Origin of the sequence: Streptomyces sp. VNUA24 (genome assembly GCF_029167005.1) — a bacterium.
GTDB classification, from domain to species: Bacteria; Actinomycetota; Actinomycetes; order Streptomycetales; family Streptomycetaceae; genus Streptomyces; species Streptomyces scabiei.
Genome location: NZ_CP119143.1, coordinates 1,665,677 through 1,777,458, shown reverse-complemented (window position 1 = coordinate 1,777,458; position 111,782 = coordinate 1,665,677). Strand labels below are relative to the sequence as shown.

The 111,782-nt window shown below is 72.4% G+C and carries 105 protein-coding genes and 1 pseudogene (2 of these 106 running past the window's edge); 50 read left to right on the top strand and 56 right to left on the bottom strand.

Features of this window, described 5'->3' with window-relative positions; translation table 11 throughout:
• From PYR72_RS07385 to PYR72_RS07360, 6 genes are all read left to right on the top strand, one after another.
• Window positions 1-26, top strand: the end of a protein-coding gene (locus tag PYR72_RS07385) for a M1 family metallopeptidase (RefSeq protein WP_275460352.1). It extends 1,333 nt beyond the left edge of the window; the window shows 26 of its 1,359 coding nt (coding positions 1,334-1,359); its start codon lies off the left edge, out of view; its stop codon occupies window positions 24-26.
• Complete coding sequence (locus PYR72_RS07380) at window positions 23-697, top strand: hypothetical protein (protein ID WP_275454515.1); 675 nt, start codon at window positions 23-25, stop codon at window positions 695-697. Before PYR72_RS07385 ends, PYR72_RS07380 begins: the two co-directional genes overlap by 4 nt.
• Window positions 698-891: 194 nt before the next feature.
• Window positions 892-3,639, top strand: a complete 2,748-nt coding sequence (locus tag PYR72_RS07375; protein ID WP_275454514.1) for a LuxR family transcriptional regulator — start codon at window positions 892-894, stop codon at window positions 3,637-3,639.
• 143 nt (window positions 3,640-3,782) lie between these two features.
• A complete protein-coding gene (locus PYR72_RS07370) occupies window positions 3,783-4,607 on the top strand; it encodes an alpha/beta hydrolase (RefSeq protein WP_275454513.1) in 825 nt (274 codons plus the stop codon).
• Between the two features lie 18 nt (window positions 4,608-4,625).
• On the top strand, window positions 4,626-5,450 hold the full coding sequence (locus tag PYR72_RS07365; protein ID WP_275454512.1) for an alpha/beta hydrolase: 825 nt from the start codon (window positions 4,626-4,628) through the stop codon (window positions 5,448-5,450).
• 19 nt (window positions 5,451-5,469) lie between these two features.
• Window positions 5,470-6,267, top strand: coding sequence for an alpha/beta hydrolase (locus PYR72_RS07360; protein ID WP_275454511.1), 798 nt, complete (start codon window positions 5,470-5,472; stop codon window positions 6,265-6,267).
• 32 nt (window positions 6,268-6,299) lie between these two features.
• Here PYR72_RS07360 and PYR72_RS07355 read toward each other — a convergent pair whose 3' ends face one another.
• The gene (locus PYR72_RS07355) at window positions 6,300-6,887 is read right to left on the bottom strand and encodes an SMI1/KNR4 family protein (RefSeq protein WP_275454510.1); all 588 of its coding nucleotides are present in this window, start codon (window positions 6,885-6,887) and stop codon (window positions 6,300-6,302) included.
• Window positions 6,888-6,997: 110 nt separating this feature from the next.
• Entirely contained in the window at window positions 6,998-10,651 is a 3,654-nt protein-coding gene (locus tag PYR72_RS07350) for a LamG-like jellyroll fold domain-containing protein (RefSeq protein ID WP_275454509.1), read from the bottom strand.
• Between the two features lie 497 nt (window positions 10,652-11,148).
• Here PYR72_RS07350 and PYR72_RS07345 point away from each other — a divergent pair, with 497 nt between their 5' ends.
• From PYR72_RS07345 to PYR72_RS07310, 8 genes are all read left to right on the top strand, one after another.
• On the top strand, window positions 11,149-12,165 hold the full coding sequence (locus PYR72_RS07345; protein WP_275454508.1) for a LacI family DNA-binding transcriptional regulator: 1,017 nt from the start codon (window positions 11,149-11,151) through the stop codon (window positions 12,163-12,165).
• A gap of 265 nt (window positions 12,166-12,430) precedes the next feature.
• Window positions 12,431-13,678 (top strand): extracellular solute-binding protein, encoded by a 1,248-nt coding sequence (locus tag PYR72_RS07340; RefSeq protein WP_275454507.1) that lies wholly within the window; start codon window positions 12,431-12,433, stop codon window positions 13,676-13,678.
• 21 nt (window positions 13,679-13,699) lie between these two features.
• The gene (locus PYR72_RS07335; RefSeq protein WP_275454506.1) at window positions 13,700-14,683 is read left to right on the top strand and encodes a sugar ABC transporter permease; all 984 of its coding nucleotides are present in this window, start codon (window positions 13,700-13,702) and stop codon (window positions 14,681-14,683) included.
• The gene (locus tag PYR72_RS07330; protein ID WP_012998391.1) at window positions 14,680-15,504 is read left to right on the top strand and encodes a carbohydrate ABC transporter permease; all 825 of its coding nucleotides are present in this window, start codon (window positions 14,680-14,682) and stop codon (window positions 15,502-15,504) included. Before PYR72_RS07335 ends, PYR72_RS07330 begins: the two co-directional genes overlap by 4 nt.
• A gap of 81 nt (window positions 15,505-15,585) precedes the next feature.
• Window positions 15,586-17,343 carry a trehalase family glycosidase gene (locus PYR72_RS07325; RefSeq protein WP_275454505.1) on the top strand — a complete coding sequence of 586 codons (1,758 nt, stop codon included), beginning with the start codon at window positions 15,586-15,588 and terminating at the stop codon, window positions 17,341-17,343.
• Window positions 17,344-17,516: 173 nt separating this feature from the next.
• The gene (locus PYR72_RS07320; RefSeq protein ID WP_275454504.1) at window positions 17,517-18,488 is read left to right on the top strand and encodes a peptidase; all 972 of its coding nucleotides are present in this window, start codon (window positions 17,517-17,519) and stop codon (window positions 18,486-18,488) included.
• A gap of 176 nt (window positions 18,489-18,664) precedes the next feature.
• Entirely contained in the window at window positions 18,665-19,330 is a 666-nt protein-coding gene (locus tag PYR72_RS07315; protein WP_343245518.1) for a TetR/AcrR family transcriptional regulator, read from the top strand.
• Window positions 19,331-19,555: 225 nt separating this feature from the next.
• Window positions 19,556-20,578, top strand: a complete 1,023-nt coding sequence (locus tag PYR72_RS07310) for a TerC family protein (RefSeq protein WP_275454503.1) — start codon at window positions 19,556-19,558, stop codon at window positions 20,576-20,578.
• Here PYR72_RS07310 and PYR72_RS07305 read toward each other — a convergent pair.
• The 3 genes from PYR72_RS07305 to PYR72_RS07295 form a co-directional block, all read right to left on the bottom strand.
• Window positions 20,575-21,495 (bottom strand): SGNH/GDSL hydrolase family protein, encoded by a 921-nt coding sequence (locus PYR72_RS07305; RefSeq protein WP_275454502.1) that lies wholly within the window; start codon window positions 21,493-21,495, stop codon window positions 20,575-20,577. The genes PYR72_RS07310 and PYR72_RS07305 overlap by 4 nt on opposite strands.
• Window positions 21,496-22,070: 575 nt before the next feature.
• Complete coding sequence (locus PYR72_RS07300; protein ID WP_275454501.1) at window positions 22,071-22,760, bottom strand: DUF3105 domain-containing protein; 690 nt, start codon at window positions 22,758-22,760, stop codon at window positions 22,071-22,073.
• A 143-nt stretch (window positions 22,761-22,903) separates the two neighbouring features.
• Window positions 22,904-23,326, bottom strand: coding sequence for a DUF6153 family protein (locus PYR72_RS07295; RefSeq protein WP_275454500.1), 423 nt, complete (start codon window positions 23,324-23,326; stop codon window positions 22,904-22,906).
• Window positions 23,327-23,522: 196 nt separating this feature from the next.
• Here PYR72_RS07295 and PYR72_RS07290 point away from each other — a divergent pair, with 196 nt between their 5' ends.
• Window positions 23,523-24,332, top strand: coding sequence for a VOC family protein (locus tag PYR72_RS07290; RefSeq protein ID WP_275454499.1), 810 nt, complete (start codon window positions 23,523-23,525; stop codon window positions 24,330-24,332).
• Between the two features lie 82 nt (window positions 24,333-24,414).
• Window positions 24,415-25,152 carry a ribonuclease H gene (locus PYR72_RS07285; protein WP_275454498.1) on the top strand — a complete coding sequence of 246 codons (738 nt, stop codon included), beginning with the start codon at window positions 24,415-24,417 and terminating at the stop codon, window positions 25,150-25,152.
• 32 nt (window positions 25,153-25,184) lie between these two features.
• Here PYR72_RS07285 and PYR72_RS07280 read toward each other — a convergent pair whose 3' ends face one another.
• The 3 genes from PYR72_RS07280 to PYR72_RS07270 all read right to left on the bottom strand — a co-directional run bounded on the left by PYR72_RS07280 (window position 25,185) and on the right by PYR72_RS07270 (window position 26,991).
• Window positions 25,185-25,637 (bottom strand): SRPBCC family protein, encoded by a 453-nt coding sequence (locus PYR72_RS07280; RefSeq protein WP_275454497.1) that lies wholly within the window; start codon window positions 25,635-25,637, stop codon window positions 25,185-25,187.
• A gap of 95 nt (window positions 25,638-25,732) precedes the next feature.
• Window positions 25,733-26,557 (bottom strand): tyrosinase family protein, encoded by an 825-nt coding sequence (locus PYR72_RS07275; protein ID WP_275454496.1) that lies wholly within the window; start codon window positions 26,555-26,557, stop codon window positions 25,733-25,735.
• Window positions 26,558-26,628: 71 nt separating this feature from the next.
• Window positions 26,629-26,991 (bottom strand): tyrosinase cofactor, encoded by a 363-nt coding sequence (locus tag PYR72_RS07270; protein ID WP_275454495.1) that lies wholly within the window; start codon window positions 26,989-26,991, stop codon window positions 26,629-26,631.
• Between the two features lie 337 nt (window positions 26,992-27,328).
• On the opposite strand from PYR72_RS07270, the gene PYR72_RS07265 reads away from it, so the two are divergent.
• On the top strand, window positions 27,329-28,546 hold the full coding sequence (locus PYR72_RS07265; RefSeq protein WP_275454494.1) for an FAD-dependent monooxygenase: 1,218 nt from the start codon (window positions 27,329-27,331) through the stop codon (window positions 28,544-28,546).
• 32 nt (window positions 28,547-28,578) lie between these two features.
• Here the strand turns inward: PYR72_RS07265 and PYR72_RS07260 are convergent, their stop codons facing one another.
• Both PYR72_RS07260 and PYR72_RS07255 read right to left on the bottom strand, forming a co-directional pair.
• Window positions 28,579-29,205 (bottom strand): alpha-ketoglutarate-dependent dioxygenase AlkB, encoded by a 627-nt coding sequence (locus tag PYR72_RS07260; RefSeq protein WP_275454493.1) that lies wholly within the window; start codon window positions 29,203-29,205, stop codon window positions 28,579-28,581.
• A 97-nt stretch (window positions 29,206-29,302) separates the two neighbouring features.
• Window positions 29,303-29,980 (bottom strand): AIM24 family protein, encoded by a 678-nt coding sequence (locus tag PYR72_RS07255; RefSeq protein WP_275454492.1) that lies wholly within the window; start codon window positions 29,978-29,980, stop codon window positions 29,303-29,305.
• Window positions 29,981-30,083: 103 nt separating this feature from the next.
• On the opposite strand from PYR72_RS07255, the gene PYR72_RS07250 reads away from it, so the two are divergent.
• Window positions 30,084-30,767, top strand: coding sequence for an NUDIX domain-containing protein (locus PYR72_RS07250; protein ID WP_275454491.1), 684 nt, complete (start codon window positions 30,084-30,086; stop codon window positions 30,765-30,767).
• A 7-nt stretch (window positions 30,768-30,774) separates the two neighbouring features.
• On the opposite strand, the gene PYR72_RS07245 is transcribed toward PYR72_RS07250, so the two are convergent.
• Window positions 30,775-31,683, bottom strand: a complete 909-nt coding sequence (locus PYR72_RS07245) for a LysR family transcriptional regulator ArgP (protein WP_275454490.1) — start codon at window positions 31,681-31,683, stop codon at window positions 30,775-30,777.
• A gap of 67 nt (window positions 31,684-31,750) precedes the next feature.
• Here PYR72_RS07245 and PYR72_RS07240 point away from each other — a divergent pair, with 67 nt between their 5' ends.
• The 3 genes from PYR72_RS07240 (at window position 31,751) to PYR72_RS07230 (ending at window position 34,839) form a co-directional block, all read left to right on the top strand.
• Window positions 31,751-32,368, top strand: coding sequence for a LysE/ArgO family amino acid transporter (locus tag PYR72_RS07240; protein WP_275454489.1), 618 nt, complete (start codon window positions 31,751-31,753; stop codon window positions 32,366-32,368).
• Between the two features lie 123 nt (window positions 32,369-32,491).
• Window positions 32,492-33,793 (top strand): MFS transporter, encoded by a 1,302-nt coding sequence (locus tag PYR72_RS07235; protein ID WP_275454488.1) that lies wholly within the window; start codon window positions 32,492-32,494, stop codon window positions 33,791-33,793.
• A gap of 77 nt (window positions 33,794-33,870) precedes the next feature.
• Window positions 33,871-34,839, top strand: coding sequence for an aldo/keto reductase (locus PYR72_RS07230; protein WP_275454487.1), 969 nt, complete (start codon window positions 33,871-33,873; stop codon window positions 34,837-34,839).
• A gap of 48 nt (window positions 34,840-34,887) precedes the next feature.
• Here the strand turns inward: PYR72_RS07230 and PYR72_RS07225 are convergent, their stop codons facing one another.
• The gene (locus PYR72_RS07225; RefSeq protein ID WP_041670190.1) at window positions 34,888-35,388 is read right to left on the bottom strand and encodes a hypothetical protein; all 501 of its coding nucleotides are present in this window, start codon (window positions 35,386-35,388) and stop codon (window positions 34,888-34,890) included.
• 290 nt (window positions 35,389-35,678) lie between these two features.
• On the opposite strand from PYR72_RS07225, the gene mraY reads away from it, so the two are divergent.
• A complete protein-coding gene (gene mraY / locus PYR72_RS07220; protein ID WP_275454486.1) occupies window positions 35,679-36,746 on the top strand; it encodes a phospho-N-acetylmuramoyl-pentapeptide-transferase in 1,068 nt (355 codons plus the stop codon).
• Between the two features lie 65 nt (window positions 36,747-36,811).
• On the opposite strand, the gene PYR72_RS07215 is transcribed toward mraY, so the two are convergent.
• Window positions 36,812-37,312 (bottom strand): DUF6624 domain-containing protein, encoded by a 501-nt coding sequence (locus tag PYR72_RS07215; RefSeq protein ID WP_275460350.1) that lies wholly within the window; start codon window positions 37,310-37,312, stop codon window positions 36,812-36,814.
• 340 nt (window positions 37,313-37,652) lie between these two features.
• Window positions 37,653-39,074 (bottom strand): hypothetical protein, encoded by a 1,422-nt coding sequence (locus tag PYR72_RS07210; protein ID WP_275454485.1) that lies wholly within the window; start codon window positions 39,072-39,074, stop codon window positions 37,653-37,655.
• A 304-nt stretch (window positions 39,075-39,378) separates the two neighbouring features.
• Between PYR72_RS07210 and PYR72_RS07205 the strand changes: the two genes are divergently transcribed.
• From PYR72_RS07205 to PYR72_RS07185, 5 genes are all read left to right on the top strand, one after another.
• The gene (locus tag PYR72_RS07205) at window positions 39,379-40,200 is read left to right on the top strand and encodes a helix-turn-helix transcriptional regulator (RefSeq protein ID WP_275460349.1); all 822 of its coding nucleotides are present in this window, start codon (window positions 39,379-39,381) and stop codon (window positions 40,198-40,200) included.
• Between the two features lie 2 nt (window positions 40,201-40,202).
• A complete protein-coding gene (locus tag PYR72_RS07200; protein WP_275454484.1) occupies window positions 40,203-40,454 on the top strand; it encodes a DUF397 domain-containing protein in 252 nt (83 codons plus the stop codon).
• A gap of 266 nt (window positions 40,455-40,720) precedes the next feature.
• Complete coding sequence (locus PYR72_RS07195) at window positions 40,721-41,215, top strand: hypothetical protein (RefSeq protein ID WP_275454483.1); 495 nt, start codon at window positions 40,721-40,723, stop codon at window positions 41,213-41,215.
• A gap of 35 nt (window positions 41,216-41,250) precedes the next feature.
• The gene (locus tag PYR72_RS07190; protein WP_275454482.1) at window positions 41,251-42,060 is read left to right on the top strand and encodes an SAM-dependent methyltransferase; all 810 of its coding nucleotides are present in this window, start codon (window positions 41,251-41,253) and stop codon (window positions 42,058-42,060) included.
• Between the two features lie 89 nt (window positions 42,061-42,149).
• The gene (locus tag PYR72_RS07185) at window positions 42,150-42,575 is read left to right on the top strand and encodes a MarR family transcriptional regulator (protein ID WP_275454481.1); all 426 of its coding nucleotides are present in this window, start codon (window positions 42,150-42,152) and stop codon (window positions 42,573-42,575) included.
• On the opposite strand, the gene PYR72_RS07180 is transcribed toward PYR72_RS07185, so the two are convergent.
• The 6 genes from PYR72_RS07180 to PYR72_RS07155 are packed head-to-tail and all read right to left on the bottom strand — an operon-like array spanning window position 42,568 to window position 48,403.
• Entirely contained in the window at window positions 42,568-44,313 is a 1,746-nt protein-coding gene (locus PYR72_RS07180; RefSeq protein WP_275454480.1) for a SpoIIE family protein phosphatase, read from the bottom strand. The two genes, PYR72_RS07185 and PYR72_RS07180, sit on opposite strands and share 8 nt — an antisense overlap.
• Window positions 44,310-45,380, bottom strand: a complete 1,071-nt coding sequence (locus tag PYR72_RS07175; RefSeq protein ID WP_275454479.1) for a SpoIIE family protein phosphatase — start codon at window positions 45,378-45,380, stop codon at window positions 44,310-44,312. Before PYR72_RS07175 ends, PYR72_RS07180 begins: the two co-directional genes overlap by 4 nt.
• The gene (locus PYR72_RS07170) at window positions 45,380-45,820 is read right to left on the bottom strand and encodes an anti-sigma regulatory factor (RefSeq protein ID WP_275460348.1); all 441 of its coding nucleotides are present in this window, start codon (window positions 45,818-45,820) and stop codon (window positions 45,380-45,382) included. The genes PYR72_RS07175 and PYR72_RS07170 overlap by 1 nt, the downstream gene beginning before the upstream one ends.
• Window positions 45,820-46,260: an STAS domain-containing protein gene (locus PYR72_RS07165; protein ID WP_275454478.1), complete on the bottom strand. Its 441-nt coding sequence runs from the start codon at window positions 46,258-46,260 to the stop codon at window positions 45,820-45,822. Before PYR72_RS07165 ends, PYR72_RS07170 begins: the two co-directional genes overlap by 1 nt.
• On the bottom strand, window positions 46,257-47,156 hold the full coding sequence (locus PYR72_RS07160) for an STAS domain-containing protein (RefSeq protein WP_275454477.1): 900 nt from the start codon (window positions 47,154-47,156) through the stop codon (window positions 46,257-46,259). The genes PYR72_RS07165 and PYR72_RS07160 overlap by 4 nt, the downstream gene beginning before the upstream one ends.
• Window positions 47,157-47,215: 59 nt before the next feature.
• On the bottom strand, window positions 47,216-48,403 hold the full coding sequence (locus PYR72_RS07155) for a PP2C family protein-serine/threonine phosphatase (RefSeq protein WP_275454476.1): 1,188 nt from the start codon (window positions 48,401-48,403) through the stop codon (window positions 47,216-47,218).
• Between the two features lie 105 nt (window positions 48,404-48,508).
• Here PYR72_RS07155 and PYR72_RS07150 point away from each other — a divergent pair, with 105 nt between their 5' ends.
• Window positions 48,509-48,940 (top strand): MarR family transcriptional regulator, encoded by a 432-nt coding sequence (locus PYR72_RS07150; RefSeq protein ID WP_275454475.1) that lies wholly within the window; start codon window positions 48,509-48,511, stop codon window positions 48,938-48,940.
• 181 nt (window positions 48,941-49,121) lie between these two features.
• Here PYR72_RS07150 and PYR72_RS07145 read toward each other — a convergent pair whose 3' ends face one another.
• Both PYR72_RS07145 and PYR72_RS07140 read right to left on the bottom strand, forming a co-directional pair.
• Window positions 49,122-49,526: an STAS domain-containing protein gene (locus PYR72_RS07145; RefSeq protein ID WP_275454474.1), complete on the bottom strand. Its 405-nt coding sequence runs from the start codon at window positions 49,524-49,526 to the stop codon at window positions 49,122-49,124.
• A 116-nt stretch (window positions 49,527-49,642) separates the two neighbouring features.
• Entirely contained in the window at window positions 49,643-50,470 is an 828-nt protein-coding gene (locus PYR72_RS07140; RefSeq protein WP_275454473.1) for an RNA polymerase sigma factor SigF, read from the bottom strand.
• Between the two features lie 384 nt (window positions 50,471-50,854).
• Between PYR72_RS07140 and PYR72_RS07135 the strand changes: the two genes are divergently transcribed.
• Genes PYR72_RS07135 through PYR72_RS07125 form a run of 3 tightly spaced genes read left to right on the top strand, consistent with a single transcriptional unit; the run spans window position 50,855 to window position 52,621 of the window.
• Complete coding sequence (locus PYR72_RS07135; RefSeq protein ID WP_275454472.1) at window positions 50,855-51,751, top strand: SigB/SigF/SigG family RNA polymerase sigma factor; 897 nt, start codon at window positions 50,855-50,857, stop codon at window positions 51,749-51,751.
• A gap of 60 nt (window positions 51,752-51,811) precedes the next feature.
• The gene (locus PYR72_RS07130; protein WP_275454471.1) at window positions 51,812-52,114 is read left to right on the top strand and encodes a DUF5133 domain-containing protein; all 303 of its coding nucleotides are present in this window, start codon (window positions 51,812-51,814) and stop codon (window positions 52,112-52,114) included.
• A 39-nt stretch (window positions 52,115-52,153) separates the two neighbouring features.
• Complete coding sequence (locus PYR72_RS07125; RefSeq protein WP_275454470.1) at window positions 52,154-52,621, top strand: ATP-binding protein; 468 nt, start codon at window positions 52,154-52,156, stop codon at window positions 52,619-52,621.
• 42 nt (window positions 52,622-52,663) lie between these two features.
• Here the strand turns inward: PYR72_RS07125 and PYR72_RS07120 are convergent, their stop codons facing one another.
• From PYR72_RS07120 to PYR72_RS07110, 3 genes are all read right to left on the bottom strand, one after another.
• Complete coding sequence (locus PYR72_RS07120; RefSeq protein WP_275454469.1) at window positions 52,664-53,098, bottom strand: ATP-binding protein; 435 nt, start codon at window positions 53,096-53,098, stop codon at window positions 52,664-52,666.
• Window positions 53,099-53,262: 164 nt separating this feature from the next.
• A complete protein-coding gene (locus tag PYR72_RS07115) occupies window positions 53,263-54,990 on the bottom strand; it encodes a SpoIIE family protein phosphatase (RefSeq protein WP_275454468.1) in 1,728 nt (575 codons plus the stop codon).
• Window positions 54,991-55,154: 164 nt separating this feature from the next.
• Window positions 55,155-56,243: a glutamate--cysteine ligase gene (locus tag PYR72_RS07110; protein ID WP_275454467.1), complete on the bottom strand. Its 1,089-nt coding sequence runs from the start codon at window positions 56,241-56,243 to the stop codon at window positions 55,155-55,157.
• A gap of 185 nt (window positions 56,244-56,428) precedes the next feature.
• Here PYR72_RS07110 and PYR72_RS07105 point away from each other — a divergent pair, with 185 nt between their 5' ends.
• The 3 genes from PYR72_RS07105 (at window position 56,429) to PYR72_RS07095 (ending at window position 59,099) form a co-directional block, all read left to right on the top strand.
• On the top strand, window positions 56,429-56,662 hold the full coding sequence (locus tag PYR72_RS07105) for a hypothetical protein (protein WP_275454466.1): 234 nt from the start codon (window positions 56,429-56,431) through the stop codon (window positions 56,660-56,662).
• Between the two features lie 249 nt (window positions 56,663-56,911).
• Window positions 56,912-58,339, top strand: a complete 1,428-nt coding sequence (rox, locus tag PYR72_RS07100) for a rifampin monooxygenase (RefSeq protein WP_275454465.1) — start codon at window positions 56,912-56,914, stop codon at window positions 58,337-58,339.
• Window positions 58,340-58,448: 109 nt separating this feature from the next.
• Window positions 58,449-59,099, top strand: coding sequence for an N-acetyltransferase (locus PYR72_RS07095; protein ID WP_275454464.1), 651 nt, complete (start codon window positions 58,449-58,451; stop codon window positions 59,097-59,099).
• Between the two features lie 16 nt (window positions 59,100-59,115).
• On the opposite strand, the gene PYR72_RS07090 is transcribed toward PYR72_RS07095, so the two are convergent.
• The 9 genes from PYR72_RS07090 to PYR72_RS07050 all read right to left on the bottom strand — a co-directional run bounded on the left by PYR72_RS07090 (window position 59,116) and on the right by PYR72_RS07050 (window position 68,574).
• On the bottom strand, window positions 59,116-59,871 hold the full coding sequence (locus PYR72_RS07090) for a class I SAM-dependent methyltransferase (protein WP_275454463.1): 756 nt from the start codon (window positions 59,869-59,871) through the stop codon (window positions 59,116-59,118).
• A gap of 45 nt (window positions 59,872-59,916) precedes the next feature.
• On the bottom strand, window positions 59,917-61,125 hold the full coding sequence (locus PYR72_RS07085; RefSeq protein ID WP_275454462.1) for an aminotransferase class V-fold PLP-dependent enzyme: 1,209 nt from the start codon (window positions 61,123-61,125) through the stop codon (window positions 59,917-59,919).
• Between the two features lies 1 nt (window position 61,126).
• On the bottom strand, window positions 61,127-62,446 hold the full coding sequence (locus tag PYR72_RS07080) for a pyridoxal-phosphate dependent enzyme (RefSeq protein WP_275454461.1): 1,320 nt from the start codon (window positions 62,444-62,446) through the stop codon (window positions 61,127-61,129).
• Window positions 62,443-63,912: a Y4yA family PLP-dependent enzyme gene (locus PYR72_RS07075; RefSeq protein WP_275454460.1), complete on the bottom strand. Its 1,470-nt coding sequence runs from the start codon at window positions 63,910-63,912 to the stop codon at window positions 62,443-62,445. The genes PYR72_RS07080 and PYR72_RS07075 overlap by 4 nt, the downstream gene beginning before the upstream one ends.
• Window positions 63,913-64,101: 189 nt before the next feature.
• A complete protein-coding gene (locus tag PYR72_RS07070; protein WP_275454459.1) occupies window positions 64,102-64,662 on the bottom strand; it encodes a GNAT family N-acetyltransferase in 561 nt (186 codons plus the stop codon).
• A 31-nt stretch (window positions 64,663-64,693) separates the two neighbouring features.
• Window positions 64,694-65,362 (bottom strand): response regulator transcription factor, encoded by a 669-nt coding sequence (locus PYR72_RS07065; protein ID WP_275454458.1) that lies wholly within the window; start codon window positions 65,360-65,362, stop codon window positions 64,694-64,696.
• Entirely contained in the window at window positions 65,359-66,741 is a 1,383-nt protein-coding gene (locus tag PYR72_RS07060; protein ID WP_275454457.1) for a histidine kinase, read from the bottom strand. The genes PYR72_RS07065 and PYR72_RS07060 overlap by 4 nt, the downstream gene beginning before the upstream one ends.
• A 73-nt stretch (window positions 66,742-66,814) precedes the next feature.
• Entirely contained in the window at window positions 66,815-67,645 is an 831-nt protein-coding gene (locus PYR72_RS07055) for an ABC transporter permease (RefSeq protein WP_275454456.1), read from the bottom strand.
• A complete protein-coding gene (locus PYR72_RS07050) occupies window positions 67,645-68,574 on the bottom strand; it encodes an ABC transporter ATP-binding protein (protein WP_275454455.1) in 930 nt (309 codons plus the stop codon). The genes PYR72_RS07055 and PYR72_RS07050 overlap by 1 nt, the downstream gene beginning before the upstream one ends.
• A 312-nt stretch (window positions 68,575-68,886) precedes the next feature.
• On the opposite strand from PYR72_RS07050, the gene PYR72_RS07045 reads away from it, so the two are divergent.
• Window positions 68,887-69,888 (top strand): AraC family transcriptional regulator, encoded by a 1,002-nt coding sequence (locus tag PYR72_RS07045; protein WP_275454454.1) that lies wholly within the window; start codon window positions 68,887-68,889, stop codon window positions 69,886-69,888.
• 29 nt (window positions 69,889-69,917) lie between these two features.
• Window positions 69,918-70,277: pseudogene (locus PYR72_RS07040) on the top strand (SRPBCC domain-containing protein); the annotation flags it as partial.
• A 7-nt stretch (window positions 70,278-70,284) separates the two neighbouring features.
• Here the strand turns inward: PYR72_RS07040 and PYR72_RS07035 are convergent.
• Window positions 70,285-71,646, bottom strand: a complete 1,362-nt coding sequence (locus PYR72_RS07035; RefSeq protein ID WP_275454453.1) for a cation:proton antiporter — start codon at window positions 71,644-71,646, stop codon at window positions 70,285-70,287.
• 7 nt (window positions 71,647-71,653) lie between these two features.
• A complete protein-coding gene (locus PYR72_RS07030) occupies window positions 71,654-72,124 on the bottom strand; it encodes a TrkA C-terminal domain-containing protein (protein ID WP_013006001.1) in 471 nt (156 codons plus the stop codon).
• A 343-nt stretch (window positions 72,125-72,467) separates the two neighbouring features.
• Between PYR72_RS07030 and PYR72_RS07025 the strand changes: the two genes are divergently transcribed.
• From PYR72_RS07025 to PYR72_RS07015, 3 genes are all read left to right on the top strand, one after another.
• Complete coding sequence (locus PYR72_RS07025; protein ID WP_275454452.1) at window positions 72,468-73,613, top strand: sensor histidine kinase; 1,146 nt, start codon at window positions 72,468-72,470, stop codon at window positions 73,611-73,613.
• Window positions 73,610-74,269 carry a response regulator transcription factor gene (locus PYR72_RS07020; protein WP_275454451.1) on the top strand — a complete coding sequence of 220 codons (660 nt, stop codon included), beginning with the start codon at window positions 73,610-73,612 and terminating at the stop codon, window positions 74,267-74,269. The genes PYR72_RS07025 and PYR72_RS07020 overlap by 4 nt, the downstream gene beginning before the upstream one ends.
• Window positions 74,270-74,346: 77 nt before the next feature.
• Window positions 74,347-75,390, top strand: a complete 1,044-nt coding sequence (locus PYR72_RS07015) for a 2-oxoglutarate and iron-dependent oxygenase domain-containing protein (RefSeq protein WP_275454450.1) — start codon at window positions 74,347-74,349, stop codon at window positions 75,388-75,390.
• A gap of 90 nt (window positions 75,391-75,480) precedes the next feature.
• On the opposite strand, the gene PYR72_RS07010 is transcribed toward PYR72_RS07015, so the two are convergent.
• Entirely contained in the window at window positions 75,481-76,350 is an 870-nt protein-coding gene (locus PYR72_RS07010) for a LuxR C-terminal-related transcriptional regulator (protein ID WP_275454449.1), read from the bottom strand.
• Between the two features lie 450 nt (window positions 76,351-76,800).
• Here PYR72_RS07010 and PYR72_RS07005 point away from each other — a divergent pair, with 450 nt between their 5' ends.
• On the top strand, window positions 76,801-77,667 hold the full coding sequence (locus tag PYR72_RS07005; protein ID WP_275454448.1) for a LuxR C-terminal-related transcriptional regulator: 867 nt from the start codon (window positions 76,801-76,803) through the stop codon (window positions 77,665-77,667).
• Window positions 77,668-77,739: 72 nt separating this feature from the next.
• Here PYR72_RS07005 and PYR72_RS07000 read toward each other — a convergent pair whose 3' ends face one another.
• Entirely contained in the window at window positions 77,740-78,780 is a 1,041-nt protein-coding gene (locus PYR72_RS07000; RefSeq protein WP_275454447.1) for a cellulase family glycosylhydrolase, read from the bottom strand.
• 135 nt (window positions 78,781-78,915) lie between these two features.
• Window positions 78,916-80,169, bottom strand: coding sequence for a DUF2993 domain-containing protein (locus PYR72_RS06995; RefSeq protein ID WP_275454446.1), 1,254 nt, complete (start codon window positions 80,167-80,169; stop codon window positions 78,916-78,918).
• A gap of 522 nt (window positions 80,170-80,691) precedes the next feature.
• Here PYR72_RS06995 and PYR72_RS06990 point away from each other — a divergent pair.
• Window positions 80,692-82,272: an AMP-binding protein gene (locus tag PYR72_RS06990; protein WP_275460347.1), complete on the top strand. Its 1,581-nt coding sequence runs from the start codon at window positions 80,692-80,694 to the stop codon at window positions 82,270-82,272.
• A 132-nt stretch (window positions 82,273-82,404) separates the two neighbouring features.
• Here PYR72_RS06990 and PYR72_RS06985 read toward each other — a convergent pair whose 3' ends face one another.
• The gene (locus tag PYR72_RS06985; RefSeq protein ID WP_275454445.1) at window positions 82,405-83,442 is read right to left on the bottom strand and encodes a glycoside hydrolase family 5 protein; all 1,038 of its coding nucleotides are present in this window, start codon (window positions 83,440-83,442) and stop codon (window positions 82,405-82,407) included.
• 193 nt (window positions 83,443-83,635) lie between these two features.
• On the opposite strand from PYR72_RS06985, the gene PYR72_RS06980 reads away from it, so the two are divergent.
• Entirely contained in the window at window positions 83,636-84,286 is a 651-nt protein-coding gene (locus PYR72_RS06980; protein WP_275454444.1) for a hypothetical protein, read from the top strand.
• A 224-nt stretch (window positions 84,287-84,510) separates the two neighbouring features.
• Here PYR72_RS06980 and PYR72_RS06975 read toward each other — a convergent pair whose 3' ends face one another.
• The 4 genes from PYR72_RS06975 to PYR72_RS06960 form a co-directional block, all read right to left on the bottom strand.
• Window positions 84,511-85,413, bottom strand: coding sequence for a sugar phosphate nucleotidyltransferase (locus PYR72_RS06975; RefSeq protein WP_275460346.1), 903 nt, complete (start codon window positions 85,411-85,413; stop codon window positions 84,511-84,513).
• Between the two features lie 199 nt (window positions 85,414-85,612).
• Window positions 85,613-86,092: a group III truncated hemoglobin gene (locus tag PYR72_RS06970; RefSeq protein ID WP_275454443.1), complete on the bottom strand. Its 480-nt coding sequence runs from the start codon at window positions 86,090-86,092 to the stop codon at window positions 85,613-85,615.
• Between the two features lie 8 nt (window positions 86,093-86,100).
• Entirely contained in the window at window positions 86,101-87,306 is a 1,206-nt protein-coding gene (locus tag PYR72_RS06965; protein ID WP_275454442.1) for a globin domain-containing protein, read from the bottom strand.
• 160 nt (window positions 87,307-87,466) lie between these two features.
• On the bottom strand, window positions 87,467-87,907 hold the full coding sequence (locus tag PYR72_RS06960) for an Rrf2 family transcriptional regulator (protein WP_275454441.1): 441 nt from the start codon (window positions 87,905-87,907) through the stop codon (window positions 87,467-87,469).
• A 150-nt stretch (window positions 87,908-88,057) separates the two neighbouring features.
• On the opposite strand from PYR72_RS06960, the gene PYR72_RS06955 reads away from it, so the two are divergent.
• Window positions 88,058-88,906 (top strand): NAD(P)H-binding protein, encoded by an 849-nt coding sequence (locus PYR72_RS06955; protein ID WP_275454440.1) that lies wholly within the window; start codon window positions 88,058-88,060, stop codon window positions 88,904-88,906.
• Window positions 88,907-88,989: 83 nt separating this feature from the next.
• Here the strand turns inward: PYR72_RS06955 and PYR72_RS06950 are convergent, their stop codons facing one another.
• From PYR72_RS06950 to PYR72_RS06925, 6 genes are all read right to left on the bottom strand, one after another.
• Entirely contained in the window at window positions 88,990-89,955 is a 966-nt protein-coding gene (locus PYR72_RS06950; protein WP_275454439.1) for a hypothetical protein, read from the bottom strand.
• A complete protein-coding gene (locus PYR72_RS06945) occupies window positions 89,945-90,571 on the bottom strand; it encodes a nucleoside deaminase (protein WP_275454438.1) in 627 nt (208 codons plus the stop codon). Before PYR72_RS06945 ends, PYR72_RS06950 begins: the two co-directional genes overlap by 11 nt.
• Before the next feature lie 81 nt (window positions 90,572-90,652).
• Entirely contained in the window at window positions 90,653-91,519 is an 867-nt protein-coding gene (locus PYR72_RS06940) for an SDR family oxidoreductase (RefSeq protein WP_275454437.1), read from the bottom strand.
• A complete protein-coding gene (locus PYR72_RS06935; RefSeq protein ID WP_275454436.1) occupies window positions 91,516-93,159 on the bottom strand; it encodes an NAD(P)/FAD-dependent oxidoreductase in 1,644 nt (547 codons plus the stop codon). Before PYR72_RS06935 ends, PYR72_RS06940 begins: the two co-directional genes overlap by 4 nt.
• Complete coding sequence (locus tag PYR72_RS06930; protein ID WP_275454435.1) at window positions 93,152-93,685, bottom strand: SRPBCC family protein; 534 nt, start codon at window positions 93,683-93,685, stop codon at window positions 93,152-93,154. Before PYR72_RS06930 ends, PYR72_RS06935 begins: the two co-directional genes overlap by 8 nt.
• Window positions 93,686-93,875: 190 nt before the next feature.
• Window positions 93,876-95,279 carry a DUF4157 domain-containing protein gene (locus tag PYR72_RS06925; protein WP_275454434.1) on the bottom strand — a complete coding sequence of 468 codons (1,404 nt, stop codon included), beginning with the start codon at window positions 95,277-95,279 and terminating at the stop codon, window positions 93,876-93,878.
• 218 nt (window positions 95,280-95,497) lie between these two features.
• On the opposite strand from PYR72_RS06925, the gene PYR72_RS06920 reads away from it, so the two are divergent.
• The 3 genes from PYR72_RS06920 to PYR72_RS06910 all read left to right on the top strand — a co-directional run bounded on the left by PYR72_RS06920 (window position 95,498) and on the right by PYR72_RS06910 (window position 97,189).
• A complete protein-coding gene (locus PYR72_RS06920) occupies window positions 95,498-96,403 on the top strand; it encodes an amidohydrolase family protein (RefSeq protein ID WP_275454433.1) in 906 nt (301 codons plus the stop codon).
• 94 nt (window positions 96,404-96,497) lie between these two features.
• The gene (locus tag PYR72_RS06915) at window positions 96,498-96,800 is read left to right on the top strand and encodes a metalloregulator ArsR/SmtB family transcription factor (RefSeq protein ID WP_275454432.1); all 303 of its coding nucleotides are present in this window, start codon (window positions 96,498-96,500) and stop codon (window positions 96,798-96,800) included.
• Entirely contained in the window at window positions 96,797-97,189 is a 393-nt protein-coding gene (locus PYR72_RS06910) for a VOC family protein (protein WP_275454431.1), read from the top strand. Before PYR72_RS06915 ends, PYR72_RS06910 begins: the two co-directional genes overlap by 4 nt.
• A 77-nt stretch (window positions 97,190-97,266) precedes the next feature.
• Here the strand turns inward: PYR72_RS06910 and PYR72_RS06905 are convergent, their stop codons facing one another.
• Window positions 97,267-99,009: a cellulase family glycosylhydrolase gene (locus tag PYR72_RS06905; protein ID WP_275454430.1), complete on the bottom strand. Its 1,743-nt coding sequence runs from the start codon at window positions 99,007-99,009 to the stop codon at window positions 97,267-97,269.
• A gap of 165 nt (window positions 99,010-99,174) precedes the next feature.
• Here PYR72_RS06905 and PYR72_RS06900 point away from each other — a divergent pair, with 165 nt between their 5' ends.
• Window positions 99,175-100,290 (top strand): LacI family DNA-binding transcriptional regulator, encoded by a 1,116-nt coding sequence (locus tag PYR72_RS06900; RefSeq protein WP_275454429.1) that lies wholly within the window; start codon window positions 99,175-99,177, stop codon window positions 100,288-100,290.
• A 105-nt stretch (window positions 100,291-100,395) separates the two neighbouring features.
• Window positions 100,396-101,913 carry a glycoside hydrolase family 43 protein gene (locus PYR72_RS06895; protein WP_275454428.1) on the top strand — a complete coding sequence of 506 codons (1,518 nt, stop codon included), beginning with the start codon at window positions 100,396-100,398 and terminating at the stop codon, window positions 101,911-101,913.
• 22 nt (window positions 101,914-101,935) lie between these two features.
• Here PYR72_RS06895 and PYR72_RS06890 read toward each other — a convergent pair whose 3' ends face one another.
• The 4 genes from PYR72_RS06890 to PYR72_RS06875 are packed head-to-tail and all read right to left on the bottom strand — an operon-like array spanning window position 101,936 to window position 107,024.
• Complete coding sequence (locus PYR72_RS06890; protein WP_275454427.1) at window positions 101,936-102,772, bottom strand: ATP-binding cassette domain-containing protein; 837 nt, start codon at window positions 102,770-102,772, stop codon at window positions 101,936-101,938.
• On the bottom strand, window positions 102,769-104,517 hold the full coding sequence (locus PYR72_RS06885) for a dipeptide/oligopeptide/nickel ABC transporter permease/ATP-binding protein (protein ID WP_275454426.1): 1,749 nt from the start codon (window positions 104,515-104,517) through the stop codon (window positions 102,769-102,771). The genes PYR72_RS06890 and PYR72_RS06885 overlap by 4 nt, the downstream gene beginning before the upstream one ends.
• On the bottom strand, window positions 104,514-105,455 hold the full coding sequence (locus tag PYR72_RS06880; RefSeq protein ID WP_275454425.1) for an ABC transporter permease: 942 nt from the start codon (window positions 105,453-105,455) through the stop codon (window positions 104,514-104,516). The genes PYR72_RS06885 and PYR72_RS06880 overlap by 4 nt, the downstream gene beginning before the upstream one ends.
• 9 nt (window positions 105,456-105,464) lie before the next feature.
• Window positions 105,465-107,024 (bottom strand): ABC transporter substrate-binding protein, encoded by a 1,560-nt coding sequence (locus PYR72_RS06875; RefSeq protein WP_275454424.1) that lies wholly within the window; start codon window positions 107,022-107,024, stop codon window positions 105,465-105,467.
• 380 nt (window positions 107,025-107,404) lie between these two features.
• Between PYR72_RS06875 and PYR72_RS06870 the strand changes: the two genes are divergently transcribed.
• Both PYR72_RS06870 and PYR72_RS06865 read left to right on the top strand, forming a co-directional pair.
• Complete coding sequence (locus PYR72_RS06870; protein WP_275454423.1) at window positions 107,405-108,409, top strand: LacI family DNA-binding transcriptional regulator; 1,005 nt, start codon at window positions 107,405-107,407, stop codon at window positions 108,407-108,409.
• A gap of 604 nt (window positions 108,410-109,013) precedes the next feature.
• Window positions 109,014-109,937, top strand: a complete 924-nt coding sequence (locus PYR72_RS06865) for an alpha/beta hydrolase (RefSeq protein ID WP_275454422.1) — start codon at window positions 109,014-109,016, stop codon at window positions 109,935-109,937.
• Window positions 109,938-110,076: 139 nt separating this feature from the next.
• Here the strand turns inward: PYR72_RS06865 and PYR72_RS06860 are convergent, their stop codons facing one another.
• Window positions 110,077-111,782 carry the 3' portion of an alpha-L-rhamnosidase gene (locus tag PYR72_RS06860; RefSeq protein ID WP_275454421.1) on the bottom strand. 937 nt of this gene lie beyond the right edge of the window, so the window shows 1,706 of its 2,643 coding nt (coding positions 938-2,643); its start codon lies beyond the right edge, outside the window; it ends in the stop codon at window positions 110,077-110,079.

The following is a 111,782-nucleotide window of genomic DNA, read 5'->3' as shown; positions in this document are numbered from 1 at the left end:
TCTGGAGGTCCCACCGCATCCGGTGACCGTGCTTCCCGGGACCTCCCTCGCGTACGGCAGGATGCGCGTACGCGAGGGGGAGAGGGAGGGGAGCGCCGTGGGAATCGGCTACAAGACGTCCTGGCTGGCCGTGCCCGGCCGGGGCGACCGGGAGGTGGCCGACGCGCTCGGCCTGCACACGCGCGTGACGATGGACTGGGCGACCGGGACGGAGACCGCGTACCGGCGGGGCGTCTTCGTGGCCTCTCCCGTGGACGGCTGGACCCTGGCCCACGGCCGGGTCCACCTCGCGGCGGGACTGCGGGACAACGGGCCGTCCCTGCTGGCCTGGCTCCGATCGCTCGGCTCGCTGCTGGGTGACTTCCAGTACTTCCGCACCGACCGCGTCGTCGAGAGCCATGCCTGGGCGCGGGTGGAGGCCGGCCGCGTCGTGCGTGCCTACTGCTACGACGGTGACGTGCCCCTGCGCGTCGGCGAACCGACCCCGATCGAGCACCGGCTCGGCGTCGGCGTCCGGGGGCGGGAGGAGGGGATGGACGCCTGGGACGAGGCGGCGTGGGACGACTGGTTCGCCGACATGCCGTCCGAGGGGCAGGTGATGGCCATCGCCGAGGAGTGGGGCGTCCTCCCCCTCGACATCCCGGACGAGCCGTCCCCGTGCGACGGTGTCCACGGCCTTCCCCCCGGCATCAAGTGACAGCAACTGCCTTGCGGGGCAGCGGAGTTGCTCCGCAGGGACGGACAAGCGGAGCGCACCTTTCGACTTCGGGAAGTCCCTCATGGACGCAGGAGAACCTGCGCAGGATAGGCCCAAGTGGCGGAGGGTGTCCGTAGGGGGAACGTGGGGGGCCGCGTCGACCTTGTCACCCGATCTTTCCGGAAGGTGTGGGTGTGGTGCTCAAGGGGCGGGTCAGGGAACGGGAAGCACTCGACCGGTTCGTCGGGGAGTTACGGGAAGGGCTGAGCGGTGTCGTCCTGCTGTGCGGCGACGCCGGCATCGGCAAGACCGTCCTGCTGGACCACGCGGCCTCGGAGGCCGCCGACCTACGGGTCCTGCGGGTGGCCGGAGTGGAGGCGGAGTCGGGGTTCCCCTTCGCGGCGCTGCACCGCGTGCTCGTACCGTTCCTGGACGACCTGAAGGAGGTCCGGGCACTGCCCGAGACGCAGGGCGAGGCACTGCGGGTGGCGTGCGGACTGACCGACGGCCCGCCCGCCGACCGCTTCCTGGTCGGACTCGCGACGCTCACCCTGCTCGCGGAGACCGCGAAGCGGCGACCCCTGCTGATCTGCGTGGACGACGCGCAGTGGCTCGACGAGGAGTCCTTGGGCGTGCTCGCCTTCGTCGGGCGGCGCGTGCACGCGGAGGGCGTCGGGCTGCTGTTCGCCGCGCGCACGGGTTTCGAGGTGCCCGCCGGAATCACGCCCACCGAGGTCACGGGACTGGAGGACCGGTTCGCCCTGGAACTGCTGCGGGAGACCGTCCCCGGCCGGCTCGACCACCGGGTGGCGGCGCGGATCGTGTCCGCGACGGCCGGCAATCCGCTCGCCCTGACCGACCTGGGGCGGGAGTTGTCCGCCGACCAGCTCTCCGGGGGCCTCGCCCTGTCCGAACCGCTGCCGGTCGGCGGCAGACTGGAGGCGTACTACCTCGGCAAGGTGCGGGAGCTGCCGCAGCCGACACGGACCTGGCTGCTCCTCGCCGCCGCCGAGCCGGGAGGCGACCTCGGCTACCTCATGAGCGCGGCCCGCTGGCTCGGCATCGGCGCGGACGCCTCCGGACCGGCCGAGAGCGCGCGTCTCGTGGCGGTGCACACGGCCGTGCGGTTCCGTCATCCGCTGGTGCGCTCCGCCGTCTACAGCGGCGCCACCAGCGTGGAGCGCAGACAGGCCCACCACGCGCTGGCCGCGGCCACCGAGCGGCCGGCCGACATCGACCGGCGGGCGTGGCACCTGGCCGCGGCCGCGATCGGGGAGGACGCCGAGGTCGCCGCCGAGGTGGAACGCGTGGCCGACCGGGCGGGCGCGCGCGGTGGCTATGCCGCCCGTGCCACCTTCCTGACCCGGGCGGCCGAGCTGACACCGGCGGGCGAGGTACGGGCGGGACGGCTGCTGGCGGCCGCCGAGGCGGCGCTGCGTGCCGGGGCCCCGCTGCAGGCGGAGTCGCTGCTGGACGCCATCGACGGGGACCTGCTCGGTGACGCCGGCCAGGGCAGGGCGCTGCTGGTCCGGGCGAACACGGGCATCGCCCTGGGCCGCGCGGACTCGTTCGCGCACGCCCCGGCGCTCTGTGTGCGCGCCGCGCTGCTGCTCCTCGACGGTGCCCCCGAACTGGCCCGCGAGGCCCTCCTCGTCGCGATCGAGCGCGCCATCACCGGCGAGCACCTGATACGAGACACCACACTGGCCGAGATCGCCCGTGCCGTGGAGACGCTGCTGCCGCGCACGCGCCCCGCGACGGGCGTCGACCTCGCACTGCGCGGTTTCGCGGCGCTGATCACGGATGGCTACGAGGAGGCCATGCCCCACCTGAAGCGGGCCTGCGCCATGGTGCTCGACCCGGCGACCACCGAGGAGGAGGTGCTGCGCGGCTATCTGCCCGCCGTCACCCTGTCGATGATCCTCTGGGACGAGGAGACCCACACCGCCGTGATCCGCCGGGCGGCCGACGCCGCCCGGCGGACCGGTTCCCTGTGGCAGCTGGACACCGCGTTGTACTGCGGCACCATGTCCGAGACCAACCTGGGCGAACTGGCCGCGGCCGACGACCTGTTGGCCGAGGGTCACCGGATCCGTTCGGCGATCGGCGCGAACGACGACGTGTGGGCCATCTACCGCCACCCCGAGCTGCTCGCCTGGCACGGCGAGCACGACGGCCTCGACGCCGTGCTGCGCGGCTCCATGGAGGCGGGCACCTACCTGGGCGCCGGCGCGGTCGAGTCCATCGCCCGGATCGGCATGGTGGTGCTGGCCCTCGGCCGCGGTGACTACGCCCAGGCCCGCGCCATCGCGCACGCCCTGATCGAGCAGGACGTGCTCGGGGTGCACTCCCGCGTGCTCCCCCGGCTCGTCGAGGCGGCCGTACGCTGCGGCGACCGGGTGCTGGCGGCGGACGCGCTGCGCACGCAGACATCCCGGGCGACGGCCTCCGGCACGCCCTGGGCGCTGGGACTGCTGGCCCGCTCCAGGGCCCTGCTCGCGGCGGTCGACGACGCCGAGCCGCTTTACCGCGAGGCGATCACCCTGCTGTCGGGCACCCGCGCCCGCTCCGACCTCGCCGTCGCCCACCTGCTGTACGGCGAGTGGCTGCGCCGCCGCAAGCGCCGCAAGGACGCCGGCGAGCAACTGGGCACGGCCGTCACGATGTTCGACGCCATGGGCGCCACGGTGTACGCGGCCCGTGCCGCCCAGGAACTGGCCGCCACGGGGGCGCGGCCCCGGCGCGGGCCGGCCGGCACGGCGTCCGCGCTGACCTCGCAGGAGCTCCAGATCGCCCGTCTCGCCAAGGGCGGGGCGACCAACGCCGAGATCGCCGCCCAGCTGTACATCAGCGCCAGCACGGTCGACTACCACCTGCGGAAGATCTTCCGCAAGCTCGACGTCACCTCCCGGCGGCAGCTGCAGCAGGCCGTGGACGACTGACCCGGCTCACGACCGACCCGGCTCACGACCGACCCGGCTCACGACTGACCCGGCTCACGACTACGCGCTCCACGGGATTCGCGCACCGACCGTCCCGGCCGAAGCTGGGGGCGACCGGACAGATCCTGCAGACGGGAGTACGCATGCCGTACGTGACCGCGAACGACGGAGCGCAGATCTTCTACAAGGACTGGGGAACGGGCCGGCCGGTCGTGCTCAGCCACGGCTGGCCACTGAACTCCGACAGCTGGGAGGCGCAAGCGCTGTTCCTCGCGTCGAACGGCTTCCGCGTCATCGCCCACGACCGCCGTGGGCACGGCCGTTCCTCCCAGACCTGGCACGGCAACGAGATGAACACCTACGCCGACGACCTCGCCACCCTGATCGACACCCTCGACCTGCGCGACGCCACCCTGGTCGGCTTCTCCACGGGCGGCGGCGAGGTCGCCCGCTACGTCGGCCGGCACGGCACCGCCCGCGTCGCGCAGCTCGTGCTGGTCTCCGCCGTGCCGCCGTTCATGCTCCAGACCGACGACAACCCCGGTGGTCTGCCGGTCGAGGTGTTCGACGCGATCCGCGCCGGGTCGCTCGCGGACCGCTCGCAGCTGTACCACGACCTGGCCGACGGACCGTTCTTCGGGCACAACCGGCCCGGCTCGGACGTCTCCCAGGGCATCCGGGACGCGTTCTGGCTCCAGAGCATGCAGGCCGGGCACCGGGGCGCCTACGAATGCGTCGCGGCCTTCTCGGCCACCGACTTCCGCGCCGACCTCGACGCCTTCGACGTGCCCACGCTCGTCGTCCACGGAGACGACGACCAGGTCGTCCCCTTCGAGGTGGGCGGCAAGGCGTCGGCGGCCCGGATCAAGAACGCGACGCTGAAGGTCTACCCGGGCGCGCCGCACGGCATCACGGACACGCACAAGGTACAACTCGGCACAGACCTGCTGGACTTCCTCAACTCCTGATCCGGAAGGACCCCTCAGTTGACATCCGAAGGTCAGCCCCGCCGCCGCGTCCTCGGCGGCCTGCTCGCCGCGGGGGCGGTCACCCTCACCGCCGCCCCCGCCGCGGCCGCCGCCCCCTCGGGCAGCGGCAGGAAGCCGACCGTCGTGCTCGTGCACGGCGTGTTCGCCGACTCCTCCGGCTGGAACGACGTCATCGCCCGGCTGCTGAAGGCCGGCTTCCCGGTCATCGCCCCCGCGAACCCGCTGCGCGACCTCGCGGGCGACTCGGCCTACGTCTCCAGCGTCGTCGGCAGCATCTCCGGCCCCGTCGTCCTGGTCGGACACTCCTACGGCGGCGAGGTCATCACCAACGCCGGGCGCGGCCACGCGCACGTCAAGGCCCTGGTGTACGTCGGGGCCTTCGCGCCCGACGAGGGCGAGAGCGCCCTGCAGCTGGCCGGCATGTTCCCGGGCAGCGAACTGCCGGACGCGCTGGTGACCCGGCCGTTCCCGCTGCCCGACGGCACCACCGGCACCGACGGCTACATCGACCCGGCGAAGTTCCACGGCGTGTTCGCCGCCGACCTGCCGGTGTCCGTGACCCGGCTCATGGCGGCCACCCAGCGCCCGGGGAGCGTGGGCGGCCTGGCGTCCGCCAGTGGCGTGCCGGCCTGGAAGACCCTGCCGTCCTGGTACGTGATCCCCACCGCCGACAAGGTCATCCCGGCCGCGGCACAGCGCTTCATGGCCGAGCGTGCCCGCAGCTCGGCCGTCGAGGTCAAGGGAGCCTCGCACGTCGTGATGATGTCCCATCCGGACGTCGTCGTCCGCCAGATCATGACCGCCTACCGGGCCACCCGCTGACGCACGGGAAGGAACACCGATGAGCGCACCGGACACCATCGTCCTGATCCACGGTTTCTGGGTCACCCCCCGCAGTTGGGAGCACTGGATCGACCGGTACGAGAAGCAGGGCTACCGGGTGCTCGCGCCCGCCTACCCCGGCTTCGAGGCGGAGGTCGAGTCCCTGAACGCCGACCCGACCCCGATCGAGACGATCACCGCTCCGCAGATCGTCGAGAGCCTGGCGAACGTGATCCGCGGCCTCGACAAGCCCCCCGTCCTGATCGGCCACTCGGCGGGCGGGGCGTTCACCCAGGTCCTCCTCGACCACGGCTTCGGCGCGGCCGGAGTGGCCATCAACTCCGCACCCACCGAGGGCGTACGGGTGGCTCCGCTCAGCCAGCTGAAGGCGACCTTCCCCGTGCTCAAGAACCCGGCCAACCATCACAAGGCGGTCGGCCTCACCCATGAGCAGTGGCACTACGCCTTCACCAACACCTTCTCCGAGGAGGAGTCCCGGGCGCTCTACGAGCGGTACGCGGTCCCCGCCTCGGGCCGCATCCTGTGGAACAGCGTGCTGGCCAACCTCCAGCCCGGCCACCAGGACATCTGGGTGAACTACCACAACGACGACCGCGCACCGCTGCTGTTCCTCTCCGGCGAGCTGGACCACCTGATGCCGCCCAAGATCCAGCAGTCCAACCTCAAGCACTACAAGTCGAAGACCGTCACCGAGATCAAGGTCTATCCGGGACAGCCCCACCTCATGCCGGCCTCGCCCGGCTGGGAGGAGATCGCGGACCACGCCCTGGCGTGGGCCCTGTCCCACGTCCGCTGAGCTCACCGCTCCGCCGCCGTGGCGACAAGCCACTACCGTCCCCTGGCGCGTGGGCCCCAGGGGGCGGTGGCGACGGTCGCCGGTGAGGTGAGTCCGAGCGCCCGGTTGTCCTTGCCCTCGCGCATATGGTCCAGCCAGCGTTCGTACCAGGAGAGGAAGTCCGGGGCGGAGGAGACGTTGGGCGGCCGGAAGCCGTCCGCGTTGCCGGTGAGCACGCGGCCGGTGAGCGGGCCGGTCACGCCGACGAGGCACAGATCGGTGCAGCCCATCTCGATGATGTGCAGGAACAGGTCTCCTCGCGCCGCGTCCGGGTGGAGCGCGTGGTGGAAGCCCCGGGGGGCGCCGTCCGGTGGCTGCCGGTCCATGGTGAACAGCCTGCACTCCTCCAGCGGAAGCAGACCGTAGAAGGGCCCGGCACCGACGCCGAGTTCGACGAGGAACGTGCGGTAGGCCCACGGCAGCGCGATGTGGTGCTCGGCCTCGAAGGCGTCGACCCGGGCGGAACCGATGCGCGGTCCGAGGCGGAACGCGTGACGCTCGGCGCCCGCGGAGTGGCTGCGCTGCGGCTGGTACGGGATCCTCGCCAGCTTGGAGCGGATGCGCGCGGTGCGGGAGTCCATCGGAGGATCTCTTCTTTCGCCGGCCGCCACTGTACCGGCTCCACCGCGAACGTCCGGGTCGGTCAGACCGACGGACCCGGACGTTCGCGCTACCTGTCGCTCACCTCACGTCAGCGCACCGCCTTCGCGTACGGCGCGACGGTGATCCGGTCGATCAGCGGTGCGTAGCGGGAGCGGAGCAGTACGCCGGGGAAGGTGTCCGAGGCGTAGGTGGTGCCGTCGAAGTTCGGGAGTTCCTCGGAGCGGAAGGTGATCGTGTTCTGCCCCTTCTTCAGCTGGACGGGGACGGTCAGCTCCCAGAAGTTGTTCTGGTGGAAGGTGTGCGGGAAGGTGAACCGCTTCGACTCGCCGCCGTTGACGGCGATGTCGGCGTGGCGCGCGAGCGGGTCCGGGTTGTAGTGGGTGGCGGGGGACTGCTCGGGGTTGGAGTAGCGGATGCGCAGCGCGTGCGTGCCCGCCTCGTCCGCGGTGACGGTGAACGTGGCCGTGTTGCCGTTGCCCGGGGCGCCGCCGATCCCCGTGATCGCGGTGCCGTCGGTGGCCAGGGAGAGCGGGGCGAGGGCCGCCGAGCCGGCCAGTTCGGCGCTCTTCCCCTCGTAGGTGCGCGCCGGGAGCGTGCCCTCCGTGGGGGTGACCGAGAGGCGGTCGACCATGGTGGTGTGCGAAGTCCCGGTCACCGTCACCTTGTTGACGCCACCGGAGAGGGAGACCGCCACGCTGTTCCCGCCCTCGTCCAGGCGCATGAGGTCCTGGCCGTTGACGGAGACGCGGGCGCCGGAGCCCTTCAGGGTGTCGACCCGGAGGGTGGCCTCACGGTCGGCGGGGGAGTAGACCCAGAACGTGGCGGTCCCGTCCTTGGGGAGCCGGGCGGCGCCTGATCCGGTGGCCGCGCGCCGGGGCGGGTCGTAGGCGGTGCGCGCCCGGCCGCCGAGCCAGGCCAGTTCACCCTCGTACACCTGCGTACGGGCGGAGGCGTCGGGCAGGGACAGGGTCAGCCGGTCGACGATGGCGTCGCCCTTGGTGGCGCTCCTGCCGTCGAGGCTCTTCGCGGCCAGCGTCAGCGTGTGCCTGCCCTTGGTGAGCTTCACCGTGGTGTCGGTGTGGTCCCACACCACCCACTTGTAGCCGAGCGGCAGATACAGCTCCCGCTCGCTGTCCGCCTTGCCGTCCACCCGGAGGAAGACATTGGTGGGGCCCTGCTCCTTCACCTTGTCGAAGGTGTTGAGGGAGTTGGCGAAGACGCTCAGGTCGTAGGTGCCGTCCTCGGGCACGTCCACGGTGAAGTCGAGCGTCATGTCCGACCCGGTGCGCAGTCCGCCGACGTCGTAGCCGCCGGAGGTGTAGAACTTCGACACGTCGCGCGGTGAACCCTCGGGGCCGTTCTTCGAGTAGCCGGATCCGGTGTGGGCGGCGTCCTCCGCCTCATAGGAGTTCTGCCAGCGCACGGGCGCGGTCCGCGTGGCCTTCGCGTTCCCGGCGGGGCTGAGGACGATCTCGTACGCCGAGGACTCCTTCAGCCGGGGCAGGGTCCCGTCACCGAAGTCGACGGAGACCGTGCCGTCGGCACCGACGTCCAGGTTCGTCTCCGTGAGGAGCCTCGGGCCGGAGCTGTCGCCGACCTGTCCGCTCCACTCGATCTCGCGGACCCAGGCGTGCACGCTCTTGCCGAAGACCTTCCTGGGTACGTCGGTGAAGGTGATGTGGCCCTTGCCGGTGGAGCCGCCGAAGATCAGGCGGGCCTGCTTCTTCTTCTCGTCGAGTGTGCCGACACCCTGCATGGTGTAGTTCTCGCCGGGGGACGGCGGGTTCACCTTCACCGTGTGTCCGGTCATCGAGGCGTACGCGTTGAGCAGCCACCACTGGCCGTTGCCGCGGTTCGCCTGCACGGCGGAGTCGGAGAGGTTGCCGTCGATGTTCCAGTACGCGATGTCGGCGTCCACCTTGGACTCCTCGATCGCGGAGACCCACTGGATCATCTGGCCCGGGACCGAGGTGTGGTAGTTGAAGGCGTATTCGTTGATGTTGATCGGGAGTCGGGTGCCCTCGCGCGAGGTGCCCTCGAACAGGTCCTTCTCCCAGCCCCGGTACGTGGCCACGCTGTCGCGGACCGCCTCCGGGTGGCTCAGCTCGTGCCAGGTGACGACGTCGGGGAGGGTGCCGGCGGCCAGCGCGTGGGACAGGAAGCCCTTCACCTGGTCGTACAGGATGCTGGTGTTGGGGCCCGCGATCCGGGCGTCCGGCATCCTGTCCTTGATCAGCTTGTACGCGGAGTCCCAGGCGCCGAAGAAGGCGTCGGGGTCGTCGAGCCAGCTGACCTTGTCGTAACTCCACTGGCCGGTGCCGAACATGTTGCCCTCGGGCTCGTTGAACGGCACGAAGACGATGTTGTCCTGGTACCGCTTCGGCAGCCGGAGAACCTGGTCGACCTGCTTGGCCATCTTCTGCTCGTAGAGCCGCAGCTTCTCGGCGGGGGTGTCGCCCGGCCATTCGTACGGGAAACCGCGGTGGATGTCGGTCATGTAGATGTACACGTCGCCGTCGGTGGAGTCCGCCAGCGGTTTCACCACCTCCAGCGCGTCGGCGCCCGGGTGCTGCGGGCCGTCCTGCGCCTTGGTGGAGACCGTGCGCAGCCCCATGCCCTCGATGAGGTTGTTGGTGGGGACGTCCGGTCCGTAGACGCCGTAGAGGGTGCCGGAGGCGCCGCCGTGGAAGGCACCGGTGTCCGAGCCCAGGTCGACGGTGAGCTGACCCTCGCGGACCACGGTGACCGTCGCCCTGACCGCACGCCCGGCGGCGGTGCCCGCGACGGTGAACGTGCCCGGCCGCTCGTACGCCCCGGCCGGTACGGCGTCCCAGGTGACGGGCGTGTCCCGGTCGTAGCCGTCGGAGAAGGAGGCGCGGACGGCGACGGGGAGGGAGGGGGCGGTCCCGGTCGTCGTCCGGACCTCGAAGGACGTCTTCGACAGCTCACGCAGGGTCGGCACGTCCGCGACGGTACCGGCCACCTGCTCGGGGCTGAGCGCCGCGTGCCACACGGTGAAGTCGTCGATCGCGCCCTTGAGCAGCGGATCCGGGTAGAAGGACTTGCCGATGTAGCCGGCGGCGGTGGCCGAGCCGTCCAGCAGCTCCCTGGCCTTGACGTTCGTCGCGGCGGAGGAGACCGCCACGCCGTCGAGGTAGGTGGTGACGCGTCCGGCGGCGGTGTCGAGGGTGACGGTGACCGTGCGCCAGGCGTCGGCGGGCAGCGCCGCGTATCCGGAGACCTGGGCCTCCGCGCCGCCTCCGCCGGTCGTCACGGCGGTGCGCAGCAGCCCGCCGTTGTTCGACGGGGTGGTGAAGAGGTACTTGCCGGTGTCGGTGCCCAGGTCGAAGATCCGCTGCCAGGACGACTTGTCGCCGCCCCACTTCACACGCGCGGACACCGTCAGGTCGGTGGCGTCGCCGAGCACCGCGCGGGGCAGCCGCACGTACGCCCCGTCGGAGGTGGGCGCCCCGCCGGGCAGGGAGAGTGCCTTGCCGCCGCCCGCGCCCTCGACCGCGTTCGCGGTGGCGGCGTTGACCAGGCTCGCCGTCAGTCCGTTGCCGGAGCTGTCCGTGATCTTCCCGGACGCGAGGTCGTCCTCGTCGAAGGTGTAGTGGGCCGTGGGCTCGGGCGTGTCGGCCGCCTGGGCGGGCACGGCCGGCGCGACCAGCGCGCCCGCGCCGAGGGCCAGGGCGACGGCGGCCGGGGCCCGGCGCCGGGCTGATCTGTCAGCGGATGGCATGGAGTGCGTCCTCAATCCTTGAGTAACGGGGGTCCCGGCCGCGCCCGCCCCGACCGCCCGTCGTGGGCCGTGTCCGGTGAGGCGGGTTCGGGGAGGCGCGGCGCGGAATCGGTTCGATCGCGCGCACACCGGAGCCGGGGCGGTCGGCCCGGGCGGCCGTGGTGGCGCGGGCACAGCAAGGGCTGTGGGCACGGAGCCCGGGTCAGCCGGAAGGATCACTTCATCGAACCGGTTCGCAGGGAAGCTAGCACCGCGGATTTCCCACAGCAATACATCGGACGCGGCCGGATCGGTGCCGGCGCGTGTGTCGGAGGGATTGCCGGCCTGTGTCGGGGAATCCCGTTTCAGGTGTTGACAGCCGTCCGGCTTGTTCCTACCTTCACTTCACGCGAACCGGTTCGACGACCGGACGTCGCATCCTCCTCACCCGACCACGTACGCGGCTCGGACGCACCGCCCGGCGGGAGCGTCGAACCGGTTCGAGCAAGGAGTTCTCCGTGAACATCGGTGAGATCGCCCGGCGGGCCGGTGTCTCGCGGAGCACCGTGTCCTACGCCCTGAGCGGCAAACGCCCCGTGTCCGACGACACCCGCCGGAAGATCCAGCAGGTCATCGACGAACTGGGCTACCGCCCCAACGCCAGCGCCCGGGCCCTGGCCAACGGACGGACCAGCACGATCGGGCTGGTCTTCCCGCCGGCCGGGAACCACTACACGGGCATGCAACTGGACTTCATCGGCAGTGTGGTGGAGGCGGCCGCCGCCTACGACTACGACGTGCTGCTGTCGCCCAGCGGCGTGGACAGCGACCGTTCCTTCCAGCGGCTGCTGGGGGAGCGGCGCGTCGACGGCGCGATCCTGATGGAGATCAGACTGGCGGACGACCGGGTCGATCACCTGGCCGAGCTGGACTTCCCCTCCGTCGCCATCGGCCGGACGGCCCGGCCGGAGGGCAGTTGGTGGGTGAGCCTGGACCACACCGCGCTGGCGGAGGCGTGCGTCCACCATCTGGCGGACCTCGGCCATCGCAGGGTCGCCTTCGTCAACCGGCCCGAACAACTGCTGCGGGCGGGCTACGAGTCCGCGCACCGCGGGCTGGACGGCTTCACCAAGGCCGCCGCCGAACGCGGACTGACCGTGCGGTCCTACACCTGCGGGGACGACGCGGCCGCGGGGCAGGCGTGCCTGGAGCGGATCCTGCACGACGACCCGGCGACCACCGGTCTCGTCACCCTGAACGAGGCGGCACTGGGCGGGCTCTACCGGGGGCTGGCCCTCGCGGGCCGCCATGTGCCGCGTGACTTCTCCGTCACCGGGATCGTCGCCGGCCGCTGGGCGGAGACGGTGACACCGCAGCTCACCGCCGCGGACGTGCCGGCGGCCGAGATGGGCCGGCTCGCCGTCGACCTCCTCGTCGAGCGGCTGGACAGCCCCGGTGCCCCCGCCCGGCACCACCTCCTCGTACCGCCGATCTCCCTGCGCGCCAGCACGGGCCCCGCCCTCGGCGCCTCCTGACCCCGCCCGAAGACCCGGTCCCCAGGGACCCCCGCACTCCCTGGGCACCCCACCCCGAGGCCCCCACCCTCCCGACCCCCACTACACCCGGGCCCGCCGCCCCCCATCCGCACGGCGGTGACCCGGCCACACCCTCATCGCCGGAGCCTCCGCGTCCCGGCGCACCGGGCACCCGATCCCTCACCGACGCCCTCGGTGTGTCCGGCTCTCCCCCCGTCACCCTCCCTCTCACGGCACCCCCGTGCCAAAAACTAAGGACTCCGCCATGCACAGCACCCCCGGACAGCGCCGTCTGACCGCCGCGGCCCTCACGGCCCTGGCCGTGACCGTCGGCGCCACCGCCTGCTCCTCCGGCTCGGGCAGCACCGGCGCCAAGGACGCGGACAGCGGCACCTACACCGTCTGGGACCCGTACCCGCAGTTCGCCAAGGGTTCGGCCTGGACGAAGCTGCTGGACAAGTGCGGCACCGACGCGGGCGTGAAGATCAAGCGGACCGGCTTCGACACCAGCGACCTGGCCAACAAGACGCTGCTGGCGGCCCAGCAGGGCAACTCCCCGGACGTCCTCATCGTCGACAACCCGGTCGTCTCGACCCTGGCCGAGGCGGGCGTGCTCACCACGACCGAGGACAACAAGCTGGACACCTCCACGGTGGATCCCAACCTGCTCGCGGCCGGCCAGTCCGGCGGCAAGACCTACGGCACCCCGATCGGCGCCAACACCCTCGCCCTCTACTACAACAAGGAGGTGCTGAAGAAGGCCGGCGTGGACATCGCCTCGGTCAAGGACTGGAAGTCGCTGACGGCGGCGCTGGCGAAGGTCAAGAAGGCCGGCAAGAAGGGGATCACCTTCTCCGCGATCGGCACGGAGGAGGGCAGCTTCCAGTTCCTGCCGTGGTTCTGGGGCGCGGACGCACAGCTCACCGCGCTCGACTCTCCGCAGAGCGTCTCCGCGCTGTCCCTGTGGAAGGGCTGGCTCGACAAGGGCTACGCCCCCAACTCGGTCCTCAACAACACCCAGACCACCAGCTGGCAGGAGTTCGCCACCGGCGACTACGCGTTCAGCGAGAACGGCACCTGGCAGCTCGCCAACGCCGAGAAGGCCGGGTTCGACTACGGGGTGATACCCGTCCCGGCCGCCACGGGCGGCAACGCGGCCGCCCCGACCGGCGGCGAGTTCGTGACCGTCCCCGTCCAGAAGGACACCGGCCGCTACGCCACCTCCCAGAAGCTCGTCACCTGTCTCACCAGCACCGGCAACCTGTACGACACCGACACCACCCTGTCCTACGTCGCGCCCACCACCGAGGTCCAGGACAAGCAGGTGGCCGCCGACGCCGCACTGAAGCCCTGGGTCGAGGCGGTCAAGGCGGCCAAGGGCCGTACCAGCGACGACCTGGGCACCAAGTACCCCAAGATCTCCGAGCAGTTGTGGAAGGCCGTCCAGTCCGCGCTCAGCGGCGCCGCGTCGCCGAAGGACGCGCTGGCCAAGGCCCAGTCGGCCGTCAAGTAACCAGGGATGCGCGGTCCGTCGATGAACGACACGAAACAGGTCCCGGACCGCCGGTCCGCGCACGGCCGGGTAGGGGCGGCCACCGCCGCCCCTACCCGGCCCTCCGCGCGGCCCCGGCGCCGTCCGACCTCCCCCCAGTGGACCGCCTGGGCCTTCCTCGCCCCGGTGACCTGCTACCTCGTCCTCTTCTACGCCTACCCGCTCTACCGCAACCTCGACCTGAGCCTGCGCGACTACACCGTCCGCTCCTTCGTCCAGGGCGACGCACCCTTCACCGGCCTGGCCAACTACCAGAAGGTCTTCGACGACCCGACCTTCGCCCCCGCCCTGCTGCACACCGTCGTCTTCACCGCCGTGTGCCTGGTCTTCCAGTACGCCATCGGTCTGGCCCTCGCGGTCTTCTTCCACCAGCACTTCCGGCTGTCGGCCACCCTGCGGGCCCTGTTCCTGGTGCCCTGGCTGCTGCCGCTGATCGTGTCCGCCTCCACCTGGTCGTGGATGTTCAACAGCGACTCCGGCATCGTCAACGCCGCCCTGCACGCCGTCGGCGTCGGCCCGGTGAACTGGCTGACCTCCCCCGACTGGTCGCTGACCTCGGTGACCATCGCGAACATCTGGATCGGCGTCCCCTTCAACCTGGTGGTGCTCTACAGCGGACTCCAGTCCGTCCCCGGATCGCTGTACGAGGCCGCGGCGCTCGACGGGGCGAACGCCTGGCAGCGCTTCTGGCGCATCACCTTCCCCCTGCTGCGCCCGGTCTCCGCCATCACGCTGCTGCTGGGCCTCGTCTACACCCTCAAGGTCTTCGACATCATCTGGATCATGACCAAGGGAGGCCCGGCGGACTCCTCCACCACCTTCGCCACCTGGTCCTACCAGCTCGGCTTCGGCAACCTCCTGCCGGCCTTCGGCCCCGGCGCGGCCGTCGGCAACCTGCTCGTGGTCGCCGCCCTGGTGTTCGGCCTGGTCCACGTCCGAGTCCAGCGAAAGCAGGCGCTGTCATGAACCGAAGTGCCTCCCGCTCGTGGTGGAAGACGGCCGTCGGCCTGCTGCTGACCGGGGTCATGCTGTTCCCGGTGTACTGGATGGTCAACGTCTCCCTCACCCGGGACCAGGACATGCGCAAGAGCCCGCCGGACCTGTTCCCGGCCCACGGCACCCTGTCCGGCTACCGCACCGTGCTCGCCGAGCAACTGCCCTACCTCGGCACCAGTCTGGTGGTCGCCCTCGGCACCGTCGTGCTGACCGTGGCCCTGGCCGCGCCCGCCGGCTACGCGCTCGCCAAGCTGCGCCCCCGTGGCGGCGGCCTGCTGAGCTTCGCCCTGCTGGCCGCCCAGATGATCCCCGGCATCATCATGGCGATGGGCTTCTACGCCATCTACCTCCAGCTCGGCCTGCTCCAGTCCGTGCCCGGCCTGATCGTCGCCGACTCCACCCTGGCCGTCCCCTTCGCGGTCCTCATCTTCACCGCGTTCATGTCCGGCATCCCCGGCGAACTGCTCCAGGCCGCGCAGATGGACGGCGCCAGGCCCCTGCGGACCTTCTGGTCGATCGTCCTGCCCATGAGCCGCAACGCCGTCGTCACGGTCTCGCTGTTCGCCTTCCTGTGGTCCTGGTCCGACTTCGTCTTCGCCAACACCCTGGTCAACGGCGGCACCCACGAACCCATCACCCTCGGCATCTACCACTACATCGGCAACAACAACCAGGAGTGGAACGCCATCATGGCCACCGCCGTCGTGGCGTCCCTGCCCGCCGCGGTCATCCTCGTCCTGGCCCAGCGCTATGTGGCGGCCGGTGTCACCACCGGCGCCGTCAAGGACTGAGCCCCCCGACCCGTCCCGACGGCCGGCGCTCTCCCGCGCCGGCCGGCCGGCACCCCCTGCCCCAGAAACGAGTCACGCCACATGACCGCCGCCCGATCCGGCCCCGCCTTCTCCGTCCACGACATCCCCTTCAGCGCGTACGGGTCCTGGTTCGACATCTCGCCCGTCGTGGCGGAGAAGACCTACGCCGAGGACCTCCACCTCGTCTCGCACCAGAACGGCATGCACGGCGTCCTGCGCATGGTCCCCCTGGACCCGGAGAGCGGCGAGCGGACCGTCACCCGCGTCGAGGCGACCCCGGAGCTGCTCACCTGGACCGGCGGACCCGGACGCGTCGAACTCGTCTACGAGACACCCGACACCGTACGGCTTCGGGGCAACGGCCTGGACCTCGGCGTGCTCGCCGCCGCACGCACCCTGACCCCGTTCAGCGGCACGTACTTCTTCCACGACCCGGCGGCGGACGCGCACGTGTTCACCTCCTACGAGACCGGCCGCCGCTACCGCGTCACGCTCCTGTCCGGCGCCCTCGCCGGCACGGCCGGGACCCAGGCCCTGGGCAGCGCCGAACGCGGTGTCACCGTGACCGCGGCGGCGGACGGCCGCTGGGAGATCGCGATCGAGGAACTCGACGCCGCCCGCCCGCCGTACGAGCCCTCGGCGCTCTTCGACACCGTGGTGGCCTCCGCGCGGGCCGCCTTCGCGGACTTCGTCGACGCGGTGGCCCCCTGGCGTTCCGCCGCCACCCCGGCCGCCGAACTCGCCGCCTATGTCGTCTGGTCGGCGACCGTGGCCGCGAAGGGCCTGGTCACCCGGCCGGGCGTGCTGATGTCCAAGCACTGGATGGACAAGGTCTGGAGCTGGGACCACTGCTTCAACGCCCTTGCCCTGGCCGGGGGTTCGCCGGAGCTGGCCCGCGACCAGTTCCACCTCCCCTTCGACCACCAGGACGCGAGCGGCGCCCTGCCCGACTCGGTCACCCACTCCGAGGTCCTCTACAACTTCGTCAAGCCGCCCATCCACGGCTGGGCCTACGGCCGTCTGCGCCGCACCCTGCCCAGCCCTCCGGACCGCGCCGAACTGACGGAGGTCTACGAACGCCTGGAGCGCTGGACCGGCTTCTGGCTCACCGCCCGGCGCGCCCCCGGCGCCGACCTGCCGTACTACCAGCACGGCAACGACAGCGGCTGGGACAACGCCACCACCTTCGACCCCGAGCGGGTGGTCGTCACCGCCGACCTCGCCGCCTTCCTCGCCCTGCAGCTCCACGAACTCGCCGCACTGGCAAAGGAATTGGGCAACGAGGACGAGGCGGCGCGCTGGACGCGGACGGCCGGGGAGACCCAGTCGGCGCTGCTCGACCAGCTCTGGACCGGAGACAGGTTCGTCGCCCGCTCGGCCGGCACAGGGGAGACCTGGAGCAGCGCCGGCCTCCTCGACTTGATGCCCATCGCGCTCGGCGAGCACCTGCCCGCCGAGGTCGCCGGCACTCTCGCCGACCACATCAAGGCCCACCTCACCCCGTACGGCCTCGCCACCGAACTCCCCACCTCCCCGCACTACCTCGCCGACGGCTACTGGCGCGGCCCGATCTGGGCCCCCGCCACCGTGCTCGTCGAGGACGGCCTGCGCCGCGCGGGCCACCAGCGGCTCGCGGACGACATCAGCGCCCGCTTCCGCGCCCTGTGCGAGGCCCACGGGTTCGCCGAGAACTTCGACGCCCTCACCGGCACCGGCCTGCGCGACCGCGCCTACACCTGGACCGCGAGCAGCTACCTCCTCCTCGCCCGCGACCACCACCTGCGCGAGGTGGCCGGGACCGGCGAACCCGTCGTCTGACCCGCGAGCGAGAACCCACCCGCACGTCCGGCACGGCACCGACAAGCCCATCTCTGAAGGAGGGCCGATCGACTTTGCGCCCATCGTGACGTGTACCTGGCCAATTTGCGGGCGGGCTGGCACTCTGCGTCGCGCGCATTCGTCCTCGTCCCCCCACCGCACAAGGAGTACGCGTGAGAGACATACGCCGCTCGTCCCGCTCCCTCCGCACCTCCCGACCCCTCCTCGCCGCCCTGCTCACCGCCGCCGTGATGACCGGCACCGCCGTGTCCGCCGCGCCCGCGGGGGCGGCCCCGGCGGACCCCGCCGCGTTCTGGACCGCCGAACGGATGCGGCAGGCCGCCCCGTTGGAGCTGCCGGTCATGGAACCAGGCCGGCTGAAGGCACCCTCTCTCGCCAGGGGTGCGGAGCGTACCGTCGCCCCCACGCTCCCGGGCACCGCGAGCGAGGCCGGAGCGCTGGCCTTCCCCAACGGGGGCGGAGCCTGGACCGGTGGCGGAGCCGTGGTGTCCACGGCCGGGCGGGTGTTCTTCACCTACCAGGGGCGAACGGCCTCGTGTTCCGGCAACGCCGTCACCAGCGCGAACAAGAGCACCGTCCTCACCGCCGGACACTGCGTGAAGCTGGAGGGCGCCTGGCACACCAACTGGGTCTTCGTACCCGGGTACCACGACGGACAGGCCCCGTACGGCAGGTGGAGCGCGACGAAGACACTCTCCACGCCGCAGTGGACCGCGAGCGAGGACATCAACTACGACATCGGCGCGGCCGTCGTCGCCCCGCTGGACGGGAAGCCGCTGACGGACGTCGTCGGCGGGCAGGGGCTGGCCTTCAACACCGGGTACAACAGGGCGATGTACGCCTTCGGGTTCCCCGCCGCCGCCCCGTACGACGGGGAGAAGTTCGTCTACTGCAGCGGAAACACCAACCGTGACTTCCTGCTCTCCAACGACCACGGCATGAACTGCAACCAGACCGGCGGCGCCAGTGGCGGCCCCTGGTTCACCCAGTTCGACGAGGCCACGGGTACCGGCCTGCAGTCCTCGGTGAACAGCTTCAAGTACAACTTCCTGCCCAACCGGATGTACGGGCCGTACTTCGGCACCGACGCGCAGAACCTGTACCAGACCGCGCAGTCCTCCTGAGGCGCGTACGACCGCCGGCGCCGGCTTCCGACGCTCCGGAAGCCGGCAGCCGGATGCCGCACGGGGCCCGGTCACCGCGCGTCTCTGTTCTGACACCTGTCAAGCAGCCGGGGCCGAGCCCCCTAAGCTGGGGGTGCGTCCCGCGGACCCCGGGGCGATCGGTGAGGAGGCAACCGGTGGGAGCCCGTACAGAACCCGCCCGGCGACCGGGCCGCCCGAGCGCGGACAGCCGTGCCGTGCCCGACGAGGACAGCATCCTGACGCGCGGGCTGGAAGCCTTCGCCGAGCTGGGCTACGAAGGCGGTTCCGCGCGGGAACTGGCCCGCCGTCTCGGCGTCAGCCACAACTTCATCAACGACCGGTACGGGTCCAAGGCGGCCTTCTGGCGTGCGGTCGTCGACCACGCGCTGGGCGGCAGGATGGCGTCGCTGGCGCACACCGATCCCTCGCTCGACGATGCCGAGCAGCTGCGCCTGATCATCGCCGGTTTCTACCGCAGGGCGGTGGACACACCGCTGGTCGGACGGCTCCTCGTCCACGAGTTCTCGCGGGACACGGAGCGGCTGGACTACCTCTACGAGCACTACATCTCCCAGACGCTCCAGCTGATGGTCCCCAGCATCGAGCGGCTCGTCGCCGCCGGACGCATGGCGCCCATCCCGCTGGACGTCCTGTTCTTCGCCGTCGTCCCTCCCGTCTCGGGCATGCTCGACGGGCCCCTGGCGCGGCGACTGGGCCGGGAGGACCCCGCCTCCCCGGAGCAGCTCACGGCCACGGCGGAGTGGCTGTCACGCCTGGTGGTCAACGGCCTGCTCGCGACGGGTGCGCCGAACGGCGACTGAGTGCGACCCGGGTGTCCGGGAGCCCCTCGTCTGTGCGAATTGGGTCTGTCCTGTCCGTGCGCTGTACGCACCTTGGACGAGCGCTGAACGGCGGTGCGCGAGCCTGGAGGGGCTCCCGAGCGAGCGAAAGGCGGCAGGCCGCTCCGAGGTGCCCCACACGGGTCCCGTCGGCCCGTTCCGCCGCGGAGGTCTCGCCGGTTCGCACACCCAAGCCCCGGAGGAACCTTGAACGTCTCGTTGTCCACCTGGCTGCTCACGATCGTCGTCCTGGGGCTGTTGGTCGCCGTGGACTTCTTCATCGGGCGCAAGCCGCATGAGGTGTCGGTGAAGGAGGCCGGGATCTGGTCGGCCGTGTGGATCGCTCTGGCGGTCGCGTTCGGCCTGGGGGTGCTGGTCTTCGGGGGCGGCGGGCCGGCGGGGGAGTTCTTCGCGGGGTTCGTGACCGAGAAGTCCCTGAGTGTCGACAACCTGTTCGTCTTCGTGCTGATCATGGCGAAGTTCGCGGTGCCCTCGCAGTACCAGCAGCGGGTGCTGATGGTCGGTGTGCTGATGGCCCTGGTGCTGCGTGCGGTCTTCATCGCCGCGGGTGCGGCGATCATCTCCTCTTTCTCGTGGGTGTTCTACCTGTTCGGCGCGTTCCTGGTCTACACAGCCTGGAAGCTGGTGCAGGACGCCCGGGCCGGCGGTCATGAGGAGGAGTACGAGGAGAACAAGCTCCTGAAGGCGGTGGAGAGGCGTTTCGGGGTGGCCGACCGCTACCACGGGACCCGGCTGTGGGTGGAGGAGAACGGCCGGCGTGTGATGACGCCGATGCTGGTGGTGATGCTCGCCATCGGTTCCACCGACGTCCTCTTCGCCCTCGACTCCATCCCCGCGATCTACGGCCTCACCCAGGACCCGTACATCGTGTTCACCGCCAACGCCTTCGCCCTGATGGGCCTGCGCCAGCTGTACTTCCTCATCGGCGGCCTGCTGAAGAAGCTCGTCCACCTCTCCTACGGCCTGTCGATCATCCTGGGGTTCATCGGCGTCAAACTCGTCCTGCACGCCCTGCACGAGTCCGGCGTCCACGTCCCCGAGATCACCATTCCGTTCTCCCTCGGCTTCATCGTCCTCGTCCTCGTCGTCACCACCGCCACCAGCCTCTGGGCCTCCCGACGACAGCGGGAGCGGGAGCGGGCGCAGGAACCGGACCGGCCGGAGACCGCGGTGGCGGGCGACGACGAGCAGACCTCGCGGCGGGCCTAGGAGACCGCGTCGGCGACGGCCCGCGTGATCGCGCGGGCCATCCGCGTGATGCCGGGCGACACCACCGGGCACGGCCGCGGCCTGGACGTCGTCGGGGCCAGGCAGAAGTGCAGCGGGTCCTTGTCGTGATGGAGGGCGGTACGGGCCCGGCCCGGCTGGGTGCAGTACCCCTCGTGCTCCCGTTCGTACGCGGTGCACGGCAGGTACTGGGTCCACGTGTAGCGGCCGGAGGCCGGGCTCACGGCCCGGCCGGCGTCGGCGGTGAGGTCGCCGGAGCCCTTGGCCTGCCGCGCGTACAAGGCGTTCACGCGGCGGACCCGGTCCGGGGTCATCGGGTCCGGGCCCTGGAGCACCCAGACGATCGTCGGCCGGTGCGCGCCGCCCGCGTTCGCGATCTGTTCGGTGAGCCCGGCTGCCGCGGCCTCGTACCGCCGGAAGTACTCCGCCCGGTCCTTGCCGTAGGTGATGCCGTCCATGCAGGGCGTGTAGTCCCAGGAGTTGCCCCAGAACTGCAGGACGACATAGTCCGGACGCAGCCGGCGCACCAGCGCGGCTGCCTTGTCCCCCGGCGGGACGAGCGACCGGTCGGCCGTGCCCTCCAGGTAGTCGCACAGGGTGGTGCCCCCGTACGGCACGCTCGTGTACCGGGCGCCGAGGCCGTCCTTCAGCAGCGTGCCGAGGACACGCTGGTTCTCCACCGCGAGCGAGTCCCCGAGGTAGAGCACCCCTGGCGCCGGCTTCGCGGACGCGCCGTCGCGGGGCGCGGTGGTGATCCGGGAACGGGTGGTCGGCGACGGATCGGGCGCCGCGGCCGACGGCGGGGCTTCGCCCGGCGCCGACTCCGGATCCCCGCACGCGCCCAGCGCCAGCGCGGCGAGCACCGCCCCGGCCACTCCCACGATCCACGCCCTGCGCATACGCGACTCCGGCCCCGGCCATCCAAAACGGTCCCCCAGGCAAGCACAGCCCGGGGCGGGGCGGAAGACATACGTCGGCCACGAGCGGACCGGCCGGAGCGCGCGGCCGGGGGCGCCGGGGCGAAGTCGCCCACACCCCTCCATGGCGCGACTCCCGGCTGCCGGAGTGGCCCCCGTACCGGGCGGCCCGGGCCGCGCCGCGGGCGGTTGGGTGGTGGATGCCGAGGGCATCGCGCCCGGGTGGCCGCGTGAGGGCGCCCGGGCGGGGGTGCCGGGGCGCGCTGTCGGGCCCGGGTGGGGGGCTGGCGCCCGTTCATGGCGCGAGGCCGGCCCTGGACGGCCGCCGAGCCCCTCGCGTGGCGCGACTCCCGGCTGCCGGAGCGGCCCCCTCGGCCCGCGTACCGGTCGGCCCCGTGAGGGCGCCCGGTCGGGCCCGGGTGGCGGGCCGGCGCCCGGGCATGGCGCGAGGTCGGCCATGGCCGCGCCGTGGGCGGTGGGGCCATGGAGTCGAGGAGGTCGCGCCCGGGCGGCCCCACGGGGGCGCCCGGGCCGGTGGGCGCCCCCGGAGGGTCAGGTCACGGGGTCATGCCGCCGCTGCACGCGGCACCCGGCTCCGGCGTCTGCTCGCCCTGGACGTACTTGGTCAGGAACTTCCGCACCCGCGGGTCGGACGCCTTGTCCACCTTCAGCTGGTGCTCCCAGGCGCTGAGCACGATGGGGGAGGACTGGTCCTCGTAGGGGCTCATGAAGGAGTACGTCGTCTTCTCCACCAGCCCGGTCAGCGACTCGACGTCGGCCTCGGCCGCCTTGTCGTTGTACGTGATCCAGACCGCGCCGTGCTCCAGCGCGTGCACCGCGTTCTCGTTCGGCACGGCCTTGGTGTACACCTGCTTGTCGCAGTTGACCCAGACCTGGTGGTGGTCGCCGCCCACCGGCGGGCTCATCTTGTACTCGACGGGCTCGGTGACGTGGTTCTGGGTGAGCTTGGACCAGCTCTTCACCCCGTCGACCGGCGCCGCCTTGGCCGCGGCCTCCGCCGCCTCCTTCTCCCGCGCGGAGTCGATGAGGTACCAGCCGCCGCCGACGAGCCCGGCGAGGATGGCGGTGGTGACGCCGATCATGAGCACCCGCGTCCGCCGCTCACGCGCCTGCTCGGCCTTGCGTATCTCCTCCACGCGGGCGCGCCGCGCCGCCTCCCTGGCCTTGGGGCTGTTGTTCCTGCCCTTCGGTCCGCCGTTGTTGGCCTTCGCCTTGGATGAAGCCATGGGGTGTCCTTCTCCCCGCCGGGCCGCGTACGGGCCGGGCGGTGCTGCTGGTCGTCCACGAATCCGTCGCGCGGGCCGGTGCCCGGGCGACGCCCTGCCGAGGGATCTCCGCGATGTCCACGGGGCTCCCGTGCGGGCGGGGCCTAGACGCGGAGCAACTGCAGTTCGTGGAGATCGGGAGGGCGGGCCCGCCCCGGCTCGCGGGCACCGGCGGGCGCCACCCGCGCCGCGGCCGTCGCCGGCTGCCAGGACGCGGCGGTGTGGTCGGCGCCGGGCGACGGCACCTGGACGAGCACCGCGGCCGGGTCGGGGGAGTGGCAGTCGTGTCCACCGGGACGGTGCTCACAGGGGTCGCGGTCCACCTGGCCCGCCCGCACGGCGAGGGGCACCTGCGTGCGCGGCTCCGCCGAGACGGTGTGCGGGCGCTGCGCCGGGGCCTCCCCGGGAGGCGTGCCCGCGCAGGACAACAGGAACGTGGTCGCGGCGGACACGATCACGAGCAGCAGGCGCGCCGACCGGCCCCGGACGCACGGCAGCGCCGTACGTCTGAACGGCCGGCCGGGCATGCAGCCACCTCACGGGTCGAGGCGAACGGGAGTGCGAGCGCCGCTGAAATTATCAGACGTCGCACAGCCGTGGTCCCGCCCCGCGGATCCCGTGCCGGTTTCACGCGATCCGTCCCCTTCGGCGCGCGTCCGGCAACGCCCGTGGCTAGCGTGAGAGCCGGGGAAACCACCCTGTCGAACCGAGGAGAGTGGCGCGATGGCCGCACATCCCGACGGAACGCCCTGTTGGGTCGACGCGATGTTCAGCGACGTCGAGGGGGCGAAGAGTTTCTACGGTGACGTACTGGGCTGGACGTTCGGCGAGTCGTCGTCCGAGTACGGCAACTACACCCAGGCGTACGCGGACGGCAAGGCGGTGGCCGCGGTCGTCCCGCCGATGCCCGGCCAGGAGGGCCAGTCCGCCTGGTGCCTGTACTTCGCCTCGTCCGACGTGCACGCCACCGCGGCCAGAATCCATGAGAACGGCGGCGAGGTGCTGATGGAGCCGATGCAGGTCGGCGACTTCGGCTCCATGCTGCTGGGCCGCTCCCCGGACTCCGTCGTCTTCGGGGTCTGGCAGCCGGGCGTCCACGAGGGCTTCGAGGCCACGGGGGTGCCCGGCGCGTACGCCTGGGCCGAGGTCTTCACACGGGAGCCCGAGAAGGCGGACGCCTTCTTCCCGGCCGTCTTCTCCTTCCGGTCCAAGCGCATGGACGACCCCGGCAGCCCCGAGATGGACTTCCGGGTCTTCGACCTGGGGGAGGGTCCGCTGCTCGGCCGGATGACTATGACTCCGGAGGACTTCCCGCCGGAGGTGCCCTCGTACATCAACGTGTACTTCGCCGTCCCCGACTGCGACGAGGCGGTCGCCCGGGCCACCGCGCGCGGCGGCGTCCTGCGCTTCGGCCCCATGGACACCCCCTTCGGGCGTTTCGCGGCGCTCAGCGACCCGCAGGGCGCGTCCTTCTCGGTCATCGACGTCGGCAGGACGCAGGGCGAGATGCCGACGCTCACGGACGTCGACTGAGCGGACGCCGCGGGATGCGCGGGGGTGTGGGGATGCGCGGGGGCGGGAGACCCGTGGGCGGTCCCACGCCCCCGCGCATGGCATGATCGAGTGCATGCCGGAACGTGTTGTGGCCGCCTGTGACGGAGCGTCCAAGGGAAACCCCGGACCAGCGGGCTGGGCCTGGGTGGTCGCCGAGGACGCCGAGACCCCCTCCCGCTGGGAGGCGGGCCCGCTGGGCAGGGCCACCAACAACATCGCCGAACTCACCGCGCTGGAGCGGCTGCTGGCGGCCACCGACCCGGCCGTCCCGATCGAGATCCGGATGGACTCCCAGTACGCGATGAAGGCGGTCACGACCTGGCTGCCCGGCTGGAAGCGCAACGGCTGGCGCACGGCCGCCGGCAAGCCGGTCGCCAACCGGGAACTCGTGGTCCGTATCGACGAACTGCTCACCGGCCGTACCGTGGACTTCCGCTACGTGCCCGCGCACCAGGTCGACGGTGATCCCCTCAACGACTTCGCCGACCGTGCGGCGAGCCAGGCGGCCGTCGTCCAGGAGCCGGCCGGGACCGACCTGGGCTCGCCGGAACCGCCGGCCGCGCCCGACACCGCCCCGTCCCGCTGGAGCGCGGCGAAGAAGTCCGGGAAGTCCGCCAGGTCCGGCGCCCGTGCCGGTTCGTCGTCCTCGTCCTCGGCGTCGTCCCGCACGATCAAGGCGAAGTTCCCCGGCCGCTGCCTGTGCGGCCGTGCGTACGCCGCGGGGGAGCCCATCGCCAAGAACGACCAGGGCTGGGGACACCCGGAGTGCCGTACGGCGGCGTCGGCCGGAGCCGAATAGCCGCCGCACGGCGCCGTGCGCGGGGGCCGGCGTCACACGACGGCGCCGCGCCACTCCCCGCTCTCCCGGCCACGCTTCTCGATGAAGGTCTTGAAGCGTTCCAGGTCGCCCTTGGTCTGCCGCTTCACGACCCCCAGCCTGTCGGCCACCTTCTCGGCGGTGCCCGTGGGTTCGAAGTCCATCTGCAGCATGACCTTCGTGCGCTCCTCGGAGAGGTGGTGGAAGGTGACGACACCGGCCTGACGGGCCTCGCCGCCGACGGTCGTCCACGCCACCCGCTCGTCCGGGATCTGCTCGGTGATCTCCGCGTCGAACTCCCGCCGCACGCCGTCCACCTTGGTCACCCAGTGCGTGAGTGTGTCCGAACGCTGCTCGATCCGCTCGACCCCGCTCATGAACTCGGGAAAGGTCTCGAACTGCGTCCACTGGTTGTAGGCGGTCCGGACGGGGACGTGGACCTCGACGGACTCCTCGATCTGGGTCATCGGTCGCCTCCTCACATCGGTTGCGTGTCGATCACGGCCGGGTCGCCCCGGCGCGTCCGGAGCGGGTACCCAGGACTCCCGGGGATCAACGCGGGTCAGGCGGCGTCGAAGGTGTAGTGCGCGGTGTGGTCCAGCAGCGCCGCCGGAGTCGTGTCGTTCCACGGCCTCATCGGCTCGTTCAGATCGACCACGTTCGGCGTCCCGGCCGCCGGCAGGTACGCCGAACCGGGGTGCAGGCGCTGCCAGTCGGCCCACAGCTTGTCGACGAAGGCGTGGTGCAGCCAGAAGACCGGGTCGTTGGGGGAGACCCCGGTGCCCATCTGGCCGCCCACCCAGACATGCACCCGGTTGTGCAGGTTGACGCCCCGCCAGCCCTCCAGATGGTTGCGGAAGCCGTCCGAGGCGCTGTTCCAGGGCGCCATGTCGTACGTGGACATCGCGAGCACCGAGTCCACCTCGGCCCGGGTCGGCAACTGCCGCACCGCGGTGCCGAGGGAGCGGCGCAGATAGGTGCGGCCGTCGACGCGCACGGTGATCGGCCAGTTGCCGGTGGACGCCGCGAACGGCCCGTCCGTCACCTGCCCGTCGCGGCTGCGCCCGGTGCCGCCGAGGAAGTCCGGGGCCCAGAGGGAGGACCGGGTGGTGCGGTCGGCGGTCCAGTCCCAGTACGGCAGTGCGACGGCCGGGTCGACGGACTGCAGGGCCCGCTCGAACTCCAGCAGGAATCTGCGGTGCCAGGGGAGGAAGGACGGTGAACGGTGGCCGGTGCGTTCGCCGTTGTCGGTGTCGCCGAGGATGAAGGCGTTGTGCGTCGTGACGAACTCGTCGTAGCGTCCGGAGCGCTTCAGCGCGATCAGGGCGTCGACCAGGCGCCGCTTCTCGTCGGCGCTCAGGGTCGCCTGGTTCTTGCGTATGGTCATGGCTCTGCGGCTCCTTGCGGTGGTTCGGGTGGTTCGGGTGGTTCGGGTGGTACCGGTGCTGCGGGGGCCGGTCAGCCGAACGGGACGAGACGGGCGCCCTGGAGTTCGTCGACCGCGGCGCGGGCGGCGGCACGCGGGGTCGGTACGGGGGAGTAGTGGCTGACGACGCTGATCCAGCTGCCGTCGGCGTTGCGCATGACGTGCAGCTCGGCCCCGTCCACGAACACGGCGTACCCGGCGCCGTGATGGTGACCGCCGCCGTCGGCCGCGCGGCCCTGTATGCGGCGGCCCCGGTACACCTCGTCGAAGGCGGCGGGGTCCTGGTGGCCCTGGTGGGCGTGGCCTTCGTCGGCTGTGGCGGTGAGCGGGGCGCCGACGGTCGCGGCGAGGGCGGCCGCCGCCCCGAGGGCGTGGCGGCGGGTGATGTCGGGCATGCGAGAACCTTCTGACAAGGGGTGATTGATGACCCGTCATGCCTATCGATCAGGTGGGGAACGGGGGAAATCCCCGGAAGCCGGTTGGCCGCGATCAGGACAATCACGTATATGTCGTGCAAGGTTGAACAAAGATGATCTTGCTGTCGTGGATCTTCGCGCATGGGCGGAGGGAGAGATTCCGTCCGAGGTGCGGGGTGTGGCCGATGATCTTGCGGAGGGTGCCTGGATCGGGTGACGGCCGTCACGCGCGCAAAGTGACGCGATTCCGGGCCGTCTCCGCACTGCTACTCTTCGTGGTCAATTGATCGCTTTGCGCAGCGAAATGGGAGTGTGCGTGAAGATCGCGTGCGTCGGCGGCGGACCCGCAGGCCTGTACTTCTCGATCCTGATGAAGCGGCAGGACCCGTCCCACGACATCACCGTCCATGAACGGAACCCGGCGGGATCGACCTACGGCTGGGGTGTCACCTACTGGGCCGAGCTGCTGGACAAGCTCCGCGAGAAGGATCCCGAGACGGCTCGGGCCATCAGCGAGAACTCCGTCACCTGGAACCGCGGCGTCGCCCACGTCCGCGACCGTTCGACGGTCCAGCCCGGCGACCAGGGCTTCGGCATCGGCCGGCGCCGCATGCTGGAGCTGCTCGCCGAACGGGCGCGGGAGCTGGGCGTCCGCGTCGCGTACGAGGACGGCATCACGGCCGACGACCTGCCGGACGCCGATCTCGTCGTCGCGGGCGACGGGGTCAACAGCACCGTGCGCGAGCGGTACGCCGACCGCTTCGGCAGTGACATCACGCTCGGCCGCAACGCCTACATCTGGCTGGGCACCAGCAAGGTCCACGACGCGTTCACCTTCTCCTTCCAGGAGACCGACCACGGCTGGATCTGGGCCTACGCCTATCCGTTCAGCGACGAGCAGAGCACCTGCGTCATCGAGTGCTCCCCGCGGACGCTGAGCGGCCTGGGCCTGGACCGCCTCGGCGAGGCCGAAGGCCTGGCCCTGCTGGAGAAGCTCTTCGCCGGCATCCTGGACGGGCACCCCCTCCTCGGGCGGGCCCAGGACGATGGCACCGCCCAGTGGCTCACCTTCCGCACGCTGACCAACCGTGCCTGGCACCACGGCAACGTCGTCCTGCTGGGCGACGCCGCCCACACCACCCACTACTCCATCGGCGCCGGGACCACCCTCGCCCTGGAGGACGCCATCTGTCTGGCCGAGTCCCTCGGCGCCCACCCGGACACGGAGGCGGCGCTCGCCGCGTACGAGCGGCGGCGCAAGTCGGAGCTGCTGCGTCTGCAGAGCGCGGCCCGCCACAGCGCGCAGTGGTACGAGAACATCCACCGGTACATCGACCTGCCCCCGGAGCAGATGTTCGCGCTCCTCGGCCAGCGGCACTCCCCGCTGCTGCCGTACGTGCCGCCGCAGCTCTACTACCGTCTCGACCGCGCGGCCGGCCGTCTGGAGGCCCTGCGCCGCCTCAAGCGCTGGCTGGGACCCAAGCTGGCCCGGTCCTCGCAGGCGCGGGCCCTCGCCGACGCCGACCGGTCGTAGCGCACGCTAGCCGACCGGCGTACGCACCCCGGCTACCCCACGCCCCGGGGCCGGAACTGGATGCTGATGCGCGGCCCCACCGCCCGTGCCGACTTCGGGACCGCGTGGTCCCAGGTGCGCTGGCAGGAGCCGCCCATCACGATCAGGTCGCCGTGCCCCTGCGGGAACCGCAGGGTCGGACCGCCGCCGTGCGGCCGCAGGGCGAGGTCGCGCGGGTCGCCCACGGACAGGATGGCCACCATCGTGTCCTCCCGGGCGCCCCGCCCGATCCGGTCGCCGTGCCAGGCCACGCTGTCGCGGCCGTCGCGGTAGAAGCACAGCCCCGCCGTGGCGAACGGCTCGCCCAGCTCGGAGCCGTAGCGCGCGGACAGGGCGGCCCGGGCCTCGTCCAGGACGGGGTGCGGAAGGGCGTCCTCGGCGCCGTAGTGAGCGAGCAGCCGGGGTACGTCCACCACCTGCTCGTACATCTGCCGCCGCTCCGCCTTCCAGGGCACCTCCTCGGCGAGCCGGGTGAAGAGGGCGTCGGCGCCGGTGACCCAGCCGGGCAGCAGGTCGATCCAGGCGCCGGCGCCCAGCTCGCGCCGGCGCAACCCGTCGAGGGGGCCGAGGCGGAGGTCGTCGGACTGGTCGAAGAGGGAGCCCTGGAGGTGCGTGGCCATACGGCCAGCGTACCCCCGGATTCGAAAAAGTGTTCGCTTGCGAGGTCGAGCCCGTCGAGGCCCGGTCGTGTGAAGGGCTCCCTTGCCCGGCGTACGGTCAGTGCTGCTGGGCCTTCTGCGGGGTCACCTCGCTCGGCCGTACGACCACGAAGCCCTCGCCCTCCAGCTTCAGCTGCACGGCCTCACCGGAGCCGCCCCGGATCATCGAGCCGAAGGACTGCGAGCGGTGCAGCGAGGTGTTCAGATGCGCCGTCCAGCCCACCACCGCGTCCGTGTCGACGAACACGGGCAGCTGCGGGGAGACGGGGATGACCAGCGGATTGCCGTCGCACACCAGCCCGAGCCTGCCCTGCCCGGTGAACACGCTGTTGAACAGACCGCCGCCGGTCATGCCGGCGCCCTTCACCGTCTTGATCTCGTAGGACAGCGAGGCGTCGAAGCAGAGCACGTTGCGGCCGTTGACGGTGAACACATCACCCGGCTCGACATCGACGATGAAACAGTTCTGCGCCTCGTGCGCGAACCACGCCTCGCCCTGGCCGCGCACCGCCATCAGCGGCAGCCCCTCCCCGGTGACCGCGCGCTTGAGCATGCCGCCCACGCCCTGGCCCTTGCGTTCGAACTGCAGGTTCCCCCGGAAGGCGATCATCGCGCCCTGCCGGGCGAGCATCTCGCCGTTGACCGCGTACCTGATGGACTTGGCGTTCTGGACGGCCATCCCGGGCGCGTGGGCCGGCTGCACCATGTTCTCGTGGGAGAAAAGATCACTCTTCATACCGGCATGCTGTCCCGGAGTGCCCGATTCCGCCAAGCGACGCGCGGGGCACGCGAATTGAGACGCCTGACAACGCTGGCGCCGGGGTGGTAGAAGCGGACGCATGACCGACAAGACCGCCGGCGTCGACCTCCCGGACCGCCGGGGCCGCACCGGACTCGACCGTACCGGCCGTGACCTGACCGGCAACCCGCGCGTGAAGGTCCGGGACGTGCGGCTGCTGTCCAGCCACTGGTACGTGGAGCGCACCACCACCTTCGACTTCCAGCGCGCCGACGGCACCTGGAGCACCCAGGAGCGCGAGACGCACGACCGGGGCAACGGCGCCACCGTCCTCCTCTACGACACCGAGCGCGAAACCGTCCTGCTCACCCGGCAGTTCCGCTACCCGGTGTACGTCAACGGGCACCCCGACGGGATGCTGATCGAGACACCCGGCGGCCTGCTCGACGAGGAGGACGAGCACCCCGAGGTCGCCGTACGCCGCGAGGTGATCGAGGAGACCGGCCACACCATCGGCGAGGTCCGGCACGTCTTCGACATCTACATGAGCCCCGGCTCGGTCACCGAACGCGTGAGCTTCTACGCCGCCTCCTACGGGCCGTCGACCCGCACGCACGAGGGCGGGGGCCTCGACGAGGAGGGCGAGGACATCGAACTCGTCGAACTGCCCTTCCGCAGGGCCCTGGAGATGATCCGCGGCGGGGAGATCGCCGACGCCAAGACCATCATGCTGCTGCAGTGGGCGGCGCTGGAAGGGCCGTTCGCCGCCGGAGGCGGGGCGTAAGGGGGTCTCACGGGTCGAGCGCCTCGGCGGCCTCCGCGGCGACCGCGTCCGCGACGGCCGTCAGCGTGGGGGAGTCGAGCTTCCACTGCTGCCAGAACAGCGGCGTGTCCACGGGCCGCTCCGGGGCCAGGTCGACGAGCCGTCCGGCGGCGAGCAACGGCTCGGCCTGCGCGGCGGGCACCATGCCCCAGCCCATCCCGGCGGCCACGGCGTCGGCGAAGCCCTCGGACGTCGGTACATAGTGCCGGCGGCCCCCGGCCGGACGACCGCGCGTCAGCCGGCGGACGAAGACGTTCTGGAAGTCGTCGCGCCGGTCGAAGAAGACGACCGGCGCGTCCGTGATCACGTCCTCGAGCGGCACCTCGGATCCGGCGCCGAGCCATCGCTCGGCGAAACCGGGCGAGGCGCACGGCAGGTACCGCATCCGGCCGAGCGGCCGGACCGAGCATCCGGCCACGGCGTCCGGAGCCGAGGTGACCGCGGCCGTCACCAGGCCCTCGCGCAGCAGCCGGGCCGTGTGCTGCTCGTCCTCGCGCAGCAGTTCGTAGCAGGGGCGCAGCTCCTCGGGCACCCGGGTGAGGGCGGGCAGGAACCAGGTGGCCAGCGAGTCGGCGTTCACCGCGATGGACACCCGGGTGGTCTCGTCGGCGCCGGTCATGCCGAGCGCGGTGTGCGCGTCGTGTTCCAGGCGGGCCAGCTGGCGCGCGAACCGGACGATCACCTCACCGGACTCGGTCGCCCGCACCGGCTTGGCGCGGACCAGCAGGACCCGGCCGACCCGCTGCTCCAGGGCCTTGACCCGCTGGCTGACCGCCGACGGCGTCACATGCAGGGCGGCGGCCGCCGCGTCGAACGTGCCCTCGTCCACCACCGTGAGCAGCGTGCGCACCAGGTCGACCGGTAGCTGAGACATCACGGACGCTAATGATACGTAAGAATCTTTAGCTGTACGCATGGGTGGTGCGTTTCCTAGCGTCAGGGGTGTGTTCAGCGAAATGACCGCCCTCGCGGCCGGATTCGGCACCGGCCTCTCCCTCATCGTCGCCATCGGCGCCCAGAACGCCTTCGTCCTGCGCCAGGGACTGCACCGCGACGCCGTGCTCCCCGTCGTCGCCATCTGCGCCCTCTCCGACGCGGTGCTCATCGCCCTAGGGGTCGCCGGCGTCGGCGCGGTGGTCGTCGCCTGGCCCGGCGCGCTGAAGGCGGTCGCCCTGGTCGGCGGCGGCTTCCTCCTGGTCTACGGCGCTCTGGCCGCCCGCCGCGTCCTGTGGCCGGGCGACGACGCCCTGCGCGCGGACAGTGGATCGGCGGGCTCGCGGCGACGGGCCGTCCTGACCTGTCTGGCCCTGACCTGGCTCAACCCCCACGTCTACCTCGACACCGTGTTCCTGCTCGGCTCCATCGCCTCCGACCGCGGCCCGCTGCGCTGGACCTTCGGCCTCGGCGCCGGCCTCGCCAGCCTCTGCTGGTTCGCCGCGCTCGGCTTCGGCGCCCGTCTGCTCAGCCGTTTCCTGGCCCGCCCGTCGGCCTGGCGGGTCCTCGACGGCCTGGTCGCGGTGACGATGCTCGCGCTCGGCGGGATGCTGATCGCCGGGGCGTGATCCTCCACGGCACGGCACGGGGCGACAGCATGTGAGACGGCCGCACGACGGCCTGTCCCGGCGGCGGTGATCTCCGCGATAGTGGTGCCCGAATCGAAAGATGTATCGAGCATCAGGATGCCCGTGGACACCACCCAGAGCAGCGCCGGCGACGACACCGCACCGGAGGACGACGCCCCGGCACCGCCCCGCCGGGGCCGGCGCCGCTGGACGATGGACACCCGCCCCCTGCGCCGCCCCGCCTACCGGCGCCTGTGGTCGTCCACCATCGTGACGGCCGTCGGCAGCCAGCTGACCGCCGTCGCCGTACCCAAGCAGATCTACGACATCACCGGCTCCTCCGCCTGGGTCGGCTACGCGAGCCTCGCCGGACTGCTGCCCCTGGTGGTGTTCGCCCTGTGGGGCGGCGCGGTCGCCGACAGCGTGGACCGCCGCACCCTGCTGCTCGTCACCAACACCGGCATCGCCGTCACCTCGGTGCTGTTCTGGGTGCAGGCCGTCACCGGGCTGGAATCGGTGTGGGCGCTGATGGCCCTGCTCGCCCTCCAGCAGGCGTTCTTCGGCCTCAACTCACCCGCCCGCAACGCCTCCGTGGCCCGGCTGGTCCCCGCCGATGAACTGGCGGCGGCCGCCGCGCTGGGCTCGACCGTGATGCAACTGGGGCTGGTGGCGGGCCCGTTGCTGGCCGGCGCCCTCATCCCGGTCATCGGTCTGGCCGAGCTGTACCTGATCGACGCGCTGGCGCTGTGCGTCACCCTCTGGGCGGTCCACAGGCTGCCCTCCCTGCCTCCGCTGGACACCACGACGACCCGGCGCGCCGGCTGGCGGGAGGTCGTGGCGGGCTTCCGCTACATCGCCCTGCACAAGGTGCTCCTGCTGTCCTTCCTCGCCGACATCATCGCGATGGTCCTCGGCATGCCCCGCGCCCTCTTCCCCCAGCTCGCCGACACCACGTACGCGCCCTACGGCGAAGGTCTCGCCCTCGGCCTGCTGTTCGCCGCCGTCCCCGTCGGCGCGGTGGCCGGCGGTCTGATGTCGGGCACGTTCTCCCGCTCCCACCGGCACGGACTCATGGTGATCGCGGCCGTCATGGCCTGGGGCGCGGCCGTCACGGGCTTCGGACTCAGCACCAGTCTCTGGTTCGCGGTGCTGTTCCTCGCCGCCGCGGGGGTCGCCGACATGGTCTCCATGATCTTCCGCGGTGCCATCCTGCTGTCCGCCGCCACCGACGAGATGCGCGGCCGGATGCAGGGTGTCTTCACCGTCGTGGTCGCCGGTGGCCCCCGTCTCGCCGACGTCCTGCACGGTACGGCCGGCGCGGCCTTCGGCGCCCGGACGGCCGTGGTCGGCGGGGGCCTGCTCGTCGTCGCCTCGATGCTGCTCCTGGCGACCGTGACACCGGCGCTGAGGCGCTACCGGATCTGACCGATCGGCACACCCGTTCCTCCACCGTCGTTCCGTACGCTGGGCAGCCGCACACCCCACAGGCAGGAGTCGCAACGATGCAGTACGTGAAGCTCGGCTCGACCGGTCTGGACGTGTCCCGGATCTGCGTGGGATGCATGAGTTTCGGGCTCCCCGACCGAGGCCCCCACGAGTGGACCCTGGACGAGGAGGCGTCGCGCCCGCTGATCCGGCGGGCACTGGACGCCGGGATCAACTTCTTCGACACGGCGAACGTCTACTCCGACGGCACCAGCGAGGAGATCGTCGGCCGGGCGCTGGCGGAGTTCGCGCGGCGCGAGGAGATCGTCCTCGCGACCAAGGTGAACGGCCCCATGCACCAGGGCCCCAACGCCCTGGGCCTGTCCCGCAAGGCGATCATGACGGAGATCGACGCCAGCCTGCGGCGCCTCGGCACCGACTACGTGGACCTCTACCAGATCCACCGCTTCGACGCGCGCACCCCGGTCGAGGAGACCATGGAGGCGCTGCACGACGTCGTGAAGGCCGGCAAGGCCCGCTACATCGGGGCCAGTTCGATGTACGCCTGGCAGTTCGCGAAGATGCAGCACACCGCGCGCCTGCACGGCTGGACGCGGTTCGTGTCCATGCAGAACCACTACAACCTCCTCTACCGCGAGGAGGAGCGCGAGATGCTGCCGCTGTGCGAGGACCAGGCCGTCGCCACCCTGCCCTGGAGCCCGCTCGCCCGCGGCCGTCTCACCCGCGACTGGGACACCGTCACCGCACGCGCCGAGAGCGACACCTTCGGCAAGACCCTCTACCGGGAGGGCGACCGCGAGATCGTCGACGCCGTCACCCGGATCGCCGGTGAGCGCGAGGTGCCCCGGGCCCGGGTCGCCCTCGCGTGGCTGCTGAGCCGCCCCACCGTGACCGCGCCCATCGTCGGCGCGACCCGGCCCCACCACCTCGACGACGCCGTCGCCGCGCTCGACGTCACCCTGACGGAGAAGGAGACCGAGGAACTGGAGCGGCCCTACACGCCCCGCGCGATCAGCGGCCACTGAGCCGCGCGGCGCCCGGCTAGAGAGAGGCGGGCGCCCGCCGCACGGGTCTCACAGCCGGGCGTACTCCAGACGCACGGTGGTGGCGAGGCGGGCCAGGGCCTCCTCGGCGCCCTCACGGTCGGTTCTGTCCAGCAGGGCGAGGGCGTCCGCGGCGGCCACCCGGACCCGCTGCGGGACCTCGTCCAGGGCGGCCATGCGGTACGCGATGGTACGGCGGGCCTCGCGCTCCTCGGAGCTGACGCCGTGCGGCCCGGTGCGGGGGAAGACGGCGGCCTCGTACGCGGTGACGTGGATGAGCACACCGTGCGCGATGCCCTCGGCATAGCCCCGCTGCCCGGCCTGCCGCTGGGCCAGGGCGAAGTGCGCCATGGCCCGCCGCCGCACGATGAGCGAGCCCACCATGCCGACGAGCCCGGCGCACACGGCCGCCCCCAGGGCGACGGGACCGCCGCCGATCAGCGCGCCTATGAGGGCGCCGACCGCCATCAGCAGACAGGTCAGCCCGGTGGTGAGCATGAGCAGGGCGCGCGCGGGAGTGAAGGTGGCCATGACGTGCAGTGTCTCAGCCCGGGGCGGCGGGCGGAGCGGGGGCCCGGTGGGGGAGGGGCGGCGCGTACCGTGCCGGCGTCTCGGCCGACGCCCGGACGGCGGGGCGACCACCGCCGCGGAGCCCGGGGAGCGGCCGCACCGCGAGCACCGTTTCGAGTGACCGTTCCGTCGTCAACTACCCGCCGCCGTAAGAAGATCAGGTGTCTGCATAGGGTGGGGCCCGTGAGAACCAGCGACACCGGTGAGGCCGTCGCGTACCAGAGCGCGACCGAGGGGGAGACCGCCGTCCGATGAACCAGATCCTGTTTGCCGGGGCCATCGGCCTGTTCCTGACGCTGATCGGCACTCCGCTGCTGATCAAGCTGCTGGCCCGGAAGGGGTACGGGCAGTACATCCGTGACGACGGCCCGCGCGGCCACGCCGGCAAGCGCGGCACGCCCACGATGGGCGGTATCGCCTTCATCCTGGCCACCCTCGTCGCCTATGTCGCGACCAAGGTGATCACAGGGGAGAGCCCGACGTACCCCGGCTTCCTGGTGCTGTTCCTGATGGCGGGCATGGGCCTGGTCGGCTTCCTCGACGACTACATCAAGATCGTGAAGCGGCGTTCGCTGGGCCTGCGGGCCGGGGCGAAGATGGCCGGTCAGCTGATCGTGGGCATCGTCTTCGCCCTGCTCGCCATCCGGTTCGCGGACGAGCGGGGGCAGACGCCGGCCTCCCTGAAGGTGTCGTTCGTCACCGACTTCGGCTGGACCATCGGGCCGGTGCTGTTCGTCGTATGGGCCCTGTTCATGATCCTGGCCATGTCGAACGGGGTGAACCTGACCGACGGTCTGGACGGTCTGGCCACCGGGGCGTCGGTCATGGTCTTCGGCGGCTACACCTTCATCGGCCTGTGGCAGTTCCAGAACTCCTGCGCCAACGCCATGGAACTCACCGACCCCGCCTCCTGCATAGAAGTGCGCGATCCGCTCGACCTCGCCGTCGTCGCGGCCGCGCTGATGGGTGCCTGCTTCGGGTTCCTGTGGTGGAACACCTCGCCGGCCAAGATCTTCATGGGGGACACCGGCTCCCTCGCCCTCGGCGGCGCCCTCGCCGGTCTCGCCATCTGCTCCCGCACCGAACTGCTTCTCGCCGTCCTCGGCGGGCTGTTCGTCCTGATCACCTTCTCGGTGGTCATCCAGGTCGGCTCGTTCAAGCTGACCGGCAAGCGGGTCTTCCGGATGGCCCCGCTCCAGCACCACTTCGAACTCAAGGGCTGGTCCGAGGTCCTCGTCGTGGTCCGCTTCTGGACCATCCAGGGCATCTGTGTGATCGCCGGACTCGGCCTGTTCTACACGGCGTGGGCCGCCGGCTGAGCGGGCCGGGCGGCGACGAATCCCACGAACTCGCCGGTGATACGCACCTCGACCGCCGCTAGTCCCTACAGCCAGCCGCTCGCCCCCAGTCCGTACCGCACCGTCCGCAGGTGTTCGGCCAGCGGGCCGAGACCGACGTCGTGGCGGCGTTCGTCGACCGTCTCGGGGTGGCGGATGGGGTACGGGAAGAGCGTGCCGGGGTTGATGCGGGTGCCGTAGAACTGGGGCTGGCTCAGGGCGACCGCGCAGTGGTCGGCGATGTAGGCGTGGTGCACGGCCGGGCAACGGCCGTCCGCGACCGCCTCGGCGATCAGATCGCGGCAGCTGAGCTGGAATCCCAGATCCGGCGCGTGCAGCAGGAGCATCAGGGCCGCGGTGGAGGCGGTCTCGCCGACCGAGTCGGCGGTGGGCCAGCCATGGCGGGTGACGATCGCGCGCAGGGCGTCACCGTTGCCGGCGTGGCACGCGGCGATGCGGTCGCGGGCCCGCGCGGTGGGTGCGGACCGGGCCTCGTCGGCCAGCCGCCGTCCGTCCTCGGCCCGGCGGACCAGCTCGGCGGCGAGCACCCGCCCGCGCGGCGGCGGCGCCGCTCCGGACGCGGGTCCGGACGAGGATTCCGACGTGGGGTCCATGGCCGGGGCGCCCCTCATACCGACTCCCGGACGGTTGACGGGAGCCGCGCCCCGCGGCGGACCGCGGCTGCCGCACGGTGTCCATGGGGATGCGTCGGCCGGGGCACGCCGGCCCTGACTGCCGTCATCGTCTCTCTCCGTCCTCTCGTGCCGGCCGGGCCCGGCCGGCGTGGCGGGCCGCCGGTGCCGTTGTCGCAGACAACAGCACCGGGCGCGGGAAATGCCAGGTGGTGGAGGGGGTGTGCGGGTGCGGGCGGGTAGTGGTTCGCGCGCCTCAAGCCGCCGCCCCCAGCACCACACGCGACCGGCGTTCGAAGTCCTGTACGAGAGGTTCGTCGCGGCGGGACGCCAGCCGGCCCCGGAAGTCGCGGAGGGCCTGGATGGACCGTTCGCTGTGCACACCGCCGAGCGCGTCGAGCGCGACGGTGGCGGTGGCGATCGCCTCGTCCAGACGGTTCTGCTGGAGGTGGGCGGTCGCGAGGACGGACCGGCTGATGGCCTGACGCCGGCGGCGGTCCGCGTGGGCGCGCACCGACTCGCCGGCCGTGTGCTCGGCCTGCGCGGCGAGGCCCAGGTCGCGGAAGCAGACGGCGGACTCGGCCTGGAGGTAGTGGTGGTCGAGGAACCGCACCCAGGGCGACTCCTGGGCGGCGCCCCGGCTGGCGTCGAGCTGCTTCTCGGCGGCGCGCAACGCCTCGGCGGTCTCGCGGGGGCGGCCCAGCGCGGCGTGCCCCCGCGCGGACATGGCGTGCAGGCGCATCAGACCGAGCGGGCTGCCGGAGTCCTTGGCGGTGGCCACCCCGGCCCGGGCCAGGGCCACACCCTCGTCGGGGCGGCCCAGGCTGGTCGCCAGATGGGACAGCCCCGCCAGGATCTGTCCGCCGAGCACATGGTCACGGCCCTCGGCACAGAGCCGGAGTCCCTGGGTCATGTACCGCTGGGCCAGGCCGTACTCCCCGGCGTCGTACGAGCTCCAGCCCGCCATCGCGGCCAGCCGGGCGGCGGCGGCGAACAGCTCGCGCCGGTGGTGCGGCGGCAGACCGCGCTGCTGGAGCAGCGGGACGACCTCGGTGGTGAGGTACTGCACGACGCTGGTGCGGATGCCGCCGCCCCCGTACTGGTTGTCCATCTCGTCGAACATGCGGAGCATCGCGTGGACCTGCTCCACCGGCCCGGCGCCCGACACGGGCGCGAGCCTCGGCGCGTCACGGCTCTCCACCAGCCACAGCAGCCAGGCGCGCTGGGGGTTCGCCAGGGCGCCCGGCACGAAGGGCACCGAACCCAGCAGGCTGCGCCGGGAGACGTCGGTGGAGCCCAGCTCCGCCAGGGTGTGCAGGGTCTCCGCCACGTTCTCGGTGTAGAGCAGCGCCCGCCCCGTCACCGGCCGTCCCCGGTCGAGCGGGAAACCGAGGTCGGCCGGGGTGAGCGCGCGGCCCAGCCGCTCGCCGAGGACCGCCGCGATCAACTCCGGTGTGGTGCCCCGTGGTTGCTGGCCCTGGAGCCAGCGGGTGACGGACGCCTTGTCGTAGTTGGTGTCCGCGCCCTGACAGCGGCCCAGGTCGTTGACCCGGAGCGCGAGGGAGGCGTACGAGCAGCCGGCCTCCTTCAGGGCCGCCGCCAGCGGTTTGTTGGGCCCGCCGGCCGCTTTGGCCGGGTTCCTCGGTAATCCGTGTGGTCCGTTCGTCACGGCGGCCATCCAGGTTGTCGCATCGAGTCGGCGCGCGGTTCGACCCGTGCCCGCCGTGGCGCCGACTCCTGGGCGGGCCGGAGGAGTTCGAGGACGCTGCCGGTGTGTGTGCGGCAGGTCACTCGGTCACTATGGTGGCCGAACAACGCAGCCCGCAACCTGCGTTCTGATAATTTCAGAATGAACCGCGAAGACCTGTCCGTGTCAACGGATCGCGTGGCACACTGCACGCTGTGAATCCCGCCCCGGGAGGTTGCACGTGAGTGAGACCCGCGTCGGAGGGAGCGCTCCCGCGGCGCCCACCGTCCTGCGCATGGTCCTCGGCAAGCGGCTCCGCCAGTTGCGGGAGCAGGCCGGAGTCTCCTTCGACGACGCCGCCCGCGCCATCGAGGTCACCGCGCTGACGGTCCGCCGCATGGAGAAGGCTGAGGTCGGTCTCCGTATCCCCTACGTGAAGGAGCTGCTGCGCACCTACGGGGTCCCGGGCGCCGAGATCGAGGGCTTCCTCGCCCTCGCCCGCGAGGCCAACCAGCCAGGCTGGTGGCACAAGTTCCGTGATGTGCTGCCGGAGTGGTTCAGCGCGTACGTGAGCCTGGAGAGCGAAGCCGCCGTCATCCGTCTCTACGAACCCCAGTACGTGCCCGGTCTGTTGCAGACCCACGACTACGCCGCCGCGCTGATGCGGGTCGGCTTCCCGAACGCGAGCCCCGAGGACGTCGACCGCCGGGTCGCCCTGCGTCTCAGGCGCCAGGACCTGCTGGCCAAACCGGAGGCCCCGGCCGTCTGGGCCGTCCTCGACGAGACCGTGCTGCGGCGGCCGGTGGGCGGCCCCGAGGTGATGCGGGCCCAGATCGACCGGCTCGTCGAGGCGACGGACCGGCCCAAGGTCCGGATCCAGATCATGCGCTTCGCGGCAGGACCCCACCCGGGGGCGTTCGGCCCCTTCCACTACTTCCGCTTCGGCTTCTCCGAACTCCCCGACATCGTCTACACCGAGGGCCTCGCGGGCGCCCAGTACGTCGACCAGCCCGCGGACGTCGTGACCTATCTGGAGGTACTGGACCGGATGTCCGTGCAGGCGGAACCGGTCGCACGGACCAGGGACATCCTGGCGGAACTACGCAAGGAGTTGTGACCATGGCGACGACACCCGACAGTCCCGTCCACAGCGGCATGCCCGCTCCCGAACTCGGCGTCGAGGGCTGGCGCAAGCCCTGGAGCGGCACGAACGGCGGTTCCTGCGTCGAGGCCAAACGCCTCCCCGACGGCCGCGTGGCCTTCCGCCAGTCCACCGACCCGGACGGCCCCGCCCTCGTCTACACCCGGGAGGAGATGGTGGCGTTCCTGCAGGGCGCCAAGGCCGGCGAAGCCGATTTCCTCATCGCCTGACGGTCACCGTTCACCGGCTCCCGGCCCGCGGACGGGGTGGCGCGCTTCGCTCCGCCGCCGGGGGCGTGCGGCCACTACACGTTCACAACCGGACAACCCGTGCGCGCACTGCCCCGGTCCGCCGGTCGTGGTCAGACTGAGGGCTCGCCAGGCCGCGCACGGGATCGTGAGGGCGATGCCCGCCGCGCACCACCCGAAGGGAGCGGCATGGCCGTGCCGACTCGTGTTCCCGGCCGAACTCCGCCGGCCGCCGGGGCGGCGCGCGGATGATCGCGCCGTCCGCGCTCACCCGGTACCGGACCCTCGTCGTCGAGGGACACGCCGGACCCGGCCGGGACCGTCTCGTCGGCGCGCTGGCGGATCTCGGCTTCGAGGTCCGGCGCATGCCGCCCGCCCTGCACCACCTGGACCCGGCCCTGCCGTACCGCGAACTCCTCGACGGACCCGGCCGGCTGGCCGTCGACGGCCACCTCATCGCGGAACTCGTGCACGGACCGCTGCGCCGGGGCCGCTCCCGGGTGACCTGGATGCAGGCCCTGGACCTCGCGGACGCCGTGGCCGAACGCGACGGGGCCATGCTCCACCTGACCACGGACGAGGACACGGAGGCCGCCACCGCCTACGCCCGGGTCTTCCGCACCCTCGCCCAGCACGTACCCGTGGTCACCCTCGACACCGGCGAGCCGGGCGGCCCCATCCGTGCACCCGCTGCTCGTCCGTCCCAACTCTGGCAAAACGCCGGGCAGTTGACGATAGGTTGACGTACGACCACGCGATGTGAGGCAGGAGACCACCCATGGCAGACGGCCACCCCACCCCCGACCAGGAAGCGCTGTCGAAGATCGACACCACGGTGCCGCACTCGGCCCGCATCTGGAACTACTGGATGGGCGGCAAGGACAACTACCAGGTCGACCGCGAGGCGGGCGACGCCTACCGCGAGATCGCCCCGAACATCGAGACGATGGCCCGCGCCTCCCGTGTGTACCTCATCCGCACGGTCACCTTCGTGGCCCGTGAGCGCGGCATCCGCCAGTTCCTGGACATCGGCACGGGCCTGCCGACGTACGACAACACCCACCAGGTCGCCCAGAAGGTCGCCCCGGAGTCCCGCATCGTCTACGTCGACAACGACCCGCTGGTCCTGCGGCACGCCCAGGCTCTGCTCACCAGCACCCCCGAGGGCGTCACCGACTACGTCGACGCGGACCTGCGCGACCCGGACACCATCCTCGAAGCCGCCGGGAAGGTCCTCGACCTCGACAAGCCGGTGGCACTGATGCTGATGGGCATCCTCGGCCACATCCAGGACTACGACGAGGCACGGGACATCGTCCGCCGCCTCCAGGCCGCCCTGCCGTCGGGCAGTTACTTCGTCCACTACGACAGCACCGACACCGACGCCGAGCTCAAGCGCGCCCAGGACGGTTACGACGACACCGGCGCCGTCCCCTACGTGCTGCGCAGCCCCCGGCAGCTGCACGCGTACTACGAGGGCCTGGAGCTGCTGGAGCCGGGCATCGTCTCCTGCCCGCTGTGGCGTCCGGAGCCGGGCACGGACCCGCGGCCCACCGACGTCTACGGGGGAGTGGCGCTCAAGGCGTAGCGGCGCCGGACCGGCGCGCGGCGATCCGGGGGAGGGGCAGCTTCCGGGGACGGCAGAGTACTCCGGGGCGCTTCGGGTAGGCCCCCCGCATGACGGGCCCCCGCGACATCGACCGGCAGCTTCTCGACGCCGTGGAGAATCTGGTGCCGCTGTGGTTCTCGGCGGTCGAGGACGTGACCCCCCGGCTGTCCCCCAGACAGATACTGGCGTTGCGCGCGGTGCGCCGGAGGCCCGAGCTGAACCTGACCGCCCTGGCCGAGAGCCTGCGGGTGGGGCTGCCCACGGCCAGCCGGCTCTGCGACCGGCTGGAGGCGGCCGGTCTGCTCCAGCGGCGCGTCCGCCACGGCGACCGCCGCGAGGTGCTGCTGGTGGTCACCGAGCGCGGAGTCGGGTTCCTGACGGACATCACCGAGCGGCTGTCGGCGCGACTGGCCGACGCCCTGGCGGCGATGCCCGCGGCCGAGCGCGCACGGGTCGAGCGGGCACTGCGGACCCTGGGCGGCTCCGTCAGCTGAGCCGCGCCGAGGACCGCCCGGTCTCGCCGCGCACATGGCAGAGCAGCAGGCACACGTCGTCCTCGTGCTCCTCGTCCAGCAGCGGCCGCAGCAGCCGGTCGGCCGAGTCCTCCAGATCGCCGTCGAGCGTGGCCGGTTCGAGCCCCGCGAGGGCGGTCGCCAGCCGGTCGATGCCCGGGTCGATGCCCTGGGCCCGGCGCTCCACCAGCCCGTCGGTGTAGAGCGCCAGGGTCGAGCCCGGCGGCAGCGGGACCGTGTGGTCGGAGATCTCCTGATGGAGCGGGATGCCCAGCATGGCGCCCGGCTTGGCGTCCAGGACCGTCACCCGCCCGTCGGGCGCGCGCAGCACCGGAGGCGGATGCCCCGCCGCGGCCCAGGTGAGGGTGGGCTCGCGCGGATGGAACCGCGCGATGACGGCGGTGGCGTACAGATCGGGCTGCAGATGGTGCAGGAACAGATGCAGACGCGTGAGGAGCCGGCCGGGTGTCTCCCCGTCCACGGCGTAGGCGCGCAGCGCGGTCCGCAGCTGGCTCATCATCACCGCCGCGCGCAGTCCGTGCCCGGTCACGTCGCCGATGACGGTGATGAGGCTGCCGTCGGGCTGCCGGAAGGCGTCGTACCAGTCGCCGCCGATGTTCAGCCCCCGCGTGGCGGGCAGATAGCGGGCCGCCAGCCCCAGCCCCGGCGTGGTGGGCAGCTCGGTGAGCAGGGCCCGTTGCAGGGTCTCGGCGATGTCGCGGTTGTGCTCGAAGCGCCGGGCGTGCTCCAGGGCGACCCCGGCGCGCCGGGCCAGTTCGATCACCATCACGGCGTCGTCGGCGTCCCAGCGCTGGTCGTCGGGCGGGGACAGCGTCAGCACACCCTGCGGCGCGCCCCGGGTCATCAGCGGCACGCACAGCAGGGGCCGGGCCGGGTCGAGCGCCGAGGGCGGCTGGTCGTCGACGCCGGGCAGCCCGCCCGGGTGGTCGGCGGCGTACTGGGGGCGGCCGCGGCGGGCCGCGAGCACGGCGGCGGCCGGGCGCGGGCCACCGCGGGCCGGGTCGCCCTCCCCGTCGAACAGCCATACGTCCGCGGCGCGCGCGTACCGGGGCACCAGGAGGGTGGGCAGCAGCCGCACGATCGCGTCGGGGTTGAGGGAGGCGGTCAGGGCGGCGCTGGAGTCGGCGAGGAAGGTGAGCCGGCCGCGCGCGTTCTCGGCCTCCTCGCGGGCCTTCTGCTCGGCGGCGAAGAGGTCGCGCTGCGCGCGTCCGGCCGCGTCCAGCTCGGCGTGTAGCGCGAGGACACCCTGGTTGGTCTGGTGCAGCTCCTCGCGGTGGAACGCGACCAGCGCCTCCTGCCCGTCGAGTTTCTCCAGCAGCAGCGCGGCGTCCTCGTCGGCCCCGAACAGGGCCTCCGCGAGCGTCTCCGGATCACCGGGCACATGCCCGCTGTCCGGCAGGCGCCCCTCCACGGAGCAGGCGACCGTGAGCCGCCACGGCTGACGGAACTCGCCCGGCCGCCGGTTCGCCGACGTCACCTCGACCAGGAACCGGCCGCCGCCGGGCCCCGCCGTCGTGGCCCGCGCCGTCAGCAGCCACCCTCCCCCTTTGGTGAGGCACTGCCGCAGCTGCGCGGAGAGCACGGACACCAGCCGCGCCCGGTCGGTCGCGGAGACCCCGTGCGCGGTGGCCAGCCGCGCGGTGGCGATACGGGCCCGGGCGGCGTCGATGACGGAGCTGACATGCCAGGTACGGGTCATGGGAAGCGGTCCGGCGGGGAGGGGCTCAGTACGGCGACGGTGGTGTCGTCGCGGACCGGCCGGGCGGGGCTGCTCGCATCGCGCACGATCACGGCGGCGATCACAGCGGGGTCGAGTGAGGGACTGTGGGCGGCGGGCCCGGGGCTCCAGCGGCTGGGCAGACCGTCGCTGTGCAGCACGAGCAGACAGTCCTTCCCCCAGGGCGCCGTGTGCTCCGGCAGGTGGGCCGCCCGGTGGGCGCCGACTATGCCGGGCCGTGACAGCATCGGCTGCCACTGCGCGCCGGTGCGCAGCCGCGCCCCGATGTTGCCGATGCCGGAGAACCGCAGCCTGCCCGCGGCGGCGTCGAGCTGGGCGACGGCGACGGCCGCGCCGCGGGTGTCGCGCAGCGCGCCCTCCAGCCGTCGCAGCAGCTGGGCGGGGGCCAGTCCGGGCGCGCGGTACAGCTGCTCCACCGCCGCCGAGGAGGCACGGGCCGCCGCCGTGCCGTGGCCCAGACCGTCGGCGAGCATCAGCGTGGTGAGGTCGCCCTCGCGGACCCACGCCCACGCGTCGCCGGAGAACTCGGCCCCGGCGAACGGCACGTTGACGCCCCCGGCACGCACGTCCGCGGCGGGGGAGGGGGCCGGCCCGCCCCGGCGCGCGGCGCGGGCGCCGAGCCGGGCCAGGGCGATGGTCCCCCGGCCGACCGTGCTGTGCAGGTCGAAGTCGTCGGCGACCCGGCGGCAGGTGCCGAGGCCCGCGCCGAGCGAGGACGTCGTCGAGTAGCCGTCGCGCAGCGCGCTGGCCACGTCGCGCACCCCCGGGCCGTGGTCGATCGCCACGATCTGCACCAGGGGGGCCGCGCCGTCCGGGCGCTCCGGCGCCGGCCGCGAGACGACGTCCAGCAGTATCAGCCCGCCGCCGGCGTGCTTGAGCAGGTTGGTCGCCAGCTCGGTGGCCACCAGCGCGCAGCCGGCGGCACGGTCCGCGCCCAGCCCGGCCCGCGCCGCCGCGGCCTCGGCCGCCACCCGGGCGTCACGCACCCGGGTCGAGTCGTGCACCGGAACCTCCCAGACGCGTGGCATCACCGCTCCTCGCGCGGGCGGGGCGCACCCGCCGTCCATGAGGTCACCGTGACCGCGGTGCCCGAGCCCGGACGGCTGTCGATCGCGAACTCGTGGACCAGCCGCCGGGCGCCGCCGAGGCCCATGCCCAGCCCCTCCCCGGAGGTGTAGCCGTCGACGAGGGCCTGGTCGAGGTCCGGGATGCCGGGGCCGTCGTCGCTGAAGACGAGCCTCAGCCCGCGCGCGCCGCCCTTGTCCACGGGCTCGCACCGCATCTGCCCCCCGCCGCCGTGGACCAGGGTGTTGCGGGCCAGTTCGCTGGCCGCGGTGACGAGTTTGGTCTGCTCGACCAGACCGAAGCCGAGCTGGGCGGCCGCCTGCCGCACATGCTGACGTACCCACACCAGATCGAGGTCCGAGTGGATCGGCAGGCAGGCGGAGATGCCGCCGGCGGTCTGCATCACGGACTCTCCTGGCGTGCGTGTCCTCGGCGGGGGAGGGCCGGATCCGGTTCGCCGAGGAGGCGGAGCGCGTCCTCGGTGGTGAGCGCGGTACGCAGTCCCGGCAGGGTGAGCCCCAGTTCCACCAGCGTGATCGCGACCGCCGGACGCATGCCCGCCACCACGGTCCCGGCGGCGAGCAGGCTGGTCTGGGCGGCGATGTCACCGAGCACCCGGCCCAGGAACGAGTCCACCATCTCCACCCCGGACAGGTCGATCACCACGCCCGTGGCACCGCTGCGCGCCACGGTGGAACTGATGTCCTGCTGCAGCTGCTCCGCCGCGCCGTCGTGCAGGTCTCCCTGGAGCGACACCAGGAGCACGTTGCCCAGCTTGAGCACGGGTACGGGCGCCCCGTACGCGGACGGACCGCCGTGTGCGGCGAAGAGTCCGCCGCTCACCGGTGCCCCGAACCGGCCGCGCCGCGGGGCACGATGTCCGTGCCCAGCTCGCGCAGCGCGTAGGCCAGGGCGTCCGCGAGGCTGGTGCGGGTGAGCACCGAGCTGAGGTCGATGCCCAGGTGGACGATGGTCTGCGCGATCGGCGGCCGGATGCCGGAGACGATGCACTCGGCTCCCATCAGGCGTGCCGCGGCCACGGTCTTCATGAGGTGCTGGGCCACCAGCGAGTCCACGGTCGGGACGCCGGTGATGTCCAGGATCGCGAACCGGGCGTGCTGTTCGACGATCGAGTCGAGGAGCCGCTCCATCACCACCTGACTGCGCGCGCTGTCCAGCGTGCCGATCAGGGGGACGGCGACGATGCCCTCCCACAGGCTGATCACCGGGGTGGCGACCTCCAGCAGCTGCAGGCGTTGCCGGTGGATGAGTTCCTCGCCCTCGCTGAGCGCCGTCTCCAGCACCACCAGACGCAGGGTGCCCATCAGGACCGTCAGCGTCGTGGCGCACTCGCGCAGGTGTGCCGTCGGCGCCGCGGCCAGCTCGGCGACCAGCAGCTCGGTGACGGGCGGCCGCAGCGCGTCCACCTCGGTGGAGATCTGGGTGACGGTAGAGCCGGCCCGCGCCCGGGAGGCGGCCGTCCGCGCGAGCTGTTCGCGGACGACCTGGAAGCCGCCGGACTCCGCGTCCGCGACGGTGTCCGCGGCGGCCACGGCGGCGAGCGCGTCCACGACGGCCCGGCCCGCCTCGACCGCCTCGTCCCGCGAGTGGGTGAAGACGGTGCGGAACAGCGCCGCGTCGGCCCAGCGCTGTGCGATCTGTTCCTGGCGGCGGCGCAGGAACTCCGCCACCTCCTGCGCCGGTGTCAACTGCCGGTCTGCCGTGTCCTGTTCCGGCACGGGTCTCTCCTCACTCACTGGCGCGCCCCCCGGTGCGGGAGACGACTGTCGGGCGTGACTCATCGGGGGGTTCGGGCGGACTCCCCCCGGCCGAACCAGTCGAGACAGACCACGAGCGCGTCGTCGTCCGCCACGGGTGTGCCGCGGTGGCCGGAGAGCTCCCGGAGCACCGCGCCGGGGACGTCGGCGGCGGGCAGCAGCCGCGTGGCGTTGATCGCGCGGGCCAGCGCGCGTTCGCCGTACTCCTCCCCGCCGGGCGTGGCGACGGAGTACACCCCGTCGCTGACGAAGACGAGCCGGTCCCCGGGTTCGATCGTCAGTTCCTGGGAGGTGTACTGGGTCTCCTCGAACATGCCCAGCGGCAGCTGCGCGTCCAGGGCGACGGCGGAGACGTTCCCCTCGCGCAGCAGCAGCATCCGCGGCGAGCCCGCGTCGACGATCCGCAGGTGACCGGTGGCCAGGTCCAGGTCCAGCAGCAGCACCGACAGGTGCTGGGACCCGCCGTACTGGGCGTGCAGGGCCTGGTCGGCCAGGGCCGCCTGGTCGGCGATGGGGACTCCGGCCCGCCGGGCGTTGCGCAGCGCGTTGATGCCCAGGTTGGTCAGCAGGGAGGCCTCGATACCCTCGCCCATGCCGTTGGTGACGTACAGCATCAGACGGTCGGCGTCGGCGGACCAGTCGAAGTTGTCGCCGAAGATCGCGTAGGCGGGCTCCAGCTGGCCGCCGAGCGCGTACTCCGCGGTGGTGGAGGAGCGGGCCGGCAGCAGCTGCCACTGCATCTCCGCCGCCAGGGTCAGCCGGCTGGCGCGCCGCGCCCGGACGTACAGGTCGGTGTCGCGCTCGGCGACGACCAGCTCGTGCGCCAGGACCCCCGCCAGCTCGGTCAGTTCGGTCAGGGCCTCCTCGGCGTGCGCGGCGGACGGCAGCGTCAGCCGCAGCACGCCCAGCCGGTCACCGCGCACGGTGACCGGCAGATGCGCCCGCACCCGGCCGTCGCCGCGCTTCTCCAGATACGGTTCCTGCGCCCCGAACGCCCGGCCGGTCGGACCGGCGTGCATCGGCAGGGGGTCCGGCGGGTCGGGGCGCGTGGAGACGGGTCGCAGCGCGGTGAGCGAGTAGTCGGCCAGGTACAGCTCGACCTCCCGCGCGGACCAGGCGTCCTCGCCCAGTACCTCGCGCAGGGCGTCCAGCAGGTGGTGCGGAGCAGCGGAGCGCAGTGCCCGTTCGGCTGCCACGAATCTGTTCACGATGTCGGATACGCCATTCTTTCCAGAGCTGACAGTGTTCGAGATGCCTGGAAGAGTGGGCCCGTGACTTCCTCCTCCAACCCGCGGCCGGACGAGGTGGCTCGTGTGACCTCCGAGGCGGCCGAGCTGCTGGAGGTCCTGTGGGGGCGCGCCTCGACGGCCCCGGTGTCCGCCTCCCAGCTCCGCGTGCTCTTCATCCTGGAGCACAACGACGGCATCAACCTGCGGATGCTCGCCGACGCGCTCGGCTCCACACCGCCCTCCACCAGTCGGCTCTGCGACCGCCTGGAAGCGGTGGGCTTCGTCGAGCGCCATGTCAGTGCGGCGAGCAGGCGCGAACTGTGTCTGCGGCTGAGCCGGCGCGGACAGACCTTCCTGGTGGACCTGCGCGACCGTCGCGAACGGGCCCTGCGGTCCGTGCTGGAGCAGATGCCCGCCGCGAAGCGGACCGCGCTGCTGGAGGGCCTGGAGGCGTTCTGCGCGACCGCGGCGGCGCAGATCCACGAGTCGGACACCGACGACGCCCGGAGCGCCTGACCGCCGCCGACCTGGTCCGACAGCATCATCCCAACCCTTCCCACACTCTTGGCCCGGCTCACTCTGTTGCCTTCCGGCCATAGTTGTCAAACGACAACTGTTGGCCATGGCTGCGCCCTGACGCACCGACGGAAAGGGCCGAACGCCACGGCCCGCCGGTGCGTCGACGCGTCGCCAACGGCTATTCCTCCGCCGGGCGTTCGTCCGGGAGCGAGGCGACGTGCCCGGAGTCCACGGCGGCCAGCGCCTCGTCCACGCTGTCCACCGTGGCGACGGTGAGACTGACCCCGGTGAGGTCGAGTATGCGCCGCACCGCGGCCGTCGGGGCGATGACATAGACACCGCCCGGGATCCGCCGCACCTCCTGGTAGGTCCGCAGGATGATGTTCATGCCCGACGAGTCCATGAAGGGCACGGCCGACACGTCCAGCAGGAAGTGCCTGCGGCCGTGGCGCAACTGGTTCGCCAGATGGTGCTGCAGCTCGGTCGCCGTGTCGATGTCCAGTTCCCCTTCGATCGTGAGCAGCACGGCGTCGTCCCTGGGCAGGTCGACCTTGATCGACAGCGGGTTGTGGGCAACGGACACAAGAGCCTCCAAGGCGCTACCGATCGGGACGGGTGCCCCGATGCACGGAATTCGACGCATCGCCCGGCGATGCGCCCGTGCGCATACCCGCGAATCGTCCGGACACACCGGCCCGATCAGGCGACACCGGGTTCCAGCAGCCCCGTGCGCAGCCGCTTGATGATCCGGCTGATCAGCCGGGACACATGCATCTGCGACACCCCCAGCTCCTCGGCGATCTGAGACTGCGTCCACTCCTCCACGAACCGCAGATGGATGATGCGCCGCTCCCGGTCGTCGAGCTGGGCGATCAGCGGCGCCAGGGAGTGGAAGTCCTCGACGAGCTGCAGCGAGTGGTCCTCCTCACCGATGAGGTCGCCGAGCACGGCGTCGCCGTCGTCGCCGCCGTCGGAGGTGAGGGCGGCGTCGAGGGAGGAGGTGTTGTAGCCGTTGGACGCCTTGCGCGCCTCGATGACCTCCTCCTCCGACAGCGACATCAGCTCGGACAGCTCACGCGTCGTCGGCATCCGGCCCAGCCGGGACTGCAGCTCGTCCGTCGCGCGGGCCAGCTCCACCCGGGCCTCCTGCAGCCGGCGCGGCACGTGCACCGCCCAGCTCGTGTCGCGGAAGAACCGCTTGATCTCGCCGACGATGTACGGCACGGCGAACGTGGTGAACTCCACCTCGCGGGACAGCTCGAACCGGTCGATGGCCTTGATCAGCCCGATCGTCCCGACCTGGACGATGTCCTCCAGGGAGTCCTCACGCCCGCGGAAGCGCGAGGCCGCGTACCGCACGAGCGACAGGTTCATCTCGATCAGCGTGTTGCGCACGTACTGGTAGGTGTGCGTGCCCTCGTCCAGCACAGCCAGCCGGTCGAAGAACTGCCGCGACATCGCTCGCGCGTCCTTGGGCCTGACCTGTGACGGGTCCTCGATCAGCGGGAGGTCCCCCGCCTCCGTCATGACCCTCCCCCGTGCCGTGGCCGTAGTCGTACGTGCCGTCACGGCTGCCATGCTGTCCACCCCTCTCGCCCAGAGCCTCGTTGCCACCCCACGCTTGCCCCGGAACGGGCGACTCAGTCCCCCCGGAACACGAAAGGGGCCGTGTCGCTCACCACTCTGGCCGGAAGTCGCCGCCGGCACCGCGGGCGGCCGGCGCCGGGCCCGGCACATGAGTGACCGCGACTGCGCAGACGGTTGTTTGCCCACGGAATCGGGGGGCAATCGGTGTCCCACGCCTCCGGATCGGAGGTGGTCGGCGGAAGCGGAGTGTCCGCGCACGGACCGGTCGCCCTCCACCGTTTCCTGCCGCAAGTCCCTGAAAGCGTCGTTCAGGAGCGATTTCCCATGCTGGTCAATGTGTCCGCGAACGGTCCCGACACCTCCGCACGTCCCGACACCTCCGCTCGTCCCGACACCTCCGCACGTCCCGACACCTCCGCTCGTCCCGGTACGTCCGAGAGCAGGAGGACGCACGACGACGCCCCCGACACCGCCACCGCCTTCGCCCGGCTCGCCGCGATGGACCCGGGACCCGAACGCGACCACGTCCGCGACGAACTCGTCCGTGCCTGGCTGCCCATGGCCCACCGCATCGCGAGCCGCTTCCGCAACCGCGGCGAGTCGCTGGAGGATCTGCGGCAGGTCGCCGCGATGGGCCTGGTCAAGGCGGTGGACCGCTTCGAGCCGGAGCGGGGTGCGTTCGAGAGCTACGCCGTGCCCACCATCACCGGCGAGATCAAGAGGCACTTCCGCGACCGGATGTGGACGCTGCGCGTCCCCCGGCGGGTCCAGGACCTCCGCAACAAGGTGCGGGTGGCGCGCCGTGAACTCAGCCAGACCTCCGGCGGCTCCGCCGAGCCCTCGATCGCCGACATCGCCGCCCTCGCCGGACTCACGGAGGAGGAGGTGCAGGCCGGGATGGAGGCGCTCGACAGCTTCAGCGCCCTGTCCCTGGACGCCGAGATGTCCTCCGGGGACGACGGCTACAACCTCGCCGACACCCTCGGCGCACCCGACGCCGCCTACGACGTGGTCGTGGACCGCGAGTCGGTGAAGCAGGGGCTGAGCCGCCTGCCCGAGCGCGAGCGGGCCATCCTCTACATGCGCTTCTTCGAGGACATGACCCAGAACCGGATCGCCGACCGCCTGGGCATCTCCCAGATGCACGTCTCCCGTCTCATCAGCCGCAGCTGCGCCCGCGTCCGCGAGGAGGCCCTCGGCCGGACCACGCCCCCTTCCTGACCCTCCACCGCCTCACCTCCCTCCCGCCGCCGTCACCGGAATCACCCAGGAGCGACACAGATGCTGATGCCCCACCCCGCGACCCTGCGCAGGCTCGTCGAGGAGTACGAGTCACTCGTGGCCCACGAGGGTGAGCAGAGCGATCCCCAGACCACCCGGCGCGTCCAGGACCTGGCGTACACGCTGTGCGTGTCCACGGGCACCCGTGACATACGGCAGGCCCTGGAGGCGGCACGGGGCCAGCTCGCCGCGGCCCAGGCCACCGCGACCGCGGAGCTGTGCGGGAAGCGTGTGATCCTCGCCTCGGAGGCCGACGGCCATGCTTCGCGCGCCAGTGGGTATGCGGCGCTCCATGAACACTGACCGGCCGTGCCGTCCCGGGTCGCCGAACCCGCACGTCCCGTGACGTCGACGGAACGCCACCGCCTCACCGACCACGCCACCCCTCCCGCGCGGCAGGGGCCCGCCCGGCCGGCCCGGCCGCCGCTCGCGATCACCACCGCGGCGGCGGCCCGTCGCCGTGTGCGCACCCTCGTGGGGGAGCGGTGGCGCTCTCCGGCCGGGCCGGCGGCCGAGGAGGCCGTGATCGATCTCCTGCTCGTCGTGTCCGAACTCGTCACCAACGCGATCCGGCACGGCGGCGGCCTCGCCGCCTTCGACGTCGGCCTGACCCCGGCGGGGGTGCGGCTGAGCGTGCGCGACCACAGCGCCGCCGTTCCCAGGGACCTCCACGGGAACGGCGCGCTTCCGCGTGCCCACGAGGGCAACGGCTACGGATGGCCGCTGATCAACCGGCTGTCCCGCGAGGTCCGCGTCGTGCACCACGCGGCCGGCGGCAAGACGATCACCGTACTGGTGCCGCTGACCTGACGCGGCACCCCGGCACTCGCTGTCCCTTCCCCCGCCCCCGCCTCACCAGGGCAGGAACACGTGCACGTCCTTGCCGTGCTCGTGCACCACCACGCTCACCTCGTCGCACAGCGTGTGGATCAGGTACCAGCCGATCCCGCCCCCGCCCTTGCTGGGACTGAAGGGACGCGGCGCCGGCGATGTCGTGCTCGTGTCCCCGAGCGTCACATGGACCCCGTCGATGGTGCGCCGCAGCGTCAGCTCGAAGCGCCCCGGAGCGTACTGGACCGCGTTGGCGGCCAGCTCCGTGACCACCAGCAGGATGTCGTCCCAGTGCTCGACCGCCGCCGGCGGCGAGGTGCGCGCGAGGACACCGAGGAAGCCCTCGGCGGCCGTGCGCGCCCCTGTCACGTCGCCCAGTTCTCCGTCGAAGGCGGCGTGACCGTCGTAGATCTCCTCGGCAGGCAGCTTCTCGTCCCTACGTGGCTCTGTTGCCAACTTGTGTTCCCCCGCTCGGGTTCCTGAGGCGGACGCGATGGCGTGTCCCCCTCCGACGCTCGTGTTTCCCGTGAGCGGAGTTGCTACGCGTGCGAAAGCGTAGGGATGTGTGGGGCCTTGGGGAAGAGAGTGCCTCTCCGGTGCCCCTGGTCGACGTCGGCGCGTCACAGCGCATCCGGCTCACCGTCCAGGGCCGGGGTCCGGAAGACCAGCAGCGCCACGTCGTCGTCGTTGTCCACGGGACGGGCACGTTCCAGCAGCAGGTCGCAGAAGACGTGCAGGGGCCGGTGGGCGAGCGCCGCGGCGTGCTGCCGCAGCCGGGCCATGCCCCGGTCCAGCATCTGCCCCGGCGACTCGATCAGACCGTCCGTGTACAGCACGAGCGTGGACAGCGGCGGCAGCGGGGTGAGGGTGTCCGAGCGGGCCCGCGTCAGGCCGGTGCCCAGCAGATGGTCGTGCTCCTCGTCCAGGAACCGCGACCGGCCGTCCCGCGTGATCAGCAGCGGCGGCGGATGCCCGGCGTTGGTCCACTGCAGGGTCCAGCCCTCGTCGCTCCGCTCCACCCGGCCGAAGATCAGGGTGGCCATGGACGCCTCGGCCACGTTCACCACGGCCTGGTCCAGCCGCTCCACGATGACGCTCGGCGGCTCCCGCAGGGCCCAGGCGTAGGCCCGGAGCATGTTGCGCACCTGCGCCATGCCCGCCGCCGCGTCGATGTTGTGCCCGACGACGTCGCCGATCGCCACCGCCGTGGCACCGTCGGACAGCGGGAACACGTCGTACCAGTCGCCGCCGACCTGGGAGGACTTCGACGCCGACTCGTAGCGCGCGGCCATCCGCAGGCCCGGCACCTCCGGCATCTGCGGCAGCAGATGGCGCTGCATGGTCTCCGCGATGTGCCGCTGACGCTGGTACAGCCGCGCGTTCTCCAGCGCCAGCCCGGCCCGGCGGGCGATGTCCTCCAGCAGGGACAGCTCGGCCTCGGTGAAGGTGCCCGGCCGGTCGCTGAGACCGAGGGTGAGGGCGCCCAGCACCGCGCGGGGCCCACGGATGGGCGCGATCGCCGCCGAGCGCAGACCGGTCTCCCGGAACAGCCTCTGCTGCGCGACCGTGATCCCCGAATCGGGCGGCCCCTGATAGGTCTCCGGCCCGGCCAGGGTCGACGCCGCCCCGCGCAGGGCCCGGGACAGCGGCATGAGCGACTCCTCGTGCACCGGTGGCAGTGGTCCCTCCAGCTCCTCGCGCCGCACCACGGCACCGTTGTGGTGGGTCGCCACCGTGGTCCGCCAGACGTCGTCGCTCTCGGTGATCAGGTCCACCACGGCCCAGTCCGCCAGGCGCGGCACGACCAGCCGGACCAGGCGTGCGACGGCCTCGTCGGCGTCCAGCGTGGACGTCAGCCGGGTCGTCGTCTCGGCGAGCAGGGCCAGCCGGTCCAGCTGCGACAGCGCGGTCGGCTCGGTGGGCCGCAACGCCTCGTTCCCCGCGGCGCTCTCGTAGAACAGGACGGCGGCGCCCGTCGTGCCGTCCTCCAGCCCGCACGGGGTGACCAGCCAGGTCACCGGCAGCAGCGTGCCGTCGCCGCACGCGAACCACTCGCGGTCCCCGCCGCCCGTACGGCCGCTGAGGAACACCCGCATCATCGTGCACGAGGACCGGGGCATCGCCTGCCCGAGATGGTCGCGGTGCAGCAGGTCGTGGGCGTCGCGGCCGACGAGTTCGCCGGCCGGACGGCCGAGCAGTTCCGCCGCGCGGGCGTTCACCGAGGCGATGACGCCGTTGTCCCGCACCAGGTACATGCCCGCGTGCCGGAGATCGGGCAGCCCGTCCGGCGGCCGGGCGGCAGGGCCCGGTGGCCGCCGGTCCAGGTCGTCCGGACTCCACGCGCTCATGGTCGGGTTCCTCCTGCTCCACCCGCGGACGGGACCGCGGTGCGCACGGCGGACCTCTCCGCCCCACGTGCCTCACGCAGTACCCCGGTCGAGGGCCGCCTACGCGCACGGGCCCGCGGCAGGGGCTCGGAGCCCGCCCCGGGGAGGCCGCGGGGCCGCCGGGCTCAGCGCTGAGTGTGCCGTACGCACGCCGAGACGACCTCGCGCAGGCTCCCGGTGCGCTCCATCACCTCGCGCTGCACCCGGGCCCCGTTGCCGCGTGCCATCAGCTCGGCGACGGACGCGCGGGCCAGCTCGGTGTCACCGTGGTCGGCGAGGGCCTCCTCGACGTGGTCGAGCAACGCGTGGATCACTTCGGCGGCGGGCCGGGGCCGCATCGTCGCCGGGTCCAGGAGGGTCTCCGTCATCCCGGAGCGGGCGGCCCGCCAGGCAGCCAGCCGCACCAGCCCCGTACGGTGCGGGAGCGGGTCCAGACCCGCCCGCCACTCCCGGGCCGCGGTCTCCACGAGCCCCCGGGCGAGGGTGGCGATCAGGACCGCGGTGTCGGGGTGCAGACAGACGTCCGCGACCCGGATCTCGACGGTCGGATACCGCTGGGACAGCCGCGCGTCGAAGTAGATCATCCCCTGGTCGCGTACGACCTCCGTGGAGATCAGGTCCGCGACGCAACTGTGGTACCGCTCCGCCGAACCGAAGATGTCGGCCGGCCCGGCCATCGGCCACATGTCCCACACCTGCGTGCGGTAGCTGGCGTACCCGCTGTCGTGGCCCTGCCAGAACGGCGAGTTCGCGCTCAGGGCCGTCAGGACCGACAGCCACGGCCGTATGCGGTCCAGGACGGCGACGCCCTCCTCGTCGGACTCGACGGACACATGGACGTGGCAGCCGCAGACGAGCTGCACCTGCGTGGACAGGCCGAACTCGCGCGCCATCCAGAGGTACCTGCCGTTCATGGTGATCGTCGGGCTCACCGGCAGCGGCGACGTGGCCAGTGCCACGACCGCGCTGCCCAGGTCCTCCGCGTGGCGCGCCGCGTCCTTGCGGCAGCGGACGATCTCCGCCCCCAGGTCGGCCATCGAGGACTGCGGATGGGTGGCGAACTCCACCTGCTCGTCGTGCAGCTCCTTCTCGAACACGTCCTGGCCGGTGCCCTCCTGCGCGGCCCGCGCGAGCACCGCCGCGGCCTGTGCCCGCGGCTCGCCGGTCTCGGGATCGACCAGCAGGAGTTCCTCTTCCACTCCGACGGTACGCACGTCATCCGGCCCTTTCGCGCTAGGTGGTGACAGCCGTGTGCCCATGGACGGCGCCAGGACACCTCACCGCCCGAAGCCCGGGACCGATCCGTGTACACGGCGAGTGCCCCGGGTACCCGGGCGGAGCTTCGGGGGCCGCGCCGGGCAGGCGCGGCGCCCTTCCGCCACGACAGGAGGAGGAGAACGTGACCAGCAGCACCGAGACCGGGCGGGTGACCGGTACCACCGACAAGGACTACAACCTGATCTGGTACGTCGAGGCATGTCTGGACAACGCGCTGCGCCTGGAGACGTACATCGAGGACGCGGAGCGGGAGAAGGACACGGAGGTGGCCGAGCTGTTCCGCAAGGCACAGGCCGACAGCCGCAAGGGCGCCGACCTCGGCAAGCAGCTCCTGCACCGCCGCCTGAGCGGCTGACCGCACGACCCGGGCCGTCAGCGGTCCGGGAGAACGTCGGACACTCCGTTCCCGGCATGCGCCATTGTGGGCACGGCCCGGGCCGTCGCGCGAACCGGCCGGAGCCGTGGTGCCGGGAACGACAAAGGCAAGGAGTCCGTCACTCCTTGCCACGCTCAACTTATAGCGCGCCGGGGGGCTTGCGGCAAGGCCCCGTCCCTGCCGCACAATCGCCGACCGAACCGGGAATCCGCGCACAGGGGGTAGGGGATGATCGACGTCATCGTCGTCGGCGGCGGGCCGACGGGGCTGATGCTGGCGGGCGAACTGCGGCTGGCCGGCGTGGGCGTGGTCGTACTGGAGAAGCTGACCGAGCCGACCGGCGAGTCCCGAGGACAGGGGCTGCACGCGCGCAGCGTCGAGATCATGGACCAGCGCGGTCTGCTGGACCGGTTCCTGGCGGTCAGCGAGACGTTCCGGGCGGGCGGCCTCTTCGGCGGGATCATGAAGCCCTGGCCGGACACCCTGGACACGGCGCACGCGTACGGCGTGGCCACACCGCAGCCGGTCACCGAGCGCCTGCTGCACGAGCGTGCCGTCGAGCTGGGCGCCGACATCCGGCGCGGCCGGGAGCTGGCCGGGCTGAGCCAGGACGAGGACGGCGTGACCGCCGAGCTGGCGGACGGCACACGCCTGCGCGCCCGCTACCTCGTCGGCTGCGACGGTGGCCGCAGCCCGGTGCGCAAGCTCCTCGGCGTCGCCTTCCCGGGCGAGCCGGCCACGGTCGAGACGCTGCTGGGGGACATGGCGGCGACCGCGGACCCGGCGACGATCGCCGCCGCCGTCGCGAAGGTCCGTGAGACCGAGCTGAGGTTCGGCATCGCCCCGCTGGAGGGCGGGACCTACCGCGTCGTCGTGCCCGCCGAGGGAGTGACCGAGGACCGGGCCGCCGCGCCGACCCTCGACGAGTTCAGGAAGCGGCTGCGGGCCTTCGCGGGCACCGACTTCGGGGTGCACTCACCGCGCTGGCTCTCCCGGTTCGGCGACGCCACCCGGCAGGCCGAGCGCTACCGGGTGGGCCGGGTGCTGCTGGCCGGGGACGCGGCGCACATCCACCCGCCGACCGGGGGACAGGGGCTCAACCTCGGGGTGCAGGACGCGTTCAACCTCGGCTGGAAGCTGGCCGCCGCCGTCAACGGCTGGGCGCCCGAGGGCCTGCTGGACAGCTACCACACCGAGCGGCACCCGGTGGCGGCCCGCGTACTGGCCAACACCCGCGCGCAGATGACCCTGCTGGGCTCCGGTGCGGGCCCCGCCGCGCTGCGGGCACTGCTCTCGGAGCTGATGGACTTCGAGGAGGTGAACCGGTACATCACCGGGATGATCACCGCGGTCGACGTCCGCTACGACTTCGGCGAGGGCCATGACCTCCTCGGCCGCCGTATGCGGGACGTACGGCTGAAGCGGGGCCGGCTCTACGAGCTGACGCACGCCGGCCGCGGCCTGCTGCTCGACCCGGCCGGCACGCTCTCCGTCGAAGGCTGGGCGGACCGGGTCGACCACGTCGTCGACACCCCGCAGGACGTGGACGTGCCCGCGGTGCTGCTGCGCCCCGACGGCCACGTCGCGTGGGCCGGCGAGGACCGGCGGGACCTTCCCGACCGCCTCACGCGGTGGTTCGGGGCCGCCGCCGGCTGAGCACGCCCGCCGGGGCGGGGTGTGGCCGTGCGCTCCGTCGTACGGACGGGGGTGGCCGCCCGCTCCCGGACGGTTGCCGCAAGGGCGAGGCACCGCGCAGGATGCTGCGATGACCTCGCCTCCCGCAGTACGCCCGTACCGCCCCGGGGACCGTGACGACCTCCACGAGATCTGCGTCCGCACCGCCCACAACGGTGGCGACAGCACACCCTTCTACACCGACCCCGGCGTGTTCCCGGCGGCCTTCGCCACGCCGTACGCCCACCTGGAGCCGGAACTGACCTTCGTCCTGGACGACGGCCGCGGACGGGCCGTCGGCTACATCCTCGGCACCGCGGACACCCCCGCCTTCGTCGACGCCTTCCGCGCGCGCTGGCTCCCCCTGGTCGCGGAGCGCTATCCGGCACCCCCCGGCCCGCCGGCCACCCCCGACGAGGAGATCGCCGGGCTCCTGCACGACCCCGAACGCATGCTCGTGCCCGAACTCGCCTCGTATCCGGCCCACTTGCACATCGACCTCCTCCCCGCCTGGCAGGGCCGGGGGTTCGGCCGGGCCCTGATGCGCACCTTCCTGCGGGCCCTGGACACCGCGGGGACGGCGGCCGTCCACCTCTGCATGGTCACCGCCAACACCCCGGCCCGCGCCTTCTACGACCGCATGGGCTTCCACGAGATACGGGTCCCGGACCCCGGCCCGGTGACCTACCTGGGGCGCGCGACGCGCGAGAGCGGCGAGCCGCCGGCCGGGGCGGCCTCCTGACCTGCCCGGACACGGCTCAGCGGACGGCGGCCAGGACATGACTGGGGCCCACCTGCCAGACCGCTCCGACGTGCTCGAAGCCCGCCTCGCGCAACAGCGCCACATGGCCGGACAGGGTCAGGTCGTTGCCCTCGCACCGGGGGCGTCCGCCCTCGTCCACGCGGGCGAGGAAGGGGGCCAGCTCCGGATCGGTGGCCGCGCCCGCCCACCAGGTGTCCCAGTCATCGGCGGGGGAGGCGGTGCTCCGGGCGGCCCGGCGCCGGCCGAGGTCGTTCGCGAGTTCGCAGACCTTCGCCGAGTCCGGACTGATGTGGTCGCCGTTGACCAGGATGCCGCCGGGGCGCAGCAGACCGGCCAGCTCCCCGTAGACCCGCCGCAGGGTGTCCGCGCCCAGGTAGTGCAGGGCGGTGGTCGACACCACCGCGTCCGCGGGGCGGACCAGGCCGAGCGCGTCGAGCCAGCCGGGTGCGCCGATCAGGGTTCTGACGTACCGCAGGGCGCTGCCGTAGTGGGCGCTGCCGAGCCCCAGCAGGAGCGGGTCCGCGTCCACGGCGAGCACCTCGGCCGTCGGCAGCCGGCCGGCGAGCCGTGCGGCCAGGCATCCTGGGCCGCTGCCGAGGTCGATGACCAGGGGCGCGCGGCAGTCGCGTGTCACTTGCTCGACCAGGTCCGCGATGACCTCGAACCGCTCCTCGCGGTCGACCGCGTACAGCTGCTGCTGACGTTCCCAGCGCTCCACCCAGCGCGCCGCCGTCGCCGTGCTCACATCCATGCCGGTCGCACTGCCTCCGTCCCGTCCCGCTTCTGCTCATGGAAATCATTGCAGATTGGCGAGGGTGGAGAGCAACGCGTCGATCTCCCCGGGGGTGTTGTGCACATGCAGGCTCACCCGGACCGACCCCTCCTCCGCCTCCCGGCCCGCCTGGCAGTGGCCGTCGGTGCGCACCATGAACCCGCGGCTGAACAGGATGAAGCCGAGGTCCCGTGAGTCGATCCCGCGATGCCGGAAGGTGACCAGGCTCCGGCGCCGCTGCACCCGGGTGTCGGCCGTGAGGCTGGAGCGGCAGCCGAGCACCTCGTAGGCGTCCATCCGGGCCAGTCCGTCCGTGAGCCGGGACGTCAGGGCGACCGTCCAGCGTTCGATCCGGTCGGTCCCGGCGGCGTCCAGCCAGTCGAGCGCCGCCGTCAGGGAGACGATGCCGACCGTGTTGGGCGTGCCGCTCCAGCCGCCGGGCCGGAACCGCGGGCCGCGGAGGTTCCGCGACCAGACGGCACCGGTACCGGGCAGCGCCATCGTCTTGTGACCGGAGAACACCACCAGGTCCACGTCCAGGGCTGCCGTCGACAGCGGCAGATGGCCGACGCCCTGCGCCGCGTCCAGACAGATCGGCACCTCGGGCCCGACGGCCTGCCGCAGACGGTGCACGTTCATGTCGACACCACGGACGTGGTGGACGTGGGTCGCGGCCACGAAGCGGGTGCGGGGACCGACGATCCCGGCGAGCGCCCGGGGATCGTAGTCACCCGAACTCTCCTGGTACGGCAGCGGGCGCACGCGGATGCGCACCCCGCGCCGGGCCAGCAGCTCCCGCGCCTCCAGCCACGGCGACAGGTTCGCCTGGTGGTCGGCGAAGGGGACGACGATCTCGTCGCCGTCGCCGAGGAGCCCCGGCAGCCAGTCCCGGGCGACACCGCGCAGTCCTTCGGTGGTCCCGCTGGTGAAGTGGACCGACGACCGCTCCGGGTCGGGATCGGCCAGGAACGCCTTGACCCGCTCCCGGGCGTTCTCCACCAGCGCCGTCGTGGAGTTGGCCCACGGGTACGAGCCCCGCCCGGCGTTGGCGTTCGACGTCGTCAGATACCGCTGTACGGCGTCCAGGACGGGCCGCGGTTTCTGGCTGGTGGCCGCGCTGTCCAGGTAGGCGAGGTCCGGGTGTCCGACGACGATCGGGAACTGGGCGCGCAACGGCTCCTGCCACGAGGCCAGGTCCCGCAGGTCCGCCGGCCGTGTGCCCGGTCCGGCCATGTCAGTCACGCACCAGCGGCGCACCGGCGTCCCGCCAGGCGATGATGCCGCCGGCCAGGCTGCGGACGTCCGTGTGGCCCATACGGGTGAGCAGGGCCGCGTACCGGGCGGACTTCTCGCCGACCGGGCAGGCGAGCAGCACCGGCTGCCGGGTGCCGAAGGGCAGCCCGCCCCGCAGGAGTTCGTCGAACAGCTCGTCCACGATGTTGATCGAGCCGTCGATGTGGAGCGCCGCGTACGCGAAGGGGCCGCGCAGGTCGACGACCAGGGGGCGCTGCGCCGCGATCCACTTCTGCGCGTCCTCGACGTCGACGACGGCCGCCGCACGGATCTCGGAGTCGGTGAGCGTGGTGACCGAGTTCCGCACGGGAGGGCGGCCCAGCAGGTCCGGGCGACGCCGGCGCACGTAGTCGAGATAGCTCTCCACCCGGTCGCAGACGATGAAGACGGCGGTCCTGCGTTCCGTCAGTTCGGCGTCCAGGGAACGGAGATGGCGGACGCCGCCGAAGTAGGCCGCCCCTCCGGTGGGCCCGGCGAGCAGGCCGCAGCGGCGGAGCAGGGTGAGCATCCCCTCGATGGCCTCGTCGGCGCCCACCGCCTCCAGGGTGTCGTAGGTGGCCGGGTCGAAGAGACCGACCTCCCGCACCTCGTCGACGGTACGGATGCCGGGGATGAAGTCCCCCTTCTGCCCGACCAGTCCGACGACCCGCACCGCCGGGTCGTGCGCGCGCAGGGCCCGGGCCACACCGGTGGAGGAGCCGGCCGTGCCCACGCAGGCGATGAACCAGTCGGGAGCCCTGCCGTCCAGGTCGGCGATGATCTCCGGGCCCGTCCCGGTGGCGTGCGCCTCGGCGTTGAGGGCGTTGAAGTACTGGTCGGTGTGCAGATGGGCCCCGCCGGGGCCGTTCAGCCGCTGGTGGAAGACGGTCAGCGGATCGTCGGTGTCGGTCGGGTCCAGGCATTCGGTCCGGCCGGGCAGTTCCTCGATCTCGGCGCCCAGCAGCAGGAGCAGGTCCTTGATCTCGGGGACGCGCATCCGGTTGGTGACACTCTTGAACGGCAGCCCGTGCAGACCGGCGATGAGCGCCAGCGCCTTCGCGGTGTTCCCGCTGGACAGCTCCACGATCGTCTCGCCGCGCTCCTTGGCGCCGGCGAGCTCCCGGCGGGTCATGCCCCACGCGGCCCGGTCCTTCAGCGAGCCGAAGGGGTTGAGCATCTCCAGTTTGGCGTAGAGGTCGATGTTGCGCAGGCCGTGCACGGCCTGGTCGATACGGACCAGTGGTGTGTCGCCGATGGCGTCGGTGATCGTGTCGTACCTCATCCCTGCGCATCCCCCGTACGGTCGAGCGGCCAGTACTCCTCGTCCAGACACCACCGCAGCCTGCCGTTCTCCTCGTGGACGGCCACCTTGCGTGCCATGGGCTGCTGTTGGGCGTGGGTGGCGGCGAAGTCCATGCAGTATCCGGCCGTGTTGACGAAGGCGAGGAGATCGCCGGAGCGCGGCAGCCGGGGCAGGAACACCGTGCGACGGGTCAGGAGGTCCGCCTCCAGGCAGAGATTGCCCAGGAGATGGACCCCCACCGGCCCGGCCCGGCCGCGCGGGGCGGGGTCGCGCGGCAGGACCACGGGGTCCATCAGCACACCGTGGTCCTCCAGTCCCAGGTCACCCGCGTTCATCGCCAGACGCACCAGGGGCTCTCCGCCGTCCGTGGGCCGCACCTCCAGCACCTTGCCGAGGGTGAGCCCGCACTGGTCCACCAGGGCCCGGCCGGGCTCGACACAGAGGTCGTAGAGGCTCTCCAGCAGGAGGGTGCCCAGGGGACGGCCCAGGCTCGGGGCCGGGCGGGAGAGCAACTCGTCGAGGTACGCGGCGCCGGCCGTGGGCCGATGGGCCGGATACAGGCTCAGGGCGCCCTTGAGGGTGCCGTTCTCGACCCGCAGACCGTATCCGTGGCCGCCCCAGGTCAGGGGAGGCCGGGCGCCCAGGACGGCGGACGTCAGCTCGGTGGTGTACCGCTCCCACTGGGCCGCGTGCGCCAGGTAGTTCACGCCGAAGCCGCCGCCGACGTCGACGACACGCGGCCGGAACCCGCGGACGCGCAGCTCCTCCATGGCCCGGAGACAGCCTTCGAGGGCCACCGCCTTCTCGTCGACGCTCGTGGTGTCGAGGTGGTAGCCGACGCCGATCGGCTCCAGCTCCTCCCGGTGCCGGTCGAGGACGTCCAGCAGCAGGTGCAGGGACTTCACGGGCGTACCGAAACGGCTCCTGCGCGAGAGCGTCCGGGGGCCGGGTGCCTCGAAGCCGGAGAGCCGCAACAGGACCCGGACGCGCGGCAGTCCGTGCGCGCGCACGAGGCCCGCCGCCCGCTCCAGCTCGGCGGGACCGTCGGCGTTGAGACACGCCCCGCTGTGCGCGGCGAGCCACAGGAACTGCGGGTCCTTCGGGCCGGTCGCCATGATCCGGGACCCCGTGAACCCCGAGCCGAGCGCGTGCCGCAGCTCGCCGAGCGACGCGGCGTCCAGGGCCGCCTCCGTCGTGGTGAGCCGGCGTACGAGCGAGCCCGCGCGGTTCGCCTTGTGGGCGAAGTAGATCCGCCCGGAGAGCCGGTGGCGGTCGAGAACCGCACGGAAGCGCCGTACGTTGTCGGCGATCTGGTCCGGCAGGAGGACGTTCAGCGGGGAGCCGAGCGCGTCCACCAACGTGTGCAGCAGCGGTGCCGAGTCCAGCAGGGCCGCGGTGCGCGGCTCCAGCCGGGGTTCCAGGTACAACGGGTCGTCGTCGCTCATCCCAGATGTTCCTCCCCACCGAGGAAGACGTTCCGGTGTCGGCAAACGGCCATAACGACCGTATCCCTCCCCCCGCCGGGCCGCGCGGAACCCGGTGCGGCGGCGGAGGGGCTGTATCCCGAGGGCCGACGGCCGAAACGGGACGGTCGGAGGCGTACCCGGGTGGGGAGCCGGGCGGGTCGGGCCGGGTCAGCCGGTGCGCAGGGCGAGGCTCATCAGGATCGCGTCGCGGTCGTCGCCGGGCGCGATCCGCAGCGCGCCGGGCCAGCGGCCGACCTCGGCCCAGCCGACCTTGCGGTAGAACTCCTCCAGGCCGACCCCGCCCCGGGTGGACAGCTGGAGCCGCTCCAGGCCCATCTCGTCCCGGGCGACGTCATGGACGCGGTGCATCAGGGCGGCGCCGATCCCCAGCCCGCGGAATCGCGGATGCGTCTGGACGTGGTTGACGGTGCCGCAGTGCGCGCCGAGCGGATGCCGCTCCCGGCGGACGACCAGCCAGCCGGCCAGCGAGCCGCCGACGGTGGCGACGAGCAGTCTGCCGTGCCGGGGGTGCAGTTCCCCGACGAGCGCGTCCACCACGGGTCCGACGTCGTGCACGCTCACCGGCAGGGGCGGGAACTCGGTGGCGAGGACCGCCCCGCCGGCGTTCGCCACCAGCTCCCAGCAGCGGGCGATCTCCTGTCTGAGCCTCGGGGGGACCTCCTCGGGGCTCGTCAGCTGCCGGAACTCCGAGACTTGATGCACCGTCATGCAGGTCAGCCTCGCACATCCGGCCCGCAGGCTAGGGCTTCGCCCTGACCAGCCCGGCGTCGTACGCCGTGATGACGGCCTGGATGCGGTCGCGGGCCCCGATCTTGGCGAGGACACGGCCGACGTGCTTCTTCACGGTGGACTCGGTGAGGACGAGCCGTTCGGCGATCTCCGCGTTGTTCCAGCCCTGGCCGATGGCGACCAGCACCTCGTGTTCGCGCTCGCTGAGGCTCTCCAGCCGGGGGTCGGCCGCGGGAGCGGTGTCGGAGGGGGCGAGCACCTGGTGGGCGTAGGCGTCCAGGAGCCGTCGGGTGAGGCTGGGGGCCACCACGGCGTCGCCGGTGGCGACCGCGTGGATACCGGCGACGAGTTCCTCGGGGCGGGCGTCCTTGAGGAGGAAACCGCTGGCGCCGGCCCGCAGTCCGTCGTACGCGTACTCGTCGAGGTCGAAGGTGGTCACGATGAGGACGCGGGTGCGGCCGCCGGCGGCGACGATGCGGCGGGTCGCCTCCAGGCCGTCCATGCCGGGCATGCGGATGTCCATGAGGACCACGTCGGGGCGCAGTCGCGCGGCGAGACGGACGGCCTCGCCGCCGTGCTCGGCCTCGCCGACGGGGGTGAGGCCGGGGGTGCCCTGGAGGAGCATGCGGAAGCCGAGCCGCTGCAGGGGCTGGTCGTCGGCGATCAGCACGGTGGTCATGGCTGATGATCTCCTGACGCCGGCAGGGGCGCGGGGCCGGGGGGTGCGTCGAGCGTGACGTCCACGATCCAGCCGTGTCCGGTGTCCCGGGGGCCGATGGTGACGGTGCCGCCGTACATCGCGGCCCGCTGCCGGATGCCGACCAGGCCGTGCCCCGGGGGCTCGTCGCCGGGCCCCGGTTCCGGACGGCCGGGTGCCCCCGCCGGTACGCCGGTGTCGGCCACCCGGGCGCGTACGGTTCCGGTCTCCGCGGTCACCGTGACCTCGGCCGCCGCGCCCGCCCCGGCGTGCTTGAGGGTGTTGGTCAGGGCCTCCTGGACGATCCGGTACACGGTGAGCTGCACCCCGCTGCCCAGTGCGTCGAGATCGCCCACGGTTCGGTAGGTCACCGGCAGACCCGCCGCGCGGACCCGTGCGAGCAGGGGGTCCAGATCACGGATGCCCGGCTGCGGGCCGAGCGGCGGCTCGTCGTCCTGGCCCTCGCGCAGGACGCCCAGGACACGGCGGAGTTCGCCCATCGCCTGTCGCCCGGTGTCGCCGAGGATGCGCAGGGCGTCGGCGGACCGCTCGCCCCGGCTCGCGGCGAGCACCGCGGCACCGTCGGCGACGCTGACCATGACGGACAGGTTGTGGCCGACGATGTCGTGCATCTCGCGGGCGACCCGGGAGCGCTCGGCGGCGGCGGTGAGCCGGACCCGCTGGTCGCGTTCGACCTCCAGGCGGGTGGCCCGGTCCTCCAGGGCCGCCAGGTACATCCGGCGGATGCGGAGGGTGAGCCCGAGGGTGACGGCCGCCATGGTCGTGCCCAGCAGGAAGAAGAGGCCGAGCAGCGGATGTTCGACCCGGGGCAGCAGCCACACCGCGAGGCACAGTTGACCGGCGGTCACCGCGACGGCCCAGCCCAGCAGCCGCAGCGACCCGTGCAGGGCCAGGCTGTAGAGGGCCACGAGCATGCTGACACCGGCCTGCTGCCACAGGTCCAGCGACCACTGGACGAGGGAGACCGCCGCGATCACGCCGTAGGTGACGGCAGGGGCCCGGCGCCGCCACCACAGCGGGATGATCAGCGCGGCCGCCAGGACGTACGGGACGGCGGCGGGAAGGTCGGTCCGGGGCGCCGTCTCCCCGAAGGGGCCGCCGTCGCCGCCGGTGAGCAGGTCGGGCAGGCTGATCAGGGCCACGACCAGCACCACCGCGGTGTCGAGCAGCCAGGGACGCCGCCGGTCCAGCAGTTGCCGTCGGTACTGTCCCCGCAGCATGCGGCCCAGGACCGGGTGCCAGGCGGCGTCGAGCCCCGGGGCGGGCGGGTCGAACCCGTGGGGCGGCGGTGCCGTGTCCGGGGCGGTCGCCGCGGCGGGTGTCGCGCGATGCGGACGCATGGTGCCCATTGTCCTCGGTCTCGGAGATCGGGCGCCGGGGCCGCCCCGGCCGTGTCCCGCCGGCGCTCGCCGGTCAGACGTCCGTGCGGACCAGCCGGTACGCCGCCCCCGCGAGGGTCAGGACCACCCAGCCGGCGAAGACCGCGAGCCCCTGCCCGGGCGAGAGGGCGTCGGCGGAGCCGGTGAGCGCGTAGACGGCCGACCCGGCGTTGCTGGGCAGGTACGGGGTGATCGTGTCGTACCACGCGTCCGGCAGCAGCGTGGCCAGGCCCGGGAGGATCAGCAGGATGCCGACCAGGGCCGCGATGGCCCCGGCGGAGGAGCGCAGCACCACGCCGAGGGCCACCCCGAAGACGGCGACCAGAGCGAGATAGACACCGGCGCCGGCCAGCGCGCGCAGCACCCCGTCGTCGCCTAGCGAGAGAGAGATCTTCTCCCCGTCCAGACCGGGTGCGCCCAGCAGGAAGGCGGCCACTGCGCCGACGGTGGTGAGGACCAGCGCGATCACCCCGATCACGGCGCTCTTGGACCACAGCACCGGCAGCCGGCGCGGCACGGCGGCGAGTGTGGACCGGATCATCCCGGTGCTGTACTCGCCGGCCGAGAGCAGCACCCCGAGCACGCCCACGGCCAGGGACGCGAAGGTCACACCGGTCAGCGCCAGACTGACCGCGTCGCTGACGCCGGAGCCCGGTCCGGGCGGCCCGTCGGCGGTGGCCCCGGGGCTGTAGGTGTAGGCGGCGACGGCCCCGAAGAGGACCAGCAGCACCAGGGCCACCCCGAGGGTGATCCAACTGGAGCGCAGCGACCAGAACTTGGCCCACTCCGAGCGCAGCACCCGGCGGCCGGTCACCTTGTGCACACGGGTGCGGCCGGGGACCACGGTGAGATCGGTGGCGGTCATCAGGCGGCCTTTCGCGCGGGCTCGGCGGGAGCGCTCTGGTATTCGACGGCGTCGGCGGTAAGTTGCATGAAGGCTTCCTCCAGGGAGACGGCCCGCGGGGTGAGTTCGTACAGCGGCACGCCGTGCCGGGCGGCGATCACCCCGATCTCCCGGGCGTCCCGTCCCGCGACGATCAGTTCCTCGGCGGCGGAGGAGCTGATCGTGACGTCCGGACCGGCCAGCAGCGAGCGCAGCTTCAACGGCTCGGTGGTGGCGACCTTCACGCCCCCGCCGCCCGCGTCCCGGACGAAGTCGTCGACGGTGGTGTCCGCCAGCAGCCGCCCCCGCCCGATGATCACCAGATGGTCGGCGATCAGCGCGGTCTCGCTCATCAGGTGCGAGGAGAGCATCACGGCCCTGCCCTCGTCGGCCAGCCGCCGCAGGAGGGTGCGCACCCACAGCACACCCTCCGGGTCGAGGCCGTTGACCGGCTCGTCGAGCATCACGATCGCCGGGTCGCCGAGCAGGGCGGCGGCGATCCCGAGCCGCTGCCCCATGCCGAGGGAGAAGGCGCCCACCCGCTTGCCGGCGACGCTCGTCAGACCGGCCAGGTCGATCACCTCGTCCACCCGGGCCCGGGAGATGCCGTGGGTGTGCGCGAGCGCCCTCAGATGGTGGAACGCGGTCCGCCCCGGGTGGACCGACCTCGCCTCCAGCAGGGAGCCGATCTCGTGCAGCGGTGCGGCGTGCCGGGCGTAGGACCGTCCGTTGACGGTGACCGAGCCCTGCGTGGGGGAGTCCAGCCCGATGATCATGCGCATGGTCGTGGACTTGCCCGCGCCGTTGGGGCCCAGGAAGCCGGTCACCTCACCGGCCCTGACGGTGAAACTCAGGCGGTCGACCACCGTCTTGTCCCCGTACCGCTTCGTCAGCTCCCGTGCTTCGATCATGACAGCGGACCTTCCTCGCCTCGGACCGGGCCGCGATCCACCCGCGACCTCCGACTCCGAACCTAGGAGCCCGCCCGCCCGCGACCGTGGGACCGCGGGGGACACTTCGGCACCCGGGTGGTACCGCGGTACCACTGGCGGCCGGCGGCCTCCTACGGGGTACCCCCAGGCACCTCCCATGCCCCGGAACCTGCCCCTTCGGCTCTTGCCGTGGAGTGGACGCGGCGCGGGTGCGGTCGGTCGCGCGTGCGAGGATGTCGGGCGCCGTACCCGGCGGGGAACAGGTACACGACACATCAAAGAGGGGACGCATTGATCGGGACCCTGTTCCGCAGTGAGGACGTTCCTGCGGAGGACAGATTCGACCACTGGCGGGAACTGCTCGGCGCGACCCGTACGAGCGAGGCGATCAGCGCCCACTCCGCCGACTTCTGGGCCGAGTTGCGGCTGATGGAGCTGGGGCCGGTGGTGGTGTGGCCGGCCTCCTTCCTGCCGTCCCGCTACCGGCGCAACCAGCGGATGGTGCGCCAGTGCGACCCCGAGCTGTACCACCTGACGCTGCTGCTCGACGGCGGGCTCGCTCTCGACCACGCCGACCGGTGCGACACGTTCGGCCCGCGGGACCTGCACCTGGTGGACAGCTCGCGGCCGTACGACATCCGCTCGGCGGACGTCCGGGGGACCGGCGTCGTCCGGGGGGTGGGCGTCGACTTCCCCAAGGCGCTGTTCCCGCTCCCGCCGCACCAGGTCCGCCAGTTGCTGGGGCGCGGGCTGTCGGGCCGCGAGGGTCTGGGCGCGCTGCTGACGGACTTCCTCGTCGGTCTGGAGCGGCAGGCCGACCTCCTGCAGCCGTCCGACGCGCCACGGCTGGGCACGGTCGTGCTCGATCTGCTGTCGGCCTGGTTCGCCCACGCGCTGGAGGCCGAGGCCGCCCTGTCACCGGAGACGCGGCTGCGTGCGCTGACCCAGCGCATCCAGGCGTTCATCCGGCAGAACCTGCACGATCCGGAACTGACACCTCCGGTGGTCGCCGCCGCCCACCACATCTCGCTCAGCTATCTGCACCGCGTCTTCCAGCAGCAGACGGGCGGCGAGACCGTGGCCGCCTGGATCCGGGCCCGGCGCCTGGAGGGCGCGCGCCGCGATCTCGCGGACCCGTCCCTGCGCATCACGCCGATCCATGTCATCGCCGCCCGCTGGGGCATGCCCCGCGCCTCCGACTTCACCCGCGCCTTCCGCGCCGCCCACGGACTGGCACCCCGTGAGTTCCGGCTGCGGGCGCTGGGCGAACGGGACCCCGGGTCCGGAGGCTAGGTCGGGTCCGTGTACGCGACGAGGGTCTCCCGGACGGGACGACCGACGAGGTGCACGGGTTCGACGCCCGCGAGGGGGGCCGGTTCCGTGTCTCCCTCACCTACGACGCGCCGACCGGTACCGGCAAGTCGTCCTCCCGCACCGGCACCTACCACGGTCACTTCGCGCGGCTCGTCCCCGACGAGGAGGTGGTCGAGGCCCTCCGGTTCGAGACGGAGGACCCCGCGCTCGGCGGCACGATGACGATGACCACCCGGCTCACCGACGCGGCCGGCGGGACCGACGTCCTCGTCGTGCGCGAAGGGATCCCCGACGCCGTGCCGGCCGCCGACAACGCGACGGGTACCCGCATGGCCCTGGCGAACCCGGCCCGGCTGGTCGAGCGCTGAGCCCCCGTCAGGCGGACGACTGGTCGCCCGCCGCACGCCGGGCCGACCGTCCCGCCTCCTGCGGTGCGGCGGGCTCAGCCGCCCCCGTACCGCCCTCGCCCGCGGGCGACGCGTTGAGGGGTTCGGCGGAGGACGGGCGCGGGGCGCGGCGCCGGAGGAACCAGGCGGCGACCGGCTCGGTGTAGCGCGCGGTGAGCGGGCCGAGGACGACCAGGATGAGGACGTAGGCGGTGGCCAGCGGGCCCAGGGAGGGCTCGATGCCCGCGGTGACGGCGAGGCCGGCGATGACGATCGAGAACTCGCCGCGGGCGACCAGTGTGCCGCCCGCCCGCCACCGGCCCTTCGTCCCCACGCCCGCCCGCTTCGCCGCCCAGTAGCCGGTGGCGATCTTCGTGGCCGCGGTGACGACGGCCAGCGCCAGCGCGGGCAGCAGCACCGGCGGGATGCTGGCGGGGTCGGTGTGCAGGCCGAAGAAGACGAAGAACACGGCCGCGAACAGGTCCCGCAGCGGCGCGAGCAGGCCGTGCGCGCCCTCGGCGACCTCCCCGGAGAGCGCGATGCCGACCAGGAACGCCCCGACGGCGGCGGACACCTGCAGCTGCTGGGCGACTCCGGCGACCAGCAGCGTCAGACCGAGCACGACGAGCAGCAGCTTCTCGGGGTCGTCGCTGGAGACGAAGCGGGAGATGTGCCGGCCGTAGCGGACGGCGACGACGAGGACGAGCCCGGCGACCGAGAGGGCGATCGCCAGCGTGACACTGCCGGCGGCGAGGCTCGTGCCGGCGACCAGCGCGGTGAGGATCGGCAGGTAGACGGCCATGGAGAGGTCTTCCAGGACCAGGATGCTGAGAATGACCGGCGTCTCACGGTTGCCGAGGCGTCCGAGGTCGCCGAGCACCTTGGCGATGACGCCGGAGGAGGAGATCCAGGTGACGCCGGCGAGCACGACGGCGGCGACGGGGCCCCAGCCGAGGAGGAGGGCCATGGCGGCCCCGGGGAGGGCGTTCAGGCAGGCGTCGACGAGCCCGGCGGGGTACTGGGTCTTGAGGTTGGAGACGAGGTCGCTGGCGGTGTACTCCAGGCCGAGCATGAGCAGCAGCAGGATCACGCCGATCTCGGCGCCGATCGCCACGAACTCCTCACTGGTCCCCAGCGGCAGCAGCCCGCCCTCGCCGAAGGCCAGCCCGGCCAGCAGATACAGCGGGATGGGCGAGAACTGCAGACGTCCGGCGAGGCGCCCCAGCAGTCCGAGCCCGAGGATGATCGCGCCGAACTCGATCAGGAAGACGGCGGAGGAGTGCGCGCCCGACTCCGACTGCGTGGCGAGGTGCACGACGGGCTGGGCGGGGAGGTGTGCGGCGAGGTGCATGGCCGTTTCACTCCCGCCCGAGTATCGCGGCGGCCGTCTCCACACCCTCGCGGGTGCCGATCACGATGAGGGTGTCCCCGCCCGCGAGCCGGAAGTCCGGGGTGGGGGAGGGGATCGCCTGCGCCCGGCGCAGCACGGCCACGATGGAGGCGCCCGTCTCGGTCCGCATCCGGGTGTCGCCGAGAACCCGTCCGTTCCAGTGGGACGCCGACGCCAGCTCGATCCGCTCCGCCACCAGGCCCAGGTCGGTCGTGGACAGCAGGTTGGGGCTGTGGTGACCGGGCGCGAGCGCGTCCATCAGGAGGGCGGTCTCCGGCTCGGTGAGGTGGAGGGCCTGCGCGCAGGCGTCCGGGTCGTCGGCCCGGTAGACGTTCACCGTCCGGGTGCCGTCGCGGTGCGCGATCACCGACAGATGCCGGTGCTCCCGGGTCGTCAGGTCGTACTGGACACCGATCCCCGGCAAGGGTGTGGTGCTCATCCGGCCGGCAGGCACAACCCCTCCCCCTTCTCGTAGAACTCTGTGACAGCGGTACCGCGTCCGCCCCGCGCCGAACGCTCGGCCGGGCGTGACGAGGGCTCATGGTGCCATCCGCGCGGAGGCAGGGCATATGGGTGTCAGCACGGATGGACAGCGCCGGACGGGGGCGGAGAGGGTGGGGCGGGGGCCCTGTGTCCGTCGGCGGCCCGGCGCACGCGGAGCGGCGGGCCCGTCACCGGCCGGGCCGCGTGCGGGAAGGCGCTCAGGGGCCCTGCGCGGGGGCCCCGAGGGCGGGTGAGGGACAGTGGGAGGAGAACAGGCGGCGCGAAGGGAGCAGAGGATCATGTCGCTGTACGGGCGGATCTTCCTCTCCAACACGGCCGTGCTGATGGTCGCCGTCCTGCTGCTGCTCGGCCCGGTCACCGTGTCCACCCCCGTCCTGTTCGGCGAGGCCCTCGTACTGCTCGCCGGACTCGTGGTGATGTTGATCACGAACGCCGTCCTGCTGCGCGTCGGACTGGCCCCGCTGGCGCGGCTGACCCGGGCCATGGCCACCGCCGACCTGCTGAGGCCCGGCAGCCGTACGGCCGTCACGGGGCCCGCCGAGATCGCCGGTCTCACCCGCGCCTTCAACGCCATGCTCGCCCGGCTCGAAGCCGAACGCGCCGCCAGCTCGGGGCGTGCCCTGCGCGCACAGGAGGACGAGCGCCGGCGGCTGGCCCGCGAACTCCACGACGAGGTCGGACAGACGCTGACCGCCGTGCTGCTCCAGCTCGGACACACCGCCGACCTCGCCCCGCGGGGCATCGCCGACGACCTGCGCCAGGCCCAGGAGACCACCCGCGCGGGTCTGGAGGAGATACGCCGCATCGCCCGCCGGCTGCGCCCCGGCGTCCTGGAGGAGCTCGGCCTGCACAGCGCCCTGCGCGCCCTGACCAGGGAGTTCACCACCCCCGGTCTGCGGGTCACCGTCCACATCACCCCGGGCCTGCCCCGCCTGGACCCGGACACCGAGCTGGTCCTCTACCGCGTCGCCCAGGAGAGCCTGACCAACACCGCCCGGCACGCCGGCGCCACCCGGGCGGAGGTCCACCTGCGTGCCCTGCCCGGCGCCCGGACGGCCCTGCTGGTACGGGACGACGGCCGCGGCATCGGCCGCACACCGGAAGGCGCCGGCATCAGCGGCATGCGGGAACGGGCCCTCCTCGTCGGAGCCGACCTGCACATCGGCCCCGGTCCGAACGGCGGCACGGAGACGTCCCTGCACGTCCTGCCCGGCGAGCCCGCGCCCGAGACGGAGGGCCCCGCGCCCCGTGGCCGGACGCACGCGGATCTCATCGACGGCGGCGACACCGGCGGCGACACCGGCGGCGACACCGGCGGCGACACCGGCGGGGACACCGGCTGGGGCGGCACGCCGGGCGGGCCGTCGGCGCAGGGGGCGGCGCCCTCGTACGGCCCCGACCGCCCCAGGGAGACCGCACGATGACCCCGCCGTCCCCGGCGCGCATCCTCCTCGCCGACGACCACGCGCTCGTCCGGCAGGGCGTGCGCCTCATCCTCGACGCCCAGCCGGACCTGACGGTCGTGGCCGAGGCGGCCGACGGCGCCGAAGCCGTCGCACGCGCCCGCGAGGGGGACATCGACCTGGCCGTCCTGGACATCGCCATGCCCCACCGGACCGGTCTGCAGGCCGCCCGTGACCTGGCCCGGCTGCGGCCCGAGCCGCGCACGCTGATGCTGACGATGTACGACAACGAGCAGTACTTCTTCGAAGCCCTCAAGGCGGGCGCCTCCGGTTACGTCCCCAAATCCGTCGCCGACCGTGATCTCGTCGAGGCCTGCCGGGCCGCCCTGCGCGACGAGCCCTTCATCTACCCCGGCACCGAGACCACCCTCATCCGCACGTACCTCGACCGCGCCCGCGCCGGAGACCGGCTCCCCGAACGCCCCATCACCGAACGGGAGGAGGAGATCCTCAAGCTCGTCGCCGAGGGCCACAGCTCACGGGAGATCGCCCGCCTCCTGGTCATCAGCGTCAAGACCGTCGAACGGCACCGGGCCAACCTGCTCCACAAACTGGGCCTGCGCGACCGCCTCGACCTCACCCGCTACGCCATCCGCACGGGACTGACCGAACCCTGACCCGGGGCGGCGGACGTCCTCGGTGGTCCCCTCAGACGGGGGTAGTGGACGAGGAGGGTCCGGTTCAGGGTGAGGACATGACAGAACTGCAGACCTTCGTACTGCCTCCGGTGGTTGACGGCAGTGACGTGGACAAGGCACTGGGCGAGGCGCTGATCGCCGCCTGGCAGGCGGACGGCATCTTCCAGATCCAGGCGACACCGGAACAGGAGGCCGCCACCGAGCAGGCCCTCGAAGCCTCCCGCGGCTTCTTCGGCCGCCCCTTCGAGGAGAAGGCCGGGCACGTGTCCGACCTCACCTACAGCGGGTACGTCGCGTCCGGCGAGGAGGAGACGGCCGGGGAGAAGGACGGCTCGGAGATCTTCACCGTCTGCCCCGACATGTCCGAGGAGGACGCCCGTGTCGTCGACCGGTGGCCCTGTCACGGCCCCGCCCCCTGGCCCTCGCAGCAGTACGCCGACGCCATGAAGACCTACATGGGCGCCGTGGGCGACATCGGCGAGCGACTGCTCCGCCTGGTCGCCCTGGGACTCGGCCTGGACGACATGGAGCACTTCACGAAGCTCACCCGGGACGGCTGGCACCACATGAGGGTCCTGCGGTTCCCGCGGGCCGACGCCACCTCCGAGCGGGGCATCGGCTCGCACACCGACTACGGTCTGCTGGTCATCGCCGTCCAGGACGACGTGGGCGGCCTCCACATCCGTCCCCCGGTGCCGGGCGAGGCCCGCGGCCGCAACTGGCTGCCGGAGGAGTCCATGGCCGGGCGGTACGAGAACGAGGAGCCCTGGACCTACGTCACCCCGGTCCCCTCGGTGTTCACCGTCTTCCCCGGCGACATCATGCAGTTCATCACCGGCGGCACCCTCCTCTCCACCCCGCACAAGGTGCGCCTGGCCGACCGCGAGCGGTACACCATCGCGTACTTCCACGAGCCGGCCTTCCAGGCCGTCGCTCGGCCCCTGGAAGGAGGCGGGCCGGACGAGTTCATCCACTACGGCACCCACTTCACCCATATGTTCATGCGGTGCTACCCCGACCGCACCACCACCGCGCGCATCGAGAACGAGGACCGGCTCGCCGTCCTGGAGCGCCTCCGCAAGGAGGCCCTCACCTCCTGAGGAGCGGGCGAGAGCCGTAGACCGAGCACCGCGTGCCGAGAGCCGCCCGGCGACCACCGGGCGGCTCTCGGCATCTGACGGATCCGTGCGTCAGGGCAGCAGGCCCAGGCGGCGTGCCGTCGCGACCGTCTCCATCCGGGTGTGACAGCCGAGCCTGCGCATCGCGCTGCGCAGATAGCTCTTCACCGTCTCGGCGCTGAGGCCGAGTTCCTCCGCGACGTCGGCGTTGGTGCGCCCCAGCGCGACGCACGACAGTACGTCCAGTTCGCGGGAGGAGAGAGCGCTGAGGGGGTGGGAGGCCGGGGTTCCGATGCCGGCGCCCGCCAGTTTCTCGCACACTCCCGCGACCCGGTCGCGCGACTCGTCGTCCGGCAGTCGCTGGGCGAGAACGCGCAGTTCCGCGTACGCCTCACGGATCGTCTCCCACCGGGGCGACGTGGGGCGCCCGGTCCGGTCGGTGGACTGCGAGGGCTCCCGCAGACCGTCGAGACGGCGACGCACCTCGTCCCGCACCGCCAGACTCTGTTCCAGGTCGCGGGCGGCCCGCATGACCGAGTCGACGGTCCGGTCGCCCAGGGCCAGGGACCCGCGGACCGCACCGTACATGACCGCGCGGACCGTCCGGTTCACCACCACCGGCGCCGCCACGACGGCGTGGATGCCCTCCGCGGCGACCATCAGGTCGTAGTGGTGGCTGATCTGCCGGCAGTTCGCGTAGTCGTTGACGGCGATGGGCCGGTGCAGGGCGACCACCTTGCCGCCGAGCCCCATCCCGAAACCGAGGGTCAGCCCGTGCAGGGCGTTGGTGCGGTGGCCCGTGAACTCGGTGAGCTGGGCGTGCCGGCCCCGGACGACCGCACCGCCGAAGGCGAGGTCCACTCCGGCGGTGTCCCGTAACGCCTGGACACCGCGTCTGACCTGACGGTCGTCGTCCGGGACGGGGGGTGCTGTCACTGTCATTGCGGCTACCTCGTTCTGCCCGGGGGCAGAGAGGCGCCCCCTGCCCGGATCGTGCGCGGGCCTCGTGCGGGAGTGGTGCGGTGGGGCGACTGCGCTCGGCCCGTCCCCGGCGTGGTGCGGGCACCGGGGCGGGCAACGGCCCCGCGTCCACAGGGCCTTGAGTCACCATGAGGGAGACCGGGGCCGTCCAGCTACCCCCGTGTGAGGGTGGAACACGGGCGTCATAACGCCGTGTTCCTGGTCGATACGGAGCCGTGGCCGTCCTGGTCCGATGCCGCGGCGACGACCTCGCGGGAGTGTGCACGTGTCACCCCGGATCGTCCGATGGATCGTCATATTCCGTTCTGCCGTGCGCACTTGACTCGGCCGAGCCGTCTGCAGAACTGTTCTCCTGACGACGGGGGAGTCGGCGCGTTTCCCCTGTCGGTCACGTAAGGAGTCGACCCGGTCGTGCTACCGGCGGAAGACAGCGAAGAGGCGGCGGCCGCCCGTGCGGCGGTCCTGGCCCTGCGCAGGGAGAGCGGCATGGCCGTCGCCGGGGCGGCCTGGGTCGTCGGTCCCGGGCAGCTCCGGATCAGCGAGACGAGCGGAGTGAGGTCGCGGGACCGCCGGGGCCTGTCGGTGCCCGCGGGGGCCGGGCTCATCGGCAAGGTGCTCACGACCGGCCGCCCGGCCGCGGTGAGCGACTACCGCTCGGCGCAGCGGATCAGCCACGAGTACGACTCCTTCGTCGCGGCCGAGGGCGTGCGGGCGATGGCGGCGGCGCCCGTGATCGTGGGGAGGGCCGTGCGGGCCGTGCTCTTCGTGGGATCGCGTGACGCGGCCCGTCTCGGCGACCGGGTACTGACGGCGGTGACGCGGGCGACGCGGGATCTGGAGCAGTTCCTCGCGTGCCGGGAACAGGTCCCCCGGCTGCTGTCGGAGGCCCGCGCCGTGGGCGCCGGCACCGCGCCCCGCGGCGGCCCCGCCCGCGAACGCGTCCACGAGGCCCACACCGAGCTCCTGCGGTTCACCGCGACGCTCGGCGATCCGCGTCTCAGGGAGCACTTCGACGAGGTGTGCCGCCTGCTGGAACAGGGCTGCTGCGCCGAGGAACCGGAGGCGTCGGCACCGCGGAGCCCGGCGAGGCTGTCGCCCCGCGAACTCGATGTCCTCGCCGCGGTCGCCGCGGGCTGCACCAACCCCGACATCTCCGGCCGGCTCGGCATCGGCCTGGAGACGGTGAAGGGCTATCTGCGCTCGGCCATGCGCAAACTGGGTACCACCACCCGGTTCGAGGCCGTCACCGCGGCGCGCCGGGCGGGGCTGCTGCCCTGACACGCGCAGGCCGGGTCCGGCACCCCGGGGTGCCGGACCCGGCCTGCGTTCAGCGGGGCCGAGGTGTCGCCGCTACTTCCTCCACGCCCAGTGCAGACGGTCGAGTCCGCTCTGGTTGTTGACCTTCAGGCTGAGGCGGGTGCCCGTGCCCTGGAGGGTCGTCAGGGAGTAGGTGTCACCGTTGCGCAGGCCGGGCCAGTAGACCGAGCCGAGGCGCAGCTCCCTGATGACGTCGGTGGCGGCCTGGATGTAGGCGACCTCGTTGGAGCCGTTGACCGGGCCGTTGTAGTCCAGGCCGGTCGTCATGGAGGCGCCGAACTCGTCGAGGATCGTGCGCGAGGCGCAGGTGCCGATGCGCTCCTTGAAGTCCGCCTTCCACTGGTCGACGCTGGTCCAGTCGGTGTGCCAGAAGCCGTAGTTGTGCAGGGCGATCCGGGTGCCGTCGAGCCGCTTGTCGGCGCAGACCGGCTTGACGTCCTCGCTGTACTTGTAGCCGCCGATGAGCACCCGGTCGCGGGGGACGGAGCGGTGGTCGGCCAGCCAGCGGGCCGCCACGTCGCGCCACTCCTGGGAGGTGTAGCCGAACGGCTCGTTCATCGGCTCGAAGTACACCTTGGAGTTGTGGCCGTAGCCGGAGGTGATCCGCCGCCACATCCGGTCCCAGGTGGCCTGGTCGTCGATCTTGCCGTCCTTGGCGTTGTCGGCCTCCCAGTAGCCCAGGACGACCTTGAAGCCCTGGGCGGTGGCGGCGTCGATCGCGGCCCGGTACGACTTCCAGAAGGGGCCGTTCACCGAGGTGGGGTTGACCGGCAGGCGGACCGTGTTGGCGCCGAGCTTGGAGAACCCCTTGATGATCGCCTTGGACTTGGCGTAGGTCGTGGCGTAGCCGTCCGTGGTGGACAGGCCCGACGGCACCACCGCGTCGTCGGCGTAGTTGTCGCGCGGGTCGGCCCAGTTGACGCCGCGGAAGGCGCTGACGGGCGGCGGCGAGGCGTGACGGGCGGCGGCTGCGGGAGCGGCGGACGCGGGGGAGGCGACGAGTCCGCCGAATGCCGTGACGCCGGCCAGCGACGCCGCGAGGCAGGCTGTCCCGCGATGGTTCTTTAGGGGCACCAGATCCCTTTCTGGACAGTTGCGTCCGCGAAACCTGGAGGTGCAGGTCGGCGGCTCTGTAACTCCCGCAAACTAGAAGAGATCTCGAACAGAGGTCAACACATCTGCACACCAAATTTCATCAAGAACACAGAACTACGAGCCTCCCACGGCCAGTTCCGACCCGGTGAGACGCACCCGGATGCCGTCCTCCTCCACGCGGACGTCCCGCAGCCGCATGCTCCCGCGCTCCGGCTCCGGCAGGGCGAAGGACAGGGACAGCCGGTCGGCGAGGACCGGCCGGGTGAGCCGGGACAGGGCGTCCAGGAGGCCGGGGTCGAGGCCCAGGTCGCGCAGTACGGCGGGGTGGTCCAGGGCCAGGTCGACGAGGTTGAGGTTCCGGGCCTCGCGGGCGAACCCCGGGGAGCCGGTGAGTTCGGCGAGTTCGCCGTCGTCGCCCAGGGCCGCGCGGGCGGCCGCGTCGGACAGCCCGAGCCGCTTCGCGATCGCCGGGACCGACAGCAGCGCCTTCGCCCTGCGGGTCTCCCGGGCGAGGTCGGCTGCCGCCCGGGGCGTCAGATGCAGACCGTCCGAGGCGCCGGTGCCGGGGCGGTAGGTGGCCAGGTCCCCGATGTCCAGGCGCATGGCGCCGATCCGGGTGGCGATGCCCCGCTCGCCCTCTCGCCGGATGGTGGCCTCGGCACGCAGCCGCAGCTCTCGCCCGGCCACCGGCAGGGTGCCCCGCGCCCGGACCCGGTCGCGGCCTTCACCGGTGAACGTGACCTGGGACGCGCCGAGTTCACGATTGAGGTCGGCGAACGACAGCAGGACGTCGCCGTCGAGCCGCGGGACGCGGGCGCCGCCCACGGAGGTGAGGCCCTCGCCCTCCAGCCGTACGTCGTGGGCCGTGGCCGACACCTTCGCCAGCGACACCCGGTCGGCCGCCACGTCCGGCACGGTCACCCGGACCGAGTCCAGCCGCCTGTCCGCGAGCTGGGTGAGGAAGGGGAACCCGCCGATCTCCACCTCGGGTGCCGCCGCCAGGTCCAGGCGGTCCTCCAGGACGTCCGACGCCCGGTGTTCGGCGTACAGCACGGCCCACCGGTCGGCCAGGGTCACCAGACAGGCGAGGACGGCCGCGCCCGCCACCGCCCTCACCGCGCGGGGCAGTCCGGCCCGACGCCCGCGCCGCCGCCGGCCGCCGCGCCGGTGCACGGGCGGTGTCCACTCGGGCTCCCGCTCGTCCCCCTCGGGACCGGCCCGCCCGGTGGCGTCCTCGAAGAAGTCCTCCAGCGAGGTCGCTTCCAGCGGGCCGTCGTCGAGGGCGGCGAGTTCGTCGTACGGGTTGGGGGGTGCGTCGCCGCGGTCGGGGGCGGGTTCGTACGGATCTGTGCGGTGGGGGGAGCGCATCACCTCATCCGACCATGCGCACCACCCCCGCCCGCAACTCGAACCCCGCGTATGCGATGCAGTTCACGATCGCGACGCGGCGCCGGCCGGCCCACGGCGGGCCCCGGTCACTCGTCGGAGTGTTCCCGGCAGGCAGAGCCGTCGCGGCGCCGAGGGCGCGGCCTTCGTCCGCGACGCCACGTCCGGCGGCGCCGCCTACCGGGCGCGGGCGGGCGTGTACCGCTTCAACGCCCGGTGAGGTGACGGGCGGCGATCGGCTGTTGGGGCGCCCGTGAGATCCGGCGCGCGGACGCGCCCGCGAACGCGCGCCGGGGGTCCGGGGCGACGGCGTAGCCTGCGGCGGCATGAACACCGATCCGCGGGGCCCGGGTGCTCGGGCCGCGCGCTGCGGCACCGCCCGCCGAGAGGCGCGCCGGCACTCCGCGACGCGGACGCGGACGTGCCGGTGCCCCCGGCGGGCGGCCGCCTCGGCGCCCGACCCCGACGCTCGACGAGGAGCCGCTCGTGACCACCCCTGAAGCGATGAGACCCCACCCGCGCAACTCGGGTCTGAGGGTCGACCTCAATCCGGCCGCGGCGGTCGCCCACCTCGCCCGCCACCAGGGCGACTCCGTCGTCGTCCGTTACGCGGGCGGCGACCTCACGTACGCCGAACTCGACGACAGGGCCGCCCGGCTGGCCACCGTCCTGGCCGACGGCGGCGTCGGCGACGGCGACCGCGTCGCCTACCTCGGCCTCAACAGTGCCGCCTTCGTCGTCGTCCTGCTGGCCGCCCACCGGCTCGGGGCTGTCTACGTACCGGTCAACTTCCGCCTCGCGACGGCCGAGTTGGAGGGCGTCCTCGTCCGCAGCGGCGCCACCGCCCTCGTCTGCGAGGAGGGGCACCGGGAGAGCGTCGACGCCGTACGCGACCGGACCCCGCTCACACGTTTCCTCCTCGTGGACGACGACCCCGAGGTGCCGGCCGGCGGCGCGACGGGGTGGGAGCCGTGGGCGCCGCTGCTCGCCGCCGCCGTACCCGCCTCCTCCGTCGTCCCCAAGTACGCCGACGACCCGGCGATCCTCATGTTCACCTCCGGCACCACGGGCACCCCGAAGGGTGTCGTCCTCACCCACGGCAACATCTTCTGGAACGCGGTGAACGTCGACCTGCGACTCGACACCCGCCGCGGCGACGTCACGTACGCCGCCGCTCCGCTGTTCCACATCGGCACCCTGAACAGCTTCGTGCTCCGCACGCTGGTGCGCGGGGGCACGGTGGTCGTCCGGCGCGGTTTCGACCCGGCGACCTGCCGCGAGGACCTGGTCACCCACCGGGTCAACTCCATGTTCGCCGTCCCCCAGATGTTCGCGGCCCTCGCCAGAGAGCCCGGCCTGTTCGACCAGGACCTCAGCGGTCTGCGGTCGGTGGTGGTCGCGGGCGCCCCGGTGCCGCCCTCGCTCATCGAGCTGTATGCCGGCCACGGAGTCCTGCTCCAGCAGGCGTGGGGTCTGACCGAGACCGCGCCCTTCGCCACCCATCTGCCGGCCGAGCGGACCCGGGACAAGCTCGGCTCCGCCGGCATCCCCATGCCGTTCACCGAGGTCAGGGTCGTCGACATCGTGACGCGCACACCGCTGGAGCCGGGCGAGCCGGGCGAGATCGTCGTCCGCGGGCCCAACGTCACCCCCGGCTACTGGAACGACCCGGAGGCCGACCGGGCCGCCTTCGACGACGCGGGCTGGTTCCACTCGGGCGACATCGGCCACTTCGACGAGGACGGCTGCCTGTACATCGTCGACCGGCTCAAGGACATGATCATCAGCGGTGGGGAGAACGTCTACCCGGCCGAGGTGGAGCGGGCGCTGGCGCCGATGCCGGGTGTGGTCGACGTCGCGGTCGTCGGCGTACCCGACGAGGAGTGGGGCGAGAGCGTGCGGGCCGTCATGAGCGTGGACGGCACAGCGGACGTCACCCTGGAGGCGGTCCACGCGTACGCGGAGGAGACGCTGGCCCGCTACAAGCTGCCCCAGCACCTGACCATCGTGCGGACCGTCCCGAGGAACGCCTCCGGAAAGCTGGACCGGGCCGGCGTCAGACGACTACTGGACGAGGACCACTGACGCCACCACGGCCGTGGTCCCGCCCGTCACAGCGGCGAACACCGCCCAGCGGGGGTCCGGTGACGAGCCGCGCACGGTGGGAGCCGGTCCGGCGTGCGTCGGGCCGGCTCCCGTCACCTCCTTCGGCGCGGGTCAGAAGTCGTCCGGTGTCCTGACGCGTTCACGGATCCAGACGCCCGCGGGCTTGAGGGAGGAGGTGCCGGTCCACGGGCCGCCGCGGGCGCATGTGCCCTGCTTGAAGACGGCGCCGGAGCGTTCGTCGTCGGAGTAGTTCCAGTTGACCCAGCTGATCTTCTTGGCCGCCATCAGATCGAGGTAGCGCTGTGACATGGCGAAGTCGTTCGCGCCCTCGCCCGCGTAGTTCTGGGTGCCGAACTCCGTGACGAAGACCGGTATGCGGTCGGCCGCGCGGGAGAGGGTCCGCAGGTACTCGTCGCGGTGCGAGTCCGCGTAGAAGTGGAACGTGTACATGATGTTGGCCGCGTTCACCGGGTTGTCGACCACCTCGGACTCGTTCGCGCCGTCCGACACACCGAGCGAGGACCAGGCGCGGGTGCCGACCAGGACCGGGGCGTCGGGGTCCTTGGCCCGGATGACGGGGAGGAGCTGCTCGGCGTAGCTCTTGACACGGGACCAGCTCACGCCGCTGGGCTCGTTCGCGATCTCGTAGAGCACGTTGTTCTTGTCGCGGTGGCGCTGGGCGATCTCCGAGAAGAACGTCCTGGCGCGTGCGAGGTTGTGGTGCGGGTCGCCGGGGTCGAGCATGTGCCAGTCGACGATGGCGTACATGCCGCGGGCGGTGGCCTGTTCGATGGTGGCGTGGACGAGGTCGGTGAAGCGGCGCGGATCGGTCTCGTAGCCGCCCTCCTGGACGTACAGCGAGACGCGCAGGACGTCCGCGCGCCAGTCGCCGGCGAGGGCGTCGAGCGAGCCGCCGGTGACGCACTGGCTGTACCACTGCAGGCCGTGCGTGCTCATCCCGCGGAGCTGGATCGTTTTTCCTCGCTGGTTGCAGAGCTTGGTGCCGCACACCTTGAGCTGTCCGTTGGCGGCGACGGGGGTGACGGCCGCGGCCGGGGCCGTGGGCCCGGCCTGTGCGGTGTTCGGGGTCAGGACGAGGCCGAGAAGGAGCAGCACGGCGACGAGCGGAGCATGGCGTGCCGGTCTCATGGGGGACTCCCGCGGTCGGTGGGGAACCGATCGGATCGGTCGCGATCGGTCGGTCGGGGAAACAGAACTAGTAGGAAACTTTCCTAACAGAAAGGGAATTACCAGTTGGTCCGGACCTTTGCAAGGGATCCGGCAGGACCGCCCTCCGCGGATCGCCTCCGGTGAGGTGCCTGAATTCGCTACGGTCGGGCGCATGGACCGCCTGGCCGAGATCACCTTCCTGCTGCCCGACGCGCCGCAGTCGCACCGTTTCCTGGACGAACTGCGCACCCTGTTCTCCCAGGTGGGGTATGCCCGGCCCACCCGGTCCGCGCACACGGCGGGCAGGGTGGGTGACCGCCTGACTCTCACTCCGCCACGGCCCGCCGGCGCACGCCCCGTCACGGCCTTCGAGATCGCCGACGTCTCCGTGCCCGATGTCGCCCTCGGCGCGGGCCGTTCCGTCGGCGCACGGGCCGCCGACGGGACGCGCGAGCCCCGGGTGCTGCCGGCCCACGTCGAGGCGGCGGACCTCGTCCGCCGCCTCGACGGTCACGTCCGGCGTGTCGATCACACGGGCGTGAACGTGCCCGCCTGCGCCAACCCGCCCGAGCGGTGGCACGAACTCGTGGGCGCGCTCGCCTCGACGGCCGCCCTGTACCGCTATCCGACCGGCGAGGACTGGCCGTTCGTCCTTCCCTCGACGGCGGACGAACTGCGGGACGACATACGGGACGCCGTCGTCGGCCGCGAGCCCAGGTTCGAACTGGTCTACGACCAGTGGCTGACGCGGCCGCAATGGCAGTTCGCGCTCGGGACCGACCTGACCCGCCCGCAACTGGAGCGGATGTTTCCCGAGCCCTAGGGACTGACGTTCCCCGAACTCGCGGACGTCTTCCGTGTCGTACCGGTCCGCAGCCCCTGGCCGGAACTGGACCTCAGATTCGATCTCTCCTACCGCACGGAGGGCGGCCCGTCCGACTGGGAGACCGGCGCGTGGCTGGTCTCGGAGGGCGGCCGCATCCGCTGACCCGGGCGGACGGAGGCGGGCCGCCGCCTCCCGGGCGGACGGCGAGGTGACGCCGGGGCCTACGCCGTCTCGGCGTCGAGGCCGTCGACCAGACCGCGCAGCAGGGGGCCGTACTCCGGGTGGGAGAGGGCGAAGGCCATCTGGGCGACCAGGTAGTCGGCCGGGTTGCCGGTGTCGTACCAGCGGCCCTTGATGACCTGCCCGTACACCGCACGGGTGGCGGCGTAGGCGTTGATGGCGTCGGTGAGGTAGACCTCGCCGGTGCGGTGCTCGTACCAGCGGCGGGTCTGTTCACGCAGTTCGTCGATGATGCCGGGGGTGACGACGTAGCCGCCGATGGCCGCGTACGCGGAGGGGGCGGCGGCGGGCTCGGGCTTCTCGACCAGGCCGGTGATGCGCAGCTGACCGTCGCCCAGGTCCTCCTTGACTATGGGCACGCCGTAGCGCTGGGACTCGGTGGGGTCCATCGGCAGCAGGGCCAGCACCGGACAGCCGGTCTGTTCGTAGGCGCGGATCAGCTGCTGGGCGCGGGGGGTCTCGGCCACGAAGACGTCGTCGGGCCACAGGACGAGCACCGGCTCGTCGCCGAAGGCCCGGGCGGCGTTGAGGACCGGGGTGCCGTTGCCGTACGGGCCGTACTGGTCGAGGTAGGTGATGTGACCGCGCCGGGCCAGCTCCGCGACCTCCTCCACCGCGTCCGCGTAGGCGGTCTTGCCGTCCTCGCGCAACTGCTCGACCAGGGCGGGGTTGGGGCGGAAGTGGTCCTGGATGAGGCTCTTGCCGCCGGAGACGACGATGGTGATGTCGGTGATGCCGGAGTCGACCAGTTCGCGGACCGTGTGCTCGATGACCGGCTTGTCGCCGACGGGGAGCATCTCCTTGGGTGTCGCCTTCGTCAGCGGCAGCAGACGGGAGCCGAGGCCGGCTGCGGGGATCACAGCCCTGCGGATCGTCGGGGACATCATGTCTCTCTCGGTCGAGCGGCACACCGTACCGGTTGGCACATGGCCCGGCCGCACACGGTCGCGCGACCCCGGATGAAAGCCTACCCAGCCCCTTCCCGGGCGCCACGTGCCCGTCCCCCCGCCCGCCCGGGCGGGACGGGCGCCCCGGCCCGCCGGTCCCGGAGCGGCGCGTCCGCCCCCGGTGCGGGCCGTCGCCTCACGCGGGGGGCCCGAAGGTGACGTCGACGGGGACCGGACCGCGGACCGGACGCGGCCGTCCGTCGCCCGCCGTGTGGTGCAGCAGCGCCCTGGCCACGACCTGCGCCCTGGCGACCGCCCGGTCGGCCAAGGGGCCCGCGTGACTCCGGCGTACGGTGCCGGTCCACAGCTCCAGCCAGCGGTCGAAGTGCTCGGCCCGCAGCGGACTCCGGGCGTGCAGGTCGCGGTGGGCACGCAGGGCGTTGCGGCGGTAGACGCCCGGCGTGAGCAGGACGCTCTCCCAGAAGTCGGCCATCACGGGCAGATGGGTGGCCAGGTCGATACGGGCCACCTCGGTGAAGAGCCGTCCGATCAGCGGATCGTCGAGGACCGCGTCGTAGAACGCCCGTACGAGGCGCGCCACGTCCTCGCGGCCGTGGATGTCGGGCAGCCGCTCCGGCCCGTGGGGCGGCAGCCTCCGGTCGTCGTCGTGTGTCATGGCGGTGCCTACCTGCCGAGCCAGAGGTCGGGGCCGAACACCTCGTAGTGGACGGCGGACGGGTGCAGCCCCTTGGCCAGCAGTTCGCCCCGCATCAGACGCATGAAGGGCAGCGGGCCGCAGAGGTAGGCGGTGGTGTCGGCGGGCAGGACGAGGTGGTCGAGCGTGGCACGGCCGGCCAGGACGTGCGCGCCGGGGGAGCCGTGTGCGTCGTTCTCGTACCACAGGTGCAGGTCGGCGCCGGTCAGACGGCTGACGAGGTCAGCCTGCTCGTCGCGGTGGACGTGGTCGGCAGGGGTGCGGTCGGCGTGGACGACGGTGACCGGGCGCGTGGCAGAGGTGAGGGCGAGATGGTCGAGCATCGAGAGCATGGGGGTGATGCCGATGCCCGCGGAGGCGAGGAAGAGGGGGGTGTCGCCCTCGGGCAGGACGAGGTCGCCGGCCGGCAGCGAGACGTCCAGGAGGTCACCCGCCCGCGCATGCGCGTGCAGCCACGACGAGACCTCGCCGTCGGGCACGGAACCGTCGGCGGACCTCTCGCGCTTGACGGTGATGCGCCAGGTCTTGTGATCGGGTGCGGTGGAGAGGCTGTACTGGCGGATCTGGCGGGCGCCGTCCGGCAGTTCCACGCGGACGCTGACGTACTGGCCCGGGCGGAACGGGAGCGTGGGGCGGCCGTCGGTCCGGCGCAGGACCAGGGAGACGGCGTCGGGGGACTCCCGGTGCCTCTCGGTGATCTCCAGGCGCCGCCAGACGTCTCCGTCCGCCACGCCGGCCTCGGCGTACTGCCGTGCCTCGATGGCGATCAGGGCGTTGGCCATCAGCCAGTAGACCTCGTCCCAGGCCGCGGCGACCTCGGGTGTGACGGCGTCACCGAGGACCTCGGCGACCGCGCCGAGCAGGTGGCGTCCGACCAGCGGGTACTGGTCGGCGGTGACACCGAGCGAGACGTGCTTGTGCGCGATGCGTGCGAGGACGGCGTCCGGGCGTTCTCCGGGCCGCTCGACCAGCAGGGTGGCGAAGGCCGCCACCGAGCCGGCCAGTGCCTCGCGCTGGGCGCCGGTGGCCTGGTTGGTCCGGTTGAACAGCTGCCGCAGCAGCTCCGGACGCTCCTCGAACATCCGCTGGTAGAACCGCTCCGTGATGGTGGTCAGGGACGCCCCCACCACGGGAAGCGTCGCCCTGACGACGGGGGCCGACTGCGCGGAAAGCATCAGACACACTCCTGGACTGATTGGTCGTTCGATCGAATTGGTATGCGGGATGCGTATTTTTGATCGTGAGGTCTCGGTCGAGGATCGCGACCGAGTGTGGTGGACGAGGACGAGGACGGGGGCGGGGGCGGGTGTGGAGCGGTGGGGAGCCTCCGGCCGGTCAGCCCGGCGGGGCGCCGAGGGCCAGCAGTACCGGCCCCGTCGGTGAGGCCACCAGATCGCCGACGGTCACCGTGTCGAGTGAGGAGTAGAACGCCTCCTGCGCCTCGCGCAGCGCCTGCCGCAGCCGGCAGGCGCCCGACAGGGGGCAGGGGGTGTCGCCCTCGCACACCACGGCTTCGCGGTCCTGCTCCAGGGTCCTCACCAGGGTGCCCACCGGGGCGGCGCGGCCCGCGTCGGTGAGTGACAGGCCGCCGTTGCGTCCCCTCCGTGCCTCGATCACCCCGAGGTGCTGCAACTGCGCGATCGCCTTCGCCATATGGGTGTAGGGGACGTTCATGGAGTCGGCGATCTGCCTCGTGGTCAGCAACTCCCCGCCGTCCACGACGGCGAGGCGCATCACTGCCCGCAGTGCGAGATCCGTGTACCTGGTCAGCCTCACGGCAGCAGCCTATCAATATTGCATCTCAGATACTTATTTGAGGGGAGTGGTCTGCGTCTCCTCGGGCGCGGCCGGTCCCGCTGGGTGCCGCAGGTCCGAACTCGCTTCTCGCGGACAGAAGTTGACCGCAAGCCTCCGTACGGTCGTGTCATGACACAGACGCAGCGCATCCTTGTCACCGGTGCCACCGGAACCGTCGGCCGTCAGGTCGTCACCGAACTCCTGGCCCGCGGCCACGCGGTCCGCGCCCTCACCCGGGACGCGTCCCGGGCGGCCCTCCCCTCCGGGGTCGAGGTCGTCGAGGGCGACCTGTCCGCACCGGACGGCCTGGTCCCCGCCCTCGACGGCGTCACCGGCCTCCATCTGATCACCTTCGGCGGGGCCTACTTCGCCCCGCTGGAGACCGGCCCGAGGATCCTGGAGCTGGCCCGCGCGGCCGGCGTACGCCGGATCACCGTGCTGCACGGCGGAGGGCCGACCCCGCTGGAGGACGCGGTGCGTGCCGACGACGCCGTGGACTGGACCGTGCTCATGCCGGTCGAGTTCATGGCGAACGCCCTGGAGTGGGCGGACGGGATCCTGTCCTCGGACGAGGTCCACGAGCCCTTCGTCTCCCGGCTGAGCGCCATGGTCCACGAGGGCGACATCGGCGCCGTCGCCGCGGTGGCCCTCACCGAGAAGGGCCACGCCGGTCAGGAGTACGTGATCACCGGCCCCGAACTGCTGACCGTCGGCGACAAGGTGGCCACGATCGCCGCCGCCCGGGGCCGCGAGATCACCCTGACCGAACTCACCGAGGAGCAGGCCGTCGCCCGGTGGCGGGCCGCGGGCCACCCCGACGACGTGATCGGCTTCCTGGTCGAGGCGTACGGAAACACCCCGGAGGTGGGCCGAACGGTCGTCGACACGGTGGAGAGGGTCACCGGCCGTCCCGCCCGCACCTTCGCCCAGTGGGCCGCGCGGCACGCGGACGTGTTCAGGGCGCCTGCGTCGACGTGACCGCGCAGGGGATGTCCTCGTCCGCGTGACCCGGCGGGCGCGCGGCGGCGGGGCCGACGGGGTCGGCCGGAAGGGCGACCGCGCTAGTCGGCGGACCGGCCCGACAGGCGGCTGACCTCCCGGGCGGCCTCGCGGGCCGTCTGCTCGGCCCCGGACACGGCCTCGGCCGCCGCCGCGCACTCCTTCTCCGCGCGCTGCCGCTCGCGGTCCGCCCCGCGGAGCTCCTCCCGCGCCCGACGCAGCAGGCGCTCGGCCTCGGACACGTCGTTCTCCGCCGCCTCGTACCGGTCACGCGCCCGCTCCCGTACGGCCTGGGCGTCCGCGCGGGCGGCACGCAGGTCACGCACCCGTCGGTCGGCGGCCCGGGCCGCCTCGCGGGCCCGGGCCAGCTGCTCCTGCTCCCGTTCCTCCTCCCGCTTCTGCTTCTGTCGGCGCCGCTCGGCGGCCTCGTCCTTCGCGCGGGCGCGCGAGGCGGCGGACGGCGCGGCCGTCGACCGGGAGGGAGCCCCGGGTGCGGCGGACGGCGCGCCCCCGGCCGTACCGCCGGGGAGGTCGGTCGGCGGGGTGAGGGCGCTCTCCAGACGCCCGGTGGCCCATCGGCCGGCCGCCTCCTCGTCGGCGAGCACCGCGCGCAGGGTGTCCTCGACCTCCCGCCGCACCGGCTCCGACAGCCGGTGACCGGCCTCGTCGGCCAGCCCGGCGGCCTGCCGGGACAGGGCGGCGACGATGCTCCTGCGCTGCTCCGACAGCTCCTTGACCCCGTCGGCGTCCAGACTTCGGTACGCCTCCCGCAGCGCCCGCCCCAGCTCCAGGAACCGCCGGCTCTCCTCGGGCTCCGAGCGCAGCAGCAGATTCGCCGTCCAGGCGGCGAGCGAAGGGCGCCGCGCGGCGCGGATCCGACGCGCCTCCTCCACCCGTCCGTCGGCTCTGGCCTCGGCCGTCAGTTCCTCCCGGCGGGCGACGAACGACGGGGGTGGCGTGGCGTAGAGCTCGTCCAGCGCGGTCTCCACGTCACGGCCCGCGCCGCCGCGCGCGCCCTTACGCGGCATGATCACCGGAGGGGGCGGCGGGGCGCGCCTCGCGCAGCCGCCGGGCCTCCTGGAAGAGGAGGTTCGTGCGGTCGGCCAGGACGCCACCCAGGAGCAGTTCCGGGGTGTGGAAGGAGCGTGCGGCGGCGGCCACCTCGTGGGCGGACAGGGCGATCTGGACGATGCCGGTGCGGCGGATCTCCTCGATCGAACTGGCCCACACGACGCGCCGCACGTTCGCCCAGACCAGCGCGCTCATGCACATCGAGCAGGGTTCCCCGGTCGTGTAGAGGGTCGTGGCGTCCCACCCCCGGTTGCCGTGCCGGCGTACGTAGTCGTTCATGGCGACGACCTCGCCGTGCAACAGCGGACTGTCCGCGCCGGTGTTGACCCCGCTCCCCAGCACCCGGCCGGTACGGGTGGCGACGATCACCGCACCGAACGGCCACTCGGGATTCCTCCGGGCCTGCTCGACGGCGAGCCGCATGAACCGCTCATGGCCGGTACGGTCCCCGGCGCCGCCCTCCGTTCCGGCCCGGCTCTCGCGGAGCGGGTGCCGCGGCAGGGCGAGTGACGTGGCGATCCCCGTCGCGGCCGCCCCCCACCTCCCGAGGAACCGCCGCCTGCCCCCGTCCATACACGTCTCCTCGCCCGATTCCGCACACGTCACCCGTCGCGCAGAGTATCCGATACGTCACACAGGGGCGCGGCGGCTTCGTCAGGCGCCCGCGCGCGGGTGGCCGCCCGGCCCGAGCAGTCCGGTCGGATGGAGAGGCTGTTCCGCTTCGAGGCGGGGGAGGGTGCGACGGGTCGCGCGCAGCACCAGCGGTGGGATCGCGGCGCGGGTCAGCTGGGTCAGGCGCAGCCACCAGGGGACGTAGACGGCGGTCCGCCGCCGTTCCACCGCGTCGGCGAGGCGGGTGGCGACGGTCTCGGTGGGCTGGACGCGCCGGGCCGGTGGCGGCATGTGGGCGCGCAGCTCCCGCAGGGTCACGTAACGGTCGGCGTCGCGGATCAGTTCGGTGTCGGTCCAGCCGAGGTAGGCGATGCCCACGGCCACACCGTGCTGGGCGGTCTCGGCGCGCAGCGTGTGGGCGAACGCCTCCACACCGGACTTGGAGGCGCAGTACGCGCTCATCATCGGGGCGGCGCCGATCGAGGCCAGCGAGGCGATCTGCAGGTGGTAGCCGGCGGTCCGCACCAGATCGGGCAGGAAGGCCCGCGCGGTCTGGGCGCTGCCGATCAGGTTGACGTCGATCACCCGGCGCCAGGTGCCGGGGTCCGACCGGGCGAAGGGGCCGCCCTCGGCGACACCCGCGTTCGCCACGACGACCGAGGGCGGCCCCAGGCGGGCGCGGACGGTCTCGGCCGCCTCGTCGAGGGCGGTGTCGTCGCAGACGTCGGTGCCCAGGGCCAGCACCGTGCCCGGGAGGGCGGCGGCGGTCGCCCTCAGCGCCGGTTCGTCGTGGTCGAGGAGGGCCAGCCGCGCACCCCGCCGGGCGAGCGCGTCCGCCAGGGCCGCTCCGATGCCGCGCGCCGCTCCGGTCACCACGACCGTCCGGTCGCGCAGCGGGCTGTCCTTCACGACCGCTCCCTTCCCGCCCGGCTCTGGGCCCGTCCGGTGCGGTCCCGGTGGGCCAGGACGCGCTGGGCGCGGGTGAGCCCGGGCAGCCGGTGCCGGCGCAGTGCGGCACGGGCGGCGTTGGCGCCGGGGGCGCCGTGCACCCCGCCGCCCGGGTGGGCGGAGGCGGAGGCGAGGTAGAGGCCGTCCACGGGGGTCTCGGGGCGGCCGGTGCCGGGGGCGGGCCGGAAGAAGAGCTGCTGGTGCAGGGCCGCCGTACCGCCGTTGATGGCACCGCCGTGCAGGTTGCGGTCGAGTGCCTGGAGGGTGGGCGGGGCCAGCACCCGGCGGGCGCGGATGCGTGAACGGAACCCCGGCGCGAACCGCTCCACCTGGCGTTCGACGCGGTCGGCCATCACCTCCTGCTCCGTACGGCTCCAGCGGCCCGTCAGACCCTCGTCGCCGGCGTCGGACTTGATGACGTGCGGTACGTGGGTGTACGCCCAGGCGGCCTCGGTGCCGCTGGGGGAGCGGGAGGGATCCGCGGTCGTCATCTGCCCGAACAGGGCGAAGGGGCGGTCGGGTACCTGCCCCATGGCGATCTGCGCGGCGCAGCGGGTGAGTTCGTCGACGCCGTCGGCGAGGTGGACCGTGCCCGCCCGCGCCGCCGCCTCGGCCCGCCAGGGCACGGGACCGTCGCAGGCCCAGTCGACCTTGAACGTGGCGAAGTCCCACTGGAAGCGCTTCAGATCGGCCGTCAGCTGGGGCGGGAGGTGCTCGGCGTCGACGAGTTCGCCGTACAGGGACGGCGCGGACACGTCCGCCAGGACGGCGCGGCGGGCGGCCACCTTCTCGCCGTCGGAGGTGAGGACCCCGGCGGCCCGGCCGCCGCGCACCAGGACACGGGTGACCCGCCGGCCGCAGCGCACGGTCCCGCCCCGCGCCCGCAGCCGGCCGACGAGTGCCTCCGTGAGGGCGCCCGAGCCGCCGGCCGGCACGGGGAAGCCGTACGTCTGTCCGAGCATGCACAGCAGCCAGCCGTAGCCGCCGCTGCCCGCGGCCTCCGGCGCGAGGTCGGCGTGCAGGGCGTTTCCGGCCAGCAGCAGCTTGCCGCCCTCGCCCCGGAACTCCTCGTCCCCCATGCGGCGGACCGGCGCGACCAGGGTGCGGGCCATCCGCAGGCCCCCGGCCGCCCTCAGCCTGACGGCGAGGCGGGCGGTGGCGCGGACCGGCGGGAAGGGGGTGAACAGCGCGTCGACGATGTCCGGGCCGAGGTCCTCCCAGGTCCGGTGCAGGCGCCGCCAGGCGTCCCCGTCCCCCGGGTGGAAGGCGTCGAGCGAGGCGGCGGTGGCGTCGATGTCCCGTGACAGCACCGCGCATCTGCCGTCGCCGAGCGGATGGGCCAGCACGTCCGGGGCATGGCTCCAGCGCAGGCCGTACTGCTCCAGGCCGAGCCGTGCCAGGACCGAGGACGCGGCGGCCAGGGGGTAGAAGGAGCTGAAGAGGTCGCTCGCGAAGTCGGGGTCGACGCCCCTGTCGTGGCGCACCGCGCCGCCGGGCACCGACTGTTCCTCCAGGACCTCCACGCTCCATCCGGCGTCGGCGAGCAGGTTGGCGGCCACCAGCCCGTTGGGGCCGGCTCCGATCACCACCGCGTCAGGCATGGCCGCCGGTGCCGTGGCCCGCGGCCCTGCGCCGCCCGTGGAGCCTCGTGGGCCGCTCCGCCTCGGTGCGTGCCTCGGCCTCGGCACCCTCCTCGGCCCGCGCCTCGCAGAGTCCGGCGAGCCGGGCGAGCATCGCGCGGTGCCGGAGCTGGATCAGCGCCTCCACGCCCACGTTGTGGAGCGCCCCGCCCACGCCCTGCAGTGGGTGCTCGTCCACGACGACCAGGCAGTACGGTCCCCAGGGGCGGAGCGTGACGGAGATCCGCGCCGTGCCCAGCACCCCGGCCCGCGCCTCCAGCCCCAGCTCGGAGCCCTCCTCGCAGTACCGGACCACGGTCTCGTTGCTCAGCCGCAGCGGTCCCACCCGGATCTCGTACCCGATCGCCGAGCCCACCTGCGGCCACAGCCCGCGCACCGGCTCGGAGGACGAGGTCCCCACCACCCACTCCGCGTACCGCGTGCCGTCCGCGAGGACGGCCCACACGGCCTGCGGACTCACCTTGATCAGACGATGCCGTACCGCCATGCCACACCTCCAGCCGGTCCACCCCGGTCGAGGGCCGAGTGCCCGGCCGGACGAGATCCACACCGGACGGACGGGGAGGGGCATTCCGGGCGGACGGGGAGGGGTATTCCGGGCGAAGCGCCGGGCCGCTCGACGGCCGGACTTCACCGAAGAAGGGAGGTCAGTCCTGGAACGGCCAATCCTGGAACGGTCAATCCTGGAACTTCTTCTTCATTTCGGTGATCCTCTTGACCTCCGCCAGTCTTTCCGCGCCCGCGAATTTCGTCATGTGCTCCTTCATGAAGTCCGGATTGGCGAAATTGAGCAGGAACTCGGCCATCTCCTCCTTCTTGACCACCTCACGGAACTCCGCGTCGGTCAGCGGGACCGCGTCGCCGCCCTTGACGCTGTCCTTCTCCTCGACCGCGACGATGCTGAAGGGCGCGCCCTGCTGAGCGATCCAGCCCTTCTCGGAGCCGCTGGACCCCTTGCCGAGATACTTCCGTTTGATCTTCACCGTGATGACGTATCCGAAACGGGCCTCCGAGCCGAAGATGGAGGCTATTGCGGGATTGGAGGAGAACTCGACCAGCTTGGCGGAATCGTCAGTGCGGTGCCCGCTCGTGTAGCTGTGGATATGCTCCGGATCGGGCGCCGTGGCATTCTCGTCGGGCACCTGGAGCATTTTGGAGAAGCTGACGAAGCTATGCCGCATGAATTCCTGCACCATGTACTTCTTCTGCGTGGGCGTCACGCCACGCTTCAGGAGGACTTCCTCCTCGCTGTCCGCCGCAAGCCCCGCGATGTGGTCCTCCTCGCTCGATCCCGGAGGCTTCTCCTCGAGAGCGACCCGTCCCCAGCCCGGCCCGTCCTCCCCGTCCTGCAGCATGCGCTGCACCGGCCCGCCCGCCGTGCTCACGGTGCTGCGGTGGACGGTGGCCGAGGGCGCGGTCGTCATGCCCGAGGCGTAGGCGTGGCCGTCGGCCTCGGCCGCCCGTTCCGAGCTCTGCCCCGGATCGGTGACGGAGACTCCCGCCCCGTTGTTGTGGCCCGTCTCCCGCACACCCTTGAGGTTCTTGTCGACGTGACTGAGCTCGTGGCCCATCAGCCGCTCGTCGGCCGCCGCCCCGGCGGAGAGGAAGACGTGGTGGCCGATGGTCATGGCCTCGGCCCCCATCGCCGTCGTGGCCCGTTGCGCCACCTCGTCGCGGTGGACACGGGTGGCGGACAGCCGGTCGTTCTGGAAGAACGCCCCCGCCTTCGCCACCACCGACGAGGGCAGCGCCTGACTCGGTGACTTCAGCGCGGCGTCCAGCAGGGCGCTCTGCCTCTCCGGACTGGTGTCCTCCACCTGCTCGTCCTCTGTCACGGCACGCGCGACGACGGCATCGTTCGAGGAGCGCTGTACCGGCTTGTGCCCGCATCCGGCGTCGTGCTCGTGCCGGTCCTGCGCCGCCACGTGCCCGGCCTGCCGCAGCATCTGGACGACCGCCGCGTTTCCGACGCTCCTCTGGAGGGAGAGCAGTGGCGGCAGGTCGGGAGCGTGAGTCGCCCGCGCCTGGCGCTTCTCCCGCTCCTTCCGTGTCGTGGCGTTCTCGGCCTGAGCCTTCGACATCCGTCATCCTCCGACACTCACAGGCGAACCGATCATGCAGGTTGGCACGGCGGAGACCGCGTTCCCAGAGGCACAGGGGCAGACTTGGCGTGTCCCAAAGGGCAGCGGCGGGCCGCGACGCGTCGCGCCAGGCACGAACCGCCGGGTGACGGATCCCTCATCGCTCCCTTGTGCGCGGTGGTGGACCTGTCGCCGCCCCGGAGCCGATCGTGGACGGCATGAACGATCATCCCCGTGAGGTACCCGTGGGCGAGGAAGCCGGAGAGATCCGCCGCTTCTCGCAAGCGCTCGGTCTGCCCGGCCTGGTCGATGTCCACACACATTTCATGCCCGAGCGCGTCCTGCGCAAGGTGTGGGCGTACTTCGACGCGCTCGGACCGCTGACCGGCGGCATGGAATGGCCGATCACGTACCGTCAGGAGGAGGCCGAACGGGCGGACCTGCTCCGGGACTTCGGTGTGCGGGCGTTCACCTCGATGCTCTATCCGCACAAGCCGGGCATGGCCCGCTGGCTGAACGCCTGGGCGGTGGACTTCGCCCGCCGCACCCCCGGCTGTCTGCACACCGCCACGCTCTACCCCGAGCCGGACGTCGCGGCGTACGTCAGGGAGGCCGTCGAGGAGGGCGCGCGCGTCTTCAAGGCGCACGTACAGGTGGGGGCGTACGACCCGGCGGACCAACTCCTCGACCCGGCATGGGGGGTGCTGGCCGAGGCCGGCGTCCCCGTGGTCGTCCACTGCGGCTCCGGGCCCGCGCCGGGCAAACACACCGGGCCCGAGCCGATCGGGCGGGTCCTGGCGCGTCATCCCCGGCTGCGGCTGGTCGTCGCGCACATGGGCATGCCCGAGTACGAGGAGTTCTTCGGTCTCGCCGAGCGGTACGGGGAGGTGCGGTTCGACACGACGATGGCCTTCACCGACTTCAGCGAGGGTTTCATGCCGTTCCCGCGCCGGGCCCTGCCGCGGCTGGCCGCCCTCGGTGACCGGGTCCTCCTCGGCTCCGACTTCCCCAACATCCCCTACCCCTACCTCCACCAGCTCCACGCCCTGGAGCGTCTGGGTCTGGGGGAGGACTGGCTGCGGGCGGTGTGCCACGACAACGGGGCGGAGCTGTTCGGGCTGTGACCCGCGGCGTGGCGGGGCCGTGCGTGGCGGGGCCGTGCGGATCGGGTCCCGTCCGGGCTTGATAGGCAAGTGGTTGCTTGCCTATGGTGGAGGTGTGGCCGACGACCTGTTCAAAGCGCTCGCCGACCCCACCCGCCGGACCATCCTCGACGAGCTGGTCGAGCAGTCGGGACAGACACTGTTCGAGATCTGTGCGCGGCTGACCATGAAGCACCGGCTCGGCATCTCGCGCCAGGCCGTCTCCCAGCACCTCGCCGTGCTGGAGGCGGCCGGGCTCGTCGAGACCCGGCGGGAGGGCCGCTACAAATTCCATGACCTGAACACCGCCCCGCTGCGGCAGATCACCGAGCGGTGGCCCGTGCCCGACCCCTCCGGACCGCAGGAGAGCACCTCATGAAGATCCGTCTGACCAGCGTCTTCGTCGACGACCAGACCAAGGCCGAACACTTCTACACCGAGATCCTCGGCTTCGTGAAGAAGCACGACGTCCCGCTGGGCGAGAAGGACCGCTGGCTGACCGTCGTCTCGCGGGACGAGCCCGACGGCACCGAACTCCTCCTGGAGCCCGCCGGCCATCCGGCCGTGCGGCCCTACCGCGACGCGCTCGTCGCCGACGGCATCCCGCTCGCCCAGTTCGCCGTCGACGACGTACGGGCGGAGTACGCGCGTCTGCGCGGCCTCGGGGTGCGCTTCACCCAGGAGCCCCTGGAGATGGGCCCCGTCACCACCGCCGTCCTCGACGACACCTGCGGCAACCTGATCCAGATCGCCACCCAGCCGCAGTAGGGGCCGGCGGGGTGCGAGCCCCGGAGGCACCCCGCGTGTCGCCGCGCGGCCGGGCCCCGGCCGCGCGGCGGTGGACCTCAGGCGGGCGAACCGGTCACGGAACCGCCCGACCTGGTGACGTGGTAGGCCACCTTGGCGCCGCTCCAGAAGTGGAAGGTGAGCGTCACCCGGGAGCCGTCCTTCAGGGAGGCGAGGAACTCACCGGTCAGCTTGACGGCGTCGTCGGTGTACGCCGAGAACGCGGTGTCCCACTGCTGGAACGGGGTCCAGCTCGCCGGGCCCGCGTTGCCCCCGTCGTCGTAACGGGCCTCCATGGTCGCGAGCCTGTCGCCCCGGAACCGGGTGGGGACGGACAGACCCCCGGTCCCGCCCGAGGCGCTCGACAGGACCGGGGTGTCGTAGGTGACCACGTCGATCCGCCACGGAACACCGCGGGAGAACCTGGCCTCCAGCGTCGCGTTCACCCCGTACGCCCGGTCGCCGGCCAGCTCGGTCAGCGCGGCGGCCGTCAGGGTGAGCCGGTTGCCGCTGACGGTGTAGTCCCTGCCCTTCACGAGCGTGCGGGAGCCGTGCCGCAGTCCCTGGAAGTCGGTGCCGTTCGGGTTCAGTGTGAGGTCCTGGGCGGTCAGGTCGCCCGACTTCGGGAGGAACACCAGGTCGCTGGAGGCGGTCCCGGAGCGGGTGGTCCAGCTGGACCTGATCTGGCCGAACAGTTCCGGGTCGCGCCACTGGAGGGTGGTGCGGTTCAGGAACTGCCCCGCGTCCCAGAGCATGGTGGTGAGGCCGCGCCGGCGGGCGTAGTCGCCCAGGAACTCGAAGTACTTGCGCTGCTCGCCCCGTTCGATGATGCCGGGGCGGTTGTGGTCGTAGGCCAGCAGGGCGTACTCGCCGATGACGACCGGTATCCCGCGCGCGGTGAACGCGTTGTGGACACGGTCGAAGGTCGCGGTCAGATCCTGCTCGGAGGTGGCGTCGAACCGGGTGTACCCGGCGATGTTCACGCTGAAGGGCCACCAGCCGTAGAAGTGGACCGTCGTGGCCACCATGGGGTCGCGCAGATCCGCCAGTTCGGTGGCCAGCGCGTCCAGGCGGCCCTGGTCGGCGTTGGTGTACAGCGTGGGCAGGACGAGGAGCCGGTCGGTGTTGCCGCCGCCGGAGTCGCGGACGATCCGGTGGAAGACCTTGTTGAGTTCGGCGAGCAGTCGGTAGTTCTCGTCGTCACCGGAGGTGCCGTCGAACTTGGGCTCGTTGATGCTCTCCAGCGCCAGCCTGGGCGACCTGTCCCGGAACTCCGCCGCTATCTGGGTCCAGGTGGCGCGGTAGCGGGCGAGCACGGTGTCGTGGTCGGTGGAGAGGTTGTTGACCCACATCCAGGAGTCGTGGTGCATGTTCAGCAGGACGTACAGGTTCTCGTCCAGCGCCAGGTCGACGACCTGGCGCACCTTCGCCATCCACGCGGGGTCGATCGTGTACTGCGGGGCTGCGCCCTGGTGGATGCCCCAGGTGACGGGCAGCCGGATGCTCTTGAAGCCCTGTGACCTGACCTTCTGGAACAGGGCACGCGTCACCGGCGGGTTGCCCCAGGACGTCTCGTCCGGGATGGCGTCGTAGGTGTTGCCCAGGTTCCATCCGGGCTGCATGGCGGCGACCGCGCTGCGGGCCGCCGGGGAACCGGCCGGGGGCACGGGCGGATCGGCGGCCCGAGCGGTGGCGGGCAGCAGGGGGAGCAGGACGAGCGCCAGGACCAGTGCCGTCAGTCTGCGTGGGGGGTGCGACGGCCGCCGTCGCCGGGGCAGGAACCTTGCGAGTCTTCTCGTCATCATGCGCACCTTCGGGTTGGGGGGTGTGCGACACGTGGAGCCGTGGAGCCGACCGGTGGCCGACAGAGATACAACTCGGATGGAGAAAGTTTCGCTCTGTGCGGCGGAGAAATTAACATGAGGACGTGTCGGAGGCCACAGGTGCGGCGGTATCGGGATGCCAGAATGGTCGCGCGCGCACATCCACGAGAGGGGCGGACTGCCTTGGCGTACGACGCGACCGAAGCGGACGACGCGACCGAAGCGGACCTCGGGCCCGCGGACGGCGACGGCGCGGGGGGCGACACCTCCCGGCCGGTCACGATCGCGTTCATCGCCGAGTCGGCGGGGGTCTCGGTGCCCACCGTGTCCAAGGTGATCAACGGCAAGTCCGGTGTCTCCGCCGACACCCGCGCCCGCGTGGAGGAACTGGTCAACCGCTACGGCTACCGCAAGCCGTCCGGCGCCAACCGCAGCAACGTGGTGGAGCTGGTCTTCCGCGAGCTGAAGCACATGTGGGCCGTCGAGATCATCCGCGGGGTCGAGCGGGTGGCCCGCAGGCACCGCGTCGGCGTCATGGTGTCCGAGTTCGGGCTGCATGACACGGACCCGCTCACCTGGGACGACACCGTCTCCCGGCGGCCGAACTGCGTCCTGTCGGTGGCCCAGCTCTCCGAGGCCGAGCGGGAGCAGCTGCGGGCGAAGGGCATCCCGTTCGTCGTCGTCGACCCGGCGACCGAACTCCCGGACGACGTCCCGTTCGTCGGAGCCACCAACTGGTCCGGCGGCCGGGCCGCGACCCGCCACCTCACCCAGCTCGGACACCGCCGCATCGCCATGATCAGCGGCCCGCCGGACCAGCTGTACTGCAGCGCCCGGCTGGACGGCTACCGCTCCGCGCTGGGGTCGGCCGGTCTGCCGGTCGACCCCGAACTCATCGTGTACGCCCCGCTCACCAGCGCGGACGGCTACGAAGCGGCACGCACCCTGCTGGAACTGCCGCAGCGCCCGACTGCCGTCTTCGCCGCGAACGACCTCCAGGCGCTCGGTGTCTACCAGGCCGCCCGCGAGGCCGGCCTGCGCATCCCCGACGACCTGAGCGTCGTCGGCTTCGACGACCTGCCGGTCGTGGCCTGGGTAGACCCGCCGCTGACCACCGTTCACCAGCCCCTCACCGAGATGGCCGTGGCCGCGACCGAACTGGCGCTCACCCTCGGCCGGGGCGAGCCCGCGCCCCAGGCCGGCCTGGAGATCGCGACGACCCTGACGGTCCGCTCCAGCACGGCTCCGCCCCGGGGCTGACGCACGGCCTCATTGACCGTCCGGACACCCCCTGGCTAGCCTGATCGAGAAAGTATCTGTCTGCGTTGGCGAAACTTTCGAGACGTGCGAAAGGATCCGATCAGGGTGACGAGCGTGTCCGAGACGGGACGCACCATCAGCAACCCGGTGATCCCCGGCTTCCACCCCGACCCGTCCATCTGCCGGGCGGGCGACGACTACTACCTCGCGTGCTCCAGCTTCGAGTACTTCCCCGGCATCCCCCTCTTCCACAGCCGCGACCTGGTCCACTGGACCCAGATCGGCAACGCGCTCGACCGCCCCGGCCAACTGCGTCTGCCGCCGGACACCGCCCCCTCCGGGGGGCTCTACGCCCCCACCCTGCGTTACCACGACGGCCGGTTCTGGCTGATCGTCACCAACGTCAGCGCCGACGGCAATCTGCTGTTCACGGCCACCGACCCGGCCGGCCCCTGGTCCGACCCGATCCCGCTGCCCGGTGTGCACGGCATCGACCCCGACCTCGCCTGGGACGAGGACGGCACCTGCTGGTGCACCACCGCCGGAGTCGGCCAGATCCGCCTCGACCCCCACACCGGCCAGACGGTCGGCGAGCGCCGCCCGCTGTGGTCCGGCGCGCCCGGCGCCAAGGCCCCCGAAGCACCGCACCTCTACCACGTGGGCGACCACTGGTATCTGCTCATCGCCGAGGGCGGCACCGAGCGCGGCCACGGTGTCTCGGTCGCCCGCGGCAGCGCGCCCACCGGCCCCTTCGAACCGTGCCCGGCCAACCCGATCCTGACCCACCGCGGCACCGACCACCCCATCCAGAACACCGGCCACGCCGACCTGGTCCAGGGGCCCGACGGTTCCTGGTGGATGGTGCTGCTAGGCGTACGGCCGGGCGGCGGCACCCCCGGCTGGCATGTGCTCGGCAGGGAGACGTACCTCGCGCCGGTCGAATGGGTCGACGGCTGGCCCGTCGTGGGCGAACTGTCGGCCGACCTGCCCGCACCGCCCTGGCCCCTGGAACCCCCCGCCGCCCCGCCGGAGCGCCGGGACGACTTCGACGTCACCGACCTCGCCCCGCAGTGGATCTCGCTGCGCCGGCGCCCCCCGGAGGACTGCACCACCAAGGAACGGTCCGGCTGGCTGACCCTGCGCGCCCGCGGCACGTCGCTCGACGACGCCGAGGTGACGTTCCTGGGCCGGCGCCAGCAGCACCGGGCGTGCCGGGTGCGCACCCTGGCCGACGTGGGGGAGGGACAGGCCGGAGGTCTGGCCGTCCGCCTCGACGAGAGCCACCACTACTCCGTCGAGGTCGCGTCCGGGCAGGTGCGGGTGCGGGCCCGCATCGGCCCGTTGCACACCGTGGTGGCATCCCGGCCGGTGCTCCCGGGGCCCGTGGTGCTCCGCGTGGAGACCACGCCGGTGCGCACCATGACCGACGCGCGCACCGGCCCCGACTTCGTCTCGCTCGGTTTCGAGGAGCCGGACGGCACCTTCGTCGAACTGGCCTCGCTGGACGGCCGTTATCTGTCCACGGAGGTCGCCGGCGGCTTCACGGGCCGGGTCCTCGGCCTGTTCGCCACCGCCGGAGCCGTGCACTTCGACTGGTTCGACCACGAGCCGCTGGAGGACTGAGCAACCGGCCCCGCACCGGGCCTCACGCGGTCGCCTTCACCTCCAACCGCCGCTGCCGCCGGACGCGTTGCAGCTCCGGGTCGGGGACGGGGGCGGCCGCGACCAGCCGGCGGGTGTACTCGTGCTCCGGCCGGTCGCACACGTCGACGCTCGATCCCTCCTCCACGATCCGCCCGTGCTGCAGGACCAGGGTGCGGGCGGCGAACTCCTTGACGACCGCGAGGTCGTGGGTGATGAACAGGTACGCGCACCCGAGGGTGTCCTGGAGTTCGGTGAGGAGGGCCAGCGCCGCCGCCTGGGTGGTGACGTCGAGGGCGCTGGTCGGTTCGTCGCAGATGATGAGCCGGGGCCTGCGGGCGACCGCCCGGGCGATGGCGATGCGCTGGCGCTGACCTCCGCTGAACTGCGCCGGATACCGGTCCGCCGCGTCCTCCGGCAGACCGACGCGGCGCAGCAGGCCGGCGATGTCGTCACGGACCTCTTCGGGCGAGCGGGACGAACCGGCGAGCAGCGGCTCCGCCAGTGTCCGGCCCACGGGCAGCGCGGGATTGAGCGAACCGTACGGGTTCTGGAAGATCGCCTGGAGGTCGGAGGCGAGCAGCCGCCGGGCCCGTCCGGCGAGCCGGGTGATGTCCCGCCCGTCGAGCAGGACCCGTCCACCGCTGACCGGGGTGAGGCCGAGGACCGCGCGGCCGATGGTGGTCTTGCCCGAGCCGGACTCACCGACGAGCGCGACCGTCTCGGCATGTCCCACCTCGAACGACACGTCCTCGATGACCGTCGTCGGGGGCTTGCGGAAGCCGCGCCCCGGGTAGCGGACCGCGAGGCGGTCGATCTGGAGTACAGGTGTTCCGGTCACGCGATCCTGCCCTCGGTCCGAGCGATGCTGGGGGTGCTCTCGATGAGCTTCTTCGTGTACGGGTGTTGGGGCCGGTAGAAGATGTCCTCCACCGAGCCCTCCTCCACGATCCGGCCCCGCTCCATCACGATCGCGCGGTCGCAGCTGTCGGCCACCACCCCCAGGTCGTGGGTGATCAGGATGATCGCCATGCCGTGTTCGTCGCGCAGCGACCGCAGCAGATCGAGGATGCCCGCCTGCACGGTCACGTCCAGGGCCGTGGTGGGTTCGTCGGCGATCAGCACCTTCGGCGACCCGGCCAGCGCCATGGCGATGACGACGCGCTGCAGCATGCCGCCGGACAGCTCGTGCGGATGCCGGCGCGCGACGTCGTCCGGGTCGCGCAGGTGCACGCTGGTCAGCAGGTCGCGGATGCGCTGCCGTACGGCGTCCTTGCCGCCCGGTGTGCCGCCGGTGCGCCGGATGACCTCGGCCAGCTGGGAGCCGATGGTGAAGTACGGGTCGAGGGCCACCATGGGCTCCTGCGACACCAGGGCGATCTCGCTGCCCCGGAGGCGCTGCAGCTCGCGCTCGGACAGGCCGCTGACGCGGGTGCCGTCCAGCCACGCGGTGCCGCTGGTCACCGTGCCGTTGGGAGGCAGGAGTCCGAGCAGGGACAGCCCCGTCACCGTCTTTCCGCTGCCGGACTCGCCCACGAGACCGAAGATCTCCCCGGGGCGGACGGTGAAGCCGATGGAGTCGACGACGGTACGCGGCCCCTGCGCGGTGGCGAAGGCGATGGAGTAGTCGCGCACGGCGAGCACCGCGCCGGCCGGCGCCTCCGCGGCGTCCTGGGCGACGGCGGCGGGAGCGGGGCGCCGCAGCCGGCCGCCGGTGGCCTGCCGGCGGTCCTGTTCGAGATCGCGCAGACCGTCGCCGACGAGACCGAACGACAACGACATCAGGCCGATCACGCCACCGGAGACGAACAGCAGATAGGGGTTCTGCTGCATGATCTGCGCGGCCTCCCCGACCATGCCGCCCCAGCTCGGGGCCGGCGCCGGAGTGGCGAGGCCGAGGAAGCCGAGGCCGGTCTGGATGGCGAGGGCGTTGCCGGAGAAGAGGAAGACCGGCACCAGCAGCTGCCCGGTCAGGCGGGGCAGGATGTGACGGGCCATGATCCGGACCGGACCGAGCCCGGACACCCTCGCGGCGTCCACGAACAACTCCTCGCGCAGCGCCAGACAGGTGCTGCGGATGATCCTCGCGAGTCCCGCGGAGGCGAAGAAACCGAGCGTGAGCATGGCGGCGACATTGCTCTGGTAGAAGATCGCGAGGACGGCGAGCGTGATGATGACCGCCGGGACCGAGAGCATGACGTCCAGCACGGCGACGATGACCCGGTCGGTCCAGCCCCGCAGATAGCCGGCCAGCACGCCCAGGGTCATGCCGGTGAAGGCGTACACGAGCACGGCCGCCGCGACCCCGATCAGGGTCGGCCGTCCTCCGTAGAGCAGTCGGCTCAGCACGTCGCGGCCGAGGACGTCGGTGCCGAGGGGGTGGTTCGCCGACGGACCCGACAGGGTGTGCAGCAGGTCCTGCGCGAGCGGGGGGTGCGGCGCCAGGAGCGGGGCGAGGATCACGGCGACGGTGATCCCGACGACCACGGCCAGGGCCGTGGCGGCGACGGGACGGCGCCCTATCCCGGCGAAGGGGTTGGTCCTCGCCCGTGATCGCGCCTTGGGGGGCGCCTCGACAGTGGTCATTCCGTACGTACCTTCGGGTTGAGGAGGCTGTAGAGGACGTCCACGAGCAGGTTCACCACGATGACCATGACCGTGAAGGTGATGGTGAGGCCCTGGACGACCGGGAGGTCGTGCTGGTTGGTCGCGTCCACGACCGTGGTGCCGAGGCCGGGCAGGGTGAAGACGTTCTCGATGAGGATCGTGCCGGGGATGAAGGTGATCATCATCAGACCGATCGTCGTCACCACCGGCAGCCCACAGCCGCGCAGGGCGTGCTTCCAGACGATCGACGCCGGTCGGATGCCGGAGGCCCGCAGGGTTCTGATGTGGTCGAGGCCGAGGGTGGTCAGCATCGCGTCCCGGGTGACCTTGGAGATGAACGCGATCCCGCCGATCGCGAGCGAGATCACCGGCAGCACCAGACCGGACGCCCACTGCCCCGGCGACTCGGCGAACGCGGTGTATCCGGTGGCGGGGAAGAACCCGAACTTCACGGCGAACACGGCGACCAGCACCAGGGCGATCCAGAAGTTGGGCACCGCGCTGCCCAGCAGCGACACGATGTCGAACAGCCGGCGGCCGACCCGGCCGCGTGTCGCGCTGTGGACCCCGAGCAGGACGCCGACGAGGGTCGCGAGCACGGTCCCCCCGATCACCAGCGCCAGGGTGACCGGCAGCCGCTGCCCTATCAGCCCCAGCACGGATTCACCGGAGAACAGCGAGCTGCCGAGATCACCTTGCAGGACGCCGCGCAGATAGAGCCAGTACTGCACGACGACCGGCTGGTCGAGATGCATGGCGGCCCGCAGCGCGTCGTACTGTTCCGGCGTCGCGTTGATGCCGAGCACCGTGCGTGCCGGGTCGCCCGGCACGAACGACTCCAGGAGGAAGGTGATGGCGGAGACGATGAAGAGGAGCGGGACGGACAGCGCCAGCCTGCGGAGAATGATGGGAAGCATCGGCCCTCGTCAGCGGGTGGTCCACAGGGTGTTCGAGGTCAGCTGTGCGCCGCCCGGCGGGAACTTCACCCCGCGCAGCTTGCTGTCGTACATGGCGATGGTGTCGGTGCCGGATATGGGCAGGGCGAGTGCCTTGCGCACGATCACGTCGGTGAGGTCCACGGACGCCTGCGCGCCGGCCTTCGCGTCCGCCGACGCGAGCCGGGCGTACGCGGCGTCGACGTCCGGGTCGTCCGCCCCGAAGACGTTCATGATGCCCGTCTTGCTGAAGGGCGGCTGCTGCGCGTAGAAGTTGGCCTCGCCGCCCGTGCCGGGCGAGAGCACGGTGGCCGCGTACTTCTTCGTCAGCAGGTCGTTGATCCAGCCGCCGAAGTTGGTGGCGGCCCGCAGCTTCAGCTTGACGCCCACCTGGGCGAGCTGCTGCTGCACGGCCTGGACCATCTTGGCCGTCGAGGGGTCGAACGACCCGTAGTTCACCGGGATCGTCAGTCCGCTCCCGTAGCCCGCCGCCTTCAGCAGCTTCTTGGCCTTGGCCGGGTCGTAGGGGTACATCTTCGCGGCCTCGGGGCTGTAGCCGTCGTAGCCGGGCATCTGCGGCTGGGAGACCGGGGTGCCGTAGTCCCCGTAGACCGCCTTGGTGATCGCGGCCCGGTCGACGGCGAAGTTCAGCGCCTGCCGCACCCGCACGTCGCCGAGGCCCTTGACGACGGTGCCCTCACGGTCCAGGAGGAACAGGCCCGCCCAGGTGGTGGGCTTCTGGAGCGTGGTGATCGCCTTGTCGCCCTTCACGGTCGGCGCCACGTCGGGGGTGCCGTACATGAGGTCGATCTGGCCCGACTTCAGGGCCTGCACCTGGGAGTTGACGTTCGGCATCACCCGGACGGTGATCTTCTTGAAGTGGATCGCGGACTGGTCGTAGAAGTTCTTGTTCGGGAGGTAGACGTAGTGGTCGCCGGAGACCGACTGCTGGGCGCTGTACACGTACGGGCCGGCGCCGAAGGTCGAGGAGGCCAGCTTCTTCGGCGTCTTGAGCCCGGCCGGGCTGATGATGGCGCCGCCCATGTACGGGGGTGTGAACAGGGTGCCCATGTCGGGGTTGGGTGTGGGGCTGGTGATCACCACGGTGGAGCTGCCGGACGTCGCGAACGTCAGGGGCCGGAACCAGGCGGCGGCGGGGCCGCTGCCCTTCTGGAAGTACGTGAAGGAGTTGACGACATCGGTGGCGGTGACCGGGGCGCCGTCGGCGAACTTGGCGCCCTTGCGCAGGCGCAGCTCGAACTTGGTGTTCTTCTTGCCGACGTAGCCCCACTTGTCGGCCAGGCCGGCGCCGAGGGTGCCGTCGGGCTTGCGGGTCAGCAGGGTCGCGTAGGCGGGGTCCATGTAGTTCAGGAAGGGCCCGACGGCGACCGCCGAGGGGTCCAGGCTGTTGGGCGCCGAGGACAGGGCGATGGTGAGGTCCACCGGGCCTGCGGCGGCGCCCTTGCTGTCGCTCTGTCCGCCGCCGCAGGCGGCGAGCGTGAGGGTGACCACGACGCCGATGGAGGCCTGGAGTGCGGTTCTTCTCTTCATTGAGGGTCTCCGAAGGACGAGGCGGGTCCGATGAGGAGGTCGCCGGGGAGTGCCACCGGGGCGGACCGCCCGGTGGCCGGATGCGTGATGTCGATGTGCGGTTCGTCGGCGGGGACCGCCGGAGGCGGAGGGCGACGGTGAGGGCGCGGACGGACCGGGCCCGGTGCGACGTACCCGGAGGATCACTCCGTCGCGTGGGCGCCGCGGACCGTCTGCTTCAATGTCGGCGATCGGATGAGTCGACAGGGCATCCCATCGCGCAACCTCGCTTTATGGCTACGTGCCGTTGCTTTAACGTGTCGCTAACACGTTAAAGTGGGTGTCCGTAAACTAACTGTGTCTCCTGCGTCGCGCAAGAGGTTCGTGGAAGGTGGTCGTCTATGGCTTCGCGAAGCGGGAGAGTGACGAGTGCGGACGTGGCCCGCGAGGCCGGTGTGTCGCGGGCGACGGTGAGCTTCGTCCTCAACAACACGGCCCACCAGAAGATCACCGACGCGACCCGTCAACGCGTGCTGGACGCGGCCGAGCGCCTCGGCTACGCGCCGTCGGCCGCGGCGCGCACCCTCCGGTACGGCCGCTCCGACGTGGTCCTCGGGCTGCTGCCCGACTGGCCGCTCGGCTATGCGACCGGCCTGCTCATCCAGCAGCTGACGCTTGCGTTCGCGAAGCGGAACCTGACCTTCGTCGTCCACTCCGGCATCCGGGGCGCCCGCCCACTGGGCGAGATCTGGAAAGCCCTCACTCCGGCCGCCGTCCTCTCCTTCGAGCCGTTCTCCGATGCCGACGCGACGGCGATGCGGGCCGCGGGGATCGAGGTGATCGCCGCCCTGTACGACGACGGCGGGCTCGGCTCGGAGGAGGGCGTCACGAGCGCGAACGCGATCGGCGCGGCGCAGGCCCGCCATCTCGCCGCCGCCTCCCACCGTCGGCTGGGCTACGCCTACCCCGACGACGAGCGGGTCGCCGTGTTCGCCCGGCCGCGCCTGGACGGGGTCCGCCGGGTCTGCGCCGAACTCGGACTGCCGGCCCCCGACGTCCGGACGATCCCCCTGGCGCCGGGCGCCGCCACCGACGCGGTCCGGTCCTGGCTCGCCGCCGATCCGCAGGTCACCGGTATCTGCGCGTTCAACGACGACGTGGCGATGAGCGTGCTCGCCGGGCTGCGGCACCTCGGTCTCGAAGCGCCCCGGGACATGGCGGTGATCGGCGTCGACGACACCCCCGCGGCGGCGGTCTCCTGGCCACCGCTCACCAGCGTCGTCCAGGACCTCCCCGGGATCGCCGAGCTGTACGCGAACTCGGTCCGGTCCGCACTCGACGGAGCACCGGCCTCCACGAGCACGGTGGAGCCGAACATCAGGCTGGCGGTGCGCGAGTCGGCGTGAGGGCCGGGTCGGGCCGGGCCGGGTCGGCGAGGCGGGGGCTCCCGCCGACCTGACCCCGAGCCGATCTGACCCGGCTGCGCCGACCGGCCCGAGCCGACCGGTCCGGGTCGCCTGGCCTGGCCTGGCCTGGCCGAGCCGAGCCGACCCGGGCCGCCCGAGCCGGGCCGACCGGACCGGAGCCGGGCCGACCTGAACCAATCTGACCCGACCGACCCGACCCGAGCCGTCCCCACCTGACCCGACCGGAGCCGGGCCGCCCCGCCCGGCCCAACCTGACCCGACCGACCCGCCCCGAGCCGAGCTGCCCGACCGAGCAGTCCAGGTTCGGGCCGAGGCCGTGGTGATCCCCAGGGGACGGTCCGGCTTGGTCGGGCGCCGCCCCAGCCTTGTGCTCCGAACCCTCCCGGCGCGCACGGCCTCCCGGCACACACGGCCTTGCGGCGACGCGTCGGTCGCGTCGGTCCGCGGTCGGTGCGCTGCCCCCGACGTCCCGGCGCGCCCTGGGTGAGCCCTCCTGTCCCCCTTCGTCTCCCTCGTCCCTCGTCCCTCGCCCCTCTGTTCCCCCGTCCCTGTCCCTGTTCTGACGCCACGGAAGGTGGTCCCCATGCCCCTCGACCCCCATCTCGCCGGGAGACTGCACCTCCTCGCCGGTCTCACGTTCGCCGATCTCGCCGACCCGGACGCGCAGGCCCGGTTCGCCGCGTTCATGCGCGACCCCTCGGAGTGGGCCCGCCCCGCCGACGTCGTGGTCGAGGACCGCGAGATACCCGGTCCGCACGGCCCCGTGCCCGTGCGGACGTACGTTCCAGGACGCCCCGGCTCCACCGCCGTGCTGTGGGCGCACGGCGGCGGCTTCCTCGGCGGTGACCTCGACATGCCCGAGGCGGATGTCGTCGCGGCCGAACTCGCGGCGCGGGCGGGGGCCCTGGTGGTCTCCGTCGACTACCGGCTGGCGGTCGGCGGCGTCCGGTATCCCGTCCCCCTGGACGACGTGTGCGCCGCGTGGCGGTGGCTCAGGACCGAACTGGCCCCCGACGCCGACGTCGTGGCCCTCGGCGGAGCGAGCGCGGGCGCGGCGCTGGCGCTCGCCACGGCGCTGCGGGACCGGGACGAAGCCCTGCGGCCGGCCGATCTCCTGCTGCTCGCCTATCCGTTCGCGCACTTCCCCGTCCCGGCGCTGGACAGCGCGACGGAGGCCGAGATGGCGGCCCTGCCGCCGACGATGCGGTTCACCACCCAGGACATCGAGTTCATGGTGGAGAACTACGTCGGCCGGCTCACCGACCTCCCGCGTGACGCGCTGCCGGGCGCGGCCGCGCTGCGGGGCCTGCCTCCCGTCCATGTGCTGGTCTGCGAGTACGACGACCTGCGGCCCTCGGCCGAACTCCTCGTACGGCAGCTGACCGCCTCCGAGGTCGAGGTGAGGAGCTGTCTGGCCGCCGGTATGCCGCACGGCCACCTCAACCGCACCCCGGCTCTCGCCGAGGTCGACCGGTCGCTCGACTTCTTCGCCGACGCGCTGCGCTGACGCACCGCCCCACGGCCCCCACGGACGTGCGAAGGCGGCCCGCCGCGTGTCAGGGAGCAGCGGGCCGCCGTCTGTGGGCCCGGTCCTCGGACCGGGCGGGAGGGAGCCGGTACGGACGGGCTCCGGTGGTGGGGGACGTTCAGGGGCGGGTGAGCGGACGCAGGGACAGGACGTGGCCGCCGGAGGCGAGCGCGTCGACGGGCTCCGTACAGGTCCAGCCCTCGGGCGCGCTGAACCGTCCGGTGGTGCCGGGCGGCAGGACGGCCCGCACCGTGAGGGAACCGTCGCTGATCGACCAGGCGACGGACGCGGTGCCGTACGGAGTGTCGATCGCGGCTTCGGCGGAGGTGAGCGTGAAGCCGGGGCGCGGGGCGATGTCGAGGGTGCGGTACCCGGGCGAGGCGGGGCACAGACCCGCCACGGAGCGGTAGAGCCAGGAGGCGACCGCGCCGTAGGCGTAGTGGTTGAACGACAGCATGGTGCCGGCGTTCTCGACGTCGATGGTGCCGTCGGGACCGATGGCGTCCCACCGCTCCCACATGGTCGTGGCACCGCGGGCGACCTGGTAGAGCCAGCCGGGGCACTCGGGGTTGAGCAGCAGTTCGTACGCCTCGGCCACATGGCCCGTGCCGCCGAGGGCGGGCAGCACGAACGGTGTGCCCAGGAAACCGGTGGCGATACGGCCTCCGTTCGCCCGCACCAGGCTCGCCAGCGCCTTGCCCACCTCGGCGCGCTCGCCGGCCGGTGCGATGCCGAACTCCAGGGCGAGGGCGCATCCCGTCTGGGTGGTGCGGGCGTGCTCGCCCCACTTCCGCCAGGCGGCCTCGGAGGTACGCCGGTGCAGGGCCGTGTACCGGTCGGCGTCCTCGGCGAAGCCCAGTTCACGGGCCGCGTCGGCGAGCAGCCGGGCGCTGTGCGCGACGAAGGCGGTGGCGACGTACCCGGAGTCGGTGGTGGCCGCCGCCGGGTTCTCCGGCGGTGCCGCGGGGTCGAGCCAGTCGCCGAGCTGCGCGTTGCCGCTCCAGGTGCCGTCCTCGTCCAGGTGGGCGACGGTGAACTCGACCCACGCGCGCATCGCCGCGTAGTGGCGTTCCAGGGAATGCGGTTGGCCGTACGCCTCGAAGAGGGCGGCCGGCACGACCGTGGCGGCGTCGCCCCAGCCCGCGGCGGCTCCGGCGAACGGCAGCTCGGCGGGCGGGAGTTCACCGAGCGGCACGTCCGGGACCACCATCGGCACCGCCCCGTCGGGGCGTTGCTGGATGCGGAGGTCGGTGAGCCAGCTGTCGAGGAAGGAGGCGCTGTCGAAGGTGGCGCACGCCGTCGGGGCGAAGGCCATGATGTCGCCGGTCCAGCCGAGCCGTTCGTCGCGTTGCGGGCAGTCCGTGGGCACGGCGAGGAAGTTGCCGCGCTGGGAGCGCACGACGTTGGCGTACAGGGTGTTCACGCGTTCGTCGGAGCAGTGGAACGTGCCGATCCGGCGCAGGTCACTGGCGACGACCTCGACCTCGACCGCCTCGACGGTCACGTCGGGCGAGGCGTCGATCTCCGCGTACCGGAAGCCGTGGAAGGTGAAGTCCGGGGTCAGTTCGGCCGGGCCCCCGGCGAGGGTGTACCGGTCCGTGGCCCGGGCGCCGCGCAGGATGCTCGTCAGCAGGCGGCCGTCGCCGTCGAGGACCTCGGCGTGCCGGACGGTGACGGTGCCGCCCGGCCGTCCGTCGACGCGGATCCTCAGCCAACCGGTCACGTTCTCGCCCGTGTCGACGGCGATGGTGCCGTCGGCGAGGGTCCGCAGCCGCGGCCGGACGGTCCGGACCACGCGCACGGGCGGATGGGCCCGCTGCACCA

Bases quoted from the DNA above. Each gene is read 5' to 3' on its own strand.
- PYR72_RS07370 (WP_275454513.1), top strand. From the start codon at position 3,783: ATGCCGTACGTGACCGCGAACGACGGAGCGCAGATCTTCTACAAGGAC.
- PYR72_RS07360 (WP_275454511.1), top strand. From the start codon at position 5,470: ATGAGCGCACCGGACACCATCGTCCTGATCCACGGTTTCTGGGTCACC.
- PYR72_RS07355 (WP_275454510.1), bottom strand. From the start codon at position 6,887: ATGGACTCCCGCACCGCGCGCATCCGCTCCAAGCTGGCGAGGATCCCG.
- PYR72_RS07350 (WP_275454509.1), bottom strand. From the start codon at position 10,651: ATGCCATCCGCTGACAGATCAGCCCGGCGCCGGGCCCCGGCCGCCGTC.
- PYR72_RS07340 (WP_275454507.1), top strand. From the start codon at position 12,431: ATGCACAGCACCCCCGGACAGCGCCGTCTGACCGCCGCGGCCCTCACG.
- PYR72_RS07335 (WP_275454506.1), top strand. From the start codon at position 13,700: ATGAACGACACGAAACAGGTCCCGGACCGCCGGTCCGCGCACGGCCGG.
- PYR72_RS07330 (WP_012998391.1), top strand. From the start codon at position 14,680: ATGAACCGAAGTGCCTCCCGCTCGTGGTGGAAGACGGCCGTCGGCCTG.
- PYR72_RS07325 (WP_275454505.1), top strand. From the start codon at position 15,586: ATGACCGCCGCCCGATCCGGCCCCGCCTTCTCCGTCCACGACATCCCC.
- PYR72_RS07305 (WP_275454502.1), bottom strand. From the start codon at position 21,495: ATGCGCAGGGCGTGGATCGTGGGAGTGGCCGGGGCGGTGCTCGCCGCG.
- PYR72_RS07300 (WP_275454501.1), bottom strand. From the start codon at position 22,760: ATGGCTTCATCCAAGGCGAAGGCCAACAACGGCGGACCGAAGGGCAGG.
- PYR72_RS07295 (WP_275454500.1), bottom strand. From the start codon at position 23,326: ATGCCCGGCCGGCCGTTCAGACGTACGGCGCTGCCGTGCGTCCGGGGC.
- PYR72_RS07290 (WP_275454499.1), top strand. From the start codon at position 23,523: ATGGCCGCACATCCCGACGGAACGCCCTGTTGGGTCGACGCGATGTTC.
- PYR72_RS07285 (WP_275454498.1), top strand. From the start codon at position 24,415: ATGATCGAGTGCATGCCGGAACGTGTTGTGGCCGCCTGTGACGGAGCG.
- PYR72_RS07280 (WP_275454497.1), bottom strand. From the start codon at position 25,637: ATGACCCAGATCGAGGAGTCCGTCGAGGTCCACGTCCCCGTCCGGACC.
- PYR72_RS07275 (WP_275454496.1), bottom strand. From the start codon at position 26,557: ATGACCATACGCAAGAACCAGGCGACCCTGAGCGCCGACGAGAAGCGG.
- PYR72_RS07270 (WP_275454495.1), bottom strand. From the start codon at position 26,991: ATGCCCGACATCACCCGCCGCCACGCCCTCGGGGCGGCGGCCGCCCTC.
- PYR72_RS07260 (WP_275454493.1), bottom strand. From the start codon at position 29,205: ATGGCCACGCACCTCCAGGGCTCCCTCTTCGACCAGTCCGACGACCTC.
- PYR72_RS07255 (WP_275454492.1), bottom strand. From the start codon at position 29,980: ATGAAGAGTGATCTTTTCTCCCACGAGAACATGGTGCAGCCGGCCCAC.
- PYR72_RS07250 (WP_275454491.1), top strand. From the start codon at position 30,084: ATGACCGACAAGACCGCCGGCGTCGACCTCCCGGACCGCCGGGGCCGC.
- PYR72_RS07230 (WP_275454487.1), top strand. From the start codon at position 33,871: ATGCAGTACGTGAAGCTCGGCTCGACCGGTCTGGACGTGTCCCGGATC.
- PYR72_RS07225 (WP_041670190.1), bottom strand. From the start codon at position 35,388: ATGGCCACCTTCACTCCCGCGCGCGCCCTGCTCATGCTCACCACCGGG.
- mraY (WP_275454486.1), top strand. From the start codon at position 35,679: ATGAACCAGATCCTGTTTGCCGGGGCCATCGGCCTGTTCCTGACGCTG.
- PYR72_RS07210 (WP_275454485.1), bottom strand. From the start codon at position 39,074: ATGGCCGCCGTGACGAACGGACCACACGGATTACCGAGGAACCCGGCC.
- PYR72_RS07205 (WP_275460349.1), top strand. From the start codon at position 39,379: ATGGTCCTCGGCAAGCGGCTCCGCCAGTTGCGGGAGCAGGCCGGAGTC.
- PYR72_RS07200 (WP_275454484.1), top strand. From the start codon at position 40,203: ATGGCGACGACACCCGACAGTCCCGTCCACAGCGGCATGCCCGCTCCC.
- PYR72_RS07195 (WP_275454483.1), top strand. From the start codon at position 40,721: ATGATCGCGCCGTCCGCGCTCACCCGGTACCGGACCCTCGTCGTCGAG.
- PYR72_RS07190 (WP_275454482.1), top strand. From the start codon at position 41,251: ATGGCAGACGGCCACCCCACCCCCGACCAGGAAGCGCTGTCGAAGATC.
- PYR72_RS07185 (WP_275454481.1), top strand. From the start codon at position 42,150: ATGACGGGCCCCCGCGACATCGACCGGCAGCTTCTCGACGCCGTGGAG.
- PYR72_RS07180 (WP_275454480.1), bottom strand. From the start codon at position 44,313: ATGACCCGTACCTGGCATGTCAGCTCCGTCATCGACGCCGCCCGGGCC.
- PYR72_RS07175 (WP_275454479.1), bottom strand. From the start codon at position 45,380: ATGCCACGCGTCTGGGAGGTTCCGGTGCACGACTCGACCCGGGTGCGT.
- PYR72_RS07170 (WP_275460348.1), bottom strand. From the start codon at position 45,820: ATGCAGACCGCCGGCGGCATCTCCGCCTGCCTGCCGATCCACTCGGAC.
- PYR72_RS07140 (WP_275454473.1), bottom strand. From the start codon at position 50,470: ATGACGGAGGCGGGGGACCTCCCGCTGATCGAGGACCCGTCACAGGTC.
- PYR72_RS07135 (WP_275454472.1), top strand. From the start codon at position 50,855: ATGCTGGTCAATGTGTCCGCGAACGGTCCCGACACCTCCGCACGTCCC.
- PYR72_RS07130 (WP_275454471.1), top strand. From the start codon at position 51,812: ATGCTGATGCCCCACCCCGCGACCCTGCGCAGGCTCGTCGAGGAGTAC.
- PYR72_RS07115 (WP_275454468.1), bottom strand. From the start codon at position 54,990: ATGAGCGCGTGGAGTCCGGACGACCTGGACCGGCGGCCACCGGGCCCT.
- rox (WP_275454465.1), top strand. From the start codon at position 56,912: ATGATCGACGTCATCGTCGTCGGCGGCGGGCCGACGGGGCTGATGCTG.
- PYR72_RS07095 (WP_275454464.1), top strand. From the start codon at position 58,449: ATGACCTCGCCTCCCGCAGTACGCCCGTACCGCCCCGGGGACCGTGAC.
- PYR72_RS07090 (WP_275454463.1), bottom strand. From the start codon at position 59,871: ATGGATGTGAGCACGGCGACGGCGGCGCGCTGGGTGGAGCGCTGGGAA.
- PYR72_RS07085 (WP_275454462.1), bottom strand. From the start codon at position 61,125: ATGGCCGGACCGGGCACACGGCCGGCGGACCTGCGGGACCTGGCCTCG.
- PYR72_RS07080 (WP_275454461.1), bottom strand. From the start codon at position 62,446: ATGAGGTACGACACGATCACCGACGCCATCGGCGACACACCACTGGTC.
- PYR72_RS07075 (WP_275454460.1), bottom strand. From the start codon at position 63,912: ATGAGCGACGACGACCCGTTGTACCTGGAACCCCGGCTGGAGCCGCGC.
- PYR72_RS07070 (WP_275454459.1), bottom strand. From the start codon at position 64,662: ATGACGGTGCATCAAGTCTCGGAGTTCCGGCAGCTGACGAGCCCCGAG.
- PYR72_RS07065 (WP_275454458.1), bottom strand. From the start codon at position 65,362: ATGACCACCGTGCTGATCGCCGACGACCAGCCCCTGCAGCGGCTCGGC.
- PYR72_RS07060 (WP_275454457.1), bottom strand. From the start codon at position 66,741: ATGCGTCCGCATCGCGCGACACCCGCCGCGGCGACCGCCCCGGACACG.
- PYR72_RS07055 (WP_275454456.1), bottom strand. From the start codon at position 67,645: ATGACCGCCACCGATCTCACCGTGGTCCCCGGCCGCACCCGTGTGCAC.
- PYR72_RS07050 (WP_275454455.1), bottom strand. From the start codon at position 68,574: ATGATCGAAGCACGGGAGCTGACGAAGCGGTACGGGGACAAGACGGTG.
- PYR72_RS07035 (WP_275454453.1), bottom strand. From the start codon at position 71,646: ATGCACCTCGCCGCACACCTCCCCGCCCAGCCCGTCGTGCACCTCGCC.
- PYR72_RS07030 (WP_013006001.1), bottom strand. From the start codon at position 72,124: ATGAGCACCACACCCTTGCCGGGGATCGGTGTCCAGTACGACCTGACG.
- PYR72_RS07025 (WP_275454452.1), top strand. From the start codon at position 72,468: ATGTCGCTGTACGGGCGGATCTTCCTCTCCAACACGGCCGTGCTGATG.
- PYR72_RS07020 (WP_275454451.1), top strand. From the start codon at position 73,610: ATGACCCCGCCGTCCCCGGCGCGCATCCTCCTCGCCGACGACCACGCG.
- PYR72_RS07015 (WP_275454450.1), top strand. From the start codon at position 74,347: ATGACAGAACTGCAGACCTTCGTACTGCCTCCGGTGGTTGACGGCAGT.
- PYR72_RS07010 (WP_275454449.1), bottom strand. From the start codon at position 76,350: ATGACAGTGACAGCACCCCCCGTCCCGGACGACGACCGTCAGGTCAGA.
- PYR72_RS06995 (WP_275454446.1), bottom strand. From the start codon at position 80,169: ATGCGCTCCCCCCACCGCACAGATCCGTACGAACCCGCCCCCGACCGC.
- PYR72_RS06990 (WP_275460347.1), top strand. From the start codon at position 80,692: ATGAGACCCCACCCGCGCAACTCGGGTCTGAGGGTCGACCTCAATCCG.
- PYR72_RS06985 (WP_275454445.1), bottom strand. From the start codon at position 83,442: ATGAGACCGGCACGCCATGCTCCGCTCGTCGCCGTGCTGCTCCTTCTC.
- PYR72_RS06980 (WP_275454444.1), top strand. From the start codon at position 83,636: ATGGACCGCCTGGCCGAGATCACCTTCCTGCTGCCCGACGCGCCGCAG.
- PYR72_RS06975 (WP_275460346.1), bottom strand. From the start codon at position 85,413: ATGTCCCCGACGATCCGCAGGGCTGTGATCCCCGCAGCCGGCCTCGGC.
- PYR72_RS06970 (WP_275454443.1), bottom strand. From the start codon at position 86,092: ATGACACACGACGACGACCGGAGGCTGCCGCCCCACGGGCCGGAGCGG.
- PYR72_RS06965 (WP_275454442.1), bottom strand. From the start codon at position 87,306: ATGCTTTCCGCGCAGTCGGCCCCCGTCGTCAGGGCGACGCTTCCCGTG.
- PYR72_RS06955 (WP_275454440.1), top strand. From the start codon at position 88,058: ATGACACAGACGCAGCGCATCCTTGTCACCGGTGCCACCGGAACCGTC.
- PYR72_RS06950 (WP_275454439.1), bottom strand. From the start codon at position 89,955: ATGCCGCGTAAGGGCGCGCGCGGCGGCGCGGGCCGTGACGTGGAGACC.
- PYR72_RS06945 (WP_275454438.1), bottom strand. From the start codon at position 90,571: ATGGACGGGGGCAGGCGGCGGTTCCTCGGGAGGTGGGGGGCGGCCGCG.
- PYR72_RS06935 (WP_275454436.1), bottom strand. From the start codon at position 93,159: ATGCCTGACGCGGTGGTGATCGGAGCCGGCCCCAACGGGCTGGTGGCC.
- PYR72_RS06930 (WP_275454435.1), bottom strand. From the start codon at position 93,685: ATGGCGGTACGGCATCGTCTGATCAAGGTGAGTCCGCAGGCCGTGTGG.
- PYR72_RS06925 (WP_275454434.1), bottom strand. From the start codon at position 95,279: ATGTCGAAGGCTCAGGCCGAGAACGCCACGACACGGAAGGAGCGGGAG.
- PYR72_RS06920 (WP_275454433.1), top strand. From the start codon at position 95,498: ATGAACGATCATCCCCGTGAGGTACCCGTGGGCGAGGAAGCCGGAGAG.
- PYR72_RS06910 (WP_275454431.1), top strand. From the start codon at position 96,797: ATGAAGATCCGTCTGACCAGCGTCTTCGTCGACGACCAGACCAAGGCC.
- PYR72_RS06905 (WP_275454430.1), bottom strand. From the start codon at position 99,009: ATGACGAGAAGACTCGCAAGGTTCCTGCCCCGGCGACGGCGGCCGTCG.
- PYR72_RS06900 (WP_275454429.1), top strand. From the start codon at position 99,175: ATGGTCGCGCGCGCACATCCACGAGAGGGGCGGACTGCCTTGGCGTAC.
- PYR72_RS06885 (WP_275454426.1), bottom strand. From the start codon at position 104,517: ATGACCACTGTCGAGGCGCCCCCCAAGGCGCGATCACGGGCGAGGACC.
- PYR72_RS06880 (WP_275454425.1), bottom strand. From the start codon at position 105,455: ATGCTTCCCATCATTCTCCGCAGGCTGGCGCTGTCCGTCCCGCTCCTC.
- PYR72_RS06875 (WP_275454424.1), bottom strand. From the start codon at position 107,024: ATGAAGAGAAGAACCGCACTCCAGGCCTCCATCGGCGTCGTGGTCACC.
- PYR72_RS06870 (WP_275454423.1), top strand. From the start codon at position 107,405: ATGGCTTCGCGAAGCGGGAGAGTGACGAGTGCGGACGTGGCCCGCGAG.
- PYR72_RS06865 (WP_275454422.1), top strand. From the start codon at position 109,014: ATGCCCCTCGACCCCCATCTCGCCGGGAGACTGCACCTCCTCGCCGGT.